The sequence below is a fragment of the Streptomyces sp. NPDC005774 genome (assembly GCF_042871645.1).
GTDB classification, from domain to species: domain Bacteria; phylum Actinomycetota; class Actinomycetes; order Streptomycetales; family Streptomycetaceae; genus Streptomyces; species Streptomyces pratens.
Genome location: NZ_JBIAIV010000004.1, coordinates 56904 through 169891, shown reverse-complemented (window position 1 = coordinate 169891; position 112988 = coordinate 56904). Strand labels below are relative to the sequence as shown.

Genomic DNA, 112988 nt, shown 5'->3' with positions numbered 1-112988 from the left:
GGCCGGGCCAACGTCATCCTGCACGAGATGGCGCACATGTGGTTCGGCGACCTGGTCACCATGGAGTGGTGGGACGACCTGTGGCTGAAGGAGTCCTTCGCCGACTTCATGGGCGCCTTCTCGCTCGTGGGCGCCACCCGGTTCACCGACGGCTGGATCACCTTCGCCAACCGCCGCAAGGCCTGGGCGTACCGCGCGGACCAGTTGCCGTCCACGCACCCGGTCACCGCGGACATCCGCGACCTGCAGGACGCCAAGCTGAACTTCGACGGCATCACCTACGCCAAGGGCGCCTCGGTCCTCAAGCAGCTGGTGGCCTACGTCGGCCAGGACGCCTTCCTGGAGGGCGCCCGGCGCTACTTCAAGCGGCACGCGTACGGCAACACGCGCCTCGGTGACCTGCTGTCGGTCCTCGAGGAGACCAGCGGACGCGACATGACGGCGTGGTCGCGGGCCTGGCTCCAGACGGCCGGGGTCAACTCCCTCACCCCTCAGGTGCTGCTGGGCGCGGACGGCAGGGTCGAGGAACTCGCGGTGGTGCAGGAGGCCACTCCGATCGCCCCGGCGGACCACCCCGAACTGCGCCCGCACCGGGTCGCGGTGGGCCTGTACCGGCGCACGGCCGAGGGCGCGCTGGAGCGGTACGCGCGCGCCGAGACGGACGTCGACGGACCGCGTACGGTCGTCGCGGAGCTGGCGGGTGCGCAGGCGCCCGAGCTGGTGCTGGTCAACGACGACGACCTCACGTACTGCAAGATCCGCTTCGACGAAACCTCGCTGGCCACGCTCCGCGAGCACCTGGGCGCGCTGACCGACCCCCTGGCCCGCGCCCTGTGCTGGTCGGCGCTGTGGAACCTCACCCGGGACGCACTGCTGCCCGCACGGGAGTTCGTGGACCTGGTGCTGCGGTTCGGCGGGCGCGAGTCCGACATCGGCGTGCTGCAGATGCTGCACGCCTGGGCCGAGTCGGCGCTCGTCCACTACGCGGCGCCCGCCTGGCGGGAGACCGGCGGCCGGCTGCTCGCCGAGGGCGCCCGGCGCGAGCTGGAGGCGGCCGGGCCGGGCAGCGAGCAGCAGCTGGCCTGGGCCCGCTTCTTCGCCCGGTCGGCCGTGGCGCCGGGCGACTTCCAGCTGCTCCAGGAGCTGCTGTCGGGCACGGCGACGGTCGACGGGCTCGAGGTCGACCAGGAGCTGCGCTGGGTGTTCCTGGAGCCGCTGGCCGCGCACGGGCTCGCCGACGAGAAGGCGCTGGCCGGGGAGCTGGCCCGGGACGACACCGCCTCCGGCAGGCGCCACCAGGTCCGTTGCCTGGCCGCCCGACCGTCGGCGGAGGTCAAGGCGCGGGGCTGGGCGCGGCTCGTGGAGTCGGAGGAACTGTCCAACGCGCTGGTGGAGGCGACGATCGCGGGCTTCGCCCAGCCCTCGCAGCGGGAGCTGCTCGCGCCGTACGCGGAGAAGTACTTCGCGGTGATCGAGCGGGTGTGGGAGGAGCGGTCCATCCAGATCGCCATGCACGTGGTGCGGGGCCTGTTCCCCGAGCTGCTGGACTCGCCGGGGACGCTGGACGCGGCGGACGCGTGGCTCGCGGCCCACGAGGACGCGCCACCGGCGCTGCGCCGTCTGGTGCTGGAGGCCCGGGACGACCTGGCACGTGCGCTGCGCGGCCAGGCGTGCGACGCGACGGCGGGGTGACCACCGGCGCGTCCCGCGGGCGCGGGACGACCACAGGTGCCTCCCGCGGGCGCGGCGGACCGACAGGGACGGGACACCGGTGCCGTCCCCGGTCCCACCGCCGGGCCCCACCGCCGGGCCCCACGCTCCGTGACCGTTACGAAATTCGGTCAATAACAGCCGTAACCTCTGGTCTCACCCGAATGGACCAGGGGTTTTCGGTATCCGAACACACGTCCTTTAGGGCAGGCTTGTCCCTAATTGCCGACGGGTCTGTAACAGAGGTTCGGGAACGGATCCGGCGCGGGAGATTGCCGGACATGAACCACGACTCCCCGCTCCCCCCGCTCTCCCCCCGTCCCCCGCTCTCCCCCCGTCCCCTGCACCACCTCGCCGCCGGCCCGCGGCGCGTTCTCACCACCGCCCAGCTCCGCTCGCACGGGATCTCGGTCTCGGAGGCCGACGACCAGTGCCGCCCCGGCGGTCCCTGGCAGCAGCTCCTGCCCGGTGTCGTCCTGCTCCACCCGGGTCCGCCGACCGGCGAGGAGCGGCTGCACGCGGCGCTGCTGTACACGACGCGGGAGCGGTCCGTGCGCGTCCTCGCCCAGCCCGGCCCGGCCGACTCGACGGCGCCCCACTACGAGGACGCGATGATCACCGGTCCGGCCGCGCTGACCCTGCACGGCTTCTCCTCCGTTCCCCCGCTGTCCTGCCTGGAGACCCTCGACGTACTCGTCCCGCGGCTGCGCCGGCTGCGCTCCACGGGCGGTGTGCGCATCGTCCGCACCCCGGTGCTGCCGGCCCCCGAGCGGGTGGCGGGCGTACCGGTGGCGCCGGTTCCGCGGGCGCTGGCCGACGCGGTGGCGGTCCTGGACGACGCGGACACGGTGCGCAGGCTGCTCATGGAGGCGGTGGGCGGCGGCCACTGCGAGGCGAGCGCGCTGGTACGGGAGCTGACCGCCGCGAAGCTGCTGGGCCGGCCGCACGTGGTGCGCGTGGTGGACTCCCTGATGGCCGAGGGCCGCGCGCACGCGGAGGACGGCCTGTACCGGATGGTGCGCGCGTACGGTCTGCCCGACCCGCTGTGGAACGTCGACCTGCGCCTGCCGGGCGGCCCCCACCTCGGCGGCCTGGACGCGTACTGGCCGGAGCAGGCCGTGGCGCTCGACCTGGACACCTGCCGGGAGAACCTCCCGGACGACGACGTCCTGCGGTCCGGGTACGCCCGCAAGCGGGAGCACCTGGAGCGGCTCGGCATCACGGTCGTGCGGGTCACCCCGCGCGGACTGCGGGACGCCGCGGAGCAGCAGGCGGCGGTGGTCCGTACCGCCCTGATGGCGGCGGACGACCGCGACCCCGCCGCCTACGTCATGGTCCTGCCCCGCTGAACCGGGGCGGGCACTCCCCGGGCCACCCGCCCCTCCTGTACCTGCGCCTGCACCTGCACCTGCACCTCCGCCTACACCTACGCCTTGAGCAGGAGTTCCGTGTTGCGGTCCCGGGGGGTGCCGCCGAGGTCGGTGCGGGCGCCGGGGGCGTTGCAGGACAGCTCGCGGTAGAGGGCGGCGAGACCGGTCTGGGTGAGGTCGCCGTAGTCCGTGCGGGACGGGGCCGCGGACTCGACCAGGGTGGTGAACAGGGACAGGGTGCCGTCCTTGTTGTCCACCAGCTCGATGACGCGGGCGAGTTGGGGGAAGTCGACGTGGGAGGCGGTGGAGATCTCCCAGAAGGAACCGGCCGAACCGGTGTGCGCGGTGATCGCGTTGCGGTGGATGTGGCCGTTGACCCAGGCCACCACGTTGCGGTGGGCGCCGAGGAGTTCGAGGAGTTCCTTGCCGTCGTGGCGCCGTTCGTCGGGGCGGGCCGGGTCGCGGTGCGTGTTCGTCATCGACTCGCTGGTGTGGTGGCTGAAGACGATCGTGCGGGAGCCCTTGTGGGTGCGCAGTGTCCTTTCCAGCCAGCGCAGTTGGGCCGTGCCGACGGATCCCGCGTAGTGGCCGCCGGGGTCGGTGGTGTCGAGGCTGATGCCGATGACGTCGTCGGAGACGCGGAACGCGTAGTACTGGGTGCCCGCGTCGAGGTTGGCGGCGGAGTAGCCGTGTCCCACCGGGCCGAACCCGCGGTAGGCGGGGTCCAGGTGGGCCTCGATGTACTCGGCGGGGGTGAAGGGGGCACGTGCCTCGTCGGGGGTGACCGGGCGCATGGCGCGGGCGTGGGACTTCAGGAACTCGCCGTACTGGACGCCCCGCGGGTCGCCGGCCTTCCTGATGACCTGCTGGAGCTTCTTCGCCTCGGCCGCCCCGAGCTCCATCAGCTTGCGTCCGCCGACGGCGAGTTCGGTGAGGTACGGGTCGCCGTGGGAGGCGTAGCAGCCGAGCGGCATCGCGTCGTGGTTGCCGACGGTGGAGTACCAGGGGAGGTTGAGGCCGGGGCTGTTCACCTCGCGGACGGCCGCGGCGAGGAAGCCGTCGAGGTGCGGGAAGCCGAGTTGCTTGTCGGCGTCGCGGGTGGTGGCGTCCGGCTGCCAGTACTGTCGCAGACCGCTGTTCTGGACGCCTTCGTAGTGGCGCGGGTCCCCGCTGTTGGGGGTGATGCGGCCGCCGCCGAGCGCCGTCAGGAACCAGTCCAGTTCGGAGCGGGTGTTGTTGTCGGTGTTGTCGCCGGTGGTCATCGCGAAGTGCAGCGGGGAGCCGGTGACGGGGGCGCCGCGCAGGTTGTTGATCCGCTCGACGAGGGAGACCACGCCGTGCACGGTGAGCGCCTCGTGCGGCCGCCAGGCGTGCACATCGGTGGAGCGCAGGTACTCCAGGCGCAGCGGGTGCTGCGTGTCGAGCACATGCAGGTCGGTGAGCTGCACGAACGCGGCCAGCGTGGTGCGGCGGTCGTCCCTGCCGGAGTGGGCGCCGGCCAGTTCGCCGCGTACCACCCTCTCCCAGCCGGGTCCTTCGTCGAGGCGCCGGTGGCCGGCGGCACGGCCGCCGCGCGGTGCGGACACCCCGGCGACGGTGGTGCCGCGTGTGTACGGGGCGAGCGGGGCGGCCGGCGCCTGCCGGGAGGAGGCGAGGACGGCCTCGTCCGCGGCGGCGTCGGCGCTGCCGGCGGCGACGGCCTGGTCGCCGCCGGGACGCAGGGCGTAACCGACGCCGGCGGAGAGGGCGACCGCGCCGGTGGCGGCGAGGAGGGAACGGCGGTGGAGTCCACCGGAGTCGGCGACTGAGCGTATGCGCGACATGGCGCTTGTCTCCCCGGGTGCGAACGCATCGGCAGTGACCGCGGGGCGTTCGCCGGGCGAACGTCCCGCTGGTACTGGATGCTTGGCAGCGGGAATGGCCTGCGTGTGAACGCGACGGCAACGCGCGACACCGATCGCCGTACGTGGATCTTGGGCCCCCGGGCCGTCGGCACCCGCTCCCGCACCGGCCCGGAACCGGTCACACCGCGTTCACTTGACGGAGAGCCGGGCAGCTGAACATCCACCCCATTCCGGCAATGAGGATGTTTACCACCATCGACTGATAAGTCCTGGTCTTCTGCGTGTTCCACGCGCCGGCTCTCCGCGTGCCCCCTGTCCCCTGTCCCGCCGCGGTGTCGTCAGCCCGCGTGCCGCGCGGCCAGCGTCACCATGCCGTGGCGCAGGCGACGGAAGTACGTGGCGCGGCTGATGTGCAGGCTGCGGGCCACCTGCCAGTGGGTACCCGACCGGTCGACGTAGTACGCGCGCAGGATGCGCCCGGCCTCGGCGTCGACCGCCACGGGGCTTGCCGTCAGGGCGTCCACGGCGTCCACGAGCCAGGCACGCAGTGCCGGGGCCGTCGCCGTGTGCGGAGCGGCCAGCAGGGGGTTGCCGTCCAGTACGCCGGGGGTGTGCAGGTGGCTCAGCGCCTCGGTCAGGTGCGCCACGGCGGGGCCGGTGCCGGTGGCGCCCAGCCGGCGGGTGAGCGGGCAGGTTCGGACGGGGGCCGTCACTGTGCGCGTTCCACCCGGCCCGCCGCAGGGCGCTCCCGCCACAGCCGCAGGCCGATGTCGACCATGCCGATCCTGACCAGGTCCGGGACGGCGTCCAGGGCCTGCCAGGCGGCCAGTTCGGTGGAGCCGCCGGTCTCGTTCCTCAGTTCGCCGCCGGCGATCCGTCCCTCGTAGACCAGCCGTACGGCGTGGTGGTCGGCCCTGCGGCCCAGGCGGCGGACGAAGGTGTGCCGGGTGAAAGCGTGCCGGGCTGAGTTCACGCCGAGCAGTCCGGTGACCTCGATGCGGTACCCGGTCTCCTCCTCGACCTCCCGCCGCACGGTGTCGTACGGATCCTCGCCGTGCTCCATGCCACCGCCCGGAAGAACCCACTCCGGAGCACCTCCGGGCACCGGGGACCGGGCCAGCAGGAGCTGTCCGTCGCGCACCACCACGGCGTAGGCCGCCACCCTCAGGGTCTGCCGCATCCTGGGACGTTAACCCGCGGGCGTCCACGAGGCGGCCCGTACGGCCGACTTGCCCGCTTCGGTCCCCAACACCCCATAAACGAATAGCGGGTTTTCCCCATACCTTCATTTCGATTCCGCCAACTCTCGCCCAACACACACCCCTTGGGTAAGGCTCAACGATCGTCCGGGACCGTATTCCGGACGATCGCGGCCAGGGTCGATCGGCTCCGGCCGCTCCACGATGGTTCCTTTACTTACAAGGGATGCCGATGACCCATTCCTCCCCGCGCGAGTCGATATCGGGCACCAGACGCACGGCCCGTATCGCCCTGGCCGCCGGTCTCGTCGCCGCGCTCTGCGCGGTCGGCCCGATACCCCTGGCGGCCGCCGCCGACGCGCCGGCCGCCGTACCCGTCGACGGTGACGTCAAGTCCGCTCCCGACAAGCTCGGTTCGAGTGACGCGGACCTCCTCGCCGAGGCCAAGGCAGACGGCGTCAAGAACGTCACGATGATGATCGCCACCGCCCCCGGGAAGACCGAGCAGGTCGCCGAGGAACTGAACGCGGTGAAGGGCGGTTCGGTCGGCCGGACCCACGACAAGCTGGGCTACGTCCGCGCCACCGTCCCCACCGCCAGGGCGGACGCGGCCATCGCCGCCGCCGCCAAGCTCTCCACCGTGCACGGCATCGACCTGCGCGACGAGATCCCGCTCGACGACCCGACCCCGGCCGCGGACACCACCGCCAAGGCCGCGGGCAAGAGCAAGGACACCGCCGCCTACCCGGGCCCCGACAAGCGGACCCCCGCGAAGAACCCGTACAACCCGTCCTTCGAGACGGGCGCCGTCGACTTCGTGAAGGACAACCCGAAGGCGGACGGCCGCGGCGTCACCATCGGCATCCTCGACTCGGGCGTGGACCTGGCCCACCCCGCGCTGCAGAAGACCACCACCGGCGAGCGCAAGATCGTCGACTGGGTGACGGCGACCGACCCGCTCGTCGACGGCGACGAGACCTGGCGCCCGATGACCGAGTCGGTGACCGGCCCCACCTTCACCCACGAGGGCGCGACCTGGACGGCGCCCGCGGGCTCGTACCGGATCAGCACCTTCAAGGAGTCGTACACCATCGGCGGCGACGCGGGCGGTGACGCCAACTTCGACGGCGACACCACCGACGCCTGGGGCGTGCTGTACGACGCGGCGGCCGGCACCGTCCGCGTCGACCTGAACGACAACCGGGACTTCTCCGACGACACCCCGATGAAGCCCTACAAGGACGGCTTCCAGATCGGGTACTTCGGCACCGACGACCCGTCCACCGAGGTCGCCGAGCGCCAGCCGTTCGTCGTGGAGATCCGCAAGGACGTCGTCCGCAACGCGGCCGGCGACAAGGCCGACTTCGTCAACATCGGTCTCATCGAGGGTTCCCACGGCTCGCACGTCGCCGGCATCACCGCCGCCCACGGCCTGTTCGGCGGGAAGATGAACGGCGCCGCGCCCGGCGCGAAGATCGTCTCGTCCCGTGCCTGCACCTGGTCCGGCGGCTGCACCAGCGTGGCCCTCACCGAGGGCATGATCGACCTCGTCACCGAGCGCGGTGTCGACATCGTCAACATGTCCATCGGTGGCCTGCCGGCGCTCAACGACGGCAACAACGCCCGCGCCGAGCTGTACACCCGCCTCATCGACACCTACGGCGTCCAGCTGGTGATCTCCGCGGGCAACTCCGGCCCCGGCGCCAACACCATCGGCGACCCGTCGCTGGCCGACAAGGTCATCTCGGTCGGCGCGTCCGTCTCCAAGGAGACCTGGGCCGCCAACTACGGCTCCGTCGTGAAGACGAAGTACGCCATGATGCCGTTCTCCTCGCGCGGTCCGCGTGAGGACGGCGGCTTCACGCCGACGCTGATCGCGCCCGGCGCGGCGATCAACACCATCCAGACCTGGGCGCCGGGTGCCCCGGTCGCCGAGGCGGGCTACGGCCTCCCGGCCGGTTACGGCATGCTCCAGGGCACCTCGATGGCGTCCCCGCAGGCCGCCGGCTCCGCCGCGCTGCTGCTGTCGGCCGCGAAGCAGAAGCGGATCGACCTGACGCCCGCGAAGCTGCGCACCGCCCTCACCTCCACCGCCCAGCACGTCAAGGGGCTGCAGGCCTACGAGGAGGGCGCCGGTCTCATCGACCTCGAGGAGGCCTGGGACTCGATCCGGGACGGGGCCACCGCGCACGAGTACAGCGTGAAGGCTCCGGTCGACACCGCGATCGACCAGTTCCTGAAGACCCCCGGCTTCGGCACCGGCGTCTACGACCGCGAGGGCGGCCTGAAGGCCGGCCAGAAGAAGACGTACGACGTCACCATCACCCGTACGTCCGGCCCCGACCGTACGATCCGGCACGAGCTCGACCTCGCGAACAACACCGACGGCGCCTTCCGCATCGTCGGCGACGGCAAGGTCCAGCTGTCGCTGAACAAGCCGGTGACCGTCAAGATCCAGGCCGCGCCCCGGTCCGCGGGCCTCAAGAGCGCCATCCTGGAGGTCGACGACCCGCGCACCGAGGGCGTCGACCGGCAGATCCTGAGCACCGTGGTCGTCTCGGCTCCGCTGGCGCACACCTTCTCCGCCTCCGGCACGGCCCAGCGCAACGCCACCACCTCCTACTTCGTCACCGTGCCCAAGGGCGCGAAGACGCTGGAGGTCGCGCTCGGCGGACTGAAGGCCACGAGCCAGACCCGGTTCATCGCCCTCCACCCCTACGGTGTCCCGGCCGACCCGACGTCGACGGTCAACTGCTACCCGAACTACAGCAACCCGGCCAACACCTGCCGCCCCGACCTGCGGTCGTACGTGAACCCGCAGCCGGGCGTCTGGGAGATCGAGGTCGAGTCGCGCCGCACCTCGCCGCTGCTCGACAACCCGTACAAGCTGGACGTCGCCGTGCTCGGCGCGGTCTTCGACCCGCAGACCGTGACCGTGCCGGAGGCGAAGGTCGGTACTCCGGCCGACGTCTCCTGGAAGGTGACCAACCAGGCCGCCGAACTGGACGGCAAGCTGGTCGGCGGCCCGCTGGGCTCCGCCAAGTCGGCCCGGCCCGCCATCTCCAAGGGTGTCACGCACACCACCACCGTCACGGTGCCCGAGGGCGCCACATCGCTCGACGTCGCCATCGGCAACGTCTCCGACACCGCCGCCGACCTGGACCTGGCGGTCTACAACGCGGCCGGCACCGCCGTCGCCCAGTCCGCCGACGGCGACTCGGAGGAGTCGGTGTCCATCGCCCGCCCGGCGGCCGGTACCTACACCGTCAGGGTCGTGGGCTACTCCGTCCCGGCCGGTTCCACCGGCTACGACTACCGGGACGTGTTCTTCTCCACCACGCTCGGTGAGGTCACGGTCGACGGTGCCACGCCGGTGAAGATCGGCACCGGAGAGTCGGCCACCGTCTCCGGCAGCGTCACCGCCGTCGCGGCGGCTCCCGAGGGACGTGAGTTCTTCGGCCGGGTGCAGCTGGTCAACGCGCGCGGCACGGTCGCGGGCACGGGCAGCGTGACGATCGAGAAGGTCGTGCCGTAACCGACGGCCACCACCGAGGGGCGGGCGTCCACCAGGGCGCCCGCCCCTTCGCCGTACGCACGCTGTACGCAACCTCCTCCGATCACTCGCAGGTCAGGGTGCGTGAGGCAGGCAGGGCTGCGGTGACGCGCGCCCGCTCGGGGGCGATGTCCTCCTCACCGACGATCACGATGTCCGGGACGGAGCTCTCAAGGGGCAGGCCGACCAGGACCTCGTCACCGGGGTGCAGCCGGGGCCGGTCGGTCGACCCGGTCAGGAACGTGACCTCTTCTTGTTCTCCTGCGGGGGTACCCGCGTCCGGCTCCGGCTTGTAGCGGCGGGTCACCTCCAGCGTGACGTGCTCCTGTCCGGCGCCCGGCACCGGCTCCACCGCCGACACCGTGCCCTCGGCGACGAGCCGGGCGCAGGCGAGATAGCGAGGGCTGCCGAAGCCGGTATCGGCCGACCCCCTGGCGCTGCCCGGTGCCTCGTCGGCCCCCACTGCCTTTCTGTCGGCCTCGGCCGACGACGACATGCCGTCGCCCTGCCCGGCCTGCGTCACGAGCCAGCCCATGCCGAGGACCACCGAGGCGGCCGCCGCCGCGGCGAGCGCGCCGAGGGCGATCCTCAGCGGCCGACGGGCACGGCGGGGCGGCCGGGCGACGGCGGGCAGGGGCCGCACCGGCGCGGGGGCGGGCTCCGCTTCCCGGATCAGCGTGTCCCCGATGAGCCCCAGCTGCTCCCGCAGCACGGCGACATCGGCGGCTGCAGCGTCCCGCGCGGCCAGGAACACCGGGTCCTGCCGGGCCTCCGCGGGCAGCGGCTCGTCGAGGATCGCGGCCATGAGGGCGTCGACACCCTCGTACTCGACGCCGTCGTACTGGATGCCGTGCTCGTCTCCGGTGTTGTTCCGGCCGTCGTGGACGCTCACGTCACACCACCTCGTCCTCGTGCAAACGGGCGCGCAGGGCCCGGACCGCCGTGTGCAGCCTGCTCTTGACCGTGCCTTCCGGCACGCCGAGCTGTTCGGCGATCGAGCGCACCGGAAGGTCGGCGTAGAACCGCAGCACGACGACCTGGCGCTGGGCGTCGGGCAGCCCGTCCAGACCGCGGGCGACGGCGAGGGAGAGCAGGCGGGTCTCCTCGTCGGCGGGGGGCTCGGCGGGGCGCAGCGCGGCGAGGCGTTCACCGAGCCGCTCCTGGCGGCGTTTGGCCCGGTGCCAGTCCATGGCGATGTTGGAGGCGACGACCGCCGCCCACGCCGAGACGTCCCGGGGCGCGTCCCGCCCGCTCGCGGCCCGCTCCAGCAGCCGCAGCCGGACCTGCTGCACCCCGTCCGGCAGGTCGGTCTGCGGCACCCCGCCGAGCGCGAGCACCGCCCGGACCCGGCGCTCCTGTGCCGTGTCCAGCGGGTCGTCCTCCGCGGCGCCGTACGCCTGCCGGCCACGCCGGATCCTTCCGCGCAGCACTGCCCACCCCCCTCACCCCGTTTCTTCTACGACGCCGGTCCGGGCCGGAACGTTCGGCCGTCGCGCGAACCGGACAGAGGCGTACGTCACACCTCCGTGTGGGTGGGGCTGTGCGGGGCAGGGAACCTTGCGGCCGCCGACCCCCACAGGACGAATTCCTGCAGCTCGGCGGGGTGACGACCGCAGGTCCGCGACCGGTGGCCCCTGCCCGCGTGTCCCACTGGGCGAGCAGGGGGCGCAAAGAATTGGACAGGCGGGCCGTGGTGGGCCGCATGATGGAAACGCCCGGCCGTCGGGTAAAGAGCACATGTACGGCGTATACGTCGTATGCGCCGTATGGCGCAGCATTCAGTGAGGGAGAAGCCGTGAGGGTCGGAATCGTCGGAGCCACCGGTCAGGTGGGCACGGTCATGCGCGGCATCCTCAAGGAGCGGAACTTCCCGGTCACGGAGCTGCGCCTGTTCGCCTCGGCCCGTTCGGCGGGCACGGAGCTGGACGGCGTGACGGTCGAGGACGCGTCGACCGCCGACTACACCGGCCTGGACATCGTGCTGTTCTCGGCGGGCGGCGCGACGTCGAAGGCGCTGGCCGAGAAGGTCGCCTCGCAGGGCGCGGTCGTGATCGACAACTCCTCCGCGTGGCGCAAGGACCCCGAGGTTCCGCTGGTCGTCTCCGAGGTGAACCCGGACGCGATCGCGAACCGCCCCAAGGGCATCATCGCCAACCCGAACTGCACCACGATGGCCGCGATGCCGGTGCTGCGTCCGCTGCACGACGAGGCGGGTCTGGACGCGCTGGTGGTCGCCACCTACCAGGCGGTGTCCGGCTCCGGCGTGGCGGGCGTGGCGGAGCTGCACGGCCAGACCCAGAAGGTCGTCGCCGACGCCGACAAGCTGGCCCACGACGGCGGCGCGGTCGACTTCCCCGAGCCGGCCGTCTACAAGCGCCCCATCGCCTTCAACGTGCTGCCGTTCGCCGGCAACCTCGTGGACGACGGTCTGAACGAGACCGACGAGGAGCAGAAGCTGCGCAACGAGTCCCGCAAGATCCTGGACATCCCCGGGCTCAAGGTCTCCGGCACCTGTGTGCGCGTCCCGGTCTTCTCCGGGCACTCCCTCCAGATCAACGCCCGCTTCGCCCGCCCGATCAGCCCCGAGCGCGCGACCGAGCTGCTGGCCGACGCCCCCGGTGTCGTCCTCACCGACATTCCCACCCCGCTCCAGGCGGCGGGCCAGGACCCGTCCTACGTCGGCCGCATCCGCCGCGACGAGACGGTCGACCACGGCCTGGCCCTCTTCGTCTCCAACGACAACCTCCGCAAGGGCGCGGCCCTGAACACCGTCCAGATCGCGGAACTGGTGGCGGCCGAGCTGAAGCGGTAACCACAGACCCGCTCGCCGAAGGGGGCTCACCCGGCCGGGTGAGCCCCCTTCGGCGTATTCAGAGCGCTGGATGCGCCGTAACGCGACGCCCCGCCCGAAGGGCAGGGGTCACGCGCAGGAGCTCCGGTCACCAGGCCCCGCTGGTGACCCCGTCCCCGCTCACCCGGTCCCACGGACCGGCTTCCCCACCGCAGTCCCACTCGGCGAACGCTTCTGTGTAAGCCTGCTCCAGCTGCGCCTGCCTGAGCAGCTCGATGGCGACTCGCATGACGGCCGACCGGGACTCGGCCTCCGTACCGGCGGCGTACTCGTCGATGAAGGCCACATCCTCCTGGGGCAGGCTCACGCTGATCCTCATACCTGCCATGCTGCCCGAAGTCGGCACCCTTGCCTGTTCGATGCCGATTGCGATGCGCGGGTTGGTGGCGGCGGCCAGGAAGCCCCACAGGGCGGCCAGTACGGCGATCAGGGGGAAGGCACCGAACCTCAATGCCACCCGGCGGAATGCCGTCACCGGAAGTGACACACCTACCCGAAAAGCGTGAGCACTCCGGCCACTACTGTCCACATGGCGCTCATTTGAGCGCTTATGTGTCATATTCCTGCTGACTGCTCACTCTTTTCAGCAATGCCTCCGTCTCCGGACCGGGCCCCGTATTTTCGGGATCGCGAGTTCCAGGCGGCCGGACGGCACGGTCGGCGCCGTCGGGTCAGCGTCTCGGCATGGTCTCAGAGGGCGCCTCCGTGTCGGTCGACATACGCAAGTACGACGGCAGCCTGAGCGCGCAGTGGGCTGCCGTCCGGCTCGGTGAGGACGAGCACGGCGTGTGGTTGGGCACGGCGCAGGGCGTTCCCGTCAGTTCGGCCGAGGGCGGCTGGACAAGCCGGTTCGCGTACGTGATGTCGGTCCCGCGCGGTGAGTGGTGGACGGCCACGTTCTGCGCGGACCCGGGCCCCGAGATGTACTGCGACGTGTGCACGGTGCCCGAGTGGAGCGCCGACGGGACCGTCCTGCGCATGGTGGACCTCGATCTCGATGTCGTGCGGCCTCGTGGAGGTGAGGCACACATCGAGGACGAGGACGAGTTCGCCGAACACCGGGTGCGCTACGGCTACCCCGACAACATCGTCGGCAAGGCCTGGCAGACCTGCGAGTGGCTGATGGAGGCGGGCCGTCGCGGGGGTGAGGGCGTCGAACCCTTCGCCTCGGTGTACCGCCACTGGCTCGGCCTGATCGAGTAGCCGGGGCGCTGCCGGGTGGTGGTGCGACGTTCCTCAGCCGGGTGATCCGGGCCTTGACCAGCCGGCTGGGCGCTTACGGACGTCGGGCCGCACCTCGTACAGGAAGCAGCCGTACTCCACCGCGCGGACGTGGACGAGGGCGACCTCCAAGTCGGTGAAGGCCTCCGTGAGGGCGGGGGCGAAGGCGTCCGGCGTCTCCACCAGCCGCCCGCCCAGGATGCTCCCGTCAAAGGCGTAGCGGCGCAGGACTCGGTGGGCGGCGGTGAAGGGGAGGCCGTCGTCGCCCCGCGGTCCCGCGCAGTCCTCAGCGTGGATGAAGACGGGCCCCTGTTCGTCGTACGGGCCCGGGTCGGCGCCCGTTTCCGCCGCCCAGCGGCGCAGGGGGGCGTAGCTGACCAGGGCGATCGACTCGCTCGGCTCGCTGTGGCGCAGGCAGCAGCGGAGCGGGGCGCCCCCCTCCTCGTCGGTGCGGGGAACCGGAGGACGGCCCGCGTCGTCCAGGGCGCGCAGGTCCGTCAGAACGGCACCCGGGATCGGGTGCACGGCGAGGGGGGTCGTGCGGTGGGGTGCCTGAAGCGTCATGGGTCCAGCGTTCGCGCGCGGCGGGGCGCCTCACCGGCGGTAAATGGACATCGCGTTCCGCGCCGGTGGCGTGGAAGGATGGCGCGACCGACACATGACGAGGAGATGACCGCGTGCCTGGCACAAACCTGACTCGCGAAGAGGCGCAGCAGCGGGCGAAGCTGCTGACCGTTGACTCGTACGAGGTCGATCTCGACCTCTCCGGCGCGCAGGAGGGCGGCACCTACCGGTCCGTGACCACGGTGCGCTTCGACGTCTCCGCGGACGCCTCCGACGACGACGCGAACGGCGCGAACGGCGCGGAGTCGTTCATCGACCTGGTGGCTCCCACCGTGCACGAGGTGACCCTCAACGGGGACGCCCTCGACCCCGCCGAGGTCTTCGCGGACTCCCGGATCGCCCTGCCCGGCCTGCTCCCGGGTCGCAACGTGCTGCGGGTGAGCGCCGACTGCGCGTACACCAACACCGGTGAGGGCCTGCACCGGTTCGTCGACCCGGTCGACGACCAGGCCTACCTCTACACCCAGTTCGAGGTGCCGGACGCCCGCCGCGTCTTCGCGAGCTTCGAGCAGCCCGACCTCAAGGCGACCTTCCGGTTCACCGTGAAGGCGCCGGCCGGCTGGACCGTCGTCTCCAACTCCCCCACGCCCGAACCCCGGGACAATGTCTGGGAGTTCGAGCCGACGCCGCGGATCTCGACGTACATCACCGCGCTGATCGTCGGCCCGTACCACTCCGTGCACAGCGTGTACGAGAAGGACGGCCAGTCGGTACCGCTCGGCATCTACTGCCGGCCCTCGCTCGCCGAGCACCTCGACGCGGACGCCATCTTCGACGTCACGCGGCAGGGCTTCGAGTGGTTCCAGGAGAAGTTCGACTACGCGTACCCCTTCGGGAAGTACGACCAGCTGTTCGTGCCGGAGTTCAACGCGGGCGCGATGGAGAACGCCGGCGCGGTGACCATCCGCGACCAGTACGTCTTCCGGTCGAAGGTGACGGACGCCGCCTACGAGGTGCGCGCCTCCACGATCCTGCACGAGCTGGCCCACATGTGGTTCGGCGACCTGGTCACCATGGAGTGGTGGAACGACCTGTGGCTGAACGAGTCGTTCGCCACCTACGCCGAGGCCGCCTGCCAGGCGGACGCACCGGGCTCGAAGTGGCCGCACTCGTGGACCACGTTCGCGAACTCCATGAAGACCTGGGCGTACCGGCAGGACCAACTGCCGTCCACGCACCCGATCATGGCCGACATCCGTGACCTGGACGACGTCCTGGTCAACTTCGACGGCATCACGTACGCCAAGGGCGCCTCGGTCCTCAAGCAGCTGGTGGCCTACGTCGGCAAGGACGCCTTCTTCAGCGGCGTGCAGGCGTACTTCAAGCGTCACGCGTACGGCAACACGCGCCTGTCCGACCTGCTGGGCGCCCTGGAGGAGACCTCCGGCCGCGACCTGAGCACCTGGTCGCAGAAGTGGCTTCAGACCGCCGGCATCAACGTCCTGCGCCCGGAGATCGAGACGGACGGCGCGGACGGCACGGGGACCATCACCTCCTTCGCCATCCGCCAGGAGGCGCCCGCGCTGCCCGCCGGCGCCAAGGGCGAGTCGACCCTGCGCCCGCACCGGATCGCGGTCGGCCTGTACGACCTGGACGCGGCGAGCGGCAAGCTGGTGCGCGTCGACCGGGTCGAGCTGGACGTCGACGGCGAACTGACCGCCGTACCGCAGCTCGTCGGCAAGGCCCGCCCGGCCGTCGTCCTCCTCAACGACGACGACCTGTCGTACGCCAAGGTGCGTCTGGACGAGCGGTCGCTGGCCTTCGTCACCGAGCACCTGGGCGACTTCGAGGCGTCCCTGCCGCGCGCCCTGTGCTGGGCGTCGGCCTGGGACATGACCCGCGACGGCGAGCTGGCCACCCGCGACTACCTGTCGCTGGTGCTGTCCGGCATCGGCAAGGAGTCGGACATCGGCGTCGTACAGTCGCTGCACCGCCAGGTGAAGCTGGCGATCGACCTGTACGCCGCCCCGACCACCCGCGAGGCGTTGCTCACCCGCTGGACGGAGGCCACACTGGCCCACCTGCGGGCCGCCGAGGCGGGCAGCGACCACCAGCTGGCGTGGGCCCGCGCCTTCGCCGCGACGGCGCGCACGCCGGAGCAGCTGGACCTCCTGGACAGCCTGCTGGAGGGCACGAAGACGGTCGAGGGCCTGGCCGTCGACACGGAGCTGCGCTGGACGTTCGTGCAGCGGCTGGCGGCGGTGGGCCGGTTCGACGAGAGCGAGATCGCCGGCGAGTACGAGCGCGACAAGACCGCCGCGGGCGAGCGCCACGCGGCGACCGCACGCGCCGCCCGGCCGACCGAGGAGGCCAAGGCGGAGGCCTGGGCATCGGTCGTGGAGTCCGACAAACTGCCGAACGCGGTCCAGGAGGCGGTCATCGCCGGCTTCGTCCAGACCGACCAGCGCGAGCTGCTGGCCCCGTACACGGACCGGTACTTCGAGGCGCTGGCCGACGTGTGGGCCTCGCGCTCGCACGAGATGGCCCAGCAGATCGTGGTCGGCCTCTACCCGGCGATCCAGGTCTCCGAGGAGACCCTGGCGAAGACGGACGCCTGGCTGGCCTCCGCCGAGCCGAACGCGGCCCTGCGCCGCCTCGTCTCGGAATCCCGCTCCGGCGTGGAACGCGCCCTGCGGGCCCAGGCGGCGGACGCGGCGGCCGAAGGGGCGTAGCCCTTACGCGTACGCATCAGGGGCGTCCGGCGTTGATCGCGCCGGGCGCCCTTGCCCTTGGGTGGGTGGCGCGGGCGGCCCCGGAAAGGTGGCCGGTGGACAGCCGAACAGGACTCCCGCCTGCGCCGCCTCTTCGGTGCCGAAAACGGCGAACAACCCGACCCGATGGCCCGGTTCCGCAGCCTGGCGCCCGGACTCGGCATCGCCACCCGGCAGACGGCCTGGACCAGGGACGTCCCGCTCGCCACCCATCTCGCGAATCTGGCCGGCTACTCCGACTTCCTCGGTCTCGGCGAGGACGCCACCCGCACGTTTCTGGCCGCGGAGCGCGACCTCCTGGCCGAGGTCTTCCCCGACGGCACGGTCGAGGAGTGCTACGTGGTCAGCCTGGCCGTCGCCGTCCGTTGACGCCACAGCGCTCCGGCAAGCTGACCTTTCACTGCCGGATTCCGGAAGCCACCGGGTGGGCTGTCTGCCGTGTCCGGCAGATGAGAGGCCCTCTTCCGGACGGTCATGATGATCACCGGGGGGCGGCCCTGGCATTTCTGGGCCCGCGGGACACAGGAGAGTGAGGTACGGATGCCCTGGACCGTGACCGAGGTGTTGGAAACGGCCGTGTACGTGCTCGTGGCGGGCGCGGGGCTGGGCTGCGCCTGGCTGGGATGGCGGGCCTTGCGACGGCCGCACCGGCCACCCCAGCAGTTGCAGGGACCCGTGTGGGTGGTCCGTGCCTGGGGACTCGGCTACGTGCTGCTGGGGATCCTCTTCGCCCTGAAGTCGGTGATCATGATGGTCGGCGGGGACCACGGCTGGGTGACGGACCTGCTCACCTGGGCTGCCGGGCCGCTCGTGGTCGGCTCGATCCTGGCAGCAAGCGTGTACCGGGCACGGGAGCGCCGTCGGGCTCGCGTCGTGGCCGAGAGGCCGCGGAAGTGAGCCGGTTCGTCCCCTGGCGCGAGGCGGTGCTCGTGGTCACCGTCTGCTGGGCGACCGGCGGTCTGGGATACGTGGTCCTCACCCTCCTCGACGAGCCGCACCTGTCCACCGCTCCCCTGATCGGCATAGGGCTTGTCCAATGGTCCTTCACACGCCACCGCTGCTGGCCGGCCGCACTCGCGGCGGTCCTGGCGGGAACTGCCGTGCTGTTCGGGCTCGTAGACGCCCTGCGTCCGCGCCTGGACAGCCCTCTCGCCGAGACGCTGGCCACGGGGGTCGCGGCCTCGGTCGCGGTGGCCGTCTTCACCCTGGTGGGTCGCCGGGGAGCACGCCGGCGCGACGCCACATGCCAGGAACAGTCCGGTGCCGCAGGGCAGGGACTCCCGTGACTTCAGGAACGATCGCTACCGGCCGACCGCGGAGCCGTGTGCCGCCTCGTCCCGGAGTCCCGCACAGGCGTGGAACGCGCCCTGCGCGCCCAGGCGGCGGACGCGCGGGCATAAAGCCCGCAGGTGTCAGAGGGGCGCCCGGTACGACTCGTACCGGGCGCCCTTGCGCGTGGGCGTGCAGGCCGCATCCGGGTGGGCTGTGTGCCGGGCAACGGCCGCCCGGACGAACGGGAGCCGGTGGTGCTGCCGGCTCGGCCAGGGTGAGACCCCAGGAGTCGCCCTCACCGAACGCGCCTCGAAGTCTCCTTGGTCTGCCCGCTCTTGGCGAAGAACACGGCCGAGCACAGCCCGGCACGGCCGTCCTGTCGGTCAGGTGCCCCGAGGGTCTTCGGCGAGAGGGCGGCCGACGATCTGCCGGAGACGGTCGACGTAGTCGGCGAACGCTTGACGGCCCTGAGGGCTCAGCTTGAGCCAGGTGCGAGGACGCTTGCCGACGTAGCCCTTGCGGATCTCGACGTAACCGGCCGCCTCCAGAGCGGCGGAGTGCTTGGACAGCACCGAGTCACTGATCTCCAGGCTGTCGCGGACGAAGGCGAATTCGGCCTCGGTCGCTGCGGCCAGGAGGGACATGATCTGGAGCCGGGTGGGCGCGTGGATCACGGGGTCGAGGTTCACCGGACCACCTCTCGCGCCGCGTGGGCCCGCACCCGGTTCTCGACCCAGCGGGTGGTGGCCGCCGTGTAGAGGGCCGTGACGGCACCGGCGACTGCCTTCTGCCAGATGACGGAGTCGGTGGCTGAGCCTGCGACGGCCAGAGCAATCACCGAGACGCCGGAGCACGAGATGATCCACAAGGCCGGCCGTACGCCCGCGTTGACAGTCCAGGTGCCCGGCCTCCATATGACGCGCACCCGTGCGGCCAGCGCCCCGGACATGGCGCCCAGGCCCGCGACGTTCGCCACGAGGAACACGAACCACGCAATGCCGTCCAGCTCTGCGGCGATCACGGCCGCGGTGACCAGAATGACCACACTCGGCATGTACAAGAGCGGAAGCCGCTGTTCACCGTACTCCTTCTGCTGAACCCGCCTGATCTCGGAGAGAGCGTCGGCGGGATTCGGCGTCACGCCCATGCAGCGCACCTGCTTCCTCGTGAAGTACTTGACGTAGCGGAAAGTATTCAAGCTCTTTCCGTTACGTCAAACACTTTCCAGAAGGGTGAGGGATGCGGCGCCGGCGCACGACACCGTCAGCCAGGCCGCAGCAGCCGGCGCCGGGACCATCCCCGCGGGGGTGGCCCCCCTCGGGAGCGTCCCGGCCAGCGCACTCGTCCTGCTCCCCGCACCAGCGGGGATCGAATTTCAAGGGGCGCCCCGCATCATGTCAAGCGCCCTCGGCGCTCCTTGAGCACGTCGATGAAAGCGGCGAAGGCGGGGGTGGGGGCCGAGAAAGAGATGCAGGAGAGGCTCTTCGAGTCACGGATGGCTATGTGGCCGCCCAAGTCCGCGATCTCCACGCAGTCATTGCCATCGCCACCACCTGAGTAGGAAGACTTGCGCCATTGCGTAGGGGCGGTCATCGGATACCTCACAGCTCCTTGGCCAGCTGATGAATAAGGTCACGCGACAACTCCGGTGCGCGTACCCCATCCTTCACCCTAGGACCGTGTGTTGCATGGTCCAAGTGCTCGGCTCCGGAAGTTCTTCAAGGGGTGACGCGACGGTGGGTTGCGCGGCCCGAGGCGCTCGGGTGTGCAGACCACTGCAGGGTTGCGATCACTACGGTCTCAGCGGGGTAGTCCCAGCTCACCCGCACGCAGCCCGGCCTGGAAACGGGATTTGGCCTCCAGTTCGGCCATCAGTTCGGCCACGCGCCGCCGGTAGGTGCGGAGCGAAAGGCCGAGCTGTTTGGCCGCCGATTCGTCGGTAAGTCCCGAACCGAGGGCTCTGAGGATCACGCGGCCGTCAGCATCGAGATGGGGGATGTTCTTCCGCAGATAGGTGTCGGGATCGACGGCGGTGTCCCAGACCGCCTGGAACAGCGAGTGGACGCCGTCGACCAGAATCTGCGACGTCGTCACGGTGTATTCGCGGCCTGTAGAGGTCTCTGCGCCGGCGAGGATCATCACCCGCCGGTCGATGACGATGGTCTCGTGCGGCAGCCGCGAGCCGCTGATCCGGACGAGAGCCCCCTGGTCCTGCACCAGCCGCAGATGCACGCGGGCCTCCTCGTCGGCGAGCGCGACCGGGCTGAGCAGCTTGCGGGGAATGAAGTCCGGGGAGCGCGCAGCGCGCATCCGGTTGTGGATCGCGGCCCTGGCCTGGGGCTGCGAGAAGGTCTTGAGGTCTCGGGCGGCGCACAGGAACTCGGTCTGCGCGGACTCGAAGAGATGGCCGGCGCGCACGATCAACTCTGTGTCCCCTCGGACGGAGAACACCTGCTCGTTCCGCATACCTCAAGTCTGGCAGCAAACTGCCACAAGCTCGCGGGGCGTCGTGGCGGTGAACACCATGAGTCTTATGGCGATCAAGACGTTCTCCCTCGGCGGAGACCTGACCATCAACCGGCTCGGCTTCGGCGCGATGCGTCTGGCGGCAGGCACTTTTGACGGCCCGCCGCGAGACCCTGGCAACGGCCTTGCGGTGCTCCGGCGCGCCGTGGAGCTGGGTGTGAACCACATCGACACGGCCGGCTTCTACCGCCGGGGTGCGGTGCGGGCCAACGAGCTGATCCGTAGGGCGCTGTCCCCGTACCGTGACGATCTGGTGATCGCGACGAAGGTCGGGCCACTGCCCACGCCAGAGGGTGTGCCGAGCGGGCAGGCGACGGCTGATCAGCTACGCGGCTTGATCGAGGCAGATTTGCGTTCTCTTGGGCTGGACCGGCTCGACCTGGTCTACCTGCGGGTGGGTGGGATGACCGGGCTGGGTGGCGAGTCGGTCGCCGAACGGTTCACGGTACTGGCTGAGCTTCGCGCGGAGGGGATGATCCGGCACCTGGGCGTCAGTAACGTCGACGCCGTCCAGTTCGCCGAGGCCCGGGAGATCGCGCCTGTCGCGGCGGTGCAGAACCGGTACACCGGCGACATGGGGCTGCTGGCAGCATGCGAGGAAGCGAGTATCGCGTACGTGCCGTACTTCCCGCTCGGCGGTGGCGTCAGTCCGCTGGACGCCGAACGGCTCGCCAGGGTCGCAGCTGACCTGGGCGCGACCACCACACAGGTGCACCTCGCCTCGCTGCTGGCGACATCGCCGTCGCTGCTGGCGATTCCGGGCACCGGTTCGCTCGGTCACCTGGAGGAGAACCTCGCGGCGAACGACCTCAGCCTCAGCGAGGAGGACCTGTCCGACCTGCGAGGCTAACGGGGTAGATCCGGGCAGAGGTCGGCTTGTCCACCAAACCCGTTGCCGCTGCCGCCCGTTCCAGGGGCCCCCGCGTCACACCGGGTGCCCCTGGGACTTCTTCAACTCATCGATGAAAACCGCGAACGCGGCGGCGGGCACGGTCAGGATGCCGCGGGCAGGGTTTTTCGAGTCGCGGATGGCTATGCGGGAGTGGCGGGGGGCGACTTCGACGCAGGCGTCACCCTGCCCACCGCCGGAGAAGGACGACTTCCGCCAGGCGTCGGGGGACATCATTTCCTCATAGCTCCTTCGCCAGTCCGTGAATGAAGTCACGCGTCCGTTCGGCGTCGAGTGACACCGCCTCCACCCTACGGAAGAGCTTTCGATAGCGCGCCAGTTGGGCTTCGTCATCGATGAGCGCAGGACCATTGGGACCGTCACGAACGACGGTGTCCAACTCAGGAACGGCTCCACCCGCGTACACCATGGCGCTCCCCGCTCCTCCGAAGTCGTCCAGGTCGAAGGGGATGACGCGCACGGTGACATGGTCAGCATCGGAGATACTCAGGACGCGAGCGAGTTGCCTCCGCGCCGCCACTCGGTCACCGACCCTTATCCGCAGTGCACCCTCATGGATGACGGCCGCGTACGGAATCGGGTCAGCCCGGTCGATGATGACCCTGCGCTGCATCCGGTGCTCCACCCAGCGCTCCACCTCGCCCTTCGGAAACTCGGGGTTCACGTAGGAGAAGAGTGCGCGAGAGTAGTCCTCAGTCTGCAGAAGCCCCGGGATGTGCAGGAAGTCCACGTCCCACCGGAAGCCGGCATGGTGCTCCAGCTCCGCGAGATCCAGGAAGGCGTTGGGCAGTGAACCCCGATACTCCTCCCACCAGCCTCTCTTTCGCTCGGTCGCCATGACCACCAGCGCCGCGATCAACGCCTCGTCATCACAGGCGTAGTGGGCGGCGAGGCGCCGCAGGCGCTCCTCACTCACTCCCGCGATACCGGACTCGATCTGACTCATCTGCACGGAGTTCACTCCGAGCAGGCTCGCCACCTCGGTGGCCTTCAGTCCGGCGGCTTCACGCAGCTTCCGCAGCTCGGCCCCCAAGCGTGCCTGGCGCGCCGTGGGCTGCCGTCTGGGCGGCATGTCGTTCCCCTTTCAACGGCCGCACGGGAGCGACACGTTCGGGGGCAGGTTACTCGACAGGCTTGCCGTGTCATAAATTTATGACCTACTTTCGGTGATGCAGCAAACACGTTACGCACTCGACGTCACGGAAGTGCACCGCTCCGCCATGCCGGAACGCGAGCGGCATCGACACCGCGACCCGAGAGAGCGCCCCACCCCAACCAACCTTCACCCCAGAGGAGTTCGCATGTCCGAAACCGACCCATGGGAGTACTCCCTCTCCATCCCGAACGACCCCAGAGCCGTCACCGTCTGCCGTCGCACCCTGCGTCTGATCCTCACGGTGCACGGCCTGATCGGGCAGGTCGACGTCGCGGAACTGCTCGCGACGGAGTTGATCGGCAACGCCGTGCGGCACACCAAGGGGCCCGCCGCGTTGCGGGTGCGCTGCTCGGCGTCGGGGGTTCTGCGGATCGGGGCGTGGGACGCGGACCCGTCCCCGCCCGAGCCGCCGCAGCCCTTCACACCGGCGCTGGACCGGGAGGACGGAAGGGGTCTCGCCCTGGTGCGGGCCTGTGCCGATGTCTGGGGCTGGCAGCCGCTCTCGCGTGAGGGCAGTCAAGGCAAGTACGTATGGTGCGAGCTGGTGCCGTGACCGCACAGGTTCGCCGGGTTGCCGGTTGGGACGGGTGGCCCGGTGCGCTCTCGCCGCGGTAAGGGCACGATCATCAGCCCGGTCGCGGCGGAAGCCGATCTCCTCCTATGACCGCGGTGTGCTGTCCGAGCGCCACGTGGTGAGACGAGGGTGCCCCGGCAGTTCGGCGCGGCCGGTGGCCCACAACAGGGTGAGCCAGGGATCCGCACCGCCCGGAGCCTCTGGAAACAGGCGGGCGAGCACCCGCGAGCAGAGAGCGGAGGGCGGGGTCCAGGCAAGCCCGAAGCCTTCCGCCACATCGTGCATGTGCACCAGCGTTTCCTGCACCCCCAACGCCGCGAAGCCTTCGGGGTCCGACACCCCGGCGGCGTGGTGGGCGCGGACCCGGGGCGACGCCGTACGCACCATGGCGACCAGCAGCGCACCGCACGCCTCCAGCACCTGCACCAGGCCGGCCGGGCCCGCATCACGCTCCGCGTAGGCGAAGACCATGGGCCCGTCCGGCCTCTTCCGGCTCAACGCGAAAGGCACATGGGTGTCCAGCGGCGGGCTCTGCGGCCCCAGCTGCACGGCGTAGTAGAACAGGTCGTTGGCGATGTGCTCGACGGTCTCCCAGCAGTCCCACTCCAGCGAACCGGCCTTACCGCCCCACCCCTCCGGGGGTGCGTCCCGGAGGATGTTCACGGCGAGCCGCACGGCAAGGTCGACGTCGTCCGCGGTGACGGGAGACAAGACTGATCCGGTTTCGACTGATCGAGACATGACAGCACCGTATCGCGGGAGACGAGGGCGACCCCTTCCAGCTGGTGCGTTGTCCGTGAGGGTGCGCCGGTTGGGGTGATCAGGCTGCTTGGGTGCGTGGGGCGACCCCAGCGGATGCCCTTCTCTCTGCGGATGCGGGCGCGCTCTCGGCGCTGAGCGGCGAGGACGTCGGGGTGGCGGGCGTTCTTGTTGCGCCGGCGCAGGTAGGCGTGCGGGGCTCGGGGCCGGACGGTGTGGTTGGGGTGGTGGGAGTCGGCGAGGGTGGACTGCCACAGGGGCCGAAGTGGGCTTCGACGGGGTCGGCCCAGGGTCGCGTAGGTCGGGGTGAAGCACAGCTCGGCCTTGTTCTTGGCTGCCCACCGTTTCATCCGCCAGTTCGTGTGGGCGGAAGGGTTGTCGAGGATCACGTAGATCGGGGCGCCGTCCGGACGGGCCGCCCGGATCGTTCGCATGGCCGCCCAGGTGTGGTCGATGCCCTTGCTTCTGTGGTTGACGCCCCACATCTGGTCGTCCCCGACGGAGTGGCTGCCGTGGAAGCAGGTGATCCCGTGGGTGCGGCGGAACGTCGCCGGCAGCCGGGCGGGGCGGCCTCGCTCGGCCCAGCAGGAGCCGGCGGTCGGGCGGATGCCCAGCGGCCCGAACTCGTCGAAGGCGAACGTGCGGCCGGGCCGCTCGTTGATCACGTACTCGATGCGGGCGGGCTTGGCGTCGAAGTCCGCGTCCGGGGACTCCTTCCAGGTTTTCGTGCGCTGGAAGGAGATCCCGCGGCGGGCCGGTAAGCAGCGCAGGGCCTCCCGACCGGTCCGGACGGGCCGGGCTATGTTCCCGCGCGGGTGATCGGCGAGCTTGCGGATCGACCAGCGGGGGAAGGGCTTGCCGAGCCGTGTCGGTCGGGTGGCGGCCCTCCGGACGACGAAGTCCTCGTCGTCGCGGTTGAGCAGGCGGGGAGAACTCAGATCTGGTTCAGGCCGCCGTCGACGTACAGGCTCGAACCGGTGATGAAGCTGCTCTGCCCGGAGGCGAGGAAGGCCACGGCGGCGGCGATCTCCTCCGGGCGCCCGAGCCGGCCCAGCGGTACCTGCGCCGCCAGGTTCTGCCTGAGGCCGGCGGCCTGCTCCGGGTCGGGGGCGAGCCCCGACAGGCCGGGGGTGTCGGTCGGGCCGGGTGTGACGGTGTTGACCCGGATGCCACGTCCCTTGAGTTCGTTGGCCCAGGTCCGGGCGAACGACCGGGTGGCGGCCTTGGCCGCCGCGTACACGCCGAACGCCTCCGCGCCGACGTCCACGTTGGTGGAGCCGTTCAGGATCACCGAGGCGCCGTCGTTGAGCAGGGGGAGCGCCTTCTGGACGGTGAACAGCGTGCCCCGGGCGTTGATGCCGAAGAGGGTGTCGAAGTGCTCCTCGGTGACCTGCTCGAGCGTCATGAACTCGGCGACGGAGGCGTTCGCGAACAGGACGTCCAGGCCCTGTCCCCGGCTGCGGATCGTCTCGTAGAGGCGGTCCAGGTCGGCCAGGTCCGAGATGTCGCCGACCACCGGGGTGGCCGCCGAACCGATCGCTTCGGCGGCCGCGTCGAGTTCGGTCTTGCGCCGGCCGGTGATGAAGACGTGTGCGCCCTCGGCCGCCAGCCGTACCGCACTGGCCAGGCCGATTCCGCTGCCGCCGCCGGTGACGAGAGCGGTCTTGCCTTCGAGTAGCCCCATGGAACAGCCTCCTTCGACTTCTGCATCGGTCGATGCAGAAGTCGAACGGTAGCACTTCTGCATCGACCGATACGGAAGAGGTAGGCTGCGGGGGTGGCAACCAAACAGAGCGGCCCCATCGGCCGGCCGCGGGGATTCGACGCCGACGAGGCTCTTGAGCGCGCCATGCTGGTCTTCTGGGAGCACGGCTACGAAGGGGCCAGCCTGTCCGCCCTGACCGGGGCGATGGGCATCTCCGCCACCAGCATGTACGCGGCCTTCGGCAACAAGGAGGAGCTGTTCCGCAAGGCCCTGGAGCGCTACACCGAGGGCCCTGGCGGATACCTGGCCCGGGCCCTCGACGAGCCGACCGCCCTCGGCACCGCCACCGCGATCCTGGGCGGCACCGTCCGGACCACCACCCGCCCGGCCCGTCCTCAAGGGTGCCTGGGCGTCCAGGGGGCCCTGGCGACCAGCGATCCCGGGCGCGGCGTCCGCGACCTCCTCGCCGCTTGGCGCAACAACGGGTGTTGCAGTGTGCGGGAGCGGTTCCAGCGGGCCGTCGACGACGGCGACCTGCCTCCCGAAACCGATCCGGGGCTACTGGCCCGCTACGTCACCACCCTGGCATTCGGCATCGCTGTGCAGGCCGCGAGCGGTGTGGCCCGCGACGAACTCCAGGAGATGGCCGACGCCGCTCTGCGCAACTGGCCGCCCGTCTGAGACCGTTCCGGTACGCGCGGAAGTGCCGCACGTACCCGGCGACGCGCACCAGGACGACGCAGCCGACGGCCGCCCCAGCCACCATCCCGCCACCGTCGCGCGGCCCGTCCCGACGGCCTCACGCGGCGCAGCCCCCACCGTCGCCCGGCCCGTCCCGACGGCCTCCCGCGGCACACCCCCTGCCATCGACGGCCACCTCGGCTCGCCCGTACCGGTACGAGGCGGAGGGGCCGCGCGGATCCGGCGGACGGCGGGTGCCGTGGACGCTCCACGGTCCACCGCCCCGCCGCTACTCGCAGGGGGCCGCCACCGACGGACGGCAGTCCGTCGCCTCACGATGCCGCGGAACGCTCCGCTCGGGCTCCCCTCGCTCAAATGCCTTCCGTCGAGGCGCGGGTGCGAGCTGACCCGCCATCGTCGCCCCGAACGCCAGTGCCATGCCGACCAGTTGCCACGGCGTCAGTGTCTCGCCGAGCACCGCCCAGCCGACGACGGCCGCGGTGAGCGGGGAGAGCGGGCCCAGGAAGGTGACCTGGGTGGCGGTGAGGCGGCCGATGCCGCGGAACCAGAGCCAGTACGCGACCGCCGTGTTCACCAGGGCGAGGTAGAGGTAGCCACCGACCGCCGGGGCGTCAAGGGCGGGAGGGGCGCCCTCGATCAACAGGGCGAGCGGGGCGATGAGCAGACCGCCCGCGGTCAGTTGCCAGCCGGTGAGCGCGAGCGGGCCGACGCCCTCGGGGCGGCCCCACCGCTGGGTGAGCACGGTGCCGGTGGACATGGAGGCGATGGAGGCGAGCGCCGCGAGCACACCGAGCGGATCCAGTGCCCCGGCCGCCTTCAGGACGACCAGGCTCACGCCGCCCGCGGCCACGGTCCCGGCGAGCAGGGTGCGCCCCGTCGGCCGTTGCCCCAGCAGCAGCACCGAGAGGCCGACCACGCACAGCGGTGCGATCGAACCGACGGCCGCGGCCGTCCCGCCGGGCAGGCGGTACGCGGAGAGGAACAGGAGGGGGAAGAACGCCCCGATGTTCAGTGCGCCGAGCACGCTCGCCTTCCACCACCAGGCGCCGCGCGGCAGCACCCGGGCGAGCGCGAGCAGGAGCAGTCCGGCGGGCAGGGCCCGTATCAGGCCGGTGAACAGGGGGCGGTCGGCGGGGAGGAACTCGGTGGTGACGGCGTAGGTGGTGCCCCAGGAGACGGGGGCGAGGGCGGTGAGCGCGATCAGGGTGGCGCGGTTCGGGGCCATGGGGCGCACCTCTTCCCGGGACGGCTTCGAGTAGGCAGATACTAGCTTAGCACTAAGCAACTTTCCAGCAAGCTACTTTCTTGCGGGCGACCGGGAGGGAGGCGGATACTCCTGCCCATGAGTGCACGCCCCGAGCAGCGCAAGGACCCCGTCGACACGATCGTCGAGCAGTGGGCCCGGGAGCGGCCGGACCTCGACACGGTCGCGATGGAGGTCTTCGGCCGCATCACCCGGCTCTCGCGCGCCATGGGCGACCGGCTGGAGAGGGCGTACGCCAAGTACGGCATCTCGCGCGGGGAGTTCGACGTCCTCGCGACCCTGCGCCGCTCCGGCGAGCCCTACGCCCTGTCCCCGCGTCAGCTCTCGGCCACGCTGATGCTCACCACCGGCGGGATGACGGGCCGCCTCGACAAACTGGAGCGGGCGGGACTGCTGCGCCGCTCCCCCGACCCGCACGACCGCCGGGGACTCCAGGTCACGCTCACCGACCAGGGCCTGCGCCTGGCCGACGAAGCGGTCGGCGCGGGCCTCGCCCTCCAGACGGAGGCCCTGTCCGCCCTGGACGGGGAGCGGGCGGGACAACTGGCCGACCTGCTGAGGGACTTGCTGCTCGCCACCGAGAAGTAGCGGATCGGCCGACGCCCTGGGGGCGGCGGGAACGCCGAACGCCGGGCCGCCCCCGCGCTCCCGGGCGGGGCACCCTCCCCCGCCCGGCGCCCGGCGACAACCCGGCGGCCCGGCGATCCGGCGCCTATGCCCTACCAGCGGTTGCGGTGCACGACCTCCGCGACCGGGCGGCGGCTCACCGGGCCGAAGTTGCCGCGCGGCCAGCCCACCGGGATGGCCGCGAAGGTGTTCATGTCCTCGGGAATGCCGAGGGCCGCCTTCCACTCCTCCTCCAGCATCAGGTGCCAGATGGTGATGTTGGCGGCCAGGCCCAGGGCCCGCGCGGCGAGCAGCAGGTTCTGCACGCCCGGGTAGACGCAGGAGCCCTCCGCGAGGGCGGAGAAGCGCTCCTGGATCCGTCCCATGCGCGCCGTCGCCTCGGGGCCGAGCGCCTCGGCGTACTTCCGCACGCCCTCCTCCTCCATCCTCGGCTCCGGGAACCGGTAACAGGGGATGATCAGCGCCGGGGTCTCGGCGAAGTGGTCGCGCTGGTACTCGATGGCGGCGACCATGCGCCCGTACGCGGCCTCGTCCATGCCGGCGGGGGCGTACTTGCCGGTCGTGGCGAGGTACGCGTCCACGCACCGCTTCCACAGCGGCGCGAGTTCGGCCATGACCTCGGGGTCGGTGACGACGACGTACTCGTAGCGCTGCATGTTGCCGCCGCTGGGGCCCCAGACGGCCGCCTGTGTCAGCCGGTCCAGGAGCTCTTCGGGCACCGGGTCGGGCTTCAGGCGCCGCATGGCCCGCATGGTGGACATGGTCGCGAAGAGGGCCGGTTCGGTGGCGTCGCCGGCCGGTACCTCGGGCAGGGTGGCTTGAGTGTTCATGGACGGAGTCTAGGAACAGCGTCCTCCACCCTGAACACCCGGTCGTGCACGCGTCGTTGCGACGCTCGGTGTCGTTACCGCGCCGGGAGTCCCTGACGCCCCTTCAGCCCGTCGATGAAGGCGGTGAAGGTGGTGAAAGGGGTGAAAGCGGGGGGCAGGGACGGAAAGGGGGCGCCGCCTACGGCGTGCCGGGAAGCCGGACCGTGACGAGGAGACCGCCGGCGGGGCGGGGGACGAGGTCGAGGGTCCCGTCGTGGGCGCGGACGATGCTGTGCACGATGGCGAGGCCGAGGCCGACGCCGGCGTGCTCGTCGGTGCGTGCGCGTTCCGTTCCGCGCTGGAAGGGCTCGGTGAGGGTCGGCACCAGTTCCGGCGGGAGCGGACGACCCGTGTTCTCGACCCGCACCACGCTCGCGTCGCCCTGCGCCTCGGTGTGGACCGTCATGGTGCCGCCGGCGGGGAGGTTGTGGACGATGGCGTTCTGGACGAGGTTCGTCACCATCCGCAGCAGGAGCTCCGCGGAGCCGCTGGTCCGTGTCGCCCCGCCGGTGATGTCGAGTGTGATCCCACGCTGTTCGGCGAGGGGGAGCAGGGTTTCGGCGGCCTCTTCGACGACGAGGGAGAGGTCGACGCTCTCGCGGATGAAGTTCCCGCGGTCGCTGCGGCCGAGCAGCAGGAGGGCCTCGGTGAGGTCGATCGCGCGCGTATTGACGGCCTGCAGGCGTTCGAGGAGTTCGTCCCGGTCCCGCGTGGGGTCCCGGCGGGCGACGTCGAGCATCGTCTGCGAGATGGCCAGCGGGGTGCGCAGTTCGTGGGAGGCGTTCGCGGCGAACCTCTGCTGCTCGGCGACGTGCGACTCGAGTTGTTCGAGCATGGTGTCGAACGCGTCGGCGAGTTCGCGGAATTCGTCCTGGCGGCCTTCCATGCGGATGCGGTGGGCCAGCGATCCGTTTCCGGCCGTCCGTGCCGCGGCCGTGATCCGTGTGAGCGGTGCGAGCATCCGGCCGGCGAGGATCCATCCCCCGACGAGGCCGAACCCGAGCAGGAAGACCATCGCCACGGCCGCGGCGGGGGCGAAGGTGCGCACAAGGAGGTAGCGGTTGGGCGCGATCCCGAGAAGGCCCTTGGTGTTGTCGGGGACGTAGCGCAGCAGGAACACCCACACCACGGCCAGCAGGAGAGCGCCGGCGACGGCGAGGAACCCGGCGTAGCTGAGGGTGAGTTTCAGTCGGACGCTGAGCCCTGGGCGTCTACGCATGCGTACTGCCGGGGCGGGTGGTGTCGGGGCCGGTGTCGATGCGGTAGCCGACACCCGGCACCGTGGCGATGATCCATGGTTCGCCGAGCCGTTTGCGCAGTGCGGAGACGGTGATGCGGACGGCGTTGGTGAAGGGGTCGGCGTTCTCGTCCCAGGCCCGCTCCAGCAGCTCTTCGGCGCTGACGACCCCGCCCTCGGCGGTGACGAGGACTTCCAGCACGGCGAACTGTTTGCGGGTGAGCGCGACGTAGCGTCCGTCGCGGAAGACCTCCCGGCGGAAGGGGTCGAGGCGCAGGCCCGCGATCTCGCGGACCGGGGGCCGGGCGTACGCGCGTCTGCGGTCGAGCGCCCTCAGCCGCAGGACGAGCTCCCGCAGTTCGAACGGCTTGGTGAGGTAGTCGTCGGCACCGAGCTCGAACCCGGACGCCTTGTCGTCGATCCGGTCGGCGGCGGTGAGCATGAGGATCGGGATGCCGCTGCCGGAGGCGACGATGCGCCGGGCGACCTCGTCGCCGGAGGGGCCGGGGATGTCGCGGTCGAGGACCGCGAGGTCGTAGGAGTTGACGCTGAGCAGTTCCAGGGCGGAGTCGCCGTCGCCGGCGATGTCGGCGGCGATCGCTTCCAGCCGGAGACCGTCACGGACGGCTTCGGCCAGGTAGGGCTCGTCCTCCACGATCAGTACGCGCATGTCCGAAGCCTAAGCAGCACACATGTCGCCGACGTACGCAAAGGCGTGTGCAAAGACGTGTGCACACCGGACACGCGGCTCAGCCCGCCGGTGCCGGTGCCGGTGCCTCCGCGGGGCGAGGCCGGTCCGACGGCGCTTCCGCCGTGGTGCGCCACCAGCGGCGCGACGCCAGCGCGGCCAGCACGGCGCCGGCGGCGTTGACCAGTACGTCGTCCACGGAGGACACCCGGTCCAGCCGCAGGACGTACTGTGCGGTTTCGACCAGGACCGAGCAGCCCGCCCCGAGCACCAGGATCCGCGGCAAGGACGCCGACGCCGCGAACCGCATCGGGGCGAAGAATCCCAGCGCCGCGAAGATCAGCAGGTTGCCGGCGATCCCGAGCGGCCCCATCGTGAGCAGGTCCCGCAGCGGTACCAGGCTCACCCGGCCGGGAACGGTACCGGCCCCGGCGCCCGGCATCATGGTCATCCACAGGAACGGCACCGTCCCGTGGACCATGCCCACCTCGGCCAGCGACATCCGCCACGCCGCTGTGACGCCGGCGGCACGCCGACGGCGCGCCAGAGCCCACACCACCAGCGCGGCCAACGGCAGCGTGACCAACGTCATGAGCACCACGCCGTTGAACGTGTCGAAGCAGCCGTGCCACCGTCCGGCCATGCACATCGGAGCGGCCATCATGAGCGGCCGCCGCACGACGAACGCGGCGCTCGCCACGCCGAGGATCGCCAGGCCGAGAAGCACGATCCCGCGCGTGCGGCGGGGCGGTGCCGACAGGGATGCGTTGTGGTTCATGCCCTCATTGGAGACGGAGGGCCGTTGCGGTGGCGTATGCGATTTTCGATACGCCCGCGATACACGCGATCCCCGGCATCGAGGAACCGGCGCAAGCCGGCAGTGAGACGGTCCTGGTCCCGCCGCTGGTGATCGCGCCGGCCCGGCCACGGCGGGTGCTGGACGACTCGTCCGTGAACATCGCACTGCACGGGCGCACCGGTTACGGGACAACCTTCAGTCACCGCCACCTCCACCGCCACCGTCGCCGTCGCCGGTGGACTGGTTCAGGCCCCGGCTCCGGTTCTTCCCGGAGCTGCGCAGCAGTTCCCCCGCGGCGAGCGTCGCGGCTGCCACGACACGGGCCCAGCGGGGTCCACCGCGCTCCGCCCACACCACACACGCGCACCCGCCGACGACGAGCGCCAAGATGCCGAGCAGCACCAGAGCAATCATGTTCCCCACCCCTGCATTCGTTCCCACGGTCCCGGCGATCGTCTCAGACCGGAAAGAGTGGAACAGCGGCCGACACGAAGGGCGCCGCCCCCGCCCCCGTACGGCGATTCACACGTACGGGTGGCGGGGTCGGCGCCCTCGGAAAGATGCGGGGACGACCGGCCGGAGTCCGGGACCGGGGTCAGGCCTTGACGCCGGCCTTGGTGTCGTCGGCCTTGATCCTGATGTTGGAGCTGGTCGTGTCCTTCTTCTTGTGCGACTTGTCGAGGACCATCACCAGCCCGGCGATGACCAGGAAGAGCACGATCGGGGCCGCGACGTACAGTCCCAGCGTCTCGATCACGCTCAGGCCCGTGCCGGGGTCGTCGCCGTCGTCGCGGGTGAGCGCGAGCGCGGGGGACGTCATGAGCAGCATCATCAGCGTCGTACCGGCTGCCAGGGCGCCGGCGCGCAGGGCGTTCGTCTTGTCCACGGTGCCAACGTAGCGAACCGCCGTGGGGCCCGCGCGTCCGGGGGTGCGTACGGGATCCCGGTCGCACCGGTTATGTACCGGTGCGACCGGGTTTGCCCTCAGGTCTCGCCCAGGGCGTCCGCGCTGTCCGTACCGTCCGCTCCGCCCGGCCGGTCGATGTGGGTGCGCACCACGTCGAGCAGGGCGCGCAGTCTCGGGGACGTCGTCAGGTCCTCCAGCGAGATCGGGCGGCCCTGCGCGTCGGCGATGGGCAGGCGCCAGTTCGGGTACTGGTCCCAGGTGCCGGGGAGGTTCTGCGGGCGCCGGTCGCCGACGCCGTCGGGGAGCCAGACGCCGATCATCCGGGCGGGGGTGCGCAGCAGGTAGCGGTGGACGGCCTGGATGTGTGCCTCCTCCTCGGTGGGAGCGGCGGCGCCCGGCGTGCTGTGGCCGTGCAGCAGACCGAGCCGGGTCAGCAGGTCCAGCCACTCCGCGGTGTCCGCGACGGCCTCCGCGTGCTCCTCGGCGAAGGGACGGGTGAGCAGGCCGAGACCGTCGCGGAGCTCGACGTGTTCGCCGGTGAGGCGGGACGCGGTGGGCGGCAGGTCGTGGGTGGTGACGGTGGCCAGGCAGTCGGCGCGCCAGGTCTCCGGCGGCAGCGGCCGTCGGTCGCCCTCCCAGTCCCGTTCGAACCAGAGCACCGACGTCCCGTACACCCCGCGTTCGCGCAGCGCCTCGCGTACGCCGGGCTCGACCGTGCCCAGGTCCTCGCCGATCACCACCGCCCCGGCGCGGGAGGCCTCCAGGACGAGGACGGCGAGCATCGCCTCGGCGTCGTAGCGGACGTACGTGCCCTCGGTGGGCGGCTGCCCCTGGGGCACCCACCAGAGCCGGAACAGGCCCATGACGTGGTCGATGCGCAGAGTGCCCGCATACCGGAACAGGGCCTGGAGCAGGGCGCGGAACGGCGCGTAGCCACAGGCGGCGAGCCGGTCGGGGCGCCAGGGCGGCAGGCCCCAGTCCTGGCCGCGGGCGTTGAAGGCGTCCGGGGGCGCTCCGACCGACATGCCGGCGGCGAGGGTGTCCTGCTGTGCCCAGGCGTCGGAGCCACCGGGGTGCACGCCGACCGCGAGGTCGTGGACGATGCCGAGCGGCATCCCGGCCTCGCGCGCGGCCCGCTGGGCGGCGGTGAGCTGGGTGTCGGTGAGCCAGGCCAGCCGGGAGTGGAAGTCGACCCGGGCCGCCAGTTCGCGGCGGGCGCGCGCGGTCCCGGGCGAGCGCGGGTCGCGCAGGGGGGCGGGCCAGGTGTGCCAGTCGGGGCCGTGCACCTCGGTGAGCGCGCACCAGGTGGCGTGGTCCTCCAGGGCCTGGCCCTGTTCGGCGAGGAAGTCGCGGTAGGCGGCGAGGCGGCCGGGGCCGAGCGGTACCTCGTTCACGACTGCTTCGAGTGCGGCCTTCTTGGTCGCCCAGACGGCGTCCCGGTCGATCAGGGCGCCCTTGTCCAGCACCGCCTCGCGCAGTTCCGCGGCCCGCCCGAGCAGGTCCTCCAGCCGGTCCCGTCGCAGGTTCCGCCGCCGGTCGCGGTCGTCCTCGGCCCCCGCGGCGCCCGTGACGCCCGCGCCCTCCATGCCGCCCGCACCCGCGCCCTCCGCGCCGCCCGCGCCCTCCCCCACGTACGCGAACTCCGGCACGTCCTCGATCCGCAGGTGGACCGGGTCGGGGAAACGGCGGGAGGACGGCCGGTAGGGCGAGGGGTCGGTCGGAGTGCCGGGGACGGCCGCGTGCAGCGGGTTGATCTGGACGAATCCGGCGCCGAGGGTGCGGCCGGCCCAGGTGGCGAGTTCACCGAGGTCGGCGAGGTCGCCCATGCCCCAGGAGCGGCGGGAGAGGAGCGAGTAGAGCTGGACGAGGAGCCCGTAGCAGCGGGCCGGGGGCGCGGGCAGCCGGGGCGGGGCGACGATCAGGTGGGCCTCGCCGGTACGGCCGTCGGGCGCGGTGGCGGTCACCCGGTGCACGCCGGGCGGAAGGTTGTCGGCCGAGGCGCGGATCTCGCCCTGCTCGGTGCGGACGAGCAGCCGGGTGCCCTCGGGGAGCGCGGCCAGGGCGGGCGCCATGCCGGCGCCCCAGCCGACCACGGTGGGCGGCAGCAGCCGCTCGGCCCGCTCCCGCTCGCCGGTGGCGAGCGCGTCGCGGACGGCCTCGGGGGTCCCCGCGTCCACGCCGAGGGCGGCCAGGGCGCGGATGACGGCGGTGGCCGAGGCGGCGACCGTACGGTCCGGGGAGGGGGCGTAGGAGGTGGCGACGCCATGGAGGGCGGCGAGCCGGGACAGATCCGCGGAGGGCCCGGAAGTCGGCTCCGGGCCGGAGGGCGGCGTGGAAACCCCGGGCGGCGGCTCGGAAGGGCCGGAGGGTGCCTTGGAAGGGCCGGGTGGCGGCTCGGAAGGGCCGGACCGTGCCCCGGAAGGGCCGGAAGGCGATGCGGAAGTCGGCTCGGGGGGCTGCCCCGAGGACGGCTCGGGGGACGGCTTCGGAGGGCGGGAGGACGACGACTCGGAGGGCGGCTCGGCCGGTCCGGCGCCGGCCATCTAGGGCTCCGGGACGTACTGCGCCGGGAAGGAGTCGAGTCCACTGGCGTCCATGGCCGCGTCGGACTCGCTGGTCAGGGGGGCGGCGTCGGAGAGCGGGGGCTCACTGGTGAGGGGTTCGGCGTCGGGCAGTGGGGGCTCGCTGGTGAGCGGGACTCCCGCGCAGGGGCCCTCCGCGCTGAAGACGCAGGCGTACATGCCTTCGGCTTCGACGCTGTGCGGGCCGTCGAGGTCGGCGGACGGATCCGCCTCGGGTTTGGACATGGGCGGGGACAGAACGAACGCCGGTGCAGCAGCCACTGAGGGCCTCCTCGTCGAAAACAATCGAAAACAATCGAATCAAGTGGGATCAAGCGGATCGGCAGGAAACTTTGCGCACGGATGTGCCTGTCGGCGGGGTTCCTCGCAGCCCCTACCCAGGGGACGCGAAGACAGGCACCTCAATTCGGGGAACATGTTCCTGCTCACATTGTGTTCCCGTTCCCGCATTCCACATGCGGGCAAACCCGCCACAACGGCCACTCTCATTGACACGCCCGAAGCACAATGATGGGCTCCTGCTCTGTCACGGAATGGTTTCTGTCTCCTTGGGAGGGGCCTTGCAGCTGCGGCGTGGGAAGAGGGCGGCCGCCATCGCGTTCGTCGTCGTCGCCGGGACGTTGGGCGCCGTGCCCGTCTCCGCGGCGGCTCCCTCCGTTCCCGGGACGACCACGTCCCCCGTGCCCGACCGGGTCGAGGCGGACCTGGCCGTCTGGCCCCGCCCCCAGTCCCTGCGGGCGAACGGCGCCCCGGTCGCGGTGACCGACGAGGTCGTCCTGAGCACCGACGCGTCGGCCGACCCCCACGCCGTCGAGGCCCTGCGCGCGCTGTTGCGGGAGGCCGGCGCGCGCCGGTTCACCGCCCCCGGCGACAAGGCGCCCGAGGGGGCGCTCGTGGTGCGGATGGGCGCGGACCGACCTATGGGCTCCCCCCAGCCGGACCTCTACGCCCTCCCCTCCGGCGGCTACACCCTGACCGTCGGCAAGGAGACCGTCGCGCTCACCGGCGCGGGCGAGGACGGCCTGTTCCACGCCGTCCAGACGCTGCGTCAGCTCCTGCGCCCCGACGGCACCTTCACGGCCGCCGTCGTACGCGACTGGCCGGGCACCGCTGTGCGCGGGATCACCGAGGGCTTCTACGGAACCCCGTGGACACACCGACAGCGGCTGGAACAGCTGGACTTCATGGGCCGCACCAAGCAGAACCGGTTCCTGTACGCACCCGGCGACGACCTCCACCGGCAGGCCCGCTGGCGCGAGCCGTACCCGGACCGGCAGCGCGCGGAGTTCCGGGAGCTGGCGGAGCGGGCCCGGAGCAACCACGTCACGCTCGGCTGGGCGGTGGCCCCGGGCCAGGCGATGTGCTTCGCCTCCGGCGACGACCTGCGCGCACTGACCCGCAAACTGGACGCGATGTGGGCGCTGGGTTTCCGCACCTTCCAGCTGCAGTTCCAGGACGTCAGCTACAGCGAGTGGCACTGCGGGGAGGACGCGAAGCGTTTCGGTTCCGGCCCCGACGCCGCCGCCCGCGCCCAGGCGCACGTGGCGAACGCGGTGGCCCGCCACCTGGCGGACCGTCATCCCGGTTCCTCTGCCCTCTCGTTGATGCCGACCGAGTACTACGAGGACGGGTCGACCGCGTACCGGCGGGGCCTCTCGCACGCCCTGGACTCCGGGGTGGAGGTGGCGTGGACCGGAGTCGGAGTGGTGCCGAGCACCATCACGGGCGGTGACCTGGCCGAGGCGCGGAGGGTGTTCGCGCGCCCGCTGGTGACCATGGACAACTACCCGGTCAACGACTTCGCCCCCGGCCGGATCTTCCTCGGCCCCTACCAGGGCCGCGAGCCCGCCGTGGCCGCCGGTTCGGCCGCCCTGCTCGCGAACGCGATGGAGCAGCCCGAGGCGTCCCGCATCCCCCTGTTCACGGCCGCCGACTTCGCCTGGAACCCGCGCGACTACCGCCCCCAGGAGTCCTGGCGGGCCGCGATCAAGGACCTCGCGGGCGGCGACCCCGTCCTGGGCGAGGCACTGTCCGCGCTGGCGGGCAACGCCGCGTCCTCGGTCCTCGGCGCCGAGGAGTCGGCGTATCTGCGGCCGCTGCTGAAGGAGTTCTGGCGGACCCGCGCGGACGCCGGCGGCGACGAGGGCCGCGCGGCCGAGAAGCGGCTGCGCGCCGCCTTCACGGTGCTGCGCGAGCTGCCCGGGACCCTGGCCGACAATCCGCGCACCGCCTCGCTCGCCGACGAGGCCGCCCCCTGGACCGGGCAGCTGGCCCGCTACGGCGAGGCCGGCCTCACCGTGCTCGACATGCTGCGCGCGCAGGAGTCCGACGACACGGGCGCCGCCTGGACCGCTTACCGGGAGCTGGCCGAACGGCGGACGCTGCTGAAGCCCGCCCGGGTGACGGTCGGCAAGGGCGTCCTGGACCCGTTCCTGAACCGGGCCCGGGACGCGTACGAGACCTGGGCGGGCATCGGCCGCGAGGCGACCGCCGGCTCCGGCGGCCGGTCGGACGACGGCGTGCTCCAGCTGCCGCGGGTCCGGGACCTGAGCACGGTGACGGTCCTGGCCGAGCCCGGCACCACGGGGACGGTCGAGATCCACGCGCCGGGCGCGGGCTGGCGCCGCCTGGGCGCACTGACCGGGTCCGGCGCCACCGAGCTGCGGGTGGACGGCCCGGCCGGCGCCGTCCGCGTCACCGGCGCGGACGCCTCCCGGGTACGGCACGTCGTGCCGTGGTTCACGGACGAGCCCGGCGTCTCGCTGACGCTGCCGGACGGCCCCGCGGACACCGACATCGGCGGCACCCGGCGGCTGACGGCCACGCTCGGTTCGCTGCTCCCCGAGCAGGTGCGCGGCAAGGTGACCGTCGAGGCGCCGAAGGGCGTGAAGGTACGGGTTCCGAAGGGCGCCCTGACCGTCCCGCGCGGCACGCCCGTAGAGGTGCCCGTCGAGGTGACGGTGGAGCCGGGGACGCCGGTCCGGTCGTACGAGGTGCGGCTCGGCTTCGGCGGGGTGACACAAACGCTGCCGGTCAACGCCGTCCCGCGCACCGCCGGGCCCGACCTGGCCCGCACCGGCACGGCGAGCTCCTCGGCCGACGAGACGCCCGACTTCCCCGCCTCGGCGGCGAACGACGGTAATCCCGAGACACGCTGGTCGTCACCCGTCGAGGACGACGCCTTCTGGCAGGTCGAGCTGGAACGCCCGGTGCGGCTCGGGAAGGTCGCGCTGCACTGGCAGGACGCGCACCCGTCGGCGTACCGCGTCGAGGTCTCGGCGGACGGTCACAACTGGCGTACGGCGGTATCGGTGGCGGACAGCGGCGGCGGTCGGGAGACGCTCCGCATGGACGAACCCGACGTCCGCCACGTCCGCGTCCAGGGCGAGAGGCGCGCCACCGAGTGGGGCTATTCCCTGTGGTCGGTGGAGGCGTACGCGGTCGCGGACTGACAGCCGGGGCGTTGTGTGCCGCACCCCGGCCGGACCTTCGCGTTCCACCGGCTGACGGGGAGCACGCCGGGAGGGTGCTGCTCGGCGGGCCGTGGACAGCGGGCAGTGACGCGCCGCATCAGGCCGAACCGACGCCGTTCGGCCTGATGCACACCGGCTTTCGGGGTCTTCGTTCAGGCGGCGTTGCCGTGCGGAGTGAGGTTGATGTTCAGGTCGGCGTCGAGGGCGCGGGCCAGCCGTCGGAGAAGGGGGATGGTGGGGACGGTGCCACCGCCTTCGATGCGGGAGATCTGAGGTTGCTTCATGCCGCAGCGCTCGGCGAGTTCGGTCTGGGACAGGCCGAGCGCGGTACGCCGGTCGTAGACCATCTGCCCCAGGTCATGGGCCAGTTCGGCCTCTTCGTAGAGGCGGTCGTACTCGGGGTTGTCCTCAGCCGTCTCGCTCAGGAGCTTGCGGTGGCGGCGAGTCTTCCACTCGGCGTGGTTCATCGCAGTTCCTCCTTGATATCGCGGTGGTAGACAGTGTGCTCGCCGGCCGGTTCGTGGCGGGCCTCGCAGGTGGCCTGGGCGGCGTGAGCACGTTCCACCTCCGCCGTCTCACGCATCCTGGTCTTGCGGAACACCGTCAGGAGCACGACGCGGCGGCCGGGCGCGATCCAGTAGGTGACGCGTTGGGCATTGCCGTCGAGGTCGAAGCGCAGTTCGCGGAGCTTGCCGCCGAGATGACGGGTATAGGGCTCGCCGAGCGTGGCGGCGTTCTCGGCGAGCCGGTCGACCTTCTGCTCGGCGGTGATGTACTGACGGGCCGGGATGTTCTCCAGCCAGAGGCGCACCTCGGGCTCGATCTCGACCGTGTACCGCTCACCGTTCATAACTTCGATGATATATGACATGAGTGCTATGGGCCTGTGACGGCGAGCACGACCGGCAGGCCATCCGGCCGGGGTCCGGCCGGACATCGGGACACCGAGAATCCCTTCGGCATCCACTATTCACTCAGTACATGTACTTGGTGCATACTGATCGACATGAGCACCCGCCACGTCCTGCTGGGCCTGCTCGCCTCGGGGCCGAGCCATGGCTACGACCTCAAGCGACGCCACGACGAACAATTCCCCGAGGCCCGCCCCCTGGCCTACGGGCAGGTCTACACGACCCTGCAACGCCTGGTCCGCGACGGCCTCGCCGAGGTCGACGGCACCGAGTCGGACGGCGGTCCGGAGCGGACCGCGTACCGCATGTCGGAAGAAGGCGAGCGTGAACTGGCCCGCTGGGCCGGGGAGATCGCCCCGCCCTTTCCCTTCGTGACGAACGAGATCTTCGCCAAGGTCGTGGTGTCGATCCTGTCCGGCGGCGACCCGGCCGCGTACCTGCGCGCCCAACGCGCCGCCCACATGGGGCGGATGCGAGAACTCACCGCGGTGAAGTCCGCGGCCGGAGCCGGACCGGCGACCGTGCTCTCGGCGGACTACGCCCTCAACCACCTGGATGCCGACCTCCGTTGGATGACCACCACGGCGGCCCGGCTCACCACTCTGACCGCGGAGGTCGACGCAGCATGAGCAACCGGAGCAAGGGCAGCGGCGGGAGCCCCACGGGCGACGGCACCGGCCACGGCAGCGGCGCCGCCCAGCCGTTACTCACGGCACACGGCCTGGTCAAGGCCCACGGAAAGACGCTCGCCCTGTGTGACGCCTCCATCGAGCTGCGCGCCGGGGAGATCCTCGCGGTGACCGGCCCCAGCGGCAGCGGCAAGTCGACGCTGTTGCACTGCCTGGCCGGGATCGTCCGCCCGGACGCCGGCTCGGTGTCGTACGACGGACAGCGGCTGGAGGAGCTGCCGGAGGAGCGGCTGAGCGAACTGCGCCGTACCGACTTCGGGGTGGTGTTCCAGTTCGGGCAGCTCGTTCCGGAGCTGACCGCGCTCGACAACGTGGCGCTGCCGCTGATGCTGGCCGGTACCGGACGGGCGCAGGCGCGGGAACGGGCCGGGGAGTGGCTGGAGCGGTTCGGGGTGCGCGGGCAGGCGGAGTTGCGGCCGGGCGAGATGAGCGGCGGGCAGGCGCAGCGGGCGGCGCTGGCGCGGGCCCTGGTCACCGGCCCGCGGGTGGTCTTCGCCGACGAGCCGACCGGCGCCCTGGACTCGCTGGCCGGCGAGCAGGTGATGACGGCGCTGGTACACACGGCCCGGGAGGCCGGCACGGCGGTGCTGCTGATCACGCACGACACCCAGGTGGCCGCGTACGCCGACCGCGAGGTACAGCTGCACGACGGGACGCTCACACCACTGGAGGTGACCGCGTGAACGCCACCGACTCTCCAGGTACGCACTCCTCCCCCGCCCTGCGCTCCGACCTGCGGCTGGCCTGGCTGCTCACCCACGGTTCGGACCGGCGGGAGTGGTGGCGGGTCGCGCTCACCGCGACCGGCGCGGCGCTGGCCACCGGGTTCGCGCTCGCGGCCGGCGTCCTGCTGTCACTGAGTGGCCGCAGGACCAGCTCGTTTATCGCCGAGGGATTGGTGGACGAGCCGGGTACGCGCGCCGGGGTGATCCTCGGTCTGCTGCTCCTGCTGGTCCCGGTCCTCGGGTTCCTCGGCCAGTGCGCCCGTGTCGGCGCCGTGCACCGGGACCGGCGGCTGGCCGGACTGCGGCTGGCCGGGGCGACACCCTGGCAGGTGCGGCGGATCGCCGCGCTGGAGACCGGTCTTGCCTGCCTGCTCGGCTCGGCGGTCGCGACCGCCGTCTCGGTCCTGTTCCTGCTGGGCCTGGAGTCCCGGCCAAACGCCCTCGCCTGGGTGGTGGTCGCGCTGGTCGCCCTCGCGGTGCCGGTGCTGGGCGCGGCGGTGGGCGCGCTGGCGCTGCGCCGGGTGGTGGCCTCGCCGCTCGGCCGGGTACGCCGGGTGACGGAGATCCGTTCGGCCCGCGGTCCCGGCCGGCTGTTCGCGGGCGGGGCTGCGCTGGTGGCGGCGGTGGGCGTGGTGACCGCGCTGGCGGGCCGCCCACTGGTCGGCCGGGTGAACTGGCAGCTCCCGATAACGATGTTCGCCGCGCTGCTCGCGGTCGGCGCGGGCGCGGTGTGGCTGGCCGGGGCCTCCTCCCGGCTGATGGGGCGGGTCCTCGCGGGCCGGGCCCGGTCGGCGGCGGTACTGATCGCGGCGGAACGGCTGCGCGCCGACCCGTGGGCGGCGGCCCGCACGCATGCGGCCGTGCTGCTGGTGACGGTCGTCGGCACCGGGTTCATGGGAGTGCGCCACGCGTTCCTCGCAATACTGGACCGCGACCGGGAGACCTTGGGCGCCTCCACGTCGTACTACACGACGGGCCTGAACCTGACCGCCGCCGCGATCACGGTGGCGGTACTGATCGCCCTGACCGCCCTCGCCGTCGGCACCGCCGAGTCGCTGGCCATCCGTCGGCGGGGATTGTCCGCGCAGGTCGCCGCCGGTGTGCCGCGCTCGGTGCTGAACCGGGCTCTGCTCCTGGAGACCGCGCTGCCCCTGGCCCCGGCCCTGCTCCTCGCGGGCCTCGGCGGCATGGCGGTCGGCGTCGGCTACGGCACGCTGGCGAACGCGGCGTCCCTGCCCTGGACCGCCCTGCTGGTCCCCCCGACTGCCTACGCGGCCTGTCTCCTGGCCTCGGCCACGGCACTCCCCCTGCTCCGCCGCTCGGCCGACCCGTCCCAACTGCGGTACGCGTGAACCCGGCCGGCCCTGGGGGGACGGGGGTCCACCAGGGCCGGCCGAATCATGGCCGTCACCCCCGGCCCGCAGCCGGGGGTGACGGCCATGGGGCCCGATCACGTTCAACCGACCGACGGCGCCCCGCCGAAACAGCACCTCCGCGCGCCCACGAGCGGTCAGCCCAGCGACGCGGTGAATTCCGCCCAGGTCGCTGCGGCGAGGCAGAGTATCGGGCCGTCGGGATCCTTGGAGTCCCGCACGGCTACGACGTGAGGGGTGCCGAGGGCGACCTCCACGCATTCGCCAGAGGTGTTGCTGTAACTGGACTTCACGAAGTTGAATTCGGGCACCGGTCAGATCTCCTGTCGGATAGCTTCGATGAGCCTGACGGAGTCATGGGGCGCAAGGCTCCGCCGGGCTGTGCGGTCGAAGAGGTTGCTGTACTCGCTGCTCGCCGCCTCGTTCTCCACCCATACGCTGGAGGCGATGGTGTCGGCCTGGACCACGTCCACCGCCTCAGCATCATTGAACGACAGAATGGTGAACGGGCCTGTGATGCACGGGTGTCCTCCCGCGTGGAACGGAAGGACTTGGAGCCGGACGTTCCCGAATTCGGCCACCTCCAGAAGCCGTTCCAGCTGTCGGCGCATCGTTGAGGACCCACCGATCAGCTGTCGCAGCGCCGCCTCCCAGACCACGGCGTACACGTCAAACGAGTGCTCCCCCACCAGACGGTCCTGCCTACGCATCCGGATGTCCACGATCCGCTCGATCTCCGCAGGGTCCTCCCAGGAACCGACCCCTTCGCTGACCGCAAGTGACCGTGCGTACTCGGGTGTCTGGAACAGTCCCGGCACCAGTGAGAGTTGCCAGGTACGTACCCGGCTCGCGGCGTCTTCCATGGCGATGTACTCGGTCAACGCACCCGGGTGTGGTGAGTCCTGCCACCACCCCTTCGCCTTGCGCTTCTCACGGTCCAGCCTGGCGAGTTCCAGCAGCTGGACCACCGCTCTCTGATCCTCCAGGCCATAGAACTCGCACAGGGCACGAATGTCCGGATCCCGCATCGGCACCCAACCGCGTTCCATTTTGACGATCTTGGAGTTGGTGGCGCTGATGACCTCGGCGGCCTGTTGCTGAGTCCTGGCCGCCGCATCCCGCAGACGGAGCAGTTCACCACCAAGCCTACGTCCCAGCACAGTTGACGTCCGGTTACCCAGTTGCGCAGTTCGAGTCACCCCCACATGGTGCCGGAGAGCAACTCGACACGGAGAATCGTGGAGACAATTGTCTCCGATTCAGTTGCACCCAGAGCAGCCAACTCGCTACGTTCGGTGCATGGCCGCTTACTAAGCGGCTCCGTCCTCGGCGGAAGTGCACCGTCCTGCCCTCACGCAGGCGCGGCAGAGCCACCGCCGCTCGCACCAGGAGGCGCACCCCACATGCCCGTACCCGAGCCCTGCGCCGCACCCGATTTCGGGCCCCTACCCGAACCAACCGCCCGCGAGGATCTCCTCAACTACACCCCCACCCAGCGCAGCGTCCCGCTCGCCCGGCGCAGAGTGGCGCGGCTCGTCGCCGAATGGGGACAGCCGGATCTGGCCGGAGACGTCGCCCTCGTCGTGTCGGAGCTGATGACCAACGCCCTGCTGCACGGCAGCGTTCCGGGCCGGCTCGTCCGTGTACGCGTCACCCTCGACCGGAACACTCTGCGAGTGGAAGTGAGCGACCCACGCGGCGAACGGCTACCGAGTCCGCGCCCGACCGGAAGCACCGACGACCAGTACGGACGCGGACTCCTGCTGGTCGACGCACTGTCCACACGGTGGGGCTGGGAGCCCCGGACCGTGGGCAAGACGGTGTATGCCGAGTGGGATGTCCTGGCGTCCCGCCGAGCCCTGCGGCCTCCCACAGGAACGAAAGAGATCACCTGAGCAGGCCCGGCAAAACGGGCCGCCGACCCATCGCACCCGTCGGGGCCCTCTGCGAAAGCGGAGCCCCCGGAGGGCGTACCGCCACCCCGGGGGCCGACGACGACCCCGACAAACCACCTACTGCAGCCGGGAGCGCATAGATTCAGGTGTGGACGGCTTCGTGCGAGATCGTGGCCCGCCGACCGGGAGCAAGCCTTCCATGACCGCAACGGTGCCGTCCGCGGCCTCGAGCTTCAAACGGCCCACGATCTGGTTCGGCGTCCGCCCGTACCGGAGATCGGCGAGAACCCGCTCCCTCAGTATCAACTCCCGCTCTATGCATCTCTGTTGGGGACGCCTGCTGCGTTCCGCGGCCCGGCGGTGGGCGGTCGAGGCCCGGTAGCCGCGCGTCGAGGAGTTCCGCCGCAGCTCCCTGCTGATCACAGACGGGGCCCGGTCCAACCGTCGGGCAGTCCCCCGCACCCCTTCGCCCCGCTCGCGGCCGACCGCGATCTCCTCACACTCCTCGAGCCTCAACGGTCTCCGCACCGCCACGAGCAACCCTTCCCACCTGCACTGTTGCATCGAAGCTACGACACCGCCGCCGGATACGTCCTCACCTCCAGCAACACCCGCAAGGAAGCCCTGGCCAAACTCACCGAGAAGATCGCCGCCAGCAACCGCGGCCTCCCCGCCCCCTCCGCGCAGGGAAGCGTGGCCGTGTACCTGACGTACTGGCTCGATGCCGTCGCCGTTCACCACCTCCGCGAGACCACCCACACCCGCTACACCGCCGTCGCCCGGCTCTACCTAATCCCCGGCCTCAGACGGAAGAAGCTCGCCAAGCTCACCGCCAAGGACGTCCGCACCTGGCTCAACCAACTCCGCACCACCTGCCAGTGCTGCGCCCGCGGTCTCGACACTGCCCGAGTCGAGCCCCTCTGCTGCGCTGCCGGAAAGTGCTGCGCAAGGTGGCTTTCGCCGCTGACTCTGACCTACGTGCACTCCGTCCTCAAGTCCGCCCTGGAGCACGCCGTACGCGAGGAGGAAATCCCACGCAACGTCGCCCGCAACGTCCGCACCGGCACACCCCGCTCCCGGCGCTTCGAACCCCTCACCGCCGACGAAGCACGCACGTTCTTGGCCGCGACGAGCGGTCACCGGTTGCAGCCGCTGTTCGAACTCGCTCTGCACACAGGGCTCCGCAAGGGCGAACTTCTCGGCCTGCGCTGGGAAGACCTCGACCTGGCCGGCGGAACCGCCAGCATCCGCCGCACCCTCCAACGCACCAACTCCAGCGGCCTCACCGCCCTCCCGACCAAGACCAAGAGCTCCGAACGACGCATCTCCCTGCCCACGCCTTGCTTGCACTCCCTCGAACAGCACCGCGACCGCCAACTCCAGGAACGCGAAGCGGCAGGGGCGGGCTGGGAGAACAGCGGCTACGGCTTCACCCGCCCCGACGGCGCCCCGGTCGAAGGGTCCACCCTCACCAGGCACTTCAACGCCCTGCTCCGCCAGGCCAGACTCCGCCGCATCCGGTTCCACGACCTCCGCCACTCGACCGCCACCCTCCTCCTGGAACAGGGGGTGGAACTCGTCGTGATCAAGGAACTATTGGGTCACGCCCACATCGGCGTCACTGCCACCGTCTACGCCCACGTCCGGCTCCGCCTCCAACGCGACGCCATCGATCTCCTCGGCCACGCTCTCCGCAACCCCACCGAGATCACCGGCAAGCCCGACGACGAACCGCCCCTCGCCGGAGCCGCCGTCCGCTGACGTTGCCGTCACCCACTGCCGTCACCCCACGCGCAACCCCCGCCAGGACGCATCCGGCGGGGGTCCAAATTTGCTAATGCCATTCACCACGAGGGCTGCGGGATGGGATCACTCACCCTGTAACCAATGCGCGAGCGGTGCAACCTCAGATGGTTTCAGAGTTGGCCACATTCGACCTTTCTAGGCAAAACCATAAACTACATCGATCCGGATGAGAAGGTAACAATCGGGCCATCTTCGGAACCGATAACCCGCACATCAAAATTCCGGTGAGGGAATTCGGCAGACAACGCAGCACCCCACGTTTTTGCAACACATGCGGCAAAGAAATCCTGCGCCCGCCAGTCCTCTTCGACATCATCCGAATCGACAATCTGCCAGACTCGCAGCTGATTCAGTGTCGCCTCAATTTTTCGAATGTCACCGGAGAGACTCTCGCGCCATGCCTTAAAATTCGATTCTTCGTAAGCGCGATCCCACAGCACGCACCCCTCCACTTCGACAAAACGCGGCCAGAAGATCCGGGAAAATGCCACCATCATTCCTAGATCGCCATGACCTTTCACATAATCTAGGTAATCAACTTCCCCTCCCCATTCCTCCACCCAGGACTTGATTCCTGGGTAATCCATCGGGTCATTCATGGATAGCTCCTCGCGTCACTTGCGTAGGGGTCTGCCATTCGAGCCACCCAGAGAGATGGCGGCAAACCCACAGGGATTCACAAATTCAGAGACCTCAGGCGCCCGCCATGTTACTGCGAGCGCCTGAGGTGATGCATTTCTACCAGTATTCAATTATTCATGAACGGCTTGCATGTCAGCCATCCATATTTCGCTCGGCCTACCGGCAGCCGCATAGCTCTTCTTCAGGGCGTAGAGGCCGCGGCATCTTCTCCCAGTTACGAAAAACCTGGCCCGTTTTTGGATTGACATGCTTGGCCATATCGAGAATGTGTGGGGCCGGTATTCCGGCATGCGGCGCTGAGTCAGGATCGAGGTCCGCGCGCTGGGAAATTGCTCCTTCATCATCATAACGCGCATACGCAGTAACCGTCCCGTCCTCTTTCTGACGGAAAAGCGTCTCCCCGGGGTTAGCGGTCTTGGGGAAGCGTCCGCTGACGTGCCGCGCACCCGAGAGACTCAATCCCCCTGTATTGCAATTGTGAACGAGTACCGGAGTGGCCCCCGCCAGCACATAGTACGTGTGGATGTCGTTGATCGTGAGGTCGTACGTGCGCTGGTGTTCAGTTGTGGTGTGGATGTCGGTGATAGAGACGGCCGTGCCGTCGACGGTGCGGATGGTCATGCCAGGCTCAAGTTGGCCGGCTTGCATCCAATGGTTCTCGGAGTCTGACCAGAAGGGGTGGGTGGTGGTGCTCTTGAGCGTTTCAATGCTCGCGCCTGCGGCGATGGCGAGGTCGACGAAGTGCTTGTCGTCCTCGGTAATGATGGTCGCGGTCACTTCCCGGACTGCGGTTTCGCCTGTTGCAGGGTCGGTGACAGTAACCTTGTCACCGATTTTTACGTCTTCTATGGCTTTTTTAGTTCCGTCAGCCATGAGGACTTCGGTGCCTGCAGTGAAGCTGTGGGCGGCTCCGACCAGACAGCTGGCGGGGATACTGTCTCCGCGCTTCACGCCTTGCTTGATAGCCTTGGCCAGGGCCTTGACTCCCTTGCCAACTCCGGCCGAGACAGCAGATATCACGAAATCTACGGCAGCTTCGGCGCACCCTTCGCCCTTATAACACTTGATATAAGGGCGAACGCCAATTACCTCAAGAACGTCAATATCAGGGCTGCCACCGAACCATCCGAGTTTGCCGATCGCATGGCAAAAGTCGCTCTGCGTCCCCGTGCACTGACTTCTCCCCCAGTTCTCCAGATTATGCTGGTAGCTGCTGTTTTCATGATAACTGGGGAAGGTTGCAGCGATTTCTTCCTGGATGGGAATATAGACGCCTTGGATGGTGATCGACTGACCGTAGGGTTTGACGGTCACCGGTCCGTAGGTCTGCCCGCCTACCGGGGCGACACCAACCGGGCGCTTGTAGATAACGCCACCGCCCGTGGGTCGTCCGTTTTGGGACAACGAGCCGTCGGCGCGGGTGACCACTCCTGTTCCGCAGCCTTCCTGCGCACCACCCGCTCCGCCGCAGGCGAGTCCCAGTCCGGTGGGGTCGGAGAAGGCGAGGGGGTTCTGGGCTGCGTAGGTGTAGCCGTTGAGGGTTTGGGGTTTGTCGATTTCCAGGAGGGGGTCGACGCTGATGAAACGGCCGGTCGACGGGTCGTATTCGCGGGCGCCGAGGTGGGTGAGGCCGGTGGTCTTGGTGTCGTCGGTGCCGCCGACGAAGCCCTTGGTGCCGGGCCAGTCGGCGGGTTCGGTGCCGCGGGTGCCACCGAAGGGCAGGGTGCGGCGCTGGGTGAGTTTGTCGGTGCCGGTGTCGATGGCGAGCTGGGCGGTGCCGTGGTGGTCGGCGAGGGTGACGGAGAAGCTGCCGTCGTTCTCCTGGACTGCCTGGTGGCCGCCGCCGAGGGAGTAGTAACGCGTGGCTTTGGGAGTACTGGAACCCTTGGCCAGGGTGATCTCGGTGCCGCCGAGGTAGAGGGTGGTCTCGGTGGGGGTACGGCCGATGAGGCGGTTGCCCCCGGTGTCGTAGAGATACTGCGTGACCTTGTCGCTGCCGCCCTCGACCGGTTCCGTGACCTTGGCGAGGTGGCCCTCGACGTCCCAGGTGAGTTTCTGGGTGTCACCGCCCAGTCGGCGTGTGAGCGTGTTGCCGGACTCGTCGTAGGTGTAGGTGTCCCTCGCCTCCCCGGTCGGTCCCGCTGTGGTGACCGAGGTCAGGGTGTGCGGCTGGGGCTTTCCCGTACCGGGGTAGTCGTAGGTCCGCTCGGTGTCGTTGGCGGTGTTCCCGGTGGTGTCGTGGAGTGTCTCGGTCTGGCGGTTGCCGGCCTTGTCGTAGGTGTACGAGTGCCAGTAGGGGGCGGGGCCGCCCAGGACGCTGCCGCTGGGGTCGGTGGCGCAGGCGGTCGTGTTCTGGGTCCATGCTTCGGTCAGGCGGCGCAGGCCGTCGTAGGTGAAGCACTGGGTGTCGGTGCCGGATCGGGATGCGTCCGACACGGACAGCACGTTGCCCGCCTGGTCGTAGCGGTAGGTGTTGTGCTGGTCGACGCCAGCGATGTCCTGACGGTCCACTCGGGATGTGGCCAGGCGCTGGGTGCCCCACTCAAAGGTGTTGGTCACCTTGATCGTCTTGCTGCCGCTCTTGGACAGTTCGTGTTCCCACGGTTTGCCCGTGAGGCTGTATGTGGTGTTGGCCCTCAGTCCCTGGCTGCTGCTCATCGCGATGGGACGCAGCGTCCGGTCTTCGTACGTATAGGCCACGGTCGCGGCCGGCAGGGCGCCGGCCTTCGGATAACCGATGCCCTGCACCGTGCCCGAGGCGTCGTACGTGGTCGCGCTCAGGTAGGTGCCCTGAAGGCCTCCCTCGGACGACGGGATGGTCACGGAGGTTCGCAGCGGGCGGTAGAGGCGGTCGTATGCGACGACCTTGGCGCTGTAGGCGTTGCCGTCGTCGTAGCGGATGGACTCGGCGAGGTGGCCCTTGGCCCCGCTGATGGTGTCGTACACCCACTTGGCGCGCAGTGTGCCGGTGGAAGAACCTTCGCGCAGTTGCGTCTGCCTGCCGAGGTTGTCGTAGCCGTGCCACAGGGCGGGGGTGTCCGGCCGGGCGTCGTCGGTGGTGGTGAGCTGGCCCCGGTCGTCGTATGTGCTGAGGCCGGCGCCCTTGTCGGGGTCGACGGACTTGGTCTGACGGCCGAGGAGGTCGTACTCGTAGGTCCAGGAATTGTCGGCGGGGTCGGTGACCTTCGCCAGTTCCCCGCGCGGGGTGTAGCCGTAGCGGGTGGTGTCGTAGGGGGCCGTGGCGCTCCGGGTGTGGTGCTGGCGCAGTTCGGTGGTCTGACCCCGGGTATCACGGAGGGTCGTGGTGGCGACGCCACCGACGGGCGGGATGACCGTGGTGCGATCGCCGCCGTGGAGGGACTGCGTCACCCCGAGGACGGTGCCGCCGTCGCCGTTGCCGGCGATCTGCCTGAACTCGGTCTGCCGTCCCAGCCCGTCGTACGTGTAGCGGTTCTGTGTCTCGACGCTGAGGGCTTCTTGGGGCGTACGCAAGACGACGGAAGGTGCCCCCTCCGTGTGGTAGGTGGCGAACTCCCTGCTGACCAGACCGCGTTCATCGTAGAAGGTGTCGGAGAGGAGACGTCCGTTGTCCGGGCCCGGTTCCTGGGTCTGGCGCGGGCGCAGGAAGCCGTCGTAGAGGGCGTAGGAAGTGCTTTGCACTCCTCTGTTGCCGATGCTCCTGGTGCCGACCGCGACGGGTTTGTCTTCGGTGACGGTGTAGGTGAACTCGTAGGTGGGGGTCTGGCCGGTGAGCCGGTCGGGCAGCCACACCTTGGCCGAGCGGCCGAGTGCGTCGTAGGCGAAGTCGGTGACCTTGGCGTTGGTGTCGGTCTGGGTCAGCGGTAGCCCACGCAGGATTTCATGGGTCGTGGTCGAGGTGTGTGCCGTGCTCGCATCACCTGCGGTGGCCGGGGGCGTGGTGGTCTCGACCTTGGTGGGGAAGCCGGTGGCGGGTGTTCGGACGGTGGTCGTGGTCCGCCCGTCGCTGCGCGTGGTACGGGTGAGGGCTCCGGCTGTGGTGACCTTGACGTCGGCCGTCAGGTCGGTGCTGGTCAGGACGCGGCCATAGGAGTCGTGGGTGGACCCCGACTCCAGGTAGACGGCGGTGGTCCCGTCGTACTTCTTCAGCACTGCCGTGGCGGTGGCGTCCCCCTTGTCGGGGGCAGTGCCGTAGGAGCCGCCGTCGTAGGCGGAGCGCACGTCGGAGATGACGTCGTTGGGACGGCTGGGCGTGGTGGCGCAGGCCGTGGCGACGGTCTCGACGCGTGAGGGCAGGGCAAGGATCTTGTCGACGGCGGTGGTGGCGTAGGTGGTACGGGTGCAGGTGTTGTCGGTCGAGAGGCTGTCGTCGCCGTTGTCCTCGACCTGCGTGATGCGGCCGGCCACTGTGTCGTACGTGGTGGCGGAGGTGGTGGTACGCCACTTGGAGCCGACGCCTTCGTCGAGAGAGGTCCAGGTGCGGACACGGGCGGTGCCGGTGAAGTTGGCCGTCACCGTGCCCCAGTCGCGGACCTTCTTCGCCGTCTGGTGGTGCCAGGGCCGGCTGACCGTCTTGCCCAGTACCTTGCCGCCGGGTCCGGAGTAGCTGACGGTCTTGTAAGCGAAGCCGGCGGCGGCTTCGTGGTCGGTGATCGGGTCGCCTTCGCCGTCACCGAGGGTGACGGAAACGGTCTTGGTCCCGCCGGAGGTGTCTTTGCGGTCGCCGTCCATACCGCGCAGGAAGTAGGTGTCCTGCTGCGATTTCATGGCCGCGGCGCCGCCCTGGCCGCCGGTCTGGACACGGACGTGGCCGTAGCCACGCCACTGGGACCAGGTCTTGAACTTCTCCTTGGTCAGGCCGTCGTCATCGTCGTAGTGCCAGGCGGCACCGTCCAGGTAGTCATATTTGGTCACCTGGTCAGGAGCGCCACCAGTGCGGTCCGTCGCGGTGACGGAGGCGACGACGTACTTGTTGAACCAATGGCGTTCGGGGTCGTCGTCGGCGCTGCCGCCGATGTACTGCGGGAAGCAGCGCGTGGTGTTGCTCTGCGGGGTCGGCAGGTTGTCCCAGGAGCAGTTCGCGGCGGAGTAGTTGACGTCGATCTGGCCGCCGGACTCGTCGGCGATGGTGAGCAGCCGGCTCTTGATGAAGGGGGCGTAGCCGTCGCCTGTCTTGTCGAGGCGGTTGGCGAGCTGGGTGTAGGCGAAGGTGGTCTTCGGCAGCGTGACGGACGGCTCAGCGATGGGACCGGTGTGGCCGGTGTGCTGGACGGAGTCGAGCAGCAGCTGGTAGTCGGTGTCGGCCATGCCCCAGCGGTGGGCCAGCTTCCAGGAGTCGACGTCATGGTAGCCACTGCCGTCGTGGACCTGGGTGGTCACCTGTGTGAGGCGCTTGCGGGTGAAGAAGGCCGGGGACAGACGTCCCTGGTCGCAGTCCTCGGCGCTGTCGCAGTTCAGGTCCCAGGGGGTGTCGTACCAGTAGGCTGCGTCGGCGTCGATGTCGGAGCAGGTCGTGCGGGAGTCGCTGATGCAGCGCTCCTTGTTGGTGAAGGTGACCTTGGCCGGCGGCTTGGTGTCGTAGAGCGAGGACGACTTCAGGCCGTACTGGATGCGGTCGAGGGTGCCGCCGCGGACGTAGGGGGTGCCGTCCTCGGCCTCCAGGTTGCGGCCGTAGTGGTTGTCCTCCTTGTCGTAGAAGTAGGTGACGGCGTTGCTGTGGGTGTCGACGACATAGTCGAGGTTCCAGCGCCAGCCCTGCTGGCACCATGACTTCGCGAACGTGTCGGCGTGGCATGGTTCGCCTGAGTCGTCGCCGTAGACGGGGACTGTCCAGGTGGAGTCGGTGGTCTCCTTGCCGTCCGCCCAGCCGGGCAGCCGGTTGTAGCCGAAGTAGTAACGGGTACCGTCCGGGGCGGTCACTCTCCAGTACTCGCCGTCGTCGTCATCGTTGCCGCGGTTGCTGGAGGTCAGGCGGTCGATCTTGGTGCCGTCGTCGTTCTTCAGCTTCCAGGAGTCGGTGCCGTCGGGCACCAGTTCCCCGGCCTTGCCGTTGAAGGAGATGAATGCGTTGTCGTAGCCCCAGCACAGGTCGCCCGGCTTGTTGCCGTCCGAGTTCTTCACGCCGTCGTCGGCACACGACTTGTAACGGCGTTCGATGTAGCCGGGCCACAGGTCGAAGCCGTCACCCGCCCAGGACGCCTGGTTGTTGGTGTTGCCGGTACGGCCATCGATGGAACCGGAGGTGTACGAGAGCCCCACGTTGGGGGTCAACCCGCCGGGTACGTCGGGTACGGGCATGGCGTATGACCAGCCGAAGTCGCCGGTGTTGAGGTTGGTGGTCCAGGCGGCCGAGGGAGAGAGCGAGGTCGCCTTGTAGTCACCACTCGCGCTTTCGGTGTTCGCCACCGCGGCGAGGACCGTGGGGGCGTCGGTTCTCAGCGCCACACTCTGCGCCGTGAGCGTCTGCTTCTCGAGATCGTTGGCCGTCTTGACCGGCTCGGCCGTACGACACGCCTCCTTGCTGGGAGTGGTGAGCGCGCAGGCCGGTAGTTCGACCAGTGTGAGCCGGGAGGCGTACCCGCCTCCGTAGACTCCCGCGAAGGAGGAGTAGTCCAGTGTGCTGCGGATCTGTCCCGGTTGGGCCTTGGTCCTGCCGTCCTTGCTGTCCCTGCCGCGCAGGGTGAACAACACCCCGTCGACGCCGGCCTGCTGGGCAGCCTTGCGGCTCAGGACACGTGTCTCGACACCGCCGCGGGCACTCTTCGTTGCGGACTTCACGCCGGTGTCCAGGGACAGGGACAGGCCTGGAACGCGGGCGGACTTCTCGGCACCGGTTTCGGCATCGGGCAGATCCACTACCGTGGTCGCCGCCTTCGGCCAGGTGCGCTCGGGGGGAGTATCGGGCGTACGCGGGCCCTTCATCACGGTGCGCGGTTTGACTTCGACCGCTTTGGTGGGAACCGACTTCTCGAGTACGGGCGGGGCGGCCTGAACACTGTTGTCCGCGGCAAGGGCGGGCTGTGTCATCGCCTGCAAGAGCGAGCCGACCATGATTGCGGCTGAAGCGAGCGCGGTACGCCGCCGCAGGGCAAGGATCCGCTTGCTGGATCTGCCGTTCATCCTGTCTTCGTCCTTCACTTTGCTGAGGGCCGGCCTGCCCGGCGGACACGCGGGGGGGGAAGCTGCCTATCGAGTAGGGAGGGTGGGTTGGGCCGACCGCAAGACGGGGCGGCCCAGCCCCTGTCAGAAGTCGCCGTCGGGGACGGCAGTCGGAAGGCCAGGCATACCGACTGCCAGAGCCCTGACCTGGTCACCCGTCAGCGCGCCCTGGAAGGCCCATACGTCGGACACGGCGCCGGGCCAGTAGTCGCCCCAGGTTCCGGCTCCGGTCTTGGCCCGGCCGAGTTGCAAGGGCTGTGCCGACTTGAAAGCAAGTACGTCGTCCGCCCAGGAGAACCTGTCCGTGCAGGCGGTGTCGTCCGCCTCGCCGTCACCGTCCGCGTCCGTGCAGGCGACCTCTTCCAGTTCGCCGTTCACGTACAGCGAGAGGTGTTTGGCGAAGCCGTCGTAGACGAGAGCCAGGTGTGTCCAGTCCGTAGGGCTGAAGAACCACCCGTTGTCGGCCTGGGCGACGGTTGCGTCAGTGGTGTCGGCCGAGGCCATCACGATCCGCCAGCGCCCGGAGTCGGTCTCCGGTGTGGCGCCGGGTTCGTAGCGCACGGTGAACGCGCTCTGCGTGCTGCCGGGCATGCTGAGCAAGGCCGCGCTGTGTTCGGGAACAGCCGCTGCCTGGGCCCACGCCGTGACGGTGAAGCTGGTGCTGGTATCCACCGGGGCTGCCGACGTGACGCCGTAGTCGTTGACACCGTCCAGGTCCACGCCGCCGTCGACCCAGCCGGAGCCGAGTAGCGCGCCACCGTTGAGTGTCATGTCGTTGCCCGCCGCGGAGGCGTCCGGCGTCACCAGCGGGGAACCGGATGCCGTCTCGAACGTCCACCGGCCCTTGACCAGGGGCCGCTGCCGGAACATCTGCTGCACCTCTTCAGCGGAGACCGGCCGGTCGAACATGCGGACGTCGTCGATGGTGCCGGGGAAGAACGAGCCGAGGTTGCCGCTGTAGGAGCCGGCTCCGATCTGGACGGCGCCGCCGGCGTACCAGTTGGCCTGCAGGGTGGTGGACCCGGCTTCGACGCCGTTGACGTAGAGGGTGAGCTTGTTGGCGACGGTGTCGTGCACGCCGACCAGGTGGGTCCAGGTGTCGGCGTGGGCGGTTTTGCCTTCGGCCTGCATGGCGCGGACCGGGGTGGCGTCGGGGGCGTCGGCGGAGTACTGGTTGACCGCCCAGCGGTCGTAGGCCGAGGAGTAGTACAGCTCCAGTCCCGGCTTGTGCGTGCTCGTCTGGGTGACGATGATCGCCGCGTGATTCGGCTTGGTCTTGGGCAGTTTCGCCCAGGCGGAGACGGCGAAGCTGCGCTGGTTGTTCAGCAAAGGCCGCTTGGTGGTGGCGTAGCCGTCGACTCCGTTCAGCGTCAGCGCCTTGCCCGCCACACCGGTCTGACCGGAGGTGACACCTCCGATCAACGTGGCCGGCGGCACTTCCGCCTTCCCGGTCAACTGCGTCGCGTCGGCGGGCTCGTCCAGCGAGAACACCGCCCGCGCCGAGCGGCCCGAGATGATCGACTCCTTGCCGTGCAGGCGGGTCACCTCGCCGGTCGACAGCGGCTTGTCGAAGACCTGCACCTCGTCGATCGCCCCGGGGAAGAACGAGGCCAGCCTGTTGCCGTCATAGAAACCGGCACCGATCTGAAAACCCCGGCGGGCGTCCCAGGGCGTGCTGTAGGCCGTGCTGCCGACCAGTTCACCGTTGACGTAGAGCTTCAGCGCTTTGTCGGTCAGGCTGTAGGTGCCGACCAGATGCGTCCACTGCCCGGCCTTGACTCCGCCCGGAGCGGGTGCCATGGCCCGCACGATGCCCGCGCCGGTGGCGTCGGCCGTGTACTGGTTGAACACCCACCGGTCGTACCCCTTGGAGTAGTACAGCTCGAAACCCGGGGCGTGATTGCCGGGCTGGGCGGCGACGATGGCCGCTTGGTCCGGCATCGTCGACAGCTTCGCCCAGGCGGAGACGGAGAACCCGGTCGAGGTGTCCACCGTGGGAATGTCGGAAACCGCGTAGTCGTCGACCCCGTCGAAGGACACTGCCGTGCCCTTGGCTCCGGGCGCACCCGGTGTGGCGCCGCCGTGCAGCGCGAGCGTGCGCTCCGGCGCCGACCCCACGGCCTGGTTCGCCCCGGCGTCCTCGTCCATCTGCCACATCGCCCGCTCGGGCTGGCCGGACTTGACCCGGAACTGGTAGGTGCGGATCTCGCTGCCGTTGCCGGCCTGGTCGAACGTCTGAGCGGTGACGAAGTTCAGTCCGGCCTTGGCCGGCAGCATCCTCATCGTCTTCGCCGCCCCGGCCGCGGTGGTGACCGTGTTCTTCGAGGTGGGGTCGCTGTTGATGCCGTACCAGTACTTGGTCACGTCGCTGTCGGCGGCCTTGAGCGCGAAGTTGCCGTACTGGCCCACTCCGTCGAACCACGGATCGTCCGGGTCCTCCGGGTCCGAGGCCGGGTACTCCCCCGAGGTGATCGACGGCGCTTTGGGCACCTTGGTGTCGTAGACGAAGTAGCAGGCCGTCGGGTCACCCGCGTGTGACCACGGCGAGTACTGGGCCCCGTCGTAGCTGCGCACATACCAGTTGATCTGCTTGTTCTGCGGCACAGAGGTCGGCAGGCTGATCGGGAAGCTGGACCCGGACTTCTTGAACGAGGTGAGCTTCGGCTTCCACCGGGCGATCAGCCCCTTGCCGTCCCCGGTATCCCACTTGGCCTCGAACTGCACCGCGACGGGGTCGCCGTCGGGGTCGGTGACGTTGTTGGCGCGGATCGTACCCAGGGTGCGCACCCGCGGCGCGGCGGACGGCTTCTTGCAGGTGCCGCCGTACTCCATGATCATCTGCGACATCTTCACCTGGGCCGGCGGCCGGTTGTACTGCACCCGCAGATGCGCTTTGTCCGAGAACCGCTTCCAGCCGTATCCGTCCTCCTCGTTTGCTGCCTGCAGCCCGAACGTCATCGTCGCGCTCTTGCTGTCGGCGGCCGACTGCACCGCCGACTTGACGTTGAACTCGGCGTCCTTGGCTGCGCAGCCCGTGTGACCGTGGGCGAACGACTCCGATGCCAACTGCTTGATCCAAAACCCGGAAGCCTTCTGGGAGTTCCACGTCGTCGACGCGGAGATGGGCTTGGTCTGCCACAGCTCCACGCTTCGCTTGTCACACGACGCCGACCAGGTGTTGCGCACCACGAACTCCGCCGACAGGATCGACTTGCCCGCGAACCTGGAGGTCTGGATCCGGTAGAACAGGCGCTTGGTGTCGTGCGGCTTGCAGTAGGACCAGTTGCAGTAGCCCATGCCGGCATCGGAATCGCCGTTGAACTCCCACTGCGGGGACGATTCCCAGTACTTCGACGCCATCGTCCACGCGGTCGCGCGGGGCGAGTGCCACTGCGGGTCGATGTAGACGGGATACGTCGTGTCGGCACCCTTGAGCACATCGGCGTCCGGGGTCAGCACCAACTCGTCCTGTCCAGCGGTCACTTCCACGCCGACCGGGGCGAGCTTGCCCGACTCCCCCGCGCCAGGCTCCGCATCGGCGGATGCCGCCTTCGGCCCGGCCGCCCCGCCGGCCGCTGCCGTCCGGGACTCCGCGGCGCCCTCCGGAGACCCGCTGGCGCTGGAGTCCCACATCACCGGCTTCGGCGCCTCGAACACGGTCCCCTTGGCGCCCTCGTCGAGCGCCTCCAGCCCGCCCTCGTCCGCCTCCTGGACCGACAGGCCCTGCGCGTCCAGCCCCAGCCGCAACTCGACCAGTTCCGGACTGGCCGCGGCCTCGGCCGTCTTCACCACCAGCAACTGTGTGAACCCGTCCTCCGACGCCGTCATCCGCAAGTCCACGTCCGGCAGCACGGACCGGTAGGTGGCGACCGGCCCCGCCAGTTCGGGTGTCGGCAGCGGCGCGGGCCACGACAGGCTCAGCTCCCGGCCGGCACGCCACATCCGCACCAGCGGGCTCTCGCCGCCGCCGGAGAACTCCACCCCCAGCGTCGAGACCTTCGGAGCGACGGTTCCCTCGCCGGTGGCCGCCAGGTCGGTGTCGATACGCTTCCACGTTCCCCCGGCCCGAGCCCAGACCGGACGCAGATACTCCCGCGCCTCCAGAGCACCCTCCGGAGTCGCGAAGACCTCGCTGCTCTCTGCACGCAGTGAGGCGATCTCCACCGGCTCACCGGTCCGCTCGGCCTTCGCAAACGCTTCCGCTTCGGTCATCCCGCCGGCATGACCGGTCGGCTCCTCCGCCCTCGTCGGCGATGACGGCACACCCGCTACCGCTGCCGTGGTCGTCGTAGGAACCGACCCGACGGCCAGCGCCGCCCCCAACAGGACCCCAACAGCCCTGCCCGCGAACCGACTTCGGCTCCACATCTCCGTCACACACCCCGCCCACAGTACTTACACGGTTGCCTGACGTAACCAATCGCCTTACGGAGCGTCAGGTCAAGGGGCGGTAAACAGACGATGACGGGGCAAGTCCCACTTAGCACGCGTGATGATCATTACGTTTGGCAGGTGTTCCGCGAAGCTTGATCGCGTTTAAGTGAGAAGGAGGCCCCATCGCACTCTGGCCCGACGCTTCAGCCGGCAACCGACGGCGCAGCCGCGAACGTCTGAACTGTTCCCGCACGGGTTACGCAAGGCATAGGCTCCCCCTCGGCGCGGTCGACGCCTTCGTCCCCGCCGTCGCCGAACGTTTCGGAGCGAACGCCATCGCCACCCTCGACCGCCGCCACTTCAGCGTCGCCTGCCCCAAGGCCCCGCTCCCCTTCATCCTGCTGCCATAGCCATAGCCACAGCCGGCCGCAACAGTGCGGACCCGGAGCTCCGGGAGGACCTGGACGGGAGCACGAGCGGGAGTCGGGGCACCACTCGGGTACGGATGCCCGGTCGGGCACCGGCTCGGCGGTAAACACGCCCTCGACGTCGCACCGGCACCCCCGCCGCCGAAGCGGTCAGGCGGGGATGCCGTCCACCCGGGTCAGGCCGTCGATGCGGGCCATCGCGTCGTCCGCGCCGTAGGGCTGGAGGTACGGGAGCCAGCACGGGTCGCGGTGGCCGGTGCCGATGATGCGCCAGGCCAGGCCGGTGGGCGGGGCCGGTTTGTGGCGCAGCCGCCAGCCCAGTTCGAACAGGTGACGGTCGGCCTTCACGTGGTTGCAGCGGCGGCAGGACGCCACCACGTTGTCCCAGACGTGTTTACCCCCGCGGCTGCGCGGGATGACGTGGTCGACGCTGGTTGCGACACCACCGCAGTACATGCACCGGCCCCCGTCGCGGGCGAACAGCGCGCGGCGGGTGAGTGGAACGGGCCCCCGGTAGGGGACCCGCACGAATCGCTTGAGCCGGACCACGCTGGGTGCGGGGACTGTGACGGTCGCGCTGTGCAGGTAGGCGCCGGACTCCTCGAGGCACACGGCCTTGCTCTCGAGGACGAGGACGAGCGCGCGGCGGAGCGGTACGACGCCGAGCGGCTCGTACGACGCGTTGAGAACCAGGACATGCGGCACGGATGCCTCCTTGTACGCCGGCGGCGCGTGGCTCGCGCCGGGACGATCCGTAGTCAGTCTCCCCTCATGCCTGGTCGTCGCGCCACCATGTACCGGTAACGGGCTGAGAGTGTTTTCGACCACACGCGGTCCCGGCTCGGTCCGGCTTCCGGAATCACGGCCCTGTCCGGGCCGGGTGACGGCCGGGGCGGGCCCGGGTGAGGGCCGTCTCTTCTTCACTCATCGTGCGGGTCCACCCGCAATGCCCCGTTAGTGTGGTGCTTCTGCCCGCACCGGTGACCTTTTCGTGACCTTGAAGACCTTGACCGCGCCGGGGGCAGACCGTGCCACCTGGAGGTACCCGCCGTGTCCCTGTCCGCCGTCCCCCTGGCCGAGGAGTCGTCCCCGACCCCCTCGGATTCCGGGACCCCGATGGTGCCCACGCTCAAGGACGCCCACGAGAGCGCCACCAACGCCGCCGGCTGGGTGGAGGAGAACTGGTCCACCTGGCTCGCGATCGGGCTCAGGGTCCTGCTCATCGTGGTGATAGCCACCGTGCTGAGAGTGGTCGTGCGGCGGGCGATCACCAAGTTCATCGACCGGATGTCCCGGACCGGCCAGGCCGTGGACGGCACCGGGCTCGGCGGGCTCCTGGTCAACTCCGAGCGGCGGCGCCAGCGCTCGCAGGCGATCGGCTCGGTGCTGCGCTCGGTCGCGTCGTTCCTGATCCTGGGCACGGCCGCGCTGATGGTCCTGGGCACCTTCCAGATCAACCTGGCCCCGCTGCTGGCCTCGGCCGGTGTCGCCGGTGTGGCGATCGGTTTCGGTGCCCGCAACCTGGTGACGGACTTCCTCTCCGGCGTGTTCATGATCCTCGAGGACCAGTACGGCGTCGGCGACACCGTCGACGCGGGCGTCGCCACCGGCGAGGTCATCGAGGTCGGCCTGCGGGTGACCAAGCTGCGCGGCGCCGACGGCGAGATCTGGTACGTGCGCAACGGCGAGGTCAAGCGCATCGGGAACCTCTCCCAGGGCTGGGCGACCGCCAACGTCGACGTCACCGTCCGCGCGGACGAGGACCTGGACCACGTCAAGGCCACCCTCGTCGCCGTCGCCGAGAGGATGAGCAAGGAGGATCCCTGGAACGAGCTCCTGTGGAGCCCCATCGAGATCCTCGGCCTCGACTCCGTCCTGCTGGACTCGATGGTGGTTCGCGTCTCGGCGAAGACCATGCCCGGCAAGTCCCTGACCGTGGAGCGAGAGCTGCGCTGGCGCATCAAACGCGCCTTCGACGCGGCCGGCATCCGCATCGTCGGGGGCGCCACCGCCCCGGTGGAGATGGAGGGCCCCGACCCGGCGGCGTCCGTCGCGCCCCCGTCCGCGTACGCGAGCAGCATCTCGCCGCAGTCCATCGCGGCGTCCCCGCTGACCCCGCCACCGAGCACGAAGAAGTAGGCAGAAGCAAGAGGAAGCAAGCGGGAGCAAGCGGCCGGCGGCACGGCGGAGGACGCAGTGCGTCGAGCAGTGCTCCAAGAGGGCGGTATCCGGGAACCCCGGGTACCGCCCTCTTCCGCGTTCGGCCGCTCCCCCTCTTGACGCTCCCTCCGCCTTGATCTACTTTTCCCCCTTCCTCTCCGTCCGACAGGAAACCTTCCTGATAAAAACCCTCGCCCAGCCGAGACGGGCCCGCGTCCGCCCCGGGAACCTGCTCCGCACGCCCTCTTGAAACGGCTGAAAGGGTTGATTTCGTGAAACTCACCGTGGTCGGCGGGGGTTCGACCTATACGCCCGAACTCGTCGACGGCTTCGCCCGGCTGCGGGACAGCCTGCCGGTCGAGGAGCTGGTGCTGGTCGATCCGGCGGCGGACCGGCTGGAGTTGGTGGGCGGTCTGGCCCGCCGGATCTTCGCCCGTCAGGGGCACGGCGGGCGGATCGTCACCACGTCGGACCTGGACGCGGCCGTGGACGGCGCCGACGCGGTGCTGCTCCAGCTGCGGGTGGGCGGGCAGGCGGCCAGGCAGCAGGACGAGACCTGGCCGCTGGAGTGCGGCTGCGTCGGCCAGGAGACGACCGGTGCCGGGGGCCTGGCCAAGGCGCTGCGCACCGTCCCGGTGGTGCTCGACATCGCCGAACGGGTCCGGCGCGCCAACCCGGACGCCTGGATCATCGACTTCACCAACCCCGTCGGCATCGTCACCCGGGCGCTGCTGGAGGCCGGGCACCGGGCGATGGGGCTGTGCAACGTCGCCATCGGACTCCAGCGGAAGTTCGCCGCACACCTCGGCGTCGACCCCGCCGGGCTGCACCTCGACCACGTGGGCCTGAACCATCTCACCTGGGAGACCGCGGTGCGCCGGGGCGGCCCCGGGGGCGAGGACGTCCTGCCCGAGCTGCTGCGGGAGCACGGCGACGCGATCGCCGCCGACCTCCGGCTGCCCCGCGCCGTCCTGGACCGGCTGGGCGTGGTCCCCTCGTACTACCTGCGGTACTACTACGCGCACGACGAGGTCGTACGGGAGCTGCGCACCAAGCCGTCCCGGGCCGCCGAGGTGGCCGGCATGGAGCGCCGGCTGCTCGCCCTCTACGCCGACCCCGCCCTCGACGAGAAGCCGGCGCTGCTGGCCGAGCGCGGCGGCGCCTACTACTCCGAGGCGGCCGTGGACCTGGCGGCGGCCCTGCTGCGCGGTGCCGGCAGCCCGTACCAGGTGGTGAACACGCGCAACGGCTCCACGCTGCCGTTCCTCCCCGAGGACGCGGTGATCGAGGTGCAGGCGGCCGTGGGCACCGAGGGCGCGAGCCCGCTGCCCGTTCCGCGCGTGGACCCCCTCTTCGCGGGCCTGATGGCGAACGTCACCGCCTACGAGGACCTGGCGCTCGACGCGGCCCTGCGCGGCGGCCGCGAACGGGTCTTCCGCGCCCTGCTCGCCCATCCCCTGATCGGCCAGTACGCGTACGCCGAGAAGCTCACCGACCGGCTCGTCGCACACAACCGGGAGCACCTCACGTGGGCGTGACCGCGGGCGTGACGGCGGGCGTGACCGCGGGCGTGACCGCGGGCGTCCTCGCCGTCGACGCCGGCAACAGCAAGACGGACGTCGCCGTGGTCGCCCACGACGGCGAGGTCCTGGCCACCGCCCGGGGCGGGGGTTTCCGGCCGCCGACGGTCGGTGTGGAGGCCGCCGTGGACGCACTGGCGCGGGCCGTCACCACCGCGTTCACCGCCGCCGGTGTCTCCCGCGTCGCACACGTCTCGGCCTGCCTGGCCAACGCGGACCTCCCCGTCGAGGAGGAGCGGCTGACGGCGGCTCTGGCGGCACGCGGCTGGGGCGGGACCGTGGAGGTCCGCAACGACACCTTCGCCGTCCTGCGCGCCGGGGTCACCGAGCCCCGCGGGGTGGCCGTCGTGTGCGGGGCGGGCATCAACTGCGTCGGCATGCGCCCGGACGGCCGCACCGCGCGCTTCCCGGCGCTCGGCCGCGTCTCCGGCGACTGGGGCGGCGGCTGGGCCCTTGCGGAGGAGGCCCTGTGGCACGCCGCCCGCGCCGAGGACGGCCGCGGTCCCGCCACCGCCCTCGCCGGCACCCTCCCGGCACACTTCGGCCTCCCGGACATGCCGGCCCTCATCGAGGCCCTGCACCTGGAGCGCCTCGCGCCCCGGCGCCGTCACGAACTGGCACCGGTGCTCTTCGCCACGGCGGCCGGCGGCGATCCGGTCGCGGAGGCGATCGTCGACCGCCAGGCCGACGAGGTGGCGGCGATGGCGGTCGTGGCACTGACCCGCCTGGACCTGCTCGCCGAGGAGACACCCGTCCTGCTGGGCGGCAGCGTCCTGGCCGCCCGGCATCCCCGGCTGGACGACCGGATCCGCGCCCTGCTCGCCGAGCGCGCGCCCAAGGCCGTCCCCCGGGTCGTCACCGCCGCCCCGGTCCTGGGCGCGGCCCTCCTGGGCCTGGACCGCCTGACGGCCCCACCGAGCGCCCAGGACCGGCTGCGGGCCTATTACGAGCAGGAGTAGGAAAACTTGCCGGGGGTGGGGCAGAGCTGGGTGGAGCGGGGCAGGGCGAGCGAGGCGCGGGGAGCGGGTGCTCGCTCCCCCAAGAGGCACGCGCTGCCGGCTGCTCCCGCCCTCACCCTCCGAACAGGCGCAGGAGCCGGGCGGGTGGTCGAGTGGGGAGCTGGTCGGGCGGGCGGGCGAGTCGGCGGGCGGCTGAGTCGGCGGGCGGGCGGTCAAGCCGGTGGGTAAGTGGTCGAGTCGGCGGGCGGTCAAGCCGGTGGGTGGGTGGGTGGTCGGACAGGTGAGCGGGCGGATGACAGGACGAGGGCCGGAGACGGGCCCGGGGCTCCGGTGAACCCGCCGGGCAGCTCTCGGCCCCGGCTCTCCGGAAGCCCGCGAACTCCGCCCGGAACCAACCGGATTCCCCCGGCGTGTTCGTGGGCAGGGGTGGTGCGGGGAGAGTGCTCCGGGGTCGTTCGGGGCTCGCTCGTGAGCCGGAATTCCCGGTGACCGTACGGCCGTCGGATCAAGATCGCGCCAAGGCCGGTGCATATGTCGCCTCCTGCGGCGATACTTGCGGGGACGAATGACCACGGGGGAGGTCAAGTGACCCACACGCCGAGCGGCGGCGCGGCACCGCCGGGCGCGGCCGCGCCCGCGACGCCCGCCATGCCCGCCGTGCCGCCGCGGTCCGGGCCGGGCGGCGTCCCGGCCCCGCGGCAGACATCCGGCGACCCGCGACTCCCGGCGTCCCGGCAGCCGGAAGCGCCCCGGCGCACGGCGTTCGTCGAGGGGGCCGTCCGGCTGCGCGAGGCCGCCGCCACCGAACCCGGCCGTCTCAGGGTCATCGGCGCGGTCCTCGCCGCCCTCGTCATCGCCTTCGGCACGGTCGCCGCCTGGCAGATGGCCGAGCGGGCCGCGGCGGCGGACGACGTCCTCACCCGCAGCCAGCCGCTCGCCTCGGACGCCGCCGACATCTACCGTTCCCTCGCGGACGCCAACACCGCCGCCTCCAGCGGCTTCCTGGCCGGGGGCCAGGAGACCGCCGCCTCCCGGGACCGGTACGAGAAGGGCATCCGTACCGCCGCCGCCAAACTCGTCAACGCCGCGGCCAACTCCGACCCGGGCTCCTCGTCGGCGGTGACGATCACCGAACTCAACCGGTTGCTGCCCGAGTACAAGGGCCTGGTGGAGCGCGCCCGTACCTACAACCGGCAGGGCTATCCGGTGGGCGGCGCCTATCTGCGGTACGCGAACGAGAAGATGCAGGAGGAGATGCTCCCCGCGGCGGAGGAGCTCTACCAGAAGGAGACCGAGCGCCTCGACGCCGACTACGCGGACGCGACCCCCTACCCGTGGGCCGCGATCGCGCTCGGTGCGGCCGCCCTCGCCGCGCTCACCTGGGTCCAGCGTCGTACGTACCTGCGGACCCACCGGGTGCTCAACCACGGCCTGGTCGCGGCCACCGCCGCGGCGGCGGTCGTGCTGCTCTGGCTGGTCGTCGGCCACAGTCTCGCCCGCTCGGGGCTGAACGGCTCCTACGCCCACGGCGTCCGCTCGCTCGGCGTGCTGCACGAGGCCCGCATCGCCTCCCTGAAGGCACGCGGCAACGAGAACCTGACGCTGGTGGCCCGCGGCGCCGAGACGACGAAGGTCGGCGACAAGGCGTACGACGCCTACGACTACGACTTCCAGCACGACATGGAAGCCCTCGGCAAGGGCCTCGCCCGGGCCGGTGAACTCGCGGACGACAGCAGTGGCGAGAAGCCGGTGGCCGCCGCCGTGAGCAACATGACGGAGTGGAAGAAGCGCCACGCGGCCGCCCGCGAGCAGGACGGGAACGGCAACTACCAGGAGGCGCTGGACCTGGTGATCGGCGGCAAGGGTGCGACCGGCGAGTGCTTCGACGGCGTCGACGAGAGCCTGGCCTCGGCGCTGACGCACGAGAGGCGCGAATTCGAGGAGGCGGCCACCGGCGGCCGGGACGCGCTGACGGGCCTCCCCCAGGGCGCCGCGGGCCTCGCCGTGCTGGGTGCGGCGGGCGCGGCGCTGGGTATCGGCCGCAGGCTGTCGGAGTACCGGTGATCGGAGAACCGATGACCGCAGGACCGGTGAAGGGTGAAGCGGAGGGGGGCGTGATGAGGAACGTACGACGTCTGCGGGCTGGCCTGCGGGGCTGGGGCGGGGTGGGCGCGATGGCCACCCTCTGCGCGCTCGCGCTGATCTTCGCGCTGGTGCTGACCAGCACCAAGTCCTCCTCCGGGCCCGGCGAGGAGCCGAGGACCGCCGGACAGGGCGTGACCGACGCCATGGACGCGAAGGCGGCCGAGGAGTGCGACGATCCCGAGAAGCAGACCCTGACCCCCTCCGACACCGACGGCCAGGTCATCGACGCGATCAAGGCCCGCCCGGACGAGAAGCGGAAGCTGGTCGTCGGCATCGACCAGAACAGCTACGGCTGGGGCTACCGCGACCCCAACAGCGGGGGCGGCACCCGGCTCGAGGGCTTCGACATCGACCTGGCGCACCGCATCGCCGAGGACATACTCGGCGACCGGGACGCGGTCCAGTTCAAGGCGATCCCCACCGACCAGCGCATCCCGGCGATCCAGGACGGCCGGGTCGACATGATCGTCCGCACCATGACGATCAACTGCGAACGCCTGGAGGACGTGGCGTTCTCCGCCCCGTACTTCACCACGGGACAGCAGGTCCTGGCCCCGAAGATCTCCCCGGTCCAGGGGTACGGCCCCACGCTCGCGGGCCGGAAGATCTGCACGGCGGCGGGCTCCACCGCGTACGCGAACCTGGAGGCGGACAAGGCGAGGGGCGCCCTCCCCCGGTCGGCCGACATCCGCACCACCGTTCCCAACCAGCTCGACTGCCTGGTACGGCTGCAGCTCGGCGAGGTCGACGCGGTCGTCACCGACGCCGCGCTCGCCGGCGGCCAGGCCGCGCAGGACCCGACGGTGGAACTCAAGGGCGACTCCTTCACGACCGAGTACTACGGCGTGGCGATGAAGGACGACGCGGACGACCTGGTCCGCCGGGTCAACCAGGTCCTGGTGGACTTCGGCGAGGACACCGCGAACGGATGGCAGGCCTCGTACAAGCGTTGGCTGTCGAAGACACTGGGCAGTGATCCGGGCAGTTCCGAACCACCGGCACCGGAGTACCTGCGCGTGAGCTGACCTCCCGTCAACCCACCGCGCGGACAGAGAGACGCACACAGGACCACGCACGAACGTCAACGACCGAACATTGACGACCGAACATTGACGACCGAACGTCGACGACCGACCCGCAGCGAGAGGTGATCGATGGGCGACACGGATCCCACCGGGCCGGTGATGGACCGGGACGAGGTGGACCGTGCGCTCGCGCGGCTCGGCGCGGAGCACGAGGCGGTCGAGACCTCGCTCCTCGCCCTGCAGGACCACGCGGGCCGCAGACTCCTGGAGGGTGCCCGTCTCACCGGCCGTACCGAGGAGCGCTGGCAGGCCACCGAGGCCTCGATCACGCTGCTGTGGACGTACTTCGACGCGTACTCCGGCGCGTTGCACACCGCCCGCGAGATCCGCGCCCGGCGCCGCTGGTCCAGCCGTGAGGACCTGGCGGAGCTGACGGAGCTGCTGCGCGGCGAGTGCGTAACGGTCGCGGGCTCGGCCACCGCGAACACGAACGCGCCGACGCTCCACGGCCGTGCGGGCCGCCTCAGCGAGCGCTACTCGCTGGCCGCGCTGGTCGAGCTGATGAACGAGCTGTACGCGTCCTCGCTGGACATGGTCGTCGCCTCGGACGCGGTGTGGTCGGCGCTGCCCGCGCGGATAGATCTCCTGGCCGCCGAACTCCAGCGCACCCGCAGACTCGCCCACCCCGTAGGGGTCCGTCCCGGCGAGCATCCGGCGGGCGACGACCTGGAGCGGATCACCCGCACCCTGACCCGGCTGCGCGAACAGGTGATCTCCGACCCGCTGGCCTTCTGGAAGCCCCTGGAGGGCAGTTCGGCGCCGGGCGGCGGCCGGCCGGACACGACGGTGTACGACCGCGAGGCGCGCGCCCTGGAGGAGGTGCGCCGCGAGATCGACGCGGTGCTCGCGGTCCGCCAGGACTCCGAGAAGCGGATCGTGCGGCTGCGGGACGTCCTCTCGCGCGCCGACCGTACGCTCGCCGAGGCGCGCACGGCGCGCGGCGAGGTGCTCGCGAAGATCGCCGCGACGGAGGTGCCGGTCGTCAGCGGCCCGCCGACCGTGCTGCAGGAACAGCTGGCTACGGCCGCCGAGTACCGCAGGCACGCCCAGTGGCACCGGCTGTCCCCGCTCCTGGAGTCCCTTGAGCAGAAGGCGGAGGACGAACTGGTGCGCGCCCGCGAGTCGTTGACCGCGGTCACCGCGCCGCTGGCGATCCGCGCCGAGCTGCGCGGCCGGCTCGACGCGTACAAGGCGAAGGTCGCCCGGCACGGCCTCGCGGAGGACACCGTGCTGGCCGAGCGGTACGAGAAGGCGCGCCGCATGCTGTGGAGCGCGCCCTGCGATCTGCGGGTCGCCGGGGAGGCGGTGCTGCGCTACCAGCACGCCGCCGCCGAACTCCTCGGTACGGTGCCGCAACGGGTGCCCGGCCAGTCCGGCCCGTACGGGCAGTCCGGTCGGGGCGCGCCCGAGGAGCGTGGGGGGCCGACGCATGAGTGACGAGGGGGAGGCAGGCGCATGAGTCAGGCGGAGAACCGGACGCACCACCAGGGCCGGCCCCAGGGACAGCCCGACGGTGGTTCCGGGGAGCGGAACGGGACCCAGGAACAGAGCGGGAACGGGGAGCAGCAGGCGCAGTCGTCGCAGGCCGCCGCCGCGGCGCCCCGTGTCTGTCAGCGTCCCGGCTGCGAGGGCGCCTACGAGGACGTCGGCGGCGGCGAGCTGTACTGCGACACCTGCGGGCTCGCCCCGGTCGTGTCACCGACCGGGGAGGTCGGCTCGGCCCCGACCGGCGTCACCGTCGGCGGCCCGGAGTCGCGTGGTTCGCGCAGCTCACGGGGTGCTCGCGGTTCCGGCGGTTCCAGCGGCAGTGCCCGTACCGGCAGCCGCGGTTCGCGTACGTCGTCCCAGCCGTCGCAGTCGGCGAAGTCACGGCGCTCGGTGTCCGGGCGGCTTTCCCGTTCGCTCCAGGGCGGCGACGGCGCCGACCGCTCGGTGTCGGTGCGCAGCTCCGGGTCCGTCGGCGGCTCCTCCGGCCGGGGCCGGCTGGGCGCGGGGCTGGTCCAGGTCCCGCCGATCCCGCGGCCCGACCCGCGCGCGATGGTGCTGGACAACCCCGAGGTGCCGGAGCGGAAGCGATTCTGCTCCCGCTCGGACTGCGGCGCCCAGGTGGGCCGTGTGCGGGTCGGCCGGCCGGGCCGTACGGAGGGTTTCTGCACCAAGTGCGGCCACCCGTACTCGTTCGTCCCGAAGCTGCGGGCCGGTGATGTGGTGCACGGCCAGTACGAGGTGGTCGGCTGTCTGGCGCACGGCGGCCTGGGCTGGATCTATCTCGCCGTGGACCGGGCGGTCTCGGACCGCTGGGTGGTCCTCAAGGGCCTGCTGGACACGGGCGACCAGGACGCGATGGAGGCGGCGATCTCCGAGCGGCGCTTCCTCGCGGAGATCGAGCACGCCAACATCGTGCGGATCTACAACTTCGTGGAGCACCTCGACCAGCGCACCGGTTCGCTGGACGGCTACATCGTCATGGAGTACGTCGGCGGCAAGGCCCTCAAGGAGATCGCCAACGGCCGCCGCACACCGGACGGCAGGCGGGACCCGCTGCCGGTGGAGCAGGCGTGCGCGTACGGCATCGAGGCGCTCGAGGCGCTGGGGCACCTGCACTCCCGCAACCTGCTGTACTGCGACTTCAAGGTCGACAACGCGATACAGACCGAGGACGAGCTCAAGCTGATCGACATGGGCGCGGTGCGCCGGGCGGACGACGACGAGTCGGCCATCTACGGCACGGTCGGCTACCAGGCCCCGGAGGTCGCCGAGGTCGGCCCGTCGGTCGCCTCCGACCTGTACACGGTCGCCCGGACGCTCGCCGTCCTCACCTTCGACTTCCAGGGCTACACGAACGTCTACGCGGACTCGCTGCCCGACCCGGACCACATCGACGTCTTCCGGCAGTACGAGTCGTTCTACCGGCTGCTGGTCCGCGCCACCGATCCCGACCCGGACCGCCGGTTCGCCTCCGCGCAGGAGATGGCCGAGCAGCTCACCGGCGTCCTGCGCGAGGTCGTCTCGCTCCAGTCGGGCCGCGCCCGCCCCGCCCTGTCGACCCTGTTCGGTCCGGAGCTGCGGGTGACGGACACCGAGCTGTTCCCGGCGTCGTACGGCGACGTGTCCCGGCTGGGGGCGCGCGTGATGCCCCGAAGAGGGCCGGGACGCAGACGGCTCACGCAGGTCACACAGCTCACGCGGCCCGAGCGGCCCGAGCAGCTCCCCGAAGGCGGGGGCGGCGTCGCGGCGGGCGGTGGGGGCGCGGCGGGCGGACAGCCCGGTGCCTCGGGCACCTCGGGCACCCCCTCGGGTGCCGTCCCGGGCCTCGTCAAGTCCGTCGACACCCCCGCGGCGGCGCTCGCGCTGCCCGTCCCACTCATCGACCCGGCCGACCCCAACGCCGGTTTCCTCGCGGGGCTGCTGGCGTCCGCGCCCGCGGAGCTGGTCAACGCCCTGGCCGCGACGCCCGCGCCGTCGACCGAAACCCGGCTGCGGCAGGTGCGTGCCTGGCTGGAGACCGGCGAGCCGGAGCCCGCGCTGGTCGCGCTGCGCACCCTGGAGGAGCAGGAACCCGACGACTGGCGGGTGGTCTGGTACCGCGGGGTCGCCGCCCTGGTCACCGGCGACCACGAGGGCGCCGCACTCGCCTTCGACGCGATCTACGACGCCTTCCCGGGCGAGATCGCGCCGAAGCTGGCGCTCGGCCTCTGCGCCGAGGTGCTGGGCCAGCTCGACAACGCCGCCGAGTACTACCGCCTGGTGTGGTCGACCGACCCGAGCCATGTGAGCGCGGCGTTCGGCCTGGCCCGGGTACGGCTGGCCACCGGTGACCGGAGCGGCGCCGTACGGACGCTGGTGTCGGTGCCGGAGTCGTCGATCCAATACACGGCCGCGCGGGTGGCGTCCGTACGCGCCCGGCTGCGGGGGCGGACCGCGACCGCGGGCGACGTACCGTTCCTTGACGACCTGAGTGCCGCGGCGGGCCAGGTCGAGGCCTTGGAGTCGTACGGTCTGGATCCGGCGCGCCGGGAGCAGTTGGCGGCCGAGGTCCTCGGTTGCGCGCTCGACTGGGTACTCTCCGGGGGCCAGGGTTCCGTTCCGCTTCCGCTTCCGGCTCCGCCGGGACGGGGGCAGCGGAACGCCGCCGGGGGAAGGACACTGCTCGGCAGCGGACTGGACGAGCGGAACCTGCGCTTCGGACTCGAGCGCTCGTACCGCACGCTGGCCCGGCTGGCGCGGAGCGGTGAGGAGAGGATCGACCTGGTGGAACGTGCCAACCGTTACCGCCCCCGGACGTGGGTGTAGTTGATGTCGCAGATGCCCCAGCAAGCCGCTCTGTCGAAATGCCCGAGCTGCGAGGAACCCCTCGAACCGGGTGATCGATTCTGCGGTGCGTGCGGATACGACCTGTCGGCCGTCCCGGCACCGCCGGTGGACCATCCGACGATCACCATGAACACCGGGAACGCCATGAACACCGGGAACGCAGGGAAGGCCGGGAACGGCGCGGTGCCGTCGCCGAGTCCGGCGGAGCGCGGGGCACCCCCGCCCCCACCCCCGGTCGCACCCCCGGCGCCCCCGGCGGCTCGTCCGGCGTCGGCGCCGATGCCGACCGAGCCGGACTGGCCCGGCGTCCGCCCGGACAGTTCCGGCGTGTCCGCCCCGACGCACCGGCCCGCGGACCTGGCGGGCACCGACTCGGCCGGCCTCCCACTGACCGGCCACCCCCGCTCCCACCCCCACCCCCACCCCCATTCCCAGCACTCCGCGCCCGTGCCACCGCCCCCGCCCGCTGCGCCCCCCGCCACGGCTCCGGCCGCCGGGGCGCCCCGGTCCTCCGGCGTGCGCTTCGACCGCCCGGCCCAGCCGGTCGCCGCCCCGATCGCCGACCCGGTCCCGCAGCCGCGCGCCCAGCAGGTCCCTCGGCCGGGCGCGCAGCCCGTCGCCGGTCCGGGCACGCAACCCGAGGAGTACCCGCTGCAGGCCCCGGACCCGCGCGTGGCCGCCGAGCAGGGCGGCGAGCAGGGCTCGGCCGCCCCGGGCAGCACCGTGTGCGTGGCCTGTCGTGCGGGCAGGGTGGACGACGACGGCTACTGCGAGAACTGCGGCCACGCCCAGCCACGCGAACGGGACCACATGGAACAGGAATGCGGCCCGCTGGCCGCGGTCAGCGACCGCGGCCTGCGCCACCACCGCAACGAGGACTCCTTCGGCATCGGCACCACCACGCTGCCCGACGGCTCCCCCGCCTCCGTCGCGATCGTCTGCGACGGCGTCTCCTCCGCGACCCGGCCCGACGAGGCCTCGCTGGCCGCGGCCCGGGTGGCGAGCGCGTCGCTGCTCGCGGCCCTGCCGCGCGGCACGCACCCGCAGCAGGCGATGCACGAGGCGATCATCGCCGCGTCGGACGCGGTCAACGCGCTGGCCGACGAGCCCGAGACGGAACGGGAGCGCGCCCCGCACCAGAACTCCCCGGCCTGCACCTTCGTCGGCGCCGTGGTGACGGACGGTCTGCTGGTCGTCGGCTGGGTCGGCGACAGCCGCGTGTACTGGGTCCCGGTGGACCGCGCCGCCCCCCCGGCCCGGCTCACCGAGGACGACTCGTGGGCCGCGCAGATGGTCGCCGCGGGCCTGATGGGCGAGGCCGAGGCGTACGCCGACCAGCGCGCCCACGCGATCACCGGCTGGCTCGGCGCCGACGCCTACGAACTCGATCCGCACACCGCGTCGTTCAAGCCGGACCGGCCCGGAGTCGTCGTGGTCTGCACGGACGGGCTGTGGAACTACGCGGAGTCGGTCGAGGAGATGGCCCGGGCCGTTCCCGTCGACGCCGCCGTCCGCCCGCTGCACGGTGCGCGGGTCCTGCTCGGACACGCCCTCGACGGCGGGGGCCACGACAACGTAACAGTGGCCCTCGTGCCGTTCCCGGCCGTGCCGTAGGGGGCAGGATCGGCCTGAGGCCGCGTACGGCAGGCCCTTGACGGGGAAGGTACAGGGAAAGCCGCAGGGAACCGTAGGGGAGCTGCGGACAAGCACCGGCGAACCGGAGGGGACCGGTCCGCCTTCTGTCGTCGCCCCGTTCGTCGGGGTTCTCCAGGGGGAGAGAAGCAGGCATGGCCAATTTCGCGAAGTCGAACGTGCCGCAGTTCTCGGTGGACGTGTACCAGAACGAGTATCTGCCGGAGGGCGGCCGCGAGGTCAACGCCATCGTCACCGTGACCGCGACCGGCGGCGGCACCGTCGGCAGCACGGTGGCGGCACCCCACCTCTACACGCCGGGTGAGGGGCCGTCGGCGGCCGTGGTCCTCATGGTCGACTGCTCCGGCTCGATGGACTATCCGCCGACGAAGATGCGCAACGCCCGCGACGCCACGGCCGCCGCGATCGACGCCCTGCGCGACGGCGTGCACTTCGCGGTGGTCGGCGGCACACATGTCGCCAAGGAGGTCTATCCCGGCGCCGGGCGGCTCGCGGTCGCCGACGCCGCCACCCGTGAGCAGGCCAAGCGGTCGCTGCGCACGCTGAACGCGGGCGGGGGCACGGCCATCGGCACCTGGCTCAAGTTGGCCGACCGGCTGCTGGCGTCGGCGGACGTGGCGATCCGGCACGGCATCCTGCTCACCGACGGACGCAACGAGCACGAGTCGCCCGAGGACCTGAAGGCGGCCCTGGAGGCGTGCGCCGGACGGTTCACCTGCGACGCCCGTGGCGTGGGCACCGACTGGGACGTGAAAGAAGTCACAGCGATCGCCTCCGGCCTCCTCGGCAGCGCCGACATCGTCGCCGATCCGGCCGGACTCGCCGACGACTTCACACGGATGATGGAAACGGCGATGGGCAAGGAGGTCGCGGACGTCGCTCTGCGGCTCTGGACCCCGCTGGGCGCGGCCGTGAGATTCGTCAAACAGGTCGCGCCGACGGTCGAGGAGCTGACCGGGCGGCGCACCGAGGCCGGCCCCCGCGCGGGCGACTACCCGCTGGGTTCCTGGGGCGACGAGTCCCGTGACTACCACGTCTGCGTCGAGGTTCCGGCCGCGGACGTGGGGCGGGAGATGCTCGCCGCCCGGCTCTCGCTGATCATCCCGCAGCCCGCCGGCGCCTCGGCCGGGAGCGGCGCGGAGGGCGTCCAGAAGCTCGGCGCGCAGGGTCTGGTACGAGCCGTGTGGACGGACGACATGGCCTCTTCGACGTCCATCAACCCCCAAGTCGCCCATTACACCGGACAGGCCGAACTGGCCCAAGTCATCCAACAGGGCCTTGATTTGCGCAAAGCGGGTGATTTCGACGGAGCAACATCCAAACTGGGCCGGGCCGTCCAGCTCGCGAGTGTCTCCGGCAACGCCGATACTGCGAAACTGCTTGCGAAGGTGGTGGACGTGGTCGACGCCGCGACCGGTACTGTGCGACTGAAAGCGAGGGTCGAGGAGGCCGACGAGATGACACTCGAAACCCGGTCCACCAAGACTGTTCGTGTAAAGAAGTGAACGCGAGTTGAACGAGCCCGGCCTCGAGCCGGAGAACTTCGGTCGGAAGCGACCGGACAAGGAGAGGGGGAAGCGCCGACATGCCGACCTGCCCGAACGGACACCAGTCGGGTTCCGAGGACTGGTGCGAGGTGTGCGGCCACCGCATGGCGGGGTCCGTGCCGCCGCCCCCTCCTCCCCCTCCCCCCGGCGGTGGCTACGGATTCCCGCCCCCGGGCGGCCAGAACGGTCCCGGCGGCCCCGGTGGATACGGAGGCCCCGGGGGCCCGAACGGTCCCGGTGGTCCCGGCGGTCCCGGCGGCAGAGCGGAGCTGTGCCCGCAGTGCCGCACGCCCCGTGAGGGCGCCGCGCCGTTCTGCGAAGAATGCCGGTGGAACTTCCTGACGAACACGGCGACCTCGTACACCCCGGCAGCCCCGCGCCCCGGCGGTCCCGGCGGTCCCGGCCCGGGTGGGCCCGGACCCGGCGGCTCCGGACCCGGTGGCTCCGGACCCGGTGGCCAGGGTGGTCACGGCGGATACCAGCAGCAGCCCCCGCCCGGCCCGCCGTACGGCGGTGGCAACGGTGGTGACTCCTACGACTACCAGGGCTCCCGTCCGTCACAGGTGAACCGGCCGGCCGAGCCGATCCCGCCGGGCCCGCCCGGCTTCGGCGGCGACCCCTCGCGCCCGGTACCGCCACCGCCCGGACCGGGCGGATACGGAGGCCCCGGTGGGCCCGGTGGCCCGAACGGTCCTGGTGGCCCCGGTGGTCCGCACGGCGGACCGGGTGGTCAGGGCGGTCAGGGCGGATACGGAGGCCCCGGTGGCCCGAACGGTCCTGGTGCTCCGCAGGCGTACCGGTCCGGTCCGCCGGCCCCGCCCGGATTCCCGCAGGAGACCGGCCGGCCTCCGCAGCAGGGTGGTCCCGCCTTCGGCGGCGACGACGACTGGGTCATCCCTCCGCCGTCCGGCGGTCCCGGTGGCGGCCAGGGCGGTCCGAACGGCCCCGGTCAGCACGGACAGGGGCAGCACGGGCAGGGGCAGCACGGGCAGGGGCAGCACGGGCAGGGGCAGCACGGGCAGGGGCAGCACGGGCAGGGGCAGCACGGTGGTTACGGCTACCCGCCACCCGGCGCGACCCAGGCGCCGCCCGGTCCCGGCGGCTTCCCGCAGCAGCCCCAGTCCCCGGTGACCTGGACCGCGACGATCGGTCCGGACCGCGATTACTTCATGGCGATGATGCACCGCTCCGGCCCCGAGGCCACGGGCCTGAACCTGCCCGCGTACTCGCCCGAGCAGCAGCGCGCCCTGACCGGCAACCAGCTCACGATCGGCCGTCGGCGCCACTCCACCGGTGACACCCCCGACATCGACCTGTCGACACCGCCGGAGGACCCGGGCGTCTCGCACCAGCACGCGGTGCTGGTGCAGCAGCCGGACGGCAGCTGGGCGGTCGTCGACCAGAACTCGACGAACGGCACGACGGTCAACGGTTCGGAGGAACCGATTCAGCCGTTCGTCCCGGTCCCGCTCCAGGACGGCGACCGCGTCCACGTGGGCGCCTGGACGACGATCACCATCCACCGCGGCTGAGCCGGGGAAATCCCGGCCGGCGGCACGTTCGGGACTCAAGGCTCAGAGCTTCAGGGCTCAGGGCTTCAGGGCTCAGGGCTTCAGGAGGGCAGCACCCATCGGTGCGGCCCTCCTGGGTCGTCCAGCCACGCCCAGCACCGGTCCTCGCCGACCGTCAGGCCGTAGCGCTCGCGCCGCGGCCGTCCCTCGCGCCGCCACACCTCGTACGCCTCCCCGGCCCCGATGCTGCCCGCGGTCAGCGCCAGCAGGAACCGGAACCGGTCGCTGCCCCTGGCCCGGCGCGGCACGTCGGCGAGGTCGGCGAGGTCGGCCCCGGCGGCCCGTACCGCCCGCGACCGGTTCGCGCCGCGCAGGGGCACGAAGTAGGCGGGCGTGTGCAGGAACCGGCCCTCGGCGTGCCCCGGGCCGTGCACGGTGAGGGCGATCAGGCCGGTGGCGAACGGGGCGAGGACGCGGGCGCCCGGCCGGCACTGGGCGAGCCAGGCGCCGGGCACGGACGGCAGTGTGCAGGTCACGATGATCCGGTCGTAGGGGGCGCGTGCGGGCACCCCGCACGCACCGTCGCCGGTGACGACCACCGGGTGGTGTCCGGCGGCGTCCAGGTGCCGACGGGCCGACTCGGTGATCTCCGGGTCGAGGTCGACGGTGGTGACCAGGTCGTCGTCACCGAGCCGGTGGGCGAGCAGGGCGGCGTTGTAGCCGCTGCCGGTGCCGATCTCCAGGACCCGGTCGCCGTCGCGGACGCCCAGTCCGACGAGCATCACCGCCATGAGGGACGGCTGGCTGCTGGAGGAGAGCAGCTCGCCGTCGCGCATCCGGATGGCCAGCGGGACGTCCTCGTACGCGCCGCGCAGCCAGGCTTCGCCCGCCCGGGGGTCGGCGCTCTCGCCCCACCGCCGCTCGTAGCCGCCGACGGCGCCCACGTAGTAGTACGGCACGAACAGATGACGCGGGACGGCCTCGAAGGCCTCCCGCCACACCGGGTCGGCGTCGAACGCCCCGCTCTCGGCGATCTCGCGCACCAGCGCCGCCCGCGCCGAGCCGGCGAGGTCGTCCAGGTCCCGCTGAGCAGCATGCCCACCCATGCCTCCACAGTACGAGCACCGGCACCGGCACCGGCACGGGGGCGGGGGCGGGGCGGGACCCGGAGCCTGACCCGGGACGGGCCCCTGAACGGGGACCAAAGGGCAGAACGGCGGGACCTGGGGCTTGAGGCCTATGCCGCCCCGTCTGAGACCATGGACGGGTGACAGAGATTCGGCGCGGCACGCTTCAGGAGCAGACGTTCTACGAGCAGGTCGGCGGGGAGGAGACCTTCCGCCGGCTCGTCCACCGTTTCTACGAGGGCGTGGCCGGGGACCCACTGCTGCGCCCCATGTACCCGGAGGAGGACCTCGGGCCGGCCGAGGAGCGGTTCACGCTGTTCCTGATCCAGTACTGGGGCGGTCCGAGCACGTACAGCCAGAACCGGGGCCATCCGCGGCTGCGGATGCGGCACGTGCCGTTCAAGGTCGACCAGGCCGCGCACGACGCCTGGCTGAGGCACATGCGCGACGCCATCGACGAACTCGGCCTGTCCGAGGAGCACGAGCAGACGCTGTGGAAGTACATGACGTACGCGGCGGCCTCGATGATCAACTCCCCGGGCTGAGCCACCCTCCGGGCCGAGCCCTCTGCGGACCGGGACATACCGGGGCACGCCGGGGGCACACCGGCGTTCAGCGCACGCTGAGCCCCAGTGCCCCGGCCGTTCCCGCCCGACGCAGGGCGATCGACCCGTACGGCGTCCGCAGCCGGAGCCATGCGCCCGAGGCGAGCAGCACCGGCTCGCCGGGGTCGCCGTCCGCGCCGGCGGACGTGGCCGCCGCCCGCAGGAACCCCAGCGACTGGGCCGCGTGCACGGCCCGCACCGGAAGGTCGGTGCGGGCGACCGTGCGGGACCAGATCTCCCGCCCGATCCGGTCGAGTTCGGCCCGGGTACGCGACTCGGGCGTCAACTCGCCCGTACGCGCCTTGAATTCGGCGACCGCGGCGGCGACGAGCGCCCGCAGGGAGTCCGGTGCCGGCAGCCCGGGTTCGGCCTGCCAGCCCCTGCGCGGAGGCAGCATCCCGGCCCACGGCGGCCCGGTCACCGCGCCCGGCACGGCGGCGGTGACAGCGGTCTCGTCCACCGACTCCAGCAGTTCACCGGCGGACACCGTCACGTCCAGGGTGACGTCGATACCGTCCTCGTACGGCTTGGCCAGCCGCACGGTGCGGACGGCCAGCACCTCGAAGGAGGGCGGCCGGCCGAACACGGCGAGTGCGGTGCCCGACGCCTGGAGGCGCACCGCGGCCCCACGGTCGTAGTGGAGCAGCCGGGAGAGGAAGGCCGCGAGGTCCGCGGCCTCCCTCTCGTCGGCGAGATGGAGCACCGTCATGCCGCGACGGCCTCCTCCTGATCGGTGTCGGCAGCGTCACTCCCGCTGTCGCCGTCGTCCGTGTACTCCTGGAGGAAGTCCCGCTCCTCCTGGGTGAGCCGGCGCGGACGCTGCGCCTCGAAGTCGAACGGCACGATCACCGTGGAGGCCCGGACGTAGACCTGGTCGCCGTCCTTCACCTCGTAGGTGAGGGTGAAGGACGCCGCCCGGATCTGCGTGACCCACAGCTCGATGTCCACGGGCGCGTGCCGGTGCACGAGCTGCCGCTTGTAGTCGATCTCGTGGCGGGCCACCACGGACCCCTGCTGGAAGTCCTTGTCCGGGCGGAACAGGAAGTCGATACGGGCTTCCTCCAGGTACCGGAGGAAGACCACGTTGTTGACGTGGCCGTACGCGTCCATGTCCGCCCAGCGCAGCGGGCAGCGGTAGATGTGCCGCAAGAGATCAGCCCCGGGTCAGCTTCTTGTAGGTGGCGCGGTGCGGACGTGTGGCGTCCGCCCCGAGCCGCTCGATCTTGTTCTTCTCGTACGAGTCGAAGTTGCCCTCGAACCAGAACCACTTGGACTCGCCCTCGTAGGCGAGGATGTGGGTGGCGACGCGGTCCAGGAACCACCGGTCGTGGGAGATGACCACGGCGCACCCGGGGAACTCCAGCAGCGCGTTCTCCAGGCTGCTGAGGGTCTCGACGTCGAGGTCGTTGGTCGGTTCGTCGAGGAGCAGCAGGTTGCCGCCCTGCTTGAGGGTGAGCGCGAGGTTCAGCCGGTTGCGCTCACCGCCGGAGAGGACACCGGCCGGCTTCTGCTGGTCCGGTCCCTTGAAGCCGAAGGCGGAGACGTACGCCCGCGAGGGCATCTCGACCTGGCCCACGTTGATGTAGTCGAGCTCGTCCGACACGACCGCCCAGAGCGTCTTCTTGGGGTCGATGTTGGCGCGGTTCTGGTCGACGTAAGAGATCTTGACGGTGTCGCCGACCTTGATCGACCCGGAGTCGGGTTCCTCGAGGCCCTGGATCATCTTGAACAGCGTGGTCTTGCCCGCACCGTTCGGGCCGATGATGCCGACGATGCCGTTGCGCGGCAGCGTGAAGCTGAGGTCGTCGATCAGCAGCTTCTCGTCGAAGCCCTTGCTGAGGTTGTTCACATCGACGACGATGCTGCCCAGCCGCGGACCCGGCGGGATCTGGATCTCCTCGAAGTCCAGCTTCCGCATCTTGTCGGCCTCGGCGGCCATCTCCTCGTACCGGGCGAGACGGGCCTTGGACTTGGCCTGACGTCCCTTGGCGTTGGAGCGGACCCAATCGAGCTCGTCCTTGAGGCGCTTCTGCCGCTTGACGTCCCTGGCGCCCTCGACCTTGAGGCGGGTGGCCTTGGTCTCGAGGTACTTGGAGTAGTTGCCCTCGTAGCCGTGCAGGCGGCCGCGGTCGACCTCGCAGATCCACCCGGCGACGTTGTCCAGGAAGTACCGGTCGTGGGTGACGGCGACGACGGTGCCCTCGTACTTGGCGAGGTGCTGCTCGAGCCAGCTCACCGACTCGGCGTCGAGGTGGTTGGTGGGCTCGTCGAGGAGCAGCAGGTCGGGCGCCTCGAGCAGCAGCTTGCAGAGCGCGACGCGGCGCTTCTCACCACCGGAGAGGTTCGCGACGGCCCAGTCGCCGGGCGGGCAGCCCAGGGCGTCCATGGCCTGCTCGAGCTGGGCGTCGAGGTCCCAGGCGTTGGAGTGGTCGAGCTGCTCCTGCAGCTTGCCCATCTCGTCCATGAGCGCGTCGGTGTACTCGGTCGCCATCTGCTCGGCGATCTCGTTGAACCGGTCGAGCTTGCCCTTGACCTCGGCGACACCCTCCTGGACGTTCTCCAGGACGGTCTTTTCCTCGTTCAGCGGGGGCTCCTGGAGCAGGATGCCCACCGTGTAACCGGGGGTGAGGAAGGCGTCACCGTTGGACGGCTGTTCCAGCCCCGCCATGATCTTCAGAACGGTCGACTTACCGGCACCGTTCGGGCCGACGACACCGATCTTCGCCCCCGGGTAGAAGCTCAGGGTGACGTCGTCGAGGATCACCTTGTCGCCGTGCGCTTTGCGCGCCTTGCGCATGGTGTAAATGAACTCAGCCAAGAGAAACCGTCCGGCAGCTTGAAACTGGCAGTGGGCAGATACACCCCATCTTGCCGCACCGCCACCCCTAGGGGGAAACGCGTTCCACCCGGGGCCTCCGATCCGGGGCTTCGACGGCCGCGACGGTGACTCGTCCGTCACTTCTGCCACTTCCCTCACTTCCGTCACTTCCCTCACTGTCGGTCGCTACTGGTCGGTGTCGGGGGCCTGAGTCGACACAGAGGCGGCCCAGCCGGGCAGGCGGGCTGGGTCACCTTCGTTGTCAGAGCGTGCGGCTGTGGTGCGTCCGCCATCAAGGGCAACACTCTGGGGAGGGGTTTTGGGAACCAAGACGGGACTGCTGGTGTACGCCGGCAGCGACGTGCCGGAGTCGCTGCGGCGAGCAGGGGCGGCGGACCCCGACCGGACGGCCGCCATGATGCGGCGGCTCTACCCGGGCCGGAAGATCGAGGAGTGCGAGGGCTCGAACCTCGGGGACGGCGTGTACCCGCCGAAGGGGACGGTGTACGCGGCGAGCCGGCCGGGCGTGGAGGTCATCGGTGATCGGGAAGTGATGATCGACGCCCCTTCCCAGCTCCCGGAACACCTCGTGGCGGCGAGCGCCGGCCGACGGTTCGTCCTGCACGCCATGCACGCCATGCACGCCATGCACAGCGTCGTCGACTGGCTCGCGTTCGCCGTGTGGGAGGACGGGCGCCTCGTCCGCTCCCTGAGCCTGTCGCCGGACAGCGGAATCATCGAGAACATCGGCGAACCGCTCCCCTTCGAACTGCCCTACTGGGCCGGGGACCGCCCGGCGGACATCGTCCCCTGGCCCGGCGAGGAGGAAGAGCCGTACCCCCTGCCCTTTCACCCCCTGGACCTGGGCGAGGACGCGCTGCGTACGCTCTGCGGCTTCATCCAGGAGGGCCGCCCCGAGCCCGACGACGTCGACGCGGGCGCCATCGAGCTGCACGGATTCCACGTGCGGGACCCACATGGGCCCGGTCCCGCAGAGCAGGAAACGGAGCTGCGCGGAACCGTGGAAGCCATGGACCCGCCGCGCTTCTACACACTGAGCCCCGACGGTTCCCTGACCGAGCGCGACGGCCTCTGGCTCACGGCCTCTTCGTCCCGAAGCGACGTGGATGGGCGTCCGGGCCTCCGGCTCCGGGAGGACGAGGTACAAGCGAAGGAACGAAGCCGAGCGGACGAGCAATGTCCTGAAGGACTTCCGGGCCGTGGTCACGAGGTTCGATGAGCACGGACGCGAGCTCGATCCGGTCAAAGACCGGCCGAATGGCTCGAGAACCAGGTGGCGTACCGATTACGCATCCGGTCCCGTTCTTCCGTCGCGGTGAGGAAGACATCGGCGCCGCCGTCGTAGGGGTGATGGATGCGCTGGAGCCGGGTGTCGGTGATCAGGACATCCGCCACCTTGTCGTCGGCGACGTCGCGCAGCAGATCGTCGACGCAGCCTCGCCGCCAGGGCCGTCTGACGGTGAAGAGGTGGCGGTGAGTGCGGAACTCCGGGTCCGGGTCGCCCGCCACCAGCAGGCTTTGCCAGTAGCCGGCGCCGCGGTGCACGCCTTGCCGAATGGCCGACATAGAAAGCTATAGTGCTAGGCAACTAGGTAAATGGAGGAACCGGTGATTGAGTTCCACCTGAACGGCCGGTCCGGCCTGCCCCCGTACCAGCAGCTGGTCCAGCAGGTGCGGCATGCACTGCGCCTGGGCCTGCTGAAGGAGGGGGACAGACTGCCGACGGTCAAGGATGTGGCGAAGCAGATGGCGATCAACCCGAACACGGTGCTCAAGGCGTACCGGGAGCTGGAGCACGACGGTCTGGTGGCCGCCCGTCCCGGCGTCGGGACGTTCGTGACCCGGACGCTGGCCGACGGCACGCTCGCCGCGCACGGACCGCTGCGCAAGGACCTGCAGCGCTGGCTGACCAAAGCTCGCCTGGCCGGGCTCGACGAGGAGAGCATCGAGGCGCTGTTCGTGAACACGTTTCGTGACGCCGCCGGAAAGGACGCAGCGTGAGCGCTGTCTTGCGAGCGCAGGGCCTGGGCAAGAGGTACAAGCGGCGCTGGGCGCTGCAGAACTGTGACCTGGACGTCCCCGCCGGCCGGGTGGTCGGCCTGGTCGGCCCCAACGGCGCCGGCAAGTCGACCTTATTGAACTTGGCCTCCGGCATGCTGACCCCGACGGCCGGCACCATCGAGGTGTGCGGCGGCCGTCCTGCCGAGAGTGTGGAACAGCTGTCCAAGGTCGGCTTCGTCGCCCAGGACACCCCGACCTACGCCGCGCTGAGCGTCGCCGACCACCTCGACTTCGGTAAGCGCCTCAACCCGAACTGGGACGACGCCGTGGCGCGCGACCGGATCCGTCGCCTCGCTCTGGACCCTAAGCAGCGGGCCGGCAAGCTGTCCGGCGGCCAGCGCGCGCAGCTCGCTCTCACCCTGGGCATCGCCAAGCGCCCGGAACTGCTCATCCTGGACGAGCCGGTCGCGGCCCTGGACCCGCTCGCCCGACGGGAGTTCATGCAGGACCTGATGGAGGCCGTCGCCGAGCACGAGCTGAGCGTCGTGCTCTCCTCCCACCTGGTCTCCGACGTGGAGCGGACCTGCGACTACGTCATCGTCCTGGTCGACTCCCGAGTGCAGGCGGCCGGCGACATCGACGACCTGGTCGCCTGCCACCACCGGCTCACCGGCCCGCGCCGCGACCCGGACACGCTTCCGGCCGGTCAGCACGTCATCACCGCCAGCCACACCGACCGGCAGACCACCCTCCTGGTGCGCACCGACACCGCGGTCCACGATCCGTCCTGGACCGTCAGCCCGCTCGGTCTGGAGGACATCGTCCTGGCCTACATGACCCGGCCCGCCGATGCGGTTCGTGACACCCGACCCGCGCTGGAGGCACTCCGATGATCTGGCTGACCTGGCGCCAGTTCCGCACCCAGGCCACCGTGATGTTTGCCGCGGTGGCCGCCTTCGCCGCCACGCTCGCGGTCACCGGCCCACAGCTGGCCGACCTCTACCGAGCTGCCGGCAGCAGCCTGGTGGACCACGTCTCCAGTTCGGACCAGACCTTCTACTACGCCGGACTGCTGGTCGTGCTCGCCGTGCCGGCGGTCATCGGGATGTTCTGGGGCGCGCCGCTGATCGCCCATGAACTGGAGACCGGCACCCACTACCTTGCGTGGAACCAGGGCGTCACCCGCACACGCTGGCTGGCGACCAAGCTGGGCCTTGGTGCGGCGATCGCCATGACCGCTGCCGGGCTGGCCGCGCTCGCAGTGAGCTGGTGGAGCAGCCCCATCGACCGGGCTGTCAACGGCGGTGGCGCGACGGACACGTACTTCCCGCGGCTCGACCCCGTGGCCTTCGCCGCACGGGGTGTCGTTCCCATGGCCCATGCCGCCTTCGCCTTCGTCCTGGGCGTCGCCCTCGGCCTCGTCATCCGCCGCACCCTGCCCGCGATGGCCACCACGCTCGCCGTCTACGGCGCTGTACAGATCGTCGTGCCGTTGTGGATCCGGCCCCACCTGGCCTCTCCGGACCGGACCACCGTACCGATCGATCCCGGCGGCGCCCCCATCAGCATCCAAGAGGGCGCCAAGCAGATCGTCGTGCATCCCGAGGTGCCCGGTGCCTGGGAAACCTCCCAACAGACGCTGAACGCCGCAGGTCAGCCTTCCACCGTGCCGTCGTCCTTCGCCGACTGCCTGCACACCGAGTCGGGCCCGCCCACCCTGCAGCAATTCGACCGCTGCCTCGCCGACCTCGGCACCCTCGGCTACAAGCAGCAGGTGACGTACCAGCCCGCCGGCAACTTCTGGACCCTTCAATGGGCCGAGACCGGGCTCTACCTCGGCCTCGCCCTGGCCCTGACCGGGTTCTGCGCCTGGTGGATCCGCCGCCGACTGACCTGACAGACGCCAGTCCCACCACGGGAGCAACCGTGAGGGCAGCCGGGACCCGGCTGCCCTCACGGCGTCGACAGGATGCCCTCACCGTTCAATCGATCTCGCCGATATCGGCTGTCCCGTGGGCCCTAAGGCCGTCTTCCGCCCGGTCCTGGGCCGCCGTCTGCTGGTCGTCCGGGGGCCGGGCAGGGTGGCCGCGGCGAGGTTGGGGCGGGCGGCCATCTGCCCGGTCTGGGCGGTCGTCTGCTTCCTCTCGCTGCCCCTGGCCCTCGTCGGGCTGGTGCGGACCTGCGCCGAGTACCGGGCGTCGGCCCGCGGCCGGACGAGCAGGCCGCACGCCGTGGTCGGCGGCGTGCCGGCCCTACTGGGAGCGACGGCGGCGATCCTTCATAGGGCCTTCCTGGCCACTCATCCGGATCTTGCCCTTCAGGAGTAGCCGTTCGGCGGGCGCTTCGATCGAGTGGGTCAGCCGTCCTCGCTCTGCGCCGTTGAATCGTCGACGTTGCCGTACAGGTCGGTGTGGAGGCGTTCCTTGGCTGCTTCCAGGCGGGGGCCGTAGTCAGACGCGAAGATCTCGCTCAGCGTCTTGTCCAGCGTTCCTGAGATCGCGTGGATCGGTGACCAGACAGCTCGGTCACGCACGATCCCCTCCAGGTCGTCGGACTGAAACATCACCTGGTAGAGCCAGTCCGACAGCACGAACGCCTGGTCGCGGGTGAGCTTGATGCTCACCGTTTCGTCGTCCGCCGCGTCCCGGTCCGGCCGGCGGTTGGCACCGGCGTCGGTCAGTTGCCGCGTCCCGCCTCGCGCTGCCGGGTGATGACCAGGGCCGTTCCGCCGAGGACGACCAGGGTGATGGCGGTGCCGACGATCCAGGGGGCGGCGCTGGGGGCGCCGGTGTCGGCGAGGTTGACGTCGATGGAGCCGGCCGCCACGGGGGCGGGGGTGGGGCCGCTCAGGGTCTGGATGTCGACGCCGGTTTCGGCGGCCTTGGTCCTGCAGTCGAGCATGCCGGTGAACCGCTTCTCGAAGCCGTCCGCGCCCTGGACCGTGAAGTCGTACATCCGGTCCTCGGCCACCGGAACCGTCACCGTGCGGGTGGCGCCCGGCTCCACGGTGTACTCGCGCTCCGCCACTTCGAAGGTGAAGGGCTCGTCGTCCTGATTGGTGGTGACGACGTCGACGCCGCCCTCGGCGCAGTTCTTCCGGGCGGACATCGCCGGGATCGCGCCCTGCTCCGCCCATGTCGCGCTCGCCGTCGCGGAGACCGTCGAGGTGCTGGAGCCGGCCAGGATCTGCGTCTGGCTGCGGCTCTCGGCGGCGAACGCCCGGCCGACCGGCACCGTGGCCGAGGCCTGCGCGGCTACCTGGACCGTGCCCTCGGGCGCGTCCTCGGGTATCTCGAAGAACACCTCGGTGCCGTCCACCGCGCTGATGACCGGCAGGCCGTCCGCGTCCAGGATCCGTACTCCGCTCGTGGCGGCGTCCGCCGGCGGCGACATCGTCACGCCGCGCGCGTCCGTACGTACCGTCACCGGGCCGAGCAGCTCGCCGGGGCGTCCGGAGACGACCGGCGGGTCCAGGGTGAGCGACGCCTGCGGCTCCGCCTGGTCGCGCGCGTTCTTCTCCAGGTAGTCGGCGAGCTGCTCCGCCTGGGGGTCGACGGCGGCCACGTCCACGTCGTCGGAGTAGCGCCAGATCGCCACCTGCGTGCCGGCCGCCGCGTCCTGCTCGGTCAGCTCACCCCGGACGCCCGCCCGGTCGGCGAGTGCCGCGAGGTCGTTCACCTGGGGGTAGGAGTTCCGCAGGATCCAGTGGATCCTGCCGGCGTCCTCGTTGGCGCCCAGTGAGGTCCCGCTCCAGTCGCTCTCGTGGTACTCGGCGTCCGTCTGCGTGGGGGTGTGGATGTCGACGCAGTAGGTCTGCAGCATGCCGCCGCCTTCGACGGACATCTCGAACAGTCCTGCCGACACCTGCTGGTCCCCGGCGGCTCCGCGGATCACGGCCTCGCCGTACGTCTTCAGGCCCTCCACGGTCGCGGCCGCTCCGCCCTCACCGTGCGTCGTCCCGTCGTCGGCCACCGCCGTCCCGGCGCCGGCGAGTACACCGGCGGCGATGAATCCGGACACCAGCGTTCCGGCGGTGAGACGTCTCACCGGCCCGAGCCCACGTGCGAACGACGCAGAGAATCCAGAGGACGCAGCAAACACCGATTTCCCTTCCGAGCGGGACCCGTTGACGTGGGGGGTGGGTCCCACCAGCAGAATCACCGGCCCCAAGAACTCCGGGAGCCATGCCCGGAATCCTAAGTACGCCGCGAACCGCGTCCGCCGGTGATCACGTCGGAGGCCTGATCCGACGTGGAATCGTTATCGCCGGAGTGGGTAAGAGCAGGGCTTGTCGATGAATCACCTCGGGATCGTTCGCCATGGATGCACCGATAAGCCGCACTTCGGCCGGCTCCGCCACCGAGGGCCGGACCGGCGACATCACGTCACCATGGCTGGTTCCGGCGACGGTTGTGCGGCGGCAGGCTCGGCTGTGGTGATTACGTCGACCGCTTCGACCGCTTCCGCCACACCCACCGCACTCGCCACACCTGCCACACCTGCCACACCCGCCGCTTCGGCGGTTTCGGCCGCTTCAACCTCCTTGGCTCCCTCGCCCGGCCTGGTTTCCCACATGGGTTCCGGCCGGTCCGGGGAGGCCTGTTGGGGGTCCGTACGGCCCGCGCGGCGGAAGGCCGACGTGCCCCGGGCCAGGTCGTGACCGATCGCCACCGCGTCGAGGTCCGCCGAGGTACGGCCCTGCTGCCCCTCGCGGGTCTCCGTACGCACCTTCAACCTCCCCTGCACGATCACGGGTTCGCCCACCGACAGCGAGGCCGTGGCGTTGGTGGCGAGCTGGCGATGGGCCCACACCGTGAAGAAGTTGGTGTGTCCGTCCGCCCACATGGCCTTGTCCCGGTTCCAGTACCGCGACGTGACCGCCAGCCGGAACCTCGCCACCGGTCCGGACGCCGTCTCCCGGAACACCGGCTGTGTCGCCACGTTGCCCACCGCGCAGATCATCGTCTCGTTCATCGCGCCTGCCTCCCCCGCCCGGACACCGGCACCGGCGACCGGGCGGATACGCGTACGGGCCCGTCCCGTACGGCTGCGAGTCAGACTGCCGCCGTCGGACCGGTCCCGCTGACGCCTGTGGACCACCGCCGGTCTGTGGACAACCCCGCCACCCGTCCGTACTCCTCCCGTACCTCCCGGTACCGCAGCAGTTCCGAAGCCACCGAATCCAGGACCCGGGCGCGGCCGCACCCCGCGGCCGCCTCCCGCAACCGTTTCTCGGCCTCCAGCCCGTGCCGCCGGGCCGGTCCGCGGGCCGCCATCCGGCAGCTCCACTCGACGATCGGACCTCCGACGATGCCGATCACCATCAGCAGCACCGGCACCCCCAGGTTCGGCGACATGAACCCGACGATCTGACCCACCAGCCACAGCCCGCCGATGAACTGGATGATCGTCATGGACACCTGGGCGAGTACGGCCGCCGGCCACCACCCGGGCCGCGGCGGCCGGCCCGGCGGCAGTGCGACGCGCGCGGCGAGGTCGTCCAGCGCCTCCGGCAGCCCCTGGGAGCCCCGTACGGCCGCCTCGCGCACCGCCTGCGCCCACGGCTCGGGCAGCCCGTCCGAGGCCCGGTCGGACACCGTGCGCACCGCCTGTTCCACCCGCTGCCTGGCCGTGATCTCCTCGTCGGGCTGCGTCCGCTGCGGAAGTTTCCCGGTGGGCGGCCCGCCCCGGTCCTCGTACCAGCGCCACAGCCGCAGCCACGGGGTGCCGCACGCGCGGTTGGCGTTGCGCAGCCAGGCGCGTTCGGCGGCCTCGCCCGCCGCGGTGGCTCCCACGGCGTCCGCGAGCCGGTCCGTGAACTCCTCCCGCGCCTCCTCGCTGAGTCCGGCCCACCGGCGGTTGGCGTAGACGGGCCACAGCCGGGCCGCGGTGATGTCCACGTCCGCCGCGACACGGCGGCCGGCCGCTCCCCGCTCGGCCACGAACTGGCCGAGCGCTTCACGTAGTTCATCGACCCCGTCACCGGTGAGCGCGGACAGCGCGAGGACCGTCGTACCGGGTTCTCCGTACTCGCCCAGGGCGATGCCGTCCTCGTCGAGCAGGCGGCGCAGATCGTCCAGGACCTGTTCGGCGGCCTCCCCGGGCAGCCGGTCGATCTGGTTGAGGACGACGAACATGACCTCCGCGTGGGCCGCCATGGGCCGCAGATAGCGCTCGTGCAGCATCGCGTCGGCGTATTTCTCCGGGTCGACGACCCAGATGACGGCGTCGACCAGGTCCAGCACCCGGTCGACCTGTTGGCGGTGCTGCACGGCCGCCGAGTCGTGGTCCGGCAGATCGACGAGGACGAGTCCGCGCAGCTGCTCGTCCGCGTCCGCCGTCGCCTGCAACGGGCGCCGTCGCAATCGGGGCGGGATGCCGAGCCGTTCGATGAGACCCGCGGCGCCGTCGCTCCAACTGCACGCGATGGGCGCGGCGGTGGTCGGCCGCCGTACGCCGGTCTCCGAAATGACGGCTCCGGCGAGGACGTTGAACAGTTGCGACTTGCCGCTGCCGGTCGCGCCCGCGATGGCGACGACGGTGTGTTGCCCGGAGAGCCTGCGGCGCGCGGCGGCCTCGTCGAGGACCCGGCCCGCCCCGGCCAGCGTCCGGCTGTCGAGCCGGGCCCTGGACAGCCCCACCAGTTCGCGCAGTGCCTCCAGCCGGGACGTCAGGGACGCGTCGTACGCCAGGGAGGTCACGGAGGACACCGTCTGCGGCACGGACGCGCGGGTCTCCAGCGCGGCGTACGACTCGGCTCCGAAACCGAGACCGAACCCGGCCCCCCTCCCCGTCTCTGCCCCGGCCCCTGTCCGCGGCCTGGCCCCTCTCCCCGACCCGGTGGTCTCGCTCACCCGGCGCGCGATCAGCCCGTCGGCCCAGGATGCCTGCGTGGACGTCCTGTCCTCGGGCGCCCTGCCCTCGTCCCCCTCGTCCCCCTCGTCCCCCTCGTCCTCCCCGCCCTCCTCGTCCTCCTCATAGGCGTCGTCGTCCCTGTACTTGTCGTCCCCGTACGGGCCCTGCTCGCGCCCGCCCTGCTCCTGCCCGTCCGCCCCGCGTGCCTCCTCGGGAAGACCGGCCCCCTCGGGAAGACCGGCCCCCTCGGGAAGACCGGCCCCCTCGGGCCGCTCGGCCGACTCGGCCGTCCCGGACGCCTTTGAACCCTCAGGGCGTTCGGTGTGGTCCTGGTCCTGGTCAGTGACGGCGGTCACCGGTCACCTCTCCTTCTGCAGTACGGACAACGCGGCGATGAGTTCGGCCTGGGGTTCCGGATGCACCTCGAGCGCGTCGAGCGGCGCGAGCCGGCGTTCGCGTTCGGCGTGCATGACCCGGTTCACGTACTCGATGAGCAGCCGCCCGCCCCGGTCGCGCAGCCGCACCGCCCCCTGCGCGCCGATCCGTTGGGCGAGCTCCTCCCCCGCGGTTCGCGCCCGGCGCCCGCTCAACAGCGCCGTGGCGGTCAGGGCGGCGACCGTCTCGGGATCGGGGGCGGCACCGCGGTCGAGCTCGCGGACCTCTTCCTCGGCGTACTCCTCCAGCTCGCGCCGCCACCGCCGTACGGCCAGCCCGATCCGGTGCTCGACGCTCTCCGTCGCCCCGTCACGGTCGGCGAACTCCGGTGACTTCGCGGCCGGCTCGCGCCGCCAGGCGGTGTCGACCCGCTCGTCGGCGGCGGCGACGGCGCACAGCAGCAGGGCACTCAGGCCCTCCACGAGGGTGTCGAGGAGCTCGCCGGGCGTGCAGTCGAGCGGGAAGGCGCGCCACCGCTTGAGCGCGTCGCCGGCGAGCACGGTTCCGGCCTGCAGCCGGCCGCGCAGGCGTGCGTGCTCCTTGTCGTACGCCCCCTCGACGGCGGAGGTGAGCCGCAGCGCGGCGGCGTGCTGCGCGGCGGCGGCACCGGCGAGTTCCGGCATGCGGGAGTTGAGGGAGTCGAGGATGCCGTGGGCGGTGCGCGCCATGACGTGCGCGCGGGCGGCGGGGTCCTGCGTCTGGTGGACGAGCCAGGTCCGCAGCGACGCCACGGCGGAGGCCGGCAGGAGTCCGCCGCCCCAGGCCGACTCGGGCAGCTCGGGCACGGTGAAGCGCGGTACGTGGCCGAGTCCGGCCTTGGTGAGGAGGGCGCCGTACTGCCGGGACACCTCGGACACGACCTGGTGGGGTACCCGGTCCAGGACGGTCACCAGGCTGACGTCGTACTCCTTGGCGGCGCGCAGCATGTGCCAGGGCACGGCGTCAGCGTAGCGGGCGGCGGTGGTGACCATGATCCAGATGTCCGCGGCGCAGATGAGTTCGGCGGCGAGGACGCGGTTGTCGGCGACGAGGGAGTCGATGTCGGGGGCGTCGAGCAGGGCGAGGCCGGGCGGGACGCTGTCGGCGGTCTCGATGCGCAGGACGCGTGCCGGGTTCTCTCCCGGGAGCAGCAGGTCGTCGACCTCCCGCCGAGGACCCCATACGCGCGTGAGGTCGGGCAGCACGCGCATTCCGCTGAACCAGTGGTGGTCCTCGGGGTGGCAGACGAGCACCGGGGTCCGGGTCGTCGGCCGCAGCACGCCCGCCTCGCTGACGCGCCGCCCCACGAGTGAGTTCACCAGGGTGGACTTGCCGGCCCCGGTGGACCCCCCTACGACGGCGAGCAGCGGCGCCTGGGGCTCTCTGAGCCGGGGCACCAGATAGTCGTCGAGCTGTGCGAGCAGTTCGTCGCGGTTGGCACGCGCGCGTGAGGCCCCCGCCACAGGCAGCGGGAAGCGTGCGGCGGCGACACGGTCGCGCAGGGCGGAGAGTGCGTCGAGCAGCTGAGGCCGTACGTCCAAGGTCACCACATGTGAAGAATGCCCAATTTAATGGGAATTCTGAAGCATATGACCATGTCTGCGCGCCGATCTAACACACGCGGATGGAAGGGGCGACCGGGGCGCGTGCACAGCCCAGGCATAACGAGTGCACAACACCCGATGCGCGAGGGGCCAAAATCGGTGCGCGATTCGTACCCGCCTGCGATTATCGGGACCGCTTTACCGAACCTCCACATCGAGCCACGGAGGCGAGGCGACAGGGGCAAGGACGCGGGAGCCCTATCCTTGTCCCCGGCGACGTCAGGGCCCGGGGACACCCGGGCACCACGACAGTGGCCACCACACCCGGCCCCCGTAGCTCAGTGGATAGAGCAGGCGCCTTCTAAGCGCTTGGCCGCAGGTTCGAGTCCTGCCGGGGGCGCAAACACTGTCTGACCTGCGAAAACGTCAGCCAGACACCCCAGCCGGAGCGCTGTGACTCACCCGTCCGATAGTTGGGCAAGGTGAGTCGCCGACTCGACTTTGCCCAGCTCTCACGAGAGAGCCACAGGCATGACACGGAGCCCTCTGCGCACACAGCAGAGCACGAGCAAGAGCACACGTCGTCTCACGTCCGTACGGAGCACACACGAGCGTGAGGACGCTGCCAGCACGCGCGCACACGTACTAAGCGACTACGCAACGCACCTGCGGGCCAGCAACAACAAGCGCGGTAGGCCCTACGCCGAGAAGACAGTCACCGCGTACACCAAGGCAGCGCGCACCCTCGACCGCTGGATCACAGCCCAGGAGCAGACGGCGGGCACATCACCGCAGCTCAGCACGGCGGGTGTGGTACAGCCCACTAGCTTCCTGGACTGCGACGCCCCAGCCCTGAACCTCTTCTTCCGCGCGCACTACGACGGCGGGAAGGGCGACCGACAGGGTGGCACTCACACCCTCCAGCGCAACTTGCGCCCCTTCTTCAAGTGGCTGGAAGCCGAGTTCGACCACGAGAACCCCTACAACGACGCACGGCTCCAGCGCTACGCGCACCCGGAGGACGTTCGCCCACAGACGCTGTCCGTCGAGTTCATCCGTGACCTGCTCCAGGTCACAGGCGGGGGCAATCCTCGGGTCCGCGCATTCGAGAAGGTCAGGGACCACGCCATCATCCGGGTACTGACGGAGGGTCTGCGAGCCGAGGAACTTCTCTCCCTGCGACTCGACCATCTGCACCTGGACCAAGGGCTCATCGGCCCAGTGACCCCACTGAAGGAGGCGAGGGCCAGTGGTGAGGGCCGCATCATCCCGCTTCAACCTCGGACAGTCGTGGCGATCACGCGGTACCTGCGGGCGCGAGAGAGTCACCGCCGAGCGAACCCGAACTCCCCCGACTACACCGAATGGCTCTGGCTCGGGACACGCGACCGAGACCGGCTCACGTACTCGGGTCTGTACCGGATGCTGAACCGCCGGGCCGCTGACGCTGGGTACGGCAACCCGGACAACCCCGAGTCCAAGTCCATCGTTCACCCGCACCAGTTCCGGCACACGACCGTGGATGACCTGCTGTCGGCTGGTGTGTCCGAGGGCGACGTGATGACCATCGCAGGCTGGAAGGACCCGTCTATGTTGCGGCGGTACGCGGCGGACATGGCAGCGACCCGAGCGGTGAACGCCGTCAAGCGCATGGGCGACCGCTACTGACCAGCGGCTAAGCACAGGCCGGCGAGCACAGCCGAGGGCTGGTGTGGAACGTCCCACACCAGCCCTTCACTCGTCGCCCGTCACAAATGAGCCCATGCCTGGCGTGGTCACGAGTAGTCCTTCCGCGCGGAGAGCAGCCACGACCTTCCGGGCCGTCATCTTGGCTACGCCCCATTCACTCTGGATCCGCGACTCACTGATCAGGGTGTCGGGCGGATAGGTGCCGTCCTGGATGCGCTGCCTGATGACGTCTGCAATCTGCTGCCACCTCGGCCGTTTCGGGTCCCACTGCGGCTCTCCCATACCTGGACGCTACGTACGCATACACGGGCGGGCATGTGCAGGTGGGTCTATAGGGAGGCATAGACAGGCATAGACTGTGGTCGCTAATGTGACGCGGACAACAGCACAGAAAGACCCCCGCGACGGGTGGAGCCGTCCGGGGGCGTGGCCCGCACTAACAAGGAGTGCAGACGTGCGAACTCTACTGGCCCTCATCCTCTCGTGGCTCATGCCCGCCCGGGGGAAGCGCCGACGACCGGCCGAGGGGCTCGACAGTGTCGAGCCCATCACCGCGGATTCTCCGACCCGGCGGCTGATCATCTCGCGCGACGCGGTGGGTGTGGGACGTCCCGCCCTGTTCATCGAGGTCGACGGGTTGCCGCTCGTACGGCCCTACCTCATCGCCCACGAGCGAGAGCAGGAGCGGCGACGACAGAAGGACCGGCGAACCGCGCTCACCCTCGCAACCCTCGGCATCGACTTCCACGGAGTAGCGGTATGACCCAGCCCGAGAGCACCCGGCCCCAGTCTCAGCCCGAGCCTGACAGCAGGCTTCTCCGTCTCCTGCCGTGGAGCGATGACGACGGCAAGACGGCTCTCCTGTCGACCGACGGCACCGAGACGTACATGTCCCGTCTCGCGGACAGGGTTGAGGAACAGCAGATCGAGACGGCCGCCATCGTCCTGAAGATGACCAAGCCGATGGTCGAGGACGGCGCGAAGCTCACGGTGCCTGAACTCCGTTGGGCCGCACGGCGGCTCATCGAGAGCCTGACGGAGCTCCTGATCATCGCCGAGAGCAGGGGCCAGCGCATCCCGCCGTACAGGGAGCCCGACGACGAGTAGGCACCACCTCTAGACGGGAGCCCCGAGACTCCGCCTGCGCCGATGGGTCTCGGGGCTCTCTGCTGGCTCTGGCCAGCGCTTGATAACGACTCTCCACGGAGTCCAGCCATTTCTCTCGGAGTGGCTCGCGTACTCCGAGAGCGTCACACCTGTCAGCAACACAACGACCCGGGGGGAACCCGACATGACCGCTACTCCTGTCACGCGCTTCGACCACAGCAACTGCGATCACGAAGCCACCAAGACCGATCGCGCCAAGTGCAGGAAAGCCATGCGCGAAGCCGCTACCGCTGAGGGCACGTCGAAAGCTCCGGCGAAGAAGACGGCGGCAAAGCCCGCTGCTGCCCCGGCTGCGAAGAAGAGCCCGACGCGCGCACCGGCCAAGAAGTCGCCGACCAAGCCGACGGGTGACACGGCGGAGTAACCCTGTGTCAACAGAGAAGCCCGGCACTCCCCGCGGGTGACCGGGCTCTCTCGTGGACTCGCCGGCATAGCGGAAAGCTCTGTGCGCGCGCCTGGCGAGATCGGTTGTCGTCGCGAGTGTCTGACACTGACATGCGCCTGCCCGGCGCCGAGAGGCGCGCCTGAACACCGTTTGGGAGTAAGGGAGCGCGTGACGCTCGCTCGCACTTGCGAGACGAAACACACAAGAGCCCCGAGACTGAGGGGAGTTGAGCGAGTCCCGAGGCTCATCCGACCATTAGTTCTAAACCCGCAGGTCAGGTCCCCCGTATTGACGCAATCAAAAAATCAGACCACCATGAGGCCTCGGCTGCTTGCTTCTGGGGCGAGCGCACCCCGCGAAAGGAACTGCCGTGCCGAAGGGGCATAAGTGTCCGAACTGTGGCAGGAACACGCTTCAGCCGTACACCACTAACCAGTTGAGGTGTTCCAACTGCGACACGATCGTGAAGAAGGACCGACTCTCCTGAGCTGCAAATACCTGTTCCGCTACGGTCGGCAACCCAGCAGAGAAGCCCGGCACTCGTCAGAGTGACCGGGCTTTTTCGTGGCTCCATGTACCACTCCTGTTTGAAGCAGCACCAGTCGTGGCTAAGTGCGTTAGGGGTACGTAGCTCGCCGGCACGCGCTGACCAGCCACTCCTCAGCGTCAACACTGAAAAGCTCTGGGACGCGTCTGGCGAGATCGCTCTCTCACCTGAGTGTCTGACACTCATTCGCTCTGTCGGGAGCCGAGAGGCGCTATACAGCGCTCCTAACACTGAGATGCGCGCGAGAGTGTGAGTGCAGACGCACGAGACGACTAATACTCCAGCTGTAGATCGTGATCTTCATGTCTGATTCGCGGCTTGTCGTCGGTAATGACTGGCCCGGGCTCGGGCCTGATGGCGGCGTCGCCAGGCGGACCATCGGAGCCGGTGGGCCACGTCGCGCATGGGCCGGACTAATGCTGTGAACAGTCGCTGGATCTCGTTGCAGGTGAGCGGGATCAGCCCGTCCGGGGCGGGCCGGCGGGTGTGTTCGTCGGCGCGGACAACGGCGAGAAAGGCGTGAGCGAGCATGGCCAGGGTGACCCAGCGAGACCACGAGGTGAAGCGGCGGACCTGGTGCTCGTCCAGTCCGGCCAGGCCCTTTCCGGCCTGGAAGGTTTCCTCCACCCGCCACCGCGATCCGGCGACGCGGACCAGCGTGGCCAGCGGCACCGAGGCGGGCGACCAGCAGCGGTAGTAGGCGAGTTCACCGGTGGTGCGGTTGCGGCGGATCAGCAGCCGGTGACAGCCGGGCCGGGGTTCGGCCAGGTCGATGACGGCCCAGTCGTAGAAGCGATGCCCCTTGGCACCGGCCCCCGCCGACAGCTTCTGCCAGGCCCACTTCGGCACCTTCGCGGCCAGGGAATCCGAGCGGAACTTCCCCGCGCCGGTGGTGGCTTCGGCCGAGCAGGCGATGGCGAGCACGTAGCCGACCTGGCGCTCTTCCAGCGCGGAGCGCAGCTTCGGATTGCCGCCGTAGACCTCGTCGCCGGCGACCCAGCCCACGCGGTGCCCGGCATCGAGGAATCGGCCGATCATGCGGGCGGCCAGCTCCGGCTTGGTCGCGAAGACGGTGTCCTCGTCCAGGCCCGCGGCCCGGCAGCGGTCCGGGTCGCACGTCCAGGAGCGCGGGATGTACAGCTCACGGTCGACCGCTGCATGCCCACGCTCGCCGGCGTAGACGAGGTAGACGGCGACCTGGGCGTTTTCGATCCGTCCGGCCGTGCCGGTGTACTGGCGCTGGACACCAACGGTGTGGGTGCCCTTCTTCAGATCGCCGGTCTCGTCGACCACGAGGACTGCCTGGTCGTCGTGCAACTGCTCCACTACGTAGTCGCGGACATCGTCACGCACCGCGTCGGCGTCCCAGGAGGCCCGGCACAGCAGATGCTGCATGCCGTGCGGAGTCGCTTCCCCGGCCCACTCGGCGATGCTCCAGCAGGTCTTGCGCGGCAGGTCCGACAGCAGCCCGAGTACCAGCCGCCCGGCCCGGCGCCGGGGCTCAACCCGGGCGAACCGGCCGGCTATGCGCCCCATAAGGGCCTCGAACGCCTGCTGCCAGCGGGCAGGATCTACGCTGTGACCTGCGGCCACCGCATGATCGTTTGTCTTCACACACCGATGATCAACGGTGGCCGCACCTATAGCGAGCATGAGGAGCCCCGTGCAGGTCGCCGGAGTCGACATCTATGTGAATCACCCCGTGCTGCACCTGGGAGCGACCGACTGGATTCCACTCTCCCTCGCTCTGGACGCCGCCCCCGCGGCCAGCTGTGACACCCACGTGGCCGTTCGGGTTCGAGCTCAGAGGGGACTCATCAAAGTGCGTCTCTTCACAGAGCCCCAAGCGTCGGAGGCCGACGGGCCCGACCCGGAATTCATCACGGTCTTCGACGGCTCCCTCCTGCTGCCCGACGGCCGCATCGCAGTCGGCGATGTTGAGCAACTGACCCGCTTTGTGCATCGAGTGGGCGACCGTGGTGAGTTCAACGTGTGCGTCGCAGTGGACTCGCCGGGGCCAGACGCCAGTGCCATCGACATCACTATCGCCCGCCCCGGCAAGTGATCTGCGGAGACGGCCACCTCGGCGTATGCAGGCCGCTCAGCAGCGGTCCCATTCGCGAGCAAGATCACGATCTACAGCTGGAGTACTAAGACCGTGTCCTACGTGGTGAGGCAGACGGGTCGCCTGCAGCAGCACAGGGCTGCAGGCGGGTCCAGGCGCCTCCGGGTACGTCCAGGTCAAGCGTGCTGCCATCTGCATCAGGTTCGTGCCGAATGCGCTGGCGCCGTCGCCGGTTCATCGCGTTCCGAGCGTCGCTGTCGGTGGGATACGCGAGACTGTCGATGTGTTAATCGGTTACCTGGTCGCGGTTGTCCCTTGGATGGCTACTGTAGCGATCGTTCTACTCCACGTTCCTGGACCGGCTCAGCGCTGGTGGTTGGGGTCTTTGGACCGCTTCGAGCGACTACGCGCCGCCTCGGGGGTGCGTCGAGCTGCCCCGCTTCTGACGCAGCTACTGCTGCTACCGCCTCGAATACAAGATCGGGTCGGCGGCCACAGATTGGCCCCTCAGTATGTCGTGCGGTGGTGGCGCGCTCTGCCCCTGGCCACGCTAATCAAGACACTCCGGTTGGGCTTGCTGCTCTTCCTCTTGGTGCACGTCGACGACATGGCCGACTGGGAGCATCTGCGGTTGAGCGCGGATCCGGGACCGCAGCCTGGCGTGGTGCAGGCACTACTCAGCCGCATCGTGGCTGTGCCAATGGCGGTGCATCTCTGGGACTTTCCCGCGATCAGCAGCGTAACGGTAGTTCTCTTCTGGGCCCTGATCTTCATCGCTGAGGTGCGGCTCCTCAAACGCATGAACCTAACCAGCTATGGCAACGAAGCGACGCATGCCGTCTATGACCTGGAGGCCCTCGCCGGGTATCCGGCCAAGGAGAGTGCGCGAATGGAGGACCGGCGCTGCTGGCCTGTCGTTGCACTGCTGACGGTTGCAGCCCAGTGCGCCACAGTTCTCCGTCGCTGGGAGGAAACCCAGCCGGACTGCCAGATCCCGCGCGTTTCCGTGCAGCCGGTTGAACGCGCCATCTGGAGGGCTCACCGCACCCGACGTGCCAGAGCCAGACGCCACAACGAACGGCAGTTCAAGGCACATGCCGCACTTGTGGTGGGCGCGCTACGAAGAGCCGAAGCACGGCAGGACTCCGAGCCGGGCCGCGCCCTTGAAGACCTCACCGTGATGCTGCTGACAATCGCTGAACGCTACGCCGAGGGCCGTATCGACGACCTTCTCGACGCAGATCAACTCGCCGGCGTGGCTCCGGCCGCCCCGAGGGAGCGATTGCGGGTGGTCGTGGTGGGGGGCGTGGTCGTGCTGGTCATGGCTGGTGCGGCCGTCCTCGGGCTGCCCGATGCTGCACTCGTCCCTTTGCTGCCGGTGGTGGTGCTGTTCGTTGCGGTCGTCTTCAACCGCGGCCGGATCCCAACTGCGGGGCAGCTCACCGATTTAATTATCCCTCGGTGAGGGCGGAGAGACCATGTTGAAGCCCTATCCGCCTCACCACATAGGACACCGTCTAAGCGGCGAGAGCTTCGCGGGTTGGTGTGGAACGTCTCCGTCTGTGCCGTGCTCGGGCGCACGTCCGGCAGTTCCGATATCCCCTGGGGTCCACATACGTGTTCTCAGGGGTGTACTCGTGGCCGTGCGGACAGTGAGTCTTCTGGGTGCACCAATGCCGCCCGCGCTCGGCTCGCTCCCGCATGTTACTTCTCTGGTCGCCCACCCGAAGGCACCGGGGATTGCAGCACGCCGCCACGTCACAGTCATGGGTAACTAGCTCGTCCTCTTCCAGTTCGAACCCGAGGATCTGTTCCACGAGCCACCGGTGAGGGCGGACTTTCTTACCGCCCACGCGGAACACTCCGTAGCCCTTCTCGGTCCGAGGGCCCTTCCACACCCAGCACGAGAACTGACCGCCTGACATATCCAGGTTCACGGTAAAGAGACCAAGGGTTTCCGCGTCGATATCCATAAAGCCACGCTACCTAAGGTTCTGCGGCATTGCCCCACGTCGGCGCCCACCTATCTTACCTTGACAACGATGTCAATTGGCTTCATTCTTGAAATGAGGAATTAAAAGGGGGTGTATGTGGTGCGTCGAAATAGCGAGTTGGCCGAGAGTTCAGCGAAGTTCCATGAGCTGTGGATGCAGCGAAAGCCCGTCGCTGAGATTGCCGGAGAGACGGGACTCACACAGCAGGCTGTGTGGTCTCGAATCACCCGCGCCCGGAAGGGCTACGCCAACACGAGGCCACAAGACGCGCGAGCGGATGCCGCGCAGCGGCTGGATGACGTTATTGGGCGTTGCTACACGGACCTCTATCAGCAGGAACTCAAGCCAACCGAACGCGCGGCCTTCCTGCACGTGATCGCGTACTCCGCCGTGGAGCAGGCGAAGCTATACGGCCCGGTGACTTCGGCCGTGCCGGAACACAAGGAAGAGGAGTAGGGATCATGGTCGACAAGGTCGGTCAGCAGCTTTGGGCCGAGCTGAAGGGCGTAGACCCGTCGGAGCTTTCCGAGGAAGAGGTGACCACCGAGAACCCGGCGGAGGCCGCCACCCGCAAGCTCGCCAAGAAGCTCCGGGAACAGGGTGTTCCCTTCGCGGACGACGTGGCCCGCCATCGGGTGTCGAGGGCGATCAGCAAGGAGAACGCGGAGCAGGAGCGCATCCGCGACCGCGAGTACGACATGGCGAGGCATCGCGCGGAGGCCGAACGCACCAGCACCGAGTCTCTCCGCAAGCTCCACCGCCAGTCGGCTGGCTACCAGGTGGACGACTCCGACGGGGACGACGAGTGATGACCGCCAAGACCGCGACGGCATCGAGCCGTGACAACGTGCTGAGTGCCCTACGGGAGAAGCCGGAGGGCCTGACCAGTGCCGAGCTGAACGCCCGGTTCCCGAGGCTCGGTTACGACCGCATGGACGACATCATCCAAGCCCTCTACGACGACGGCCTAGTCGGCCTCGACACCGTGAGCGAGCCCGGACGAGCACGCTGGAAGGCGTAGCGGCACACAGGCCGGCTGGTGTGGGACACGGGACCGAGAGATGTCACGTCCCACACCAGCCCTCTCTTATGTTCAAATCCGCGGGGAGGTGATCAGCCGTGAACTACTGGGCTTACCTGGCTTACCTGGACGATCTACAGGATGACTGGGAAGAGACTTACGGCGACAGCATCCACTACGCCAAGGGGACCATCGTTCAAATCCTCCAGGAGAACCCGGACGGCGTTACACCCCAGGATCTTTTTCGGCGCATGAGGCGTGTTCATCGCCATCGCGGACGACTCGGGTCTCGGTAAGGGCACGTCCATTGGTACGGCGCGCGACTGCATCGAGAACCCGTACACCCTCCAGAGCATCAACCTCGGCTCGGGCGAGGGCATCGGGCATCAGTTCATGGAGCGGGTCGGCGGCGAACTTAACCAGCACACCGAAGCCGTGATGTTCCTGGTCAACGAGATCGACAGCCTTACCGCGATGCAGGGGCGCAGCGCCAGCACGGTCACGCCGACGCTGTGTTCCGCGTGGGTGGGTGAGCCGCTGGGCTTCGCATACGTGGACAAGAACAAGCGTCTGCCGATGGCCGAGCACACGTACCGCCTCACGCTCGTGTGTGGTGTCCAGCCGAAGCGGGCGCGGTCGCTCATCGAGGCGGCGGGCTCGGGTCTGCCTCAGCGGTTCCTGTGGTTCCCTGCCCTGGATCTGGGTGCGCCGGAGCTGGACGACGACGTGGTGGCGCCGGAGCCTATGCGGTGGATGCTCCCGGGGGGTGATCTGGAGCGTGCTTTGGGTGCGGGCAGTTACTCGGTGCCTGTCGCCGCCTCGATCCGCCAGCAGATCCGTAAGGAGCGCAGCGCCCGGATGCGTGGGCTCATGCACGTGGATGAGCTGGACTCCCACCGGAACCTGTCGCGGCTGAAGGTGGCAACGGCTCTCGCGTTTCTCGACGGGCGCGCGGACGTGAGCGAAGAGGACTGGGAACTGTCGGGGACGCTGATGGCCGTCTCGGATGCGACCAGGGGCCATGTCGTTGACGCTCTCCACCGCCTGAAGGTCGAGGAAGCGCGCGACCGGGGCAAGACCAAGGGCGCCGAGCAGATCGCCGCGACGGAAGAGGTGCACAAGGTCAACGACGCGGAAGATTGGGCCTGGGGCAAGATCAAGGCTGAGGGCAGTGTGCGGGAGGGCGAGTTGAAGCGGCGTTGCCCGTCGCGGTTCAAGGACTACTTGCCGGAAGCGCTCGCGCGACTGGAGCGGGACAAGAAGGCGAAGCGGGAGCAGGGCAAGCGCAAGGACAGCGTGAGCTGGCACAAGAGCTAGCGCGTCCACCAACTCGCAACGCAACACGCAACGTTCGTCAACACGCAACGTTGCGTGTTGCTGTGAGACGCAACGACGTAGGCGCAGGACCTATATATAAAAGGTGGTTTTTTAATTTATGTAGTTCTGGGCGTTTTCAGGTAGTTGCGTTTTCGACTCGCAGCGTTGCGTGTTGCGTGTTGCGTGTTGAGCGAGGGAGCAACTCGCAACGCGTGACGCGGCTGTGCGAGCAGACAGACCCGAGAGGGCTGGTGTGGGAGATGTGACGTTGATCAGTGCCGAGACTGAGGCGGACAACGGCGAGAGTGCGTGTTCTCAAAGAGGCGCGTGGGATTGATAGTTCGGTCACCGAATCAAGTGGCCTGGGCTAAGGGCGTGACGAGGTTGCACAGGTGGGTGTGGTGCAGGTCCGTCCTCAGACCAGGGTGCCCTTGTTCGCTTAGAGGGTCCTATGGTTCGGTGACCGAACTTTCTTCGTGGTGGTGCCGTGACAGGTCTGCGCTGCTGGGTGTGGCACTTGTCTGTCCTGTTCCCTGGGTCGCGCCGTAAAGCCGCAGGTAAAACCAAACGGCGATCGAAAAAACGGTTGCCCACGTCTCACAGAACCGGCAGGTGTGCGCTGCTGCCTCTGGGTTCTGACTGTCGGTCATTGAGACTCCGCCGGCCCACGCGAAAGAGCCCCCTCTCATGTCACAACGAGCGGGGGCAACAACGTGGGCATGCAGCAGGGCACACCTGCTACTCTCTTCCTTCAACGCAGGCGCGCCTTCTGACGATCTGCCAGGACCCAGTAGGCGCTAACGGAAGGGAGAGCGGGTGTGCTGCTCGATGCTCCACAGTACCCGCTTAGACATGGCAATGCAATGCTTAACGCGGTACGGGGGGCGGTGGTGACCAAGTGAAAGACTGGCTGAGCCCCGAGTTCATCACGGCGCTGGCAGCTCTAGTGACAGCCCTCACCGGGGCAGTCGCGCTGTTCATGCGGTAGGCCCAACGCGCCCCCTTCCCGTTCGAAGGGGGCGCCAGAGCCGAACGCCTCACCGGGCCGTCTCCGGGCCGTGAGAGGGCGCGTTGCTGGATGAGGCCCTGACCCTTTTCTGTCGGCAACAGGCATACTCCGCAGTAGCCATGCCGCCCCGTCAGATGGGTGAAGCACCTGTTCCAGGGTGTTTATGGTCAGGTGCTTACGCCTGTTTGGGTGAATTGACCCAGGCTGTGCCACCGCTCTAAGCTGCGCGTTTGTCACAGCACCTCGGGACCGAAGTCGCAGCGCCTTCTAAGCGCTTGGCCGCAGGTTCGAGTCCTGCCGGGGGCGCCCAGTGACGTCCTCCTTCCAGGAGGACGTTTCGCCTGTTCGGAAAGCGTGGTGTTCGCCTCGACGGTCACGTCGGACGGACGCACCGGGGAGCACCCTCACTCCGGTTGGCAATGACAGACACCGGAGGTCTTGTCTCCGTGTGAGCTGTCGGTCTCCTGTCGCTCCAGGGTATTCCCCGGTGACGTCGCTGCAGGGGGTCTCCGGGGAGTTCGGCGTACTCCTTGCGCAGTTCCTCGATCAGCGGGTGCGTCTCCGGGAAGGGGAGGTCGTCCAGGCGACCGATGGCCCGGATGCCGATGGCGGCGTTGGCGGCGAAGGCCGCGTCGAATCCGGTGACGTCGGCGATTTCCACGGTGGTCGAGACCGAGGCGTGCCCCTGTCGGAACAGCCGCATGGTGGTGCCGGCCAGGCTCTCCGCGTCCGGCCACACCACCTGCTCGCCCAGGCCGAAGCCGATGTTCCAGGTACCGCCTTCGGAGAGCGCGGACCGGTCGTCCACGCACAGCGCGTCGTCGAAGCCCGCGCGCTGTGCGGCGCGCCGGTGCCGCAGCGGGCCGAACAGCCCGACGCTCTTCACCTCAGGCATGTCCCGGGTGTACACAGCCGACCGGACCCGCAGCGGCGGAAGCGGCGGGTTTCCGGCGGAACGGGTGGTCACCAGCACGTGCGGGTGCGCGTCCGGTCCGATACGGCCCAGCTCCAGCGCCGGACGCCCCGGTCCACGTGCGCGCCTCCATGGCCCACCTCAACCTCGTCGAGATCCACCCTTGGAAGGACGGCAACGAGCGCATGTCCCGCGCCCTGTCCACCCTCGTTTTCTCCCGCGAGGCACTGATACCGCCCGAGTTCTCCTCCATCGAGGAGTGGCTCGGCCGCGGCCAGAACACCTATGCCTACTACCGGATCCCGGAGGAGATGGGTGGTCCGCATCGGAGCCCTGAACGGGGCACCCGCCCCTGGATCCGGTTCTGTCTGACCGCCCACCACCGCCAGGCCCAGCAGGCCCAGCGGCGCTTCGATGTAATGTCCCGCGCCTGGACCCACCTCGTCGAAGCGGTGGAGGAGACCGGCCTGGACGAGCGCGTCGTCTACGCACTGCTCCCGGCCTTTTCGGACGCCAAGGTCCGCCGCACCGTCTACCAACAGGACGCCGACCTCAGCGACCAGCAAGCCATCCGCGACATCCGCGAACCTGTCAGCCGAGGCTGGCTCGTCCCCTACGGCAAGGCCCGTGCCCGCCGCTAAGCGCCCGGCCCTCTCATGGATCCCGTCCGCGAAGAGATCCGGCAATCGCTGGAGCCCTGCACCGATCCCTACCGCCGGCCTCAGTGACGGTGTATCGGGCCTTGTGGGGGGGCGGTCAGCTGCTCGTGCGGGCGATTTTCCGCGACCGCCCGGCGGGATGGCGACCTGGCCGTGTGCGATGCCGGGACACTCGCCCACGCCTTGGGGAGGACACACCGTCTCAAAGGCGTGAACACTTTGACTGCCACTGTCCTGATACCGCTCTTTTGAGCGCTTACGTGACACATGCCCGCCGACTGCTCACGCTTTGCCGCAAGGCATCCGTCTCCGGCCCCGCAGCGTCGGGACTACGGAGATCCCCTGCACCACCCGGTGGGACACCATCCGGTCCGGAGGCCGGCCGCTCGACATGCGGACCCACCGATGAGTTTCCGGGCCCGTGGCAGTCCCGGGGGTGAGGTTGAGGACGGTTGGGGGAAGGGCTGTTTCATGCCCACCGCAGAGATTCCGGAGATTGACATCCTCCCCCTCCTGAAGGAGGGGGATTCCTACGGCTCGCGCCGTGGGGTTTTCTGCTTCGTCGCCGACTGCCCGCCCGGAGAACTCCGTCGAGGTCTTACACCGGCTCCACAGACTGTCACCGAGAGCCCCTCGGCCAGCACATTCTTCGCTGCGTTCACGTCCCGGTCGTGGGTCGTGCCGCAGTCACACGTCCACTCGCGGACGTTCAGTGGCATCTTGCCCCGCAACGTGCCGCACGCGGAGCACAGCTTGGAGGAGGGGAACCAGCGGTCGATGGCAACCAGGTCCCTTCCGTACCAGGCGCACTTGTACTCCAGCATGCCGCGCATCGTGGTCCAGGCCGCATCCGAGATGATTACGCCGCACAGTCCCGCTCGTCGTTGCCGGACATGGCACGGCAGACGGCCGGGGGCAAGGTGCTCCTGCACTTCACCATGTCGCTGGACGGGTTCGTGGCGGGTCCGGAGCACGCGAGGGACTGGATGACGGGGTTCTCGCACCGCCCCGGCTCATCGAGGAGTACGCGCAGACGACCGGCGCCGTTCTGGGCGGCCGGGACGGCTGGGACGTCTCCCCCGATGCCGGCGCGATCTACGGGGGTGCGTGGCAGGGACCGGTGTTCGTGCTCACCCATCACCCGCAGGACGCGCATCCCGCCGACGGTGTGATGTTCCTGAGCTGCGACGTGGCCGAGGCGGTCCGGATCGGGCTCGAGGCCGCCCGCGGCAAGAACCTCGAGGTCTTCTCGCCCTCCATCGGCCGGCAGCTGCTGGACCGCGGGCTGGTCGACGAGGTGGAGGTACATGTCGCGCCCGTGCTGCTCGGCGACGGGATCCGGCTGTTCGACCACCCCGGTGGCGCCCCCGTCCGGCTCGCCCTGCTCAACGGCGACGATCCCACGGCCGCGGTGAACCTGCGCTACAGCCCGGTGACGTCCGCCTGAGCGAGCGGCACGGGTCTTTCCCCGGCGTCTTCCGCGTGACGGCGGCAAAAACCCCGGGAAAGGAATTGTCAGAGGCGCACGGCAGGCTGACGGCATGTCATACACCGATGAGTTCCGCACGGCGTCTCCGACGACTCCATCACGCGCATCATGTGGATGACGCAGCCGTCCGTCCACCTGGACATCCTCGATCCGTCCGAGGTCGGTCCCGACGATTTCGTGGTGGGTCATACCGGTGGGCTGCCGGAGCCGCCCGACGGCGTCCCGTGGGACGGGGACGTCTACGTGGCCGGGCTCGACCTGGCCGCGATACCGGAGCAGCCCCTGGAGCTCGGGCTCCCCCGCGAAGGGCAGTTGCTGTTCTTCACGAACCGCGGCTACGACGACGGACCCGCGCAGGTCGTTCACGTACCGGCGGGGGCCTCGACGGCCGTACGCCCCGCGCTCTCGGGCACGTTCTCCGATGATCCCTCCGACACGTGGACGACGGACGTCCTCGAACGGCGGGTGCTGGTGTGCCGCACCGGTACGTCGTGGGACGTCCTCGACTGGCTGTGGGACCCCGACGACGAGTTCGACGAGGCGGAGGGCCGCATGCCGGACCTCGAGGGCACGGACGTGGAGGACGAGGTCCGTCCGCTACTGGCCGCGTTCACGGAGTACGCCGAGCGGGCCGGGACCGTTCCGTTCGTGCACCGGACCTGCGGACTGCGCGGGGTGGAGTCGAACCCCCCGTACTACCGGGCCGACTACGGAACGGACTTCCTGAAGAAGGGGGGAGGAGGCCGTGGTCGTCTGCAGGAACGAGCCGGAGCGGTTCGACGAGCTGTACGCCGAGGCCCTGCGGGACGCCGTCTCCGAGCAGGAGGGCGGACCGTGGCTGAACCCCCTGGAGTTCGGCGAGGCCGCCGTCTTCCACACCGGGGACGGCGAAGTGGGCTGGCTCATCAACCGTGACGACCTGCTGGCGGGCGCTTCGACGATGTCGTGCAGTCGTATCTACCGCTGACCCCGCCCCCGCCTTCCGGACCGCGGACACGATCCGTGCCGCCGGACGCGGAGCGGACACGGAGCGAACGCGGGCGACCAGGACACCCCACACCGTTCGGGATGTCCGCAGTGACCAGGAACGGTAACTTGATCGCCCCGGACCACGGGCGATGAGGGGAGCGGCATGCGGTTGCGGTGTGCGGTGCTGGACGACTTCCAGGGCGTGGCCGCCGGGGCCGCCGACTGGGGGCCGGTCACGGAGGACGTCGAAGTGGTCTCGTTCGACGGTCACTTCGCCGACGAGGACGCCCTGGCCGACGCGCTCGCCGACGCCGACATCGTGGTGACGCTGCGGGAGCGGGTGGCCTTCCCCGGGTCACTGATCGCCCGGCTGCCCCGGCTGCGGCTGATCGTCGCCTCCGGAATGCGCAACTCGGTCATCGACTACGCCGCCGCCGAGGCGCACGGCGTCACCGTGTGCGGTACGGCCAGTTCCTCCACCCCGCCCGTCGAGCTGACCTGGGCCCTGCTCCTCGGCCTGGCGCGCGGCATCGTCGAGGAGAGCAACGGTCTGCGCGCCGACGGCCCCTGGCAGCGCACCGTGGGCGCCGACCTGCACGGACGGCGCCTGGGACTGCTCGGCCTGGGGAGGATCGGGAGCCGGGTGGCCCGGGTCGGCCTCGCCTTCGGCATGCGGGTCGGGGCCTGGAGCCACCACCTCACCCAGGAGCGTGCCGACGAGGTGGGCGTGGAACTCGCGCCGTCCAAGGAGGACCTGCTGCGCGAGAGCGACTTCGTCTCCGTACACCTCGCGCTCGGCGAGCGCAGCCGCGGCCTGCTCGGCGCCGCCGAACTCGCCCTGCTCAAGCCCACCGCCTACCTGGTCAACACCTCCCGCGCGGCGATCGTCGACCAGGACGCCCTGCTCGCCGCCCTGCACGACGGCAGAATCGCCGGCGCCGGCGTCGATGTCTTCGACGTCGAACCGCTGCCCGCCGGCCACCCGATGCGCACCGCCCCCCGTCTGCTCGCCACCCCGCACCTCGGCTACGTCTCCCGCGCCAACTACGCCACGTACTACGGCCAGGCGGTCGAGAACATCCGCGCCTTCCTCGACGGCGCGCCGGTCCGTCGCCTGCCCTGAAAGCGGTCGGAAGCCGGGGCGGAAGGCAGGGGGGAAGGCAGAGGCGGAAGACCGGCACAGAAGGCCGGCCGAAAGAAAACCCTTCACCCGGGGTAATCGGTGGCTGATCACCGTGACTCGTCGCGCGTCTCCGCGTTGAACGGGGAGCACGGCCGCGCCCCCTGCGGCCGTGCTCATCGAATAAGAAGGAGAACGTGATGTCTCGCATCGCGAAGGCTGCCTGCGTCGCACTCGGCACGGGTGCCGTGGCCCTGAGCGGGGCCGGCACGGCTCTGGCGGACGCGGGTGCCCAGGGCGTCGCCGCCCACTCCCCGGGGGTGCTGTCGGGCAACCTGGTCCAGGCCCCGGTCCACGTGCCGGTCAACGTGTGCGGGAACACCGTCAACGTCATCGGTGCGCTGAACCCGACGTTCGGCAACACCTGTGTGAACGAGGACGGTCAGCACCACAAGAACCACAAGAGCGCTTACGGGAACTGACCCCGTACGCGTCATCAGCAGAACGTCCAGAGCCCCGGCACCTCGAGCGCCGGGGCTCTCGCCGTTCTCGGCACCGTCCCTGGGACCCCGGCTCTCAGGCTCGGCGGTGGATCCGCCGGCGGTTGCCGTCCTGCGGGCCGTACATGCCTCATTACCGGGATCGCCCACAAATGAGTGATTACGGAAAAAGGACATGATTGCCGGTAATCATGGACTGGTTCGACGTCATTTCCCCTGTCCCGGAGCCGTCCATGCGCACAGTCCTCACCACCGCCCAGGGTTCACTGAACACCCAGCGCCACGGGTCGGCTTCTCCACCGTCGGAGCAGGTGGAGGAACGGAACCTGACGTTCGAGGGCTTTGCATACGGGTGCCGGATCGTCCACCAGAGCGCTCCGCGAACGGCGCCACTGCTGCTGCTCGGCGGCTCGTCCCAGGACCGGTACTCCTGGCAGAGGCACGAGAAATGGCTGGCACCGTTGTGCACAGTGATCACGGTGGATCTTCCCGGATACGGCAGTGCGGATTTCCTGCCCGCCCACTACGGAATCGATTTCCTCGCCGCCGCGGTCCAGCACATGCTGACGGAGACCGGGATGCCGCCGGTGAATCTCTTCGGCGGCTGCTTCGGTGAAGTCGTCGGCCTCCGCTTCGCGCAGCTGCATCCCGAGTCCGTCCGTCGCATCGTCTTCTGCGGCGCCGCGATGCGTCTTCCCGAGATCTACACCGACGCGGTGCCGCGTCTGTCGCAGGCGCTGGAACGGGGTGAGATCGAAGCCGCGGCCGGCGGTCTGGTGGAGCTGTTCATGTCGAACCCGGGTGCCGGTCAGGTCCGCAGGCACACGGCCGTCGCACGCCTCCTGCATCACCAGTTCATGAACCAGACCTCGGACGAGCTCACGAAGGCGGTCGAGCACAACACGAGGCTGGTGACGCACGGCTGTTACGAGCCCCTGCCCGTCCCCGACGTGCCGGCCCTGGTGTTCACGGGTGAGTACGACACCCTGTGCACCCCGCGGATGGGCCGTGAGCTCGCCGCGACGATTCCGGCGGCGCGGTTCACGACGGTCAAGGAGGCGGACCATCTGGTCACGGTCGAGCGCAGGCAGGAGTCGTCGGAGCTGATCGGCCGCTTCTGCACCGACCGCCCCATCGACGACCTGCCGTACTGCACTCCCGTGGAGTCACCGGGTGCCGACCTCGCCTGCGCGACGGCAAACCGGTGACGGACATACGACGAGTGGCCGGGACCCGATACCGGGTCCCGGCCACTCTCCGCTGTACGGGTGGTCCGACGCGGGGGATGCCGACGTGAGGGAAGCCGTGCACAACGGCCCTCGGCCGACAAAGACGTCAGGACTTTTTGCCCGGCAGGACAACGCTGTTGGCGCAGGAGACCTCGGCATTGCCGCCGGAGCAGGTCTGCTTCGACTCGTTGACGAAGTGGACCTTTCCGTACTGGTCGGTCGTGATCTCCTGCTCGCTCACCTGCACGCAGCGAACGGTGCCGTCCTCGCCCTTGACGCAGTTGTCCGGGTCATCGGCACCGAAGGCCTGAACGGCACCGGCGCCGATCAGCGCGAGCCCTCCGAGAACCCCCGCCGCCGCCGCTGTTGCGATCTTCCTCGACTTCACCATCTACCTTTTTCCTTGACGGTCGACCCGCCGCCACTGAGCGGCGGAGCCGGTCCGGACACACCCGGACCGGCCGACATGCCGGGCGGCCCCGGGGCTCGAACACCTGGGTTCGAGCCCCGAGACCTGCCCGGATCACCTGACAGTGATCACTTGCCGCCGATGCCGAAGCTGGAGGCGCAGGAGACCGTGTTGGTCTCGGTGTTCTCCGCGTTGCCGAGGCCCAGGATGCCGATCGCGAGGTTGATGTCGTCGATGTTGATGAGGCCCTGCTTCGAGTTGTCCTGGATGCAGGTCGTGGCCTGCGAGTTGTTGACCTCGACCTCCGGGCCCTCGTTGGCGTGACCGACGCCGGCGCCGAGGAAACCGACACTGCCGAGCATGGCCATGACGACGGCGGCCTTCTGGTACTTGCGCATTACTTCTCCATTCTCGTACTGACACGGTCCGTGTCGGACCGGCCACTTACAGTCGCTAATGTAGGCGACATTTACGGCAGTTGTTAGATGAAACGCCGCGTCGCGCCTAGGGAAACGGGGTGCCGCCGCCCTGAGCGGCGGAGCCGGTCCGGACGCCCGGACCGGCCGGCATGCCGGGCGGGCCCGGAGCTCGAACACCTGGGTTCGAGCCCCGGGACCCACCTGGCTCACCTGGCAGTGATCACTTGCCGCCGAGGGCGACGCTGGAGGTGCAGGAGACCGCGTTGGTCTCCTTGTTCTCCGCGTTACCGAGGCCCAGCAGGGCGCCGACACCAGCGTTGACGTCGTCGATGTTGACGAGACCCTGGACGGAGTTGTCCTGGATGCAGGTCGTGGCCTGCTTGTTGTTGAGCTCGAACGACGGCTCGTCACCGGCGTGGCTGACGCCGGCGCCGAGGAAGCCGACACTGCCGAGCATGGCCATGACGACGGCGGCCTTCTGGTACTTGCGCATTACTTCTCCGATTTCCCGAGTGGACACAACCCGTGCCGGGCTGGTCACTGACAGTGCATAACGTAAGTGACGTTTGCGACTTTGGACAGCCAAAACACCCATGCACGTAAGTTTCTTGCGAAGATGCACGTCACGGGCCTGCCACACGCACATCGGGTGGCCCAAGAACGCGTGTCCGCCCGGCGCCCCGAGCGCCGGGGTTCTCCTCATGGAGCCGGACCTGGCGCCGCCTCACGCGTACCGGTAGATCCGGCCGACGTCCTCCAGCTCGTCCGGTGTCACGTCCCACGGCGGCAGCTTCTCGTGCCGTGCCACGATCCGGCGGTGCTGCTCGTCGTCTGGGCCCGGCGGTTTCGCGGGGAGGTAGCGGGCCCCGCCGTGCCGGCGCTGCCAGCGGTACCACTGCAGATCGACGAAGGCGTGGTGCAGCCAGAAGGCGGGGTCGTTGACGGAGGCGGCACCGAGCATGGCTCCGCCGACCCAGCGGTGCACCCGGTTGTGGTTGCGCCAGGACGCGCTGCCCCGGCCGGTGCTCCAGCCCTCCAGCTTGTTGCGGAAACCCCGCGTGACCGTCGAGTCCCAGGGACCCGCGTCGTAGACGGGGTCCTTCAGCGCCCGCTCCAGGTCGCTCGTGGTGGGCAGCTCGATCGGGTCGCGGCGGCGGCCGAGGTCCCTGGTGAGGAACCCCCCGTCGGTCACGCCCACTTCGATGGTCCAGTCGCCCTGCCCGTACGCGAACGGCCCCGTCATCACCCGCTGGTCGGACCGGCGCCCGTCGCCGCCGAGGAGGTCCGCCGTCCACGGTGCGGAGGTGGCCGTGCGGTCACGGGTCCAGTCCCAGTACGGAAGGGTCACCGCCGGGTCCACCCGGCGCAGGGCGTCCTCCAGGTCGAGCAGGAACCGGCGGTGCCAGGGCAGGAAGGAGGGCGCCATGTGCGCGGTGCGCAGTCCGCGCCCGCCGTCGGAGGAGTAGTACGCGAGGTGCATCCGCACGAACTCGTCGTACTCGCCCCGACGTTTGACCTCCAGCAGCGCCTTGACAAACCGTCGCCTCTCGGCCGCCGTGAGTGTGCCGGCGTCCTTACGCACGTACGCCATGCCGGCCCTCCCCGTGCGCGTGTCCCGCACCTCCCGGCTCCGACGCCGCATCACGCAGCCGCTCGCCGGGGCCGAGCGCGTCGACGGCCGCACGGGCGGCCTCGAGCGGCGTCCGGTAGGAGCAGTAGTGGTCGACCGTGCTCAGCCAGCCGCCGTCGGCGCGGCGCATCAGATGCAGGGGGCGGCCGTCCACCGTGACGTGCCACCGCCCGTCCTCGGCCGCGGTGCGCCCCGGGGCCCACGTCCCCCGGATGCGACGGCCGCGATGGACCCGCTCGAAGGCGAAGGCGGAGGCAGAGGCGGAGGCGGAGGCAGAGGCAGAGGCAGAGGCAGAGGCAGAGGCGGAGGCGGAGGCGGAGGCGGAGGCGGAGGCAGAGGCAGAGGCAGAGGCAGAGGCGGAGGCAGAGGCAGAGGCGGAGGCAGAGGCGGAGGCGGAGGCGGAGGCGGTGTCGCCCGGGGAGTCCGTTTCCGCGGGTTCGGGGCGCGGAGACCGGAAGGCGGCGAGCACCGGAGCCAGGACGCCGCCGAGGGCGCCGGCCCGCAGACCGCGCGCCACGTCCCGTCGTGTTCTGCCCGCCGGTCCGGGCGGCGCCGGGCGCTGCGCCGCGTCCTCGGCACCCCTGGGTGCCGAGCCAATGGGGACAATCATGTTCCACTCCTTGTCCGAACGGCTGTCGCTGTTCCAACCGCCGGACCTGCCGCATGGTCACCGCCGCGCGGCGAGGGGGGAACACACGAAGTCGGCCCCCGGTCAGGACCGGGGGCCGACTTCGTACGGCGCGTCTCAGGCGTGCAGCCCCAGATCGCCGTGCATCGGCTTGGCCTGGTTCACCACGTCCGCCGCCTCCTCCGCGGTGCCGAACACCGACGTCCGGGACTCGGTGGCGCTCGACTCGTCCTGCGACGACATGAGTTCGAAGGGGACCGCGGTGCGCGTGTTCAGGCCGGTGTCGAGGCCGGTGGACGCCAGGTCGATCCCCTGCGCGTACGCGGGCGCGGCCATACCGGCGGCAATCAGGGACCCGGCAATGACGGCGGCAGCCT

General features: G+C 70.2%; 102 protein-coding genes, 1 tRNA gene and 4 pseudogenes (2 of these 107 cut by a window edge). 52 read left to right on the top strand and 55 right to left on the bottom strand.

The window, feature by feature from the left end; all coding sequences use genetic code 11:
• Together pepN (ACFYQA_RS06105) and ACFYQA_RS06100 are read left to right on the top strand one after the other, a co-directional pair.
• A protein-coding gene (pepN, locus tag ACFYQA_RS06105; protein ID WP_388912209.1) for an aminopeptidase N crosses the window boundary here: on the top strand, window positions 1-1692 show its 3' portion. It extends 924 nt beyond the left edge of the window; 1692 of the gene's 2616 nt are visible here — the last part of the coding sequence; its start codon lies off the left edge, out of view; it ends in the stop codon at window positions 1690-1692.
• Between the two features lie 299 nt (window positions 1693-1991).
• Window positions 1992-3059 (top strand): hypothetical protein, encoded by a 1068-nt coding sequence (locus tag ACFYQA_RS06100; protein ID WP_388912207.1) that lies wholly within the window; start codon window positions 1992-1994, stop codon window positions 3057-3059.
• 77 nt (window positions 3060-3136) lie between these two features.
• Here the strand turns inward: ACFYQA_RS06100 and ACFYQA_RS06095 are convergent, their stop codons facing one another.
• The 3 genes from ACFYQA_RS06095 to ACFYQA_RS06085 all read right to left on the bottom strand — a co-directional run bounded on the left by ACFYQA_RS06095 (window position 3137) and on the right by ACFYQA_RS06085 (window position 6104).
• Complete coding sequence (locus tag ACFYQA_RS06095; protein WP_388912204.1) at window positions 3137-4903, bottom strand: TIGR03767 family metallophosphoesterase; 1767 nt, start codon at window positions 4901-4903, stop codon at window positions 3137-3139.
• A gap of 359 nt (window positions 4904-5262) precedes the next feature.
• A complete protein-coding gene (locus ACFYQA_RS06090) occupies window positions 5263-5637 on the bottom strand; it encodes a DUF1492 domain-containing protein (RefSeq protein WP_388912201.1) in 375 nt (124 codons plus the stop codon).
• Complete coding sequence (locus ACFYQA_RS06085) at window positions 5634-6104, bottom strand: NUDIX hydrolase (RefSeq protein ID WP_388912198.1); 471 nt, start codon at window positions 6102-6104, stop codon at window positions 5634-5636. The genes ACFYQA_RS06090 and ACFYQA_RS06085 overlap by 4 nt, the downstream gene beginning before the upstream one ends.
• 251 nt (window positions 6105-6355) lie before the next feature.
• Here ACFYQA_RS06085 and ACFYQA_RS06080 point away from each other — a divergent pair, with 251 nt between their 5' ends.
• Entirely contained in the window at window positions 6356-9658 is a 3303-nt protein-coding gene (locus tag ACFYQA_RS06080; RefSeq protein WP_388912195.1) for a S8 family serine peptidase, read from the top strand.
• An 82-nt stretch (window positions 9659-9740) separates the two neighbouring features.
• On the opposite strand, the gene ACFYQA_RS06075 is transcribed toward ACFYQA_RS06080, so the two are convergent.
• Both ACFYQA_RS06075 and ACFYQA_RS06070 read right to left on the bottom strand, forming a co-directional pair.
• Window positions 9741-10568, bottom strand: coding sequence for a hypothetical protein (locus ACFYQA_RS06075; RefSeq protein ID WP_388912192.1), 828 nt, complete (start codon window positions 10566-10568; stop codon window positions 9741-9743).
• Window position 10569: 1 nt separating this feature from the next.
• A complete protein-coding gene (locus ACFYQA_RS06070) occupies window positions 10570-11106 on the bottom strand; it encodes an RNA polymerase sigma factor (protein ID WP_388912189.1) in 537 nt (178 codons plus the stop codon).
• A gap of 365 nt (window positions 11107-11471) precedes the next feature.
• On the opposite strand from ACFYQA_RS06070, the gene ACFYQA_RS06065 reads away from it, so the two are divergent.
• Window positions 11472-12488 carry an aspartate-semialdehyde dehydrogenase gene (locus ACFYQA_RS06065; protein ID WP_388912186.1) on the top strand — a complete coding sequence of 339 codons (1017 nt, stop codon included), beginning with the start codon at window positions 11472-11474 and terminating at the stop codon, window positions 12486-12488.
• A 127-nt stretch (window positions 12489-12615) separates the two neighbouring features.
• On the opposite strand, the gene ACFYQA_RS06060 is transcribed toward ACFYQA_RS06065, so the two are convergent.
• Window positions 12616-13002 (bottom strand): ribbon-helix-helix domain-containing protein, encoded by a 387-nt coding sequence (locus ACFYQA_RS06060; RefSeq protein WP_388912183.1) that lies wholly within the window; start codon window positions 13000-13002, stop codon window positions 12616-12618.
• Window positions 13003-13211: 209 nt separating this feature from the next.
• Between ACFYQA_RS06060 and ACFYQA_RS06055 the strand changes: the two genes are divergently transcribed.
• Window positions 13212-13730 carry a DUF402 domain-containing protein gene (locus ACFYQA_RS06055; protein ID WP_388912180.1) on the top strand — a complete coding sequence of 173 codons (519 nt, stop codon included), beginning with the start codon at window positions 13212-13214 and terminating at the stop codon, window positions 13728-13730.
• A 33-nt stretch (window positions 13731-13763) separates the two neighbouring features.
• Here the strand turns inward: ACFYQA_RS06055 and ACFYQA_RS06050 are convergent, their stop codons facing one another.
• A complete protein-coding gene (locus tag ACFYQA_RS06050) occupies window positions 13764-14312 on the bottom strand; it encodes a DUF1203 domain-containing protein (RefSeq protein WP_388912178.1) in 549 nt (182 codons plus the stop codon).
• A gap of 113 nt (window positions 14313-14425) precedes the next feature.
• On the opposite strand from ACFYQA_RS06050, the gene pepN (ACFYQA_RS06045) reads away from it, so the two are divergent.
• From pepN (ACFYQA_RS06045) to ACFYQA_RS06030, 4 genes are all read left to right on the top strand, one after another.
• Window positions 14426-17044 (top strand): aminopeptidase N, encoded by a 2619-nt coding sequence (pepN, locus tag ACFYQA_RS06045; RefSeq protein WP_388912175.1) that lies wholly within the window; start codon window positions 14426-14428, stop codon window positions 17042-17044.
• A gap of 165 nt (window positions 17045-17209) precedes the next feature.
• Window positions 17210-17452: a hypothetical protein gene (locus ACFYQA_RS06040; RefSeq protein ID WP_388912172.1), complete on the top strand. Its 243-nt coding sequence runs from the start codon at window positions 17210-17212 to the stop codon at window positions 17450-17452.
• Window positions 17453-17623: 171 nt separating this feature from the next.
• Complete coding sequence (locus ACFYQA_RS06035; RefSeq protein ID WP_388912169.1) at window positions 17624-17980, top strand: hypothetical protein; 357 nt, start codon at window positions 17624-17626, stop codon at window positions 17978-17980.
• Window positions 17977-18369 (top strand): hypothetical protein, encoded by a 393-nt coding sequence (locus ACFYQA_RS06030; RefSeq protein ID WP_388912166.1) that lies wholly within the window; start codon window positions 17977-17979, stop codon window positions 18367-18369. Before ACFYQA_RS06035 ends, ACFYQA_RS06030 begins: the two co-directional genes overlap by 4 nt.
• 369 nt (window positions 18370-18738) lie before the next feature.
• On the opposite strand, the gene ACFYQA_RS06025 is transcribed toward ACFYQA_RS06030, so the two are convergent.
• The 4 genes from ACFYQA_RS06025 to ACFYQA_RS06010 form a co-directional block, all read right to left on the bottom strand.
• Window positions 18739-19044 (bottom strand): winged helix-turn-helix domain-containing protein, encoded by a 306-nt coding sequence (locus tag ACFYQA_RS06025; protein WP_388912163.1) that lies wholly within the window; start codon window positions 19042-19044, stop codon window positions 18739-18741.
• Window positions 19041-19553: a hypothetical protein gene (locus ACFYQA_RS06020; RefSeq protein ID WP_388912160.1), complete on the bottom strand. Its 513-nt coding sequence runs from the start codon at window positions 19551-19553 to the stop codon at window positions 19041-19043. Before ACFYQA_RS06020 ends, ACFYQA_RS06025 begins: the two co-directional genes overlap by 4 nt.
• A 194-nt stretch (window positions 19554-19747) precedes the next feature.
• On the bottom strand, window positions 19748-19948 hold the full coding sequence (locus ACFYQA_RS06015) for a DUF397 domain-containing protein (RefSeq protein WP_388912157.1): 201 nt from the start codon (window positions 19946-19948) through the stop codon (window positions 19748-19750).
• 207 nt (window positions 19949-20155) lie between these two features.
• Window positions 20156-20821, bottom strand: a complete 666-nt coding sequence (locus ACFYQA_RS06010; RefSeq protein WP_388912154.1) for a DNA-binding response regulator — start codon at window positions 20819-20821, stop codon at window positions 20156-20158.
• A gap of 67 nt (window positions 20822-20888) precedes the next feature.
• Between ACFYQA_RS06010 and ACFYQA_RS06005 the strand changes: the two genes are divergently transcribed.
• A complete protein-coding gene (locus tag ACFYQA_RS06005) occupies window positions 20889-21731 on the top strand; it encodes an oxidoreductase (RefSeq protein ID WP_388912151.1) in 843 nt (280 codons plus the stop codon).
• A gap of 75 nt (window positions 21732-21806) precedes the next feature.
• Here ACFYQA_RS06005 and ACFYQA_RS06000 read toward each other — a convergent pair whose 3' ends face one another.
• Together ACFYQA_RS06000 and ACFYQA_RS05995 are read right to left on the bottom strand one after the other, a co-directional pair.
• Window positions 21807-22007, bottom strand: coding sequence for a DUF397 domain-containing protein (locus ACFYQA_RS06000; RefSeq protein ID WP_388912148.1), 201 nt, complete (start codon window positions 22005-22007; stop codon window positions 21807-21809).
• Window positions 22008-22011: 4 nt separating this feature from the next.
• Entirely contained in the window at window positions 22012-22863 is an 852-nt protein-coding gene (locus tag ACFYQA_RS05995) for a helix-turn-helix domain-containing protein (RefSeq protein ID WP_388912145.1), read from the bottom strand.
• A gap of 229 nt (window positions 22864-23092) precedes the next feature.
• On the opposite strand from ACFYQA_RS05995, the gene ACFYQA_RS05990 reads away from it, so the two are divergent.
• Window positions 23093-23500 (top strand): ATP-binding protein, encoded by a 408-nt coding sequence (locus ACFYQA_RS05990; RefSeq protein WP_388912142.1) that lies wholly within the window; start codon window positions 23093-23095, stop codon window positions 23498-23500.
• Between the two features lie 105 nt (window positions 23501-23605).
• On the opposite strand, the gene ACFYQA_RS05985 is transcribed toward ACFYQA_RS05990, so the two are convergent.
• The 3 genes and pseudogenes from ACFYQA_RS05985 to ACFYQA_RS05975 form a co-directional block, all read right to left on the bottom strand.
• Window positions 23606-24262, bottom strand: coding sequence for a hypothetical protein (locus tag ACFYQA_RS05985; RefSeq protein WP_388912139.1), 657 nt, complete (start codon window positions 24260-24262; stop codon window positions 23606-23608).
• A 104-nt stretch (window positions 24263-24366) separates the two neighbouring features.
• Window positions 24367-25209, bottom strand: a pseudogene (locus tag ACFYQA_RS05980) (transposase); the annotation flags it as partial.
• 5 nt (window positions 25210-25214) lie between these two features.
• Window positions 25215-25964, bottom strand: coding sequence for an SDR family oxidoreductase (locus ACFYQA_RS05975; protein ID WP_388912136.1), 750 nt, complete (start codon window positions 25962-25964; stop codon window positions 25215-25217).
• Window positions 25965-26057: 93 nt separating this feature from the next.
• On the opposite strand from ACFYQA_RS05975, the gene ACFYQA_RS05970 reads away from it, so the two are divergent.
• Window positions 26058-26666 carry a TetR/AcrR family transcriptional regulator gene (locus ACFYQA_RS05970; protein ID WP_388912133.1) on the top strand — a complete coding sequence of 203 codons (609 nt, stop codon included), beginning with the start codon at window positions 26058-26060 and terminating at the stop codon, window positions 26664-26666.
• 289 nt (window positions 26667-26955) lie between these two features.
• Here ACFYQA_RS05970 and ACFYQA_RS05965 read toward each other — a convergent pair whose 3' ends face one another.
• Window positions 26956-27912: an EamA family transporter gene (locus tag ACFYQA_RS05965; RefSeq protein WP_388912130.1), complete on the bottom strand. Its 957-nt coding sequence runs from the start codon at window positions 27910-27912 to the stop codon at window positions 26956-26958.
• Between the two features lie 117 nt (window positions 27913-28029).
• Between ACFYQA_RS05965 and ACFYQA_RS05960 the strand changes: the two genes are divergently transcribed.
• Window positions 28030-28539: a MarR family winged helix-turn-helix transcriptional regulator gene (locus tag ACFYQA_RS05960; RefSeq protein WP_388912127.1), complete on the top strand. Its 510-nt coding sequence runs from the start codon at window positions 28030-28032 to the stop codon at window positions 28537-28539.
• Between the two features lie 131 nt (window positions 28540-28670).
• Here the strand turns inward: ACFYQA_RS05960 and ACFYQA_RS05955 are convergent, their stop codons facing one another.
• From ACFYQA_RS05955 to ACFYQA_RS05920, 8 genes are all read right to left on the bottom strand, one after another.
• On the bottom strand, window positions 28671-29408 hold the full coding sequence (locus ACFYQA_RS05955) for a nitroreductase family protein (RefSeq protein ID WP_388912124.1): 738 nt from the start codon (window positions 29406-29408) through the stop codon (window positions 28671-28673).
• A gap of 178 nt (window positions 29409-29586) precedes the next feature.
• Entirely contained in the window at window positions 29587-30666 is a 1080-nt protein-coding gene (locus ACFYQA_RS05950) for a sensor histidine kinase (protein WP_388912121.1), read from the bottom strand.
• A complete protein-coding gene (locus ACFYQA_RS05945; protein WP_388912118.1) occupies window positions 30659-31354 on the bottom strand; it encodes a response regulator transcription factor in 696 nt (231 codons plus the stop codon). Before ACFYQA_RS05945 ends, ACFYQA_RS05950 begins: the two co-directional genes overlap by 8 nt.
• Window positions 31355-31433: 79 nt before the next feature.
• Window positions 31434-32150, bottom strand: a complete 717-nt coding sequence (locus ACFYQA_RS05940; RefSeq protein WP_388912115.1) for a VanZ family protein — start codon at window positions 32148-32150, stop codon at window positions 31434-31436.
• 216 nt (window positions 32151-32366) lie between these two features.
• Window positions 32367-32585: a hypothetical protein gene (locus tag ACFYQA_RS05935; RefSeq protein WP_388912112.1), complete on the bottom strand. Its 219-nt coding sequence runs from the start codon at window positions 32583-32585 to the stop codon at window positions 32367-32369.
• 181 nt (window positions 32586-32766) lie between these two features.
• Entirely contained in the window at window positions 32767-33057 is a 291-nt protein-coding gene (locus ACFYQA_RS05930; protein WP_388912109.1) for a hypothetical protein, read from the bottom strand.
• Window positions 33058-33155: 98 nt separating this feature from the next.
• Window positions 33156-35621 carry a 4-alpha-glucanotransferase gene (malQ, locus tag ACFYQA_RS05925; protein ID WP_388912106.1) on the bottom strand — a complete coding sequence of 822 codons (2466 nt, stop codon included), beginning with the start codon at window positions 35619-35621 and terminating at the stop codon, window positions 33156-33158.
• Window positions 35622-35885: a hypothetical protein gene (locus ACFYQA_RS05920; protein WP_388912392.1), complete on the bottom strand. Its 264-nt coding sequence runs from the start codon at window positions 35883-35885 to the stop codon at window positions 35622-35624.
• A 335-nt stretch (window positions 35886-36220) separates the two neighbouring features.
• Between ACFYQA_RS05920 and ACFYQA_RS05915 the strand changes: the two genes are divergently transcribed.
• On the top strand, window positions 36221-39112 hold the full coding sequence (locus ACFYQA_RS05915) for a beta-N-acetylglucosaminidase domain-containing protein (RefSeq protein ID WP_388912103.1): 2892 nt from the start codon (window positions 36221-36223) through the stop codon (window positions 39110-39112).
• Between the two features lie 173 nt (window positions 39113-39285).
• Here ACFYQA_RS05915 and ACFYQA_RS05910 read toward each other — a convergent pair whose 3' ends face one another.
• On the bottom strand, window positions 39286-39600 hold the full coding sequence (locus tag ACFYQA_RS05910) for a helix-turn-helix domain-containing protein (RefSeq protein WP_388912100.1): 315 nt from the start codon (window positions 39598-39600) through the stop codon (window positions 39286-39288).
• Window positions 39597-39983 carry a type II toxin-antitoxin system RelE/ParE family toxin gene (locus ACFYQA_RS05905; RefSeq protein WP_388912097.1) on the bottom strand — a complete coding sequence of 129 codons (387 nt, stop codon included), beginning with the start codon at window positions 39981-39983 and terminating at the stop codon, window positions 39597-39599. The genes ACFYQA_RS05910 and ACFYQA_RS05905 overlap by 4 nt, the downstream gene beginning before the upstream one ends.
• Before the next feature lie 156 nt (window positions 39984-40139).
• Between ACFYQA_RS05905 and ACFYQA_RS05900 the strand changes: the two genes are divergently transcribed.
• From ACFYQA_RS05900 to ACFYQA_RS05890, 3 genes are read left to right on the top strand one after another with little or no spacing between them, the layout of a single operon-like run.
• On the top strand, window positions 40140-40673 hold the full coding sequence (locus tag ACFYQA_RS05900; RefSeq protein ID WP_388912094.1) for a PadR family transcriptional regulator: 534 nt from the start codon (window positions 40140-40142) through the stop codon (window positions 40671-40673).
• Window positions 40670-41416: an ABC transporter ATP-binding protein gene (locus ACFYQA_RS05895; protein ID WP_388912091.1), complete on the top strand. Its 747-nt coding sequence runs from the start codon at window positions 40670-40672 to the stop codon at window positions 41414-41416. The genes ACFYQA_RS05900 and ACFYQA_RS05895 overlap by 4 nt, the downstream gene beginning before the upstream one ends.
• The gene (locus tag ACFYQA_RS05890; protein ID WP_388912088.1) at window positions 41413-42810 is read left to right on the top strand and encodes an FtsX-like permease family protein; all 1398 of its coding nucleotides are present in this window, start codon (window positions 41413-41415) and stop codon (window positions 42808-42810) included. Before ACFYQA_RS05895 ends, ACFYQA_RS05890 begins: the two co-directional genes overlap by 4 nt.
• A 158-nt stretch (window positions 42811-42968) precedes the next feature.
• On the opposite strand, the gene ACFYQA_RS05885 is transcribed toward ACFYQA_RS05890, so the two are convergent.
• The 3 genes and pseudogenes from ACFYQA_RS05885 to ACFYQA_RS05875 form a co-directional block, all read right to left on the bottom strand.
• Window positions 42969-43142 (bottom strand): DUF397 domain-containing protein, encoded by a 174-nt coding sequence (locus ACFYQA_RS05885; RefSeq protein ID WP_388912085.1) that lies wholly within the window; start codon window positions 43140-43142, stop codon window positions 42969-42971.
• Between the two features lie 3 nt (window positions 43143-43145).
• Window positions 43146-43799: a DUF5753 domain-containing protein gene (locus tag ACFYQA_RS05880; RefSeq protein ID WP_388912389.1), complete on the bottom strand. Its 654-nt coding sequence runs from the start codon at window positions 43797-43799 to the stop codon at window positions 43146-43148.
• 18 nt (window positions 43800-43817) lie between these two features.
• Window positions 43818-43991, bottom strand: a pseudogene (locus ACFYQA_RS05875) (helix-turn-helix domain-containing protein); the annotation flags it as partial.
• Window positions 43992-44234: 243 nt separating this feature from the next.
• Between ACFYQA_RS05875 and ACFYQA_RS05870 the strand changes: the two are divergent.
• A complete protein-coding gene (locus tag ACFYQA_RS05870) occupies window positions 44235-44726 on the top strand; it encodes an ATP-binding protein (RefSeq protein ID WP_388912082.1) in 492 nt (163 codons plus the stop codon).
• A 117-nt stretch (window positions 44727-44843) separates the two neighbouring features.
• Here ACFYQA_RS05870 and ACFYQA_RS05865 read toward each other — a convergent pair whose 3' ends face one another.
• Window positions 44844-45290, bottom strand: a complete 447-nt coding sequence (locus ACFYQA_RS05865; protein ID WP_388912079.1) for a transposase — start codon at window positions 45288-45290, stop codon at window positions 44844-44846.
• Between ACFYQA_RS05865 and ACFYQA_RS05860 the strand changes: the two genes are divergently transcribed.
• Complete coding sequence (locus ACFYQA_RS05860; protein WP_388912076.1) at window positions 45285-46487, top strand: tyrosine-type recombinase/integrase; 1203 nt, start codon at window positions 45285-45287, stop codon at window positions 46485-46487. The genes ACFYQA_RS05865 and ACFYQA_RS05860 overlap by 6 nt on opposite strands.
• A 197-nt stretch (window positions 46488-46684) precedes the next feature.
• On the opposite strand, the gene ACFYQA_RS05855 is transcribed toward ACFYQA_RS05860, so the two are convergent.
• The 4 genes from ACFYQA_RS05855 to ACFYQA_RS05840 form a co-directional block, all read right to left on the bottom strand.
• On the bottom strand, window positions 46685-47131 hold the full coding sequence (locus ACFYQA_RS05855; RefSeq protein WP_388912073.1) for a hypothetical protein: 447 nt from the start codon (window positions 47129-47131) through the stop codon (window positions 46685-46687).
• A gap of 199 nt (window positions 47132-47330) precedes the next feature.
• Window positions 47331-54272, bottom strand: a complete 6942-nt coding sequence (locus ACFYQA_RS05850; RefSeq protein WP_388912070.1) for a polymorphic toxin-type HINT domain-containing protein — start codon at window positions 54270-54272, stop codon at window positions 47331-47333.
• A 123-nt stretch (window positions 54273-54395) separates the two neighbouring features.
• Complete coding sequence (locus tag ACFYQA_RS05845) at window positions 54396-58523, bottom strand: LamG-like jellyroll fold domain-containing protein (RefSeq protein ID WP_388912067.1); 4128 nt, start codon at window positions 58521-58523, stop codon at window positions 54396-54398.
• Window positions 58524-59263: 740 nt separating this feature from the next.
• Complete coding sequence (locus ACFYQA_RS05840) at window positions 59264-59818, bottom strand: HNH endonuclease (RefSeq protein ID WP_388912064.1); 555 nt, start codon at window positions 59816-59818, stop codon at window positions 59264-59266.
• A 345-nt stretch (window positions 59819-60163) separates the two neighbouring features.
• Here ACFYQA_RS05840 and ACFYQA_RS05835 point away from each other — a divergent pair, with 345 nt between their 5' ends.
• The 10 genes from ACFYQA_RS05835 (at window position 60164) to ACFYQA_RS05790 (ending at window position 76088) form a co-directional block, all read left to right on the top strand.
• On the top strand, window positions 60164-61252 hold the full coding sequence (locus tag ACFYQA_RS05835) for a mechanosensitive ion channel family protein (protein WP_388912061.1): 1089 nt from the start codon (window positions 60164-60166) through the stop codon (window positions 61250-61252).
• 293 nt (window positions 61253-61545) lie between these two features.
• Window positions 61546-62811, top strand: coding sequence for a 6-phospho-beta-glucosidase (locus ACFYQA_RS05830; protein WP_388912058.1), 1266 nt, complete (start codon window positions 61546-61548; stop codon window positions 62809-62811).
• 32 nt (window positions 62812-62843) lie between these two features.
• Entirely contained in the window at window positions 62844-63812 is a 969-nt protein-coding gene (locus tag ACFYQA_RS05825) for an N-acetylglucosamine kinase (RefSeq protein WP_388912386.1), read from the top strand.
• Window positions 63813-64397: 585 nt separating this feature from the next.
• Window positions 64398-65876: a hypothetical protein gene (locus tag ACFYQA_RS05820; protein ID WP_388912055.1), complete on the top strand. Its 1479-nt coding sequence runs from the start codon at window positions 64398-64400 to the stop codon at window positions 65874-65876.
• Window positions 65877-65929: 53 nt separating this feature from the next.
• A complete protein-coding gene (locus ACFYQA_RS05815; protein ID WP_388912053.1) occupies window positions 65930-66982 on the top strand; it encodes a glutamate ABC transporter substrate-binding protein in 1053 nt (350 codons plus the stop codon).
• A gap of 129 nt (window positions 66983-67111) precedes the next feature.
• A complete protein-coding gene (locus ACFYQA_RS05810; protein WP_388912051.1) occupies window positions 67112-68479 on the top strand; it encodes a hypothetical protein in 1368 nt (455 codons plus the stop codon).
• Between the two features lie 18 nt (window positions 68480-68497).
• The gene (locus ACFYQA_RS05805) at window positions 68498-71335 is read left to right on the top strand and encodes a tetratricopeptide repeat protein (RefSeq protein WP_388912048.1); all 2838 of its coding nucleotides are present in this window, start codon (window positions 68498-68500) and stop codon (window positions 71333-71335) included.
• 3 nt (window positions 71336-71338) lie between these two features.
• Window positions 71339-72970, top strand: coding sequence for a PP2C family serine/threonine-protein phosphatase (locus ACFYQA_RS05800; RefSeq protein WP_388912045.1), 1632 nt, complete (start codon window positions 71339-71341; stop codon window positions 72968-72970).
• A gap of 173 nt (window positions 72971-73143) precedes the next feature.
• Window positions 73144-74514: a VWA domain-containing protein gene (locus ACFYQA_RS05795; RefSeq protein WP_388912042.1), complete on the top strand. Its 1371-nt coding sequence runs from the start codon at window positions 73144-73146 to the stop codon at window positions 74512-74514.
• A gap of 80 nt (window positions 74515-74594) precedes the next feature.
• Window positions 74595-76088, top strand: coding sequence for an FHA domain-containing protein (locus ACFYQA_RS05790; RefSeq protein WP_388912040.1), 1494 nt, complete (start codon window positions 74595-74597; stop codon window positions 76086-76088).
• An 80-nt stretch (window positions 76089-76168) separates the two neighbouring features.
• Here ACFYQA_RS05790 and ACFYQA_RS05785 read toward each other — a convergent pair whose 3' ends face one another.
• Window positions 76169-77173: a methyltransferase domain-containing protein gene (locus tag ACFYQA_RS05785; protein ID WP_388912037.1), complete on the bottom strand. Its 1005-nt coding sequence runs from the start codon at window positions 77171-77173 to the stop codon at window positions 76169-76171.
• A gap of 161 nt (window positions 77174-77334) precedes the next feature.
• Here ACFYQA_RS05785 and ACFYQA_RS05780 point away from each other — a divergent pair, with 161 nt between their 5' ends.
• Window positions 77335-77739, top strand: coding sequence for a globin (locus ACFYQA_RS05780; protein WP_386393690.1), 405 nt, complete (start codon window positions 77335-77337; stop codon window positions 77737-77739).
• Between the two features lie 67 nt (window positions 77740-77806).
• On the opposite strand, the gene ACFYQA_RS05775 is transcribed toward ACFYQA_RS05780, so the two are convergent.
• The 3 genes from ACFYQA_RS05775 to ettA are packed head-to-tail and all read right to left on the bottom strand — an operon-like array spanning window position 77807 to window position 80617.
• A complete protein-coding gene (locus ACFYQA_RS05775; RefSeq protein WP_388912034.1) occupies window positions 77807-78508 on the bottom strand; it encodes a hypothetical protein in 702 nt (233 codons plus the stop codon).
• On the bottom strand, window positions 78505-78948 hold the full coding sequence (locus ACFYQA_RS05770; RefSeq protein WP_388912031.1) for an acyl-CoA thioesterase: 444 nt from the start codon (window positions 78946-78948) through the stop codon (window positions 78505-78507). The genes ACFYQA_RS05775 and ACFYQA_RS05770 overlap by 4 nt, the downstream gene beginning before the upstream one ends.
• A 4-nt stretch (window positions 78949-78952) precedes the next feature.
• Window positions 78953-80617, bottom strand: coding sequence for an energy-dependent translational throttle protein EttA (gene ettA, locus ACFYQA_RS05765; protein WP_388912029.1), 1665 nt, complete (start codon window positions 80615-80617; stop codon window positions 78953-78955).
• A gap of 319 nt (window positions 80618-80936) precedes the next feature.
• Between ettA and ACFYQA_RS05760 the strand changes: the two genes are divergently transcribed.
• Window positions 80937-81857 (top strand): DUF6928 family protein, encoded by a 921-nt coding sequence (locus ACFYQA_RS05760; RefSeq protein WP_388912026.1) that lies wholly within the window; start codon window positions 80937-80939, stop codon window positions 81855-81857.
• Window positions 81858-81880: 23 nt separating this feature from the next.
• Here the strand turns inward: ACFYQA_RS05760 and ACFYQA_RS05755 are convergent, their stop codons facing one another.
• Complete coding sequence (locus ACFYQA_RS05755) at window positions 81881-82204, bottom strand: hypothetical protein (protein ID WP_388912024.1); 324 nt, start codon at window positions 82202-82204, stop codon at window positions 81881-81883.
• Window positions 82205-82234: 30 nt separating this feature from the next.
• Here ACFYQA_RS05755 and ACFYQA_RS05750 point away from each other — a divergent pair, with 30 nt between their 5' ends.
• The 4 genes from ACFYQA_RS05750 to ACFYQA_RS05735 all read left to right on the top strand — a co-directional run bounded on the left by ACFYQA_RS05750 (window position 82235) and on the right by ACFYQA_RS05735 (window position 84966).
• The gene (locus tag ACFYQA_RS05750; protein ID WP_388912021.1) at window positions 82235-82639 is read left to right on the top strand and encodes a GntR family transcriptional regulator; all 405 of its coding nucleotides are present in this window, start codon (window positions 82235-82237) and stop codon (window positions 82637-82639) included.
• Window positions 82636-83532, top strand: a complete 897-nt coding sequence (locus ACFYQA_RS05745; RefSeq protein WP_388912018.1) for an ABC transporter ATP-binding protein — start codon at window positions 82636-82638, stop codon at window positions 83530-83532. Before ACFYQA_RS05750 ends, ACFYQA_RS05745 begins: the two co-directional genes overlap by 4 nt.
• A complete protein-coding gene (locus ACFYQA_RS05740; protein ID WP_388912016.1) occupies window positions 83529-84536 on the top strand; it encodes a transporter in 1008 nt (335 codons plus the stop codon). The genes ACFYQA_RS05745 and ACFYQA_RS05740 overlap by 4 nt, the downstream gene beginning before the upstream one ends.
• Window positions 84537-84651: 115 nt before the next feature.
• Entirely contained in the window at window positions 84652-84966 is a 315-nt protein-coding gene (locus ACFYQA_RS05735; protein WP_388912013.1) for a hypothetical protein, read from the top strand.
• Between the two features lie 29 nt (window positions 84967-84995).
• On the opposite strand, the gene ACFYQA_RS05730 is transcribed toward ACFYQA_RS05735, so the two are convergent.
• From ACFYQA_RS05730 to ACFYQA_RS05710, 5 genes and pseudogenes are all read right to left on the bottom strand, one after another.
• On the bottom strand, window positions 84996-85262 hold the full coding sequence (locus tag ACFYQA_RS05730) for a hypothetical protein (protein WP_388912010.1): 267 nt from the start codon (window positions 85260-85262) through the stop codon (window positions 84996-84998).
• A gap of 53 nt (window positions 85263-85315) precedes the next feature.
• Window positions 85316-86686 carry a Cys-Gln thioester bond-forming surface protein gene (locus tag ACFYQA_RS05725; RefSeq protein WP_388912007.1) on the bottom strand — a complete coding sequence of 457 codons (1371 nt, stop codon included), beginning with the start codon at window positions 86684-86686 and terminating at the stop codon, window positions 85316-85318.
• Window positions 86687-87142: 456 nt separating this feature from the next.
• Window positions 87143-87613, bottom strand: a pseudogene (locus ACFYQA_RS05720) (single-stranded DNA-binding protein); the annotation flags it as partial.
• A gap of 80 nt (window positions 87614-87693) precedes the next feature.
• The gene (locus ACFYQA_RS05715) at window positions 87694-89850 is read right to left on the bottom strand and encodes a YfjP family GTPase (RefSeq protein WP_388912004.1); all 2157 of its coding nucleotides are present in this window, start codon (window positions 89848-89850) and stop codon (window positions 87694-87696) included.
• Window positions 89851-89853: 3 nt separating this feature from the next.
• Complete coding sequence (locus ACFYQA_RS05710) at window positions 89854-91458, bottom strand: dynamin family protein (protein ID WP_388912001.1); 1605 nt, start codon at window positions 91456-91458, stop codon at window positions 89854-89856.
• A gap of 321 nt (window positions 91459-91779) precedes the next feature.
• On the opposite strand from ACFYQA_RS05710, the gene ACFYQA_RS05705 reads away from it, so the two are divergent.
• Window positions 91780-91852 (top strand) — tRNA-Arg (locus tag ACFYQA_RS05705).
• Between the two features lie 131 nt (window positions 91853-91983).
• The gene (locus tag ACFYQA_RS05700; RefSeq protein ID WP_388911998.1) at window positions 91984-93120 is read left to right on the top strand and encodes a tyrosine-type recombinase/integrase; all 1137 of its coding nucleotides are present in this window, start codon (window positions 91984-91986) and stop codon (window positions 93118-93120) included.
• Window positions 93121-93186: 66 nt separating this feature from the next.
• On the opposite strand, the gene ACFYQA_RS05695 is transcribed toward ACFYQA_RS05700, so the two are convergent.
• Window positions 93187-93423, bottom strand: a complete 237-nt coding sequence (locus ACFYQA_RS05695) for a winged helix-turn-helix domain-containing protein (protein WP_363035674.1) — start codon at window positions 93421-93423, stop codon at window positions 93187-93189.
• A 172-nt stretch (window positions 93424-93595) separates the two neighbouring features.
• Between ACFYQA_RS05695 and ACFYQA_RS05690 the strand changes: the two genes are divergently transcribed.
• The 3 genes from ACFYQA_RS05690 to ACFYQA_RS05680 all read left to right on the top strand — a co-directional run bounded on the left by ACFYQA_RS05690 (window position 93596) and on the right by ACFYQA_RS05680 (window position 94672).
• Complete coding sequence (locus ACFYQA_RS05690) at window positions 93596-93904, top strand: hypothetical protein (protein ID WP_388911994.1); 309 nt, start codon at window positions 93596-93598, stop codon at window positions 93902-93904.
• Complete coding sequence (locus tag ACFYQA_RS05685; protein ID WP_388911991.1) at window positions 93901-94248, top strand: hypothetical protein; 348 nt, start codon at window positions 93901-93903, stop codon at window positions 94246-94248. The genes ACFYQA_RS05690 and ACFYQA_RS05685 overlap by 4 nt, the downstream gene beginning before the upstream one ends.
• Before the next feature lie 184 nt (window positions 94249-94432).
• Window positions 94433-94672, top strand: coding sequence for a hypothetical protein (locus tag ACFYQA_RS05680; RefSeq protein ID WP_388911988.1), 240 nt, complete (start codon window positions 94433-94435; stop codon window positions 94670-94672).
• 868 nt (window positions 94673-95540) lie between these two features.
• On the opposite strand, the gene ACFYQA_RS05675 is transcribed toward ACFYQA_RS05680, so the two are convergent.
• Entirely contained in the window at window positions 95541-96776 is a 1236-nt protein-coding gene (locus tag ACFYQA_RS05675; RefSeq protein ID WP_388912384.1) for an IS701 family transposase, read from the bottom strand.
• 127 nt (window positions 96777-96903) lie between these two features.
• Here ACFYQA_RS05675 and ACFYQA_RS05670 point away from each other — a divergent pair, with 127 nt between their 5' ends.
• The 6 genes from ACFYQA_RS05670 (at window position 96904) to ACFYQA_RS05645 (ending at window position 101637) form a co-directional block, all read left to right on the top strand.
• A complete protein-coding gene (locus tag ACFYQA_RS05670) occupies window positions 96904-97305 on the top strand; it encodes a hypothetical protein (RefSeq protein ID WP_388911985.1) in 402 nt (133 codons plus the stop codon).
• Between the two features lie 574 nt (window positions 97306-97879).
• Entirely contained in the window at window positions 97880-98770 is an 891-nt protein-coding gene (locus ACFYQA_RS05665; RefSeq protein ID WP_388911982.1) for a hypothetical protein, read from the top strand.
• Between the two features lie 619 nt (window positions 98771-99389).
• A complete protein-coding gene (locus ACFYQA_RS05660; RefSeq protein ID WP_388911979.1) occupies window positions 99390-99755 on the top strand; it encodes an AsnC family protein in 366 nt (121 codons plus the stop codon).
• Between the two features lie 5 nt (window positions 99756-99760).
• Window positions 99761-100108: a hypothetical protein gene (locus ACFYQA_RS05655; protein WP_388911976.1), complete on the top strand. Its 348-nt coding sequence runs from the start codon at window positions 99761-99763 to the stop codon at window positions 100106-100108.
• Window positions 100108-100320, top strand: a complete 213-nt coding sequence (locus ACFYQA_RS05650; protein ID WP_388911973.1) for a hypothetical protein — start codon at window positions 100108-100110, stop codon at window positions 100318-100320. The genes ACFYQA_RS05655 and ACFYQA_RS05650 overlap by 1 nt, the downstream gene beginning before the upstream one ends.
• 258 nt (window positions 100321-100578) lie before the next feature.
• On the top strand, window positions 100579-101637 hold the full coding sequence (locus ACFYQA_RS05645; protein WP_388911970.1) for a DUF3987 domain-containing protein: 1059 nt from the start codon (window positions 100579-100581) through the stop codon (window positions 101635-101637).
• Window positions 101638-103019: 1382 nt separating this feature from the next.
• Here the strand turns inward: ACFYQA_RS05645 and ACFYQA_RS05640 are convergent.
• Window positions 103020-103619, bottom strand: a complete 600-nt coding sequence (locus tag ACFYQA_RS05640) for an aminotransferase class IV (RefSeq protein WP_388911967.1) — start codon at window positions 103617-103619, stop codon at window positions 103020-103022.
• Between the two features lie 59 nt (window positions 103620-103678).
• On the opposite strand from ACFYQA_RS05640, the gene ACFYQA_RS05635 reads away from it, so the two are divergent.
• Entirely contained in the window at window positions 103679-104200 is a 522-nt protein-coding gene (locus tag ACFYQA_RS05635; protein ID WP_388911964.1) for a Fic family protein, read from the top strand.
• A 548-nt stretch (window positions 104201-104748) separates the two neighbouring features.
• Here ACFYQA_RS05635 and ACFYQA_RS05630 read toward each other — a convergent pair.
• A pseudogene (locus tag ACFYQA_RS05630) lies at window positions 104749-105075 on the bottom strand (zinc ribbon domain-containing protein); the annotation flags it as partial.
• Window positions 105076-105344: 269 nt separating this feature from the next.
• Here ACFYQA_RS05630 and ACFYQA_RS05625 point away from each other — a divergent pair.
• The 5 genes from ACFYQA_RS05625 to ACFYQA_RS05605 all read left to right on the top strand — a co-directional run bounded on the left by ACFYQA_RS05625 (window position 105345) and on the right by ACFYQA_RS05605 (window position 109504).
• The gene (locus tag ACFYQA_RS05625) at window positions 105345-105665 is read left to right on the top strand and encodes a dihydrofolate reductase family protein (protein ID WP_388911961.1); all 321 of its coding nucleotides are present in this window, start codon (window positions 105345-105347) and stop codon (window positions 105663-105665) included.
• Between the two features lie 156 nt (window positions 105666-105821).
• Window positions 105822-106622 carry a hypothetical protein gene (locus tag ACFYQA_RS05620; RefSeq protein ID WP_388911958.1) on the top strand — a complete coding sequence of 267 codons (801 nt, stop codon included), beginning with the start codon at window positions 105822-105824 and terminating at the stop codon, window positions 106620-106622.
• Window positions 106623-106839: 217 nt separating this feature from the next.
• Complete coding sequence (locus tag ACFYQA_RS05615) at window positions 106840-107799, top strand: D-2-hydroxyacid dehydrogenase family protein (protein ID WP_388911955.1); 960 nt, start codon at window positions 106840-106842, stop codon at window positions 107797-107799.
• Window positions 107800-107996: 197 nt separating this feature from the next.
• Window positions 107997-108278 (top strand): chaplin, encoded by a 282-nt coding sequence (locus ACFYQA_RS05610; RefSeq protein ID WP_388911951.1) that lies wholly within the window; start codon window positions 107997-107999, stop codon window positions 108276-108278.
• Window positions 108279-108529: 251 nt separating this feature from the next.
• Window positions 108530-109504, top strand: coding sequence for an alpha/beta fold hydrolase (locus ACFYQA_RS05605; protein WP_388911948.1), 975 nt, complete (start codon window positions 108530-108532; stop codon window positions 109502-109504).
• A gap of 127 nt (window positions 109505-109631) precedes the next feature.
• On the opposite strand, the gene ACFYQA_RS05600 is transcribed toward ACFYQA_RS05605, so the two are convergent.
• The 6 genes from ACFYQA_RS05600 to ACFYQA_RS05575 form a co-directional block, all read right to left on the bottom strand.
• The gene (locus tag ACFYQA_RS05600) at window positions 109632-109916 is read right to left on the bottom strand and encodes a hypothetical protein (RefSeq protein ID WP_388911945.1); all 285 of its coding nucleotides are present in this window, start codon (window positions 109914-109916) and stop codon (window positions 109632-109634) included.
• Between the two features lie 146 nt (window positions 109917-110062).
• A complete protein-coding gene (locus ACFYQA_RS05595) occupies window positions 110063-110332 on the bottom strand; it encodes a hypothetical protein (RefSeq protein ID WP_388911942.1) in 270 nt (89 codons plus the stop codon).
• Window positions 110333-110573: 241 nt separating this feature from the next.
• The gene (locus tag ACFYQA_RS05590) at window positions 110574-110846 is read right to left on the bottom strand and encodes a hypothetical protein (protein ID WP_388911939.1); all 273 of its coding nucleotides are present in this window, start codon (window positions 110844-110846) and stop codon (window positions 110574-110576) included.
• 231 nt (window positions 110847-111077) lie between these two features.
• A complete protein-coding gene (locus ACFYQA_RS05585; RefSeq protein WP_388911936.1) occupies window positions 111078-111944 on the bottom strand; it encodes a tyrosinase family protein in 867 nt (288 codons plus the stop codon).
• Window positions 111928-112593: a tyrosinase family oxidase copper chaperone gene (locus ACFYQA_RS05580; RefSeq protein WP_388911933.1), complete on the bottom strand. Its 666-nt coding sequence runs from the start codon at window positions 112591-112593 to the stop codon at window positions 111928-111930. Before ACFYQA_RS05580 ends, ACFYQA_RS05585 begins: the two co-directional genes overlap by 17 nt.
• Window positions 112594-112728: 135 nt before the next feature.
• Window positions 112729-112988, bottom strand: partial view of a hypothetical protein gene (locus tag ACFYQA_RS05575; RefSeq protein WP_388911930.1) — the 3' portion only. Its footprint extends 13 nt past the window's final position; only the last 260 of its 273 coding nucleotides appear in the window; its start codon lies beyond the right edge, outside the window; its stop codon occupies window positions 112729-112731.

What these genes read in the sequence shown, in the direction of transcription:
- ACFYQA_RS06100 (WP_388912207.1), top strand. Translation starts at nt 1,992, where the DNA reads ATGAACCACGACTCCCCGCTCCCCCCGCTCTCCCCCCGTCCCCCGCTC.
- ACFYQA_RS06095 (WP_388912204.1), bottom strand. Translation starts at nt 4,903, where the DNA reads ATGTCGCGCATACGCTCAGTCGCCGACTCCGGTGGACTCCACCGCCGT.
- ACFYQA_RS06085 (WP_388912198.1), bottom strand. Translation starts at nt 6,104, where the DNA reads ATGCGGCAGACCCTGAGGGTGGCGGCCTACGCCGTGGTGGTGCGCGAC.
- ACFYQA_RS06080 (WP_388912195.1), top strand. Translation starts at nt 6,356, where the DNA reads ATGACCCATTCCTCCCCGCGCGAGTCGATATCGGGCACCAGACGCACG.
- ACFYQA_RS06055 (WP_388912180.1), top strand. Translation starts at nt 13,212, where the DNA reads ATGGTCTCAGAGGGCGCCTCCGTGTCGGTCGACATACGCAAGTACGAC.
- ACFYQA_RS06050 (WP_388912178.1), bottom strand. Translation starts at nt 14,312, where the DNA reads ATGACGCTTCAGGCACCCCACCGCACGACCCCCCTCGCCGTGCACCCG.
- ACFYQA_RS06040 (WP_388912172.1), top strand. Translation starts at nt 17,210, where the DNA reads ATGGCCCGGTTCCGCAGCCTGGCGCCCGGACTCGGCATCGCCACCCGG.
- ACFYQA_RS06035 (WP_388912169.1), top strand. Translation starts at nt 17,624, where the DNA reads ATGCCCTGGACCGTGACCGAGGTGTTGGAAACGGCCGTGTACGTGCTC.
- ACFYQA_RS06015 (WP_388912157.1), bottom strand. Translation starts at nt 19,948, where the DNA reads ATGACCGCCCCTACGCAATGGCGCAAGTCTTCCTACTCAGGTGGTGGC.
- ACFYQA_RS06010 (WP_388912154.1), bottom strand. Translation starts at nt 20,821, where the DNA reads ATGCGGAACGAGCAGGTGTTCTCCGTCCGAGGGGACACAGAGTTGATC.
- ACFYQA_RS06005 (WP_388912151.1), top strand. Translation starts at nt 20,889, where the DNA reads ATGGCGATCAAGACGTTCTCCCTCGGCGGAGACCTGACCATCAACCGG.
- ACFYQA_RS06000 (WP_388912148.1), bottom strand. Translation starts at nt 22,007, where the DNA reads ATGATGTCCCCCGACGCCTGGCGGAAGTCGTCCTTCTCCGGCGGTGGG.
- ACFYQA_RS05995 (WP_388912145.1), bottom strand. Translation starts at nt 22,863, where the DNA reads ATGCCGCCCAGACGGCAGCCCACGGCGCGCCAGGCACGCTTGGGGGCC.
- ACFYQA_RS05990 (WP_388912142.1), top strand. Translation starts at nt 23,093, where the DNA reads ATGTCCGAAACCGACCCATGGGAGTACTCCCTCTCCATCCCGAACGAC.
- ACFYQA_RS05985 (WP_388912139.1), bottom strand. Translation starts at nt 24,262, where the DNA reads ATGTCTCGATCAGTCGAAACCGGATCAGTCTTGTCTCCCGTCACCGCG.
- ACFYQA_RS05975 (WP_388912136.1), bottom strand. Translation starts at nt 25,964, where the DNA reads ATGGGGCTACTCGAAGGCAAGACCGCTCTCGTCACCGGCGGCGGCAGC.
- ACFYQA_RS05965 (WP_388912130.1), bottom strand. Translation starts at nt 27,912, where the DNA reads ATGGCCCCGAACCGCGCCACCCTGATCGCGCTCACCGCCCTCGCCCCC.
- ACFYQA_RS05960 (WP_388912127.1), top strand. Translation starts at nt 28,030, where the DNA reads ATGAGTGCACGCCCCGAGCAGCGCAAGGACCCCGTCGACACGATCGTC.
- ACFYQA_RS05955 (WP_388912124.1), bottom strand. Translation starts at nt 29,408, where the DNA reads ATGAACACTCAAGCCACCCTGCCCGAGGTACCGGCCGGCGACGCCACC.
- ACFYQA_RS05950 (WP_388912121.1), bottom strand. Translation starts at nt 30,666, where the DNA reads ATGCGTAGACGCCCAGGGCTCAGCGTCCGACTGAAACTCACCCTCAGC.
- ACFYQA_RS05945 (WP_388912118.1), bottom strand. Translation starts at nt 31,354, where the DNA reads ATGCGCGTACTGATCGTGGAGGACGAGCCCTACCTGGCCGAAGCCGTC.
- ACFYQA_RS05940 (WP_388912115.1), bottom strand. Translation starts at nt 32,150, where the DNA reads ATGAACCACAACGCATCCCTGTCGGCACCGCCCCGCCGCACGCGCGGG.
- ACFYQA_RS05935 (WP_388912112.1), bottom strand. Translation starts at nt 32,585, where the DNA reads ATGATTGCTCTGGTGCTGCTCGGCATCTTGGCGCTCGTCGTCGGCGGG.
- malQ (WP_388912106.1), bottom strand. Translation starts at nt 35,621, where the DNA reads ATGGCCGGCGCCGGACCGGCCGAGCCGCCCTCCGAGTCGTCGTCCTCC.
- ACFYQA_RS05920 (WP_388912392.1), bottom strand. Translation starts at nt 35,885, where the DNA reads ATGTCCAAACCCGAGGCGGATCCGTCCGCCGACCTCGACGGCCCGCAC.
- ACFYQA_RS05910 (WP_388912100.1), bottom strand. Translation starts at nt 39,600, where the DNA reads ATGAACCACGCCGAGTGGAAGACTCGCCGCCACCGCAAGCTCCTGAGC.
- ACFYQA_RS05905 (WP_388912097.1), bottom strand. Translation starts at nt 39,983, where the DNA reads ATGAACGGTGAGCGGTACACGGTCGAGATCGAGCCCGAGGTGCGCCTC.
- ACFYQA_RS05900 (WP_388912094.1), top strand. Translation starts at nt 40,140, where the DNA reads ATGAGCACCCGCCACGTCCTGCTGGGCCTGCTCGCCTCGGGGCCGAGC.
- ACFYQA_RS05895 (WP_388912091.1), top strand. Translation starts at nt 40,670, where the DNA reads ATGAGCAACCGGAGCAAGGGCAGCGGCGGGAGCCCCACGGGCGACGGC.
- ACFYQA_RS05870 (WP_388912082.1), top strand. Translation starts at nt 44,235, where the DNA reads ATGCCCGTACCCGAGCCCTGCGCCGCACCCGATTTCGGGCCCCTACCC.
- ACFYQA_RS05865 (WP_388912079.1), bottom strand. Translation starts at nt 45,290, where the DNA reads ATGCAACAGTGCAGGTGGGAAGGGTTGCTCGTGGCGGTGCGGAGACCG.
- ACFYQA_RS05855 (WP_388912073.1), bottom strand. Translation starts at nt 47,131, where the DNA reads ATGAATGACCCGATGGATTACCCAGGAATCAAGTCCTGGGTGGAGGAA.
- ACFYQA_RS05850 (WP_388912070.1), bottom strand. Translation starts at nt 54,272, where the DNA reads ATGAACGGCAGATCCAGCAAGCGGATCCTTGCCCTGCGGCGGCGTACC.
- ACFYQA_RS05845 (WP_388912067.1), bottom strand. Translation starts at nt 58,523, where the DNA reads ATGACCGAAGCGGAAGCGTTTGCGAAGGCCGAGCGGACCGGTGAGCCG.
- ACFYQA_RS05815 (WP_388912053.1), top strand. Translation starts at nt 65,930, where the DNA reads ATGAGGAACGTACGACGTCTGCGGGCTGGCCTGCGGGGCTGGGGCGGG.
- ACFYQA_RS05810 (WP_388912051.1), top strand. Translation starts at nt 67,112, where the DNA reads ATGGGCGACACGGATCCCACCGGGCCGGTGATGGACCGGGACGAGGTG.
- ACFYQA_RS05805 (WP_388912048.1), top strand. Translation starts at nt 68,498, where the DNA reads ATGAGTCAGGCGGAGAACCGGACGCACCACCAGGGCCGGCCCCAGGGA.
- ACFYQA_RS05800 (WP_388912045.1), top strand. Translation starts at nt 71,339, where the DNA reads ATGTCGCAGATGCCCCAGCAAGCCGCTCTGTCGAAATGCCCGAGCTGC.
- ACFYQA_RS05795 (WP_388912042.1), top strand. Translation starts at nt 73,144, where the DNA reads ATGGCCAATTTCGCGAAGTCGAACGTGCCGCAGTTCTCGGTGGACGTG.
- ACFYQA_RS05790 (WP_388912040.1), top strand. Translation starts at nt 74,595, where the DNA reads ATGCCGACCTGCCCGAACGGACACCAGTCGGGTTCCGAGGACTGGTGC.
- ACFYQA_RS05785 (WP_388912037.1), bottom strand. Translation starts at nt 77,173, where the DNA reads ATGGGTGGGCATGCTGCTCAGCGGGACCTGGACGACCTCGCCGGCTCG.
- ACFYQA_RS05775 (WP_388912034.1), bottom strand. Translation starts at nt 78,508, where the DNA reads ATGACGGTGCTCCATCTCGCCGACGAGAGGGAGGCCGCGGACCTCGCG.
- ACFYQA_RS05755 (WP_388912024.1), bottom strand. Translation starts at nt 82,204, where the DNA reads ATGTCGGCCATTCGGCAAGGCGTGCACCGCGGCGCCGGCTACTGGCAA.
- ACFYQA_RS05750 (WP_388912021.1), top strand. Translation starts at nt 82,235, where the DNA reads ATGGAGGAACCGGTGATTGAGTTCCACCTGAACGGCCGGTCCGGCCTG.
- ACFYQA_RS05740 (WP_388912016.1), top strand. Translation starts at nt 83,529, where the DNA reads ATGATCTGGCTGACCTGGCGCCAGTTCCGCACCCAGGCCACCGTGATG.
- ACFYQA_RS05700 (WP_388911998.1), top strand. Translation starts at nt 91,984, where the DNA reads ATGACACGGAGCCCTCTGCGCACACAGCAGAGCACGAGCAAGAGCACA.
- ACFYQA_RS05695 (WP_363035674.1), bottom strand. Translation starts at nt 93,423, where the DNA reads ATGGGAGAGCCGCAGTGGGACCCGAAACGGCCGAGGTGGCAGCAGATT.
- ACFYQA_RS05685 (WP_388911991.1), top strand. Translation starts at nt 93,901, where the DNA reads ATGACCCAGCCCGAGAGCACCCGGCCCCAGTCTCAGCCCGAGCCTGAC.
- ACFYQA_RS05680 (WP_388911988.1), top strand. Translation starts at nt 94,433, where the DNA reads ATGACCGCTACTCCTGTCACGCGCTTCGACCACAGCAACTGCGATCAC.
- ACFYQA_RS05675 (WP_388912384.1), bottom strand. Translation starts at nt 96,776, where the DNA reads ATGGGGCGCATAGCCGGCCGGTTCGCCCGGGTTGAGCCCCGGCGCCGG.
- ACFYQA_RS05655 (WP_388911976.1), top strand. Translation starts at nt 99,761, where the DNA reads ATGGTCGACAAGGTCGGTCAGCAGCTTTGGGCCGAGCTGAAGGGCGTA.
- ACFYQA_RS05650 (WP_388911973.1), top strand. Translation starts at nt 100,108, where the DNA reads ATGACCGCCAAGACCGCGACGGCATCGAGCCGTGACAACGTGCTGAGT.
- ACFYQA_RS05620 (WP_388911958.1), top strand. Translation starts at nt 105,822, where the DNA reads ATGACGCAGCCGTCCGTCCACCTGGACATCCTCGATCCGTCCGAGGTC.
- ACFYQA_RS05615 (WP_388911955.1), top strand. Translation starts at nt 106,840, where the DNA reads ATGCGGTTGCGGTGTGCGGTGCTGGACGACTTCCAGGGCGTGGCCGCC.
- ACFYQA_RS05610 (WP_388911951.1), top strand. Translation starts at nt 107,997, where the DNA reads ATGTCTCGCATCGCGAAGGCTGCCTGCGTCGCACTCGGCACGGGTGCC.
- ACFYQA_RS05605 (WP_388911948.1), top strand. Translation starts at nt 108,530, where the DNA reads ATGCGCACAGTCCTCACCACCGCCCAGGGTTCACTGAACACCCAGCGC.
- ACFYQA_RS05600 (WP_388911945.1), bottom strand. Translation starts at nt 109,916, where the DNA reads ATGGTGAAGTCGAGGAAGATCGCAACAGCGGCGGCGGCGGGGGTTCTC.
- ACFYQA_RS05595 (WP_388911942.1), bottom strand. Translation starts at nt 110,332, where the DNA reads ATGCGCAAGTACCAGAAGGCCGCCGTCGTCATGGCCATGCTCGGCAGT.
- ACFYQA_RS05590 (WP_388911939.1), bottom strand. Translation starts at nt 110,846, where the DNA reads ATGCGCAAGTACCAGAAGGCCGCCGTCGTCATGGCCATGCTCGGCAGT.
- ACFYQA_RS05585 (WP_388911936.1), bottom strand. Translation starts at nt 111,944, where the DNA reads ATGGCGTACGTGCGTAAGGACGCCGGCACACTCACGGCGGCCGAGAGG.
- ACFYQA_RS05580 (WP_388911933.1), bottom strand. Translation starts at nt 112,593, where the DNA reads ATGATTGTCCCCATTGGCTCGGCACCCAGGGGTGCCGAGGACGCGGCG.